Below are 110,773 nucleotides of genomic sequence, written 5' to 3' on the forward strand. Positions count from 1 at the left end.
GAACGAACTGTCAGCTCCAAATCATCGACAGGACGCAGCAGAATCGGATCAAACTCGGGTTTCTCTTCTTTCTTCTCGGGCACGCTGACATCGCGCAGATCCACGAAGGCTTCCAGCTGTTCGGCCAAGATAGTGGCAGAACGGCGGATGGCCTCTTCCGGATCCAGAGTACCATTGGTCTCCATGTCGATAACCAGCTTGTCCAAGTCGGTGCGCTGTTCCACACGTGCCGCCTCAACATTGTAGGCGATGCGAACGATGGGACTGAACGCGGAGTCCAGCAGCAGGCGGCCGATAGGACGCTCTTCATCATCGTTGTGAACACGAGCAGAAGCAGGCACATAACCACGACCGCGCTGAACTTTCAGACGCATGCTGATCTCAGCATTGGCCCCTGTCAGGTGGCAGATTACGTGCTCCGGGTTTACGATCTCGACTTCATCACCGTGAGTGATATCACCAGCGGTAACGGGGCCTGTTCCAGACTTGGTCAGGGACAGAGTTACCTCGTCCTTGCCTTCCAGCTTCACAGCGATACCTTTCAGGTTGAGCAGGATTTCAAGAATGTCTTCCTGCACACCTTCTTTGCTGCTGTACTCGTGCAGTACTCCGTCGATCTCGACTTCAGTAACTGCACAACCGGGCATAGATGACAGCAAAATACGACGCAAGGCGTTGCCCAGCGTGTGACCAAAGCCACGCTCAAGCGGCTCGAGAGTCACTTTCGCGTGAGTCGGGCTAACTTGCTCGATGTCAACTAGCCGCGGTTTAAGAAAATCTGTTACAGAACCCAGCATTGTGTCCTCTCTTTAGAAGCTAGCTTTACTTGGAGTAAAGCTCGACGATCAGCTGTTCGTTAATGTCGGCAGACAGGTCGGAACGCTCCGGCAGGCGCTTGAAGGCACCTTCCATCTTAGCAGCGTCAACCTCTACCCAAGTCGGCTTCTCGCGCTGACCAGCAACTTCCAGGGAAGCTTTGATACGCGCTTGCTTCTTAGCCTTCTCGCGAACGCAGATCACGTCCTCAGGGGATACCTGGAAAGAAGGAACATTCACAACGCGGCCGTTTACCATGATGGCTTTGTGGCTCACCAGCTGACGAGATTCAGCACGAGTGGCGCCGAAGCCCATGCGGTAGACGACGTTGTCCAGACGACCTTCCAGCAGCTGCAACAGGTTTTCACCGGTGTTACCCTTTTGACGGGCAGCGTCGCGGTAGTAGTTGCGGAACTGTTTTTCCAGCACGCCGTAGATACGACGTACTTTTTGTTTCTCGCGCAGTTGTACACCGTAGTCGGACAGACGCGCTTTACGCGCACCGTGCTGACCAGGAACGGTGTCAATCTTGCACTTAGAATCAATCGCACGAACACCAGACTTCAGGAAGAGGTCGGTGCCCTCACGACGGCTAAGCTTAAGCTTAGGACCGATATATCTTGCCATCTTCTTTCTCCAACAATCCTAGACCAAGTAGCTACCAGCGTTACACGCGGCGCTTCTTGGGAGGACGACAACCGTTGTGCGGGATCGGAGTCACATCAGTAATATTAGTGATGCGGAAACCAGCCGCGTTCAGAGCGCGGATGGAAGACTCACGACCGGGACCCGGACCTTTGACCATGACTTCCAGGTTCTTCACGCCGTATTCTTTGGCGATCTCACCAGCACGCTCAGCTGCTACCTGGGCAGCAAACGGAGTGGACTTACGGGAACCACGGAAACCTGAACCACCGGAGGTAGCCCATGACAGAGCATTGCCCTGACGGTCAGTAATGGTCACGATTGTGTTGTTGAAAGATGCATGAACGTGCGCAATACCGTCGCTCACTTGCTTTTTAACGCGCTTGCGAGCACGAGTCGGAGTTTTAGCCATTTTCTACCTTCCCGTTACTTCTTGATAGCCTTGCGCGGACCCTTACGGGTACGAGCGTTGGTCTTGGTACGTTGACCACGAACAGGCAGGCTACGACGGTGACGCAAACCACGGTAGCAACCCAGATCCATCAATCGCTTGATGTTCATGGAAATCTGACGACGCAGGTCACCTTCAACGGTGAATTTACCTACTTGTTCACGCAGACTCTCGATCTGAGTTTCGTCCAGGTCTTTAATTTTCACATTCTCAGCGATACCGGCTGCGGCACAGATGGCCTTGGAGCGGGTACGACCGACGCCATAAATAGCAGTCAGTGCAATGACTGCATGCTTATGGTCAGGAATGTTAATGCCAGCGATACGGGCCACTATTCACTCCTACATATAGTAGATTACGACCACCACAAAGCCCGTGAGCGGATACGTGGCGGTCAACCAATACACAACAAAAGTTGGCTGGCTATATTAGCCAGCACAACTATTTGTTGCAAGTACTAACCGTAAAAAATTAGCCTTGGCGCTGTTTATGCTTTGGCTCGCTGCAAATCACACGCACCACACCGTGACGCTTGATGATTTTGCAGTTACGGCAGATTGCCTTAACGGAAGCACGAACTTTCATTGCTTAACTCCGTAACTACGCCGACCTTTAGCGGCCGTAGCCCTTCAGGTTGGCCTTCCTCAGGACGTCGCCATATTGATGAGACATCATATGGGTTTGTACCTGAGCCATGAAGTCCATGATAACTACCACGATAATCAGCAGCGAGGTGCCACCGAAGTAGAACTGTACGTTCCAGGCAGTCATCAGGAACTGGGGTACCAGACAGATAAAGGTTATATAGAGCGCACCTGCCAATGTCAGGCGAGTCATAACCTTATCGATGTAACGTGCTGTCTGCTCGCCCGGGCGGATCCCCGGGATAAAGGCTCCACTCTTCTTCAGGTTATCTGCTGTCTCGCGGGGGTTGAACACCAGCGCGGTATAGAAGAAACAGAAGAAGATAATGGCTGCTGCATAAAGCATCTCATACAAGGGCTGACCCGGCTGCAGGACCATAGAGACCTGTTGCAGGATATCAGCGATCTTGCCCTCGCCCTGACCAAACCAAGAGGTGATGGTCCCAGGGAAGAGGATGATGCTGGATGCGAAAATCGCAGGAATCACACCGGCCATATTCACTTTCAACGGCAGGTGTGTGCTTTGCGCGGCGAATACCTGGCGGCCTTGTTGACGCTTGGCATAGTTCACGACGATACGACGCTGACCACGCTCCACGAACACCACAAAGTAAGTCACTGCGAAAACAATCAAGCCCAGCAACAACAACAGCAGGATGTGCAATTCCCCTTGACGTGCCTGTTCGGCCGTAGCGCCAATGGCATGAGGCAGACCGGCAACGATACCTGTGAAGATAATCAACGAGATACCATTACCAATCCCACGCTCGGTAATCTGCTCACCCAACCACATCAAGAACATGGTACCGGTGACCAGACTCACAACGGCTGTGAAATAGAAGCCCAAACCCGGATGAGTCACGAGTCCTTGCATCATATTCGGCAAGCCGGTTGCAATACCAATGGCCTGGAACGTTCCCAAAACCAGCGTGCCCCAACGGGTATATTGGCTAATCTTGCGACGGCCGGATTCACCCTCTTTCTTGAGTTCAGCAAGAGCGGGATGGACCACAGTCAGCAGCTGGATAATGATCGAGGCCGAAATGTACGGCATGATCCCCAGCGCAAGAATAGAAGCACGCGAGAGTGCACCACCACTGAACATGTTGAACATCTCAATGATGGTGCCCTTCTGTTGTTGGAACAACTCGGCCAGTACGGCGGCGTCAATACCAGGGATCGGCACATAAGAGCCTGCACGGAACACGATAATTGCCCCGAGAACGAAGAGCAGACGGCTCTTCAATTCACTCAGACCACCTTGTGCTTTAACATCCAATCCTGGTTTCTTAGCCATTGTACTGATTATTCCTCGATTTTACCGCCAGCGGCCTCGATGGCTGCACGTGCACCTTTGGTGACGGACAGACCACGAACGGTCACAGCACGGTCAATGTTGCCAGACAGAACAACTTTAGCGAACACGATGTTTTTGGTAATCACACCGGCTTGCTTCAGAGTGCTCACGTCGACCACATCACCTTCTACCAGGGCGATTTCATTCAGGCGCACTTCGGCAGAAACCAAAGATTTGCGAGAGAAGAAACCGAACTTCGGCAGACGGATTTTCAAAGGCATCTGGCCACCCTCGAAACCGTTGCGGACTTTACCGCCACCGGAACGAGAAGTTTGACCTTTCACACCACGACCACCAGTCTTGCCCAGACCAGAACCGATACCACGGCCCGGACGGTGCTTAACACGCTTGGAACCAGCGGCCGGAGACAGAGTATTCAGACGCATGCTTAGCCCTCCACCTTAACCATGTAATAAACCTGGTTGATCATACCGCGTACGCAGGGAGTATCTTCCAGCTCAACGGTGTGACCAATGCGACGCAGACCCAGACCACGCAGAGTCGCCTTGTGCTTTGGCAGACGGCCGATAGAGCTGCGAGTTTGAGTTACTTTTACAGTGTTAGCCATGTCGCATTACCCCAGAATTTCTTCAACGCGCAGACCACGCTTGGCAGCGATCTGTTCCGGTGATTGACCGTGAACCAGAGCGTCGACAGTTGCGCGAACAACGTTGATCGGGTTGGTGGAACCGTAGGTCTTGGCCAGCACGTTGTGGATACCGGCAACTTCCAGCACGGCACGCATAGCGCCGCCTGCGATGATACCTGTACCTTGGGAGGCCGGCTTCATGAACACGGTGGAACCAGAGTGAACACCACGCACCGGGTGGTGCAGAGTGCCGTTGTTCAGTTCAACCTTGCTCAGGTTACGCTTAGCCTGTTCCATCGCCTTTTGAATGGCGGCCGGAACTTCACGAGCCTTACCGTAACCGTAACCTACACGGCCGTTACCATCACCCACCACGGTCAACGCGGTGAAGGACATGATACGACCACCTTTAACAGTTTTCGAAACACGGTTTACTGCAATGAGCTTTTCTTGCAGTTCGCCGGCTTGAGATTCGACTTTAGCCATCTTCGACTCCTAGCTTAGAACTGAAGACCAGCGTCACGAGCAGCGGCAGCCAGAGCGGCTACACGACCGTGATACTTGAAACCGGAACGATCGAAAGATACGTTCTGAACGCCTTTGGCAATGGCACGCTCAGCGATTGCTTTACCTACAGCGGTAGCAGCATCTGCGTTACCGGTGTATTTCAGAGCTTCACTGATGGCCTTCTCTACTGTGGAAGCAGAGGCCAGAACTTCGGAACCGTTGGCTGCAATAACCTGCGCATAGATATGACGCGGGGTACGGTGAACAACCAGACGGGTAGCTCCCAGTTCCTGCATCTTTTTCCGAGCACGAGTAGCACGACGGAGACGAGCTGCTTTCTTGTCCATAGTGTTACCTTACTTCTTCTTAGCTTCTTTAGTACGCACTTGCTCGTTGGCATAGCGTACACCCTTGCCCTTGTAGGGCTCCGGAGCGCGGTAAGCACGGATATCGGCGGCGACTTGGCCAACCAGCTGCTTGTCCACACCACGCAGAACGATTTCGGTGGCGGACGGACATTCAGCGGTGACACCAGCCGGCAGCGCATGCTCTACCGGGTGAGAGAAGCCCAGTGCCAGCGCAACAGCATTGCCCTTGATGGAGGCTTTGTAACCTACACCAACCAGCTGCAGCTTGCGCTCGAAGCCTTGGGTAACACCGACTACCATGTTGTTGACCAATGCACGGGCAGTACCGGCCTGAGCGTCAGCACCAGCGATGCCGTCGCGCGGGGCGAACTTCAGTACATTGTCTTCTTTGGTCACTTCTACACCGGCGTGGATGGAACGAACCAGGGAACCTTTACCACCTTTGATGGACAGTTCCTGACCGTTCAGAGTCACCTCTACGCCAGCAGGAATAGTGACGGGTGCCTTAGCAACGCGAGACATTTCCGACCTCCTATTAAGCGACGTAGCAGATGATCTCACCACCCATGCTTGCCTTGCGGGCAGCACGGTCGGTCATCACACCTTTAGACGTGGACACGATAGCAACACCGAGACCGCCCATGACTTTCGGCAGATCAGTAGTGCGCTTGTAAATACGCAGGCCGGGACGGCTCACGCGTTGGATCAGTTCTACAACCGGCTTGCCCTGGAAATACTTCAGTTCGATTTCCAGTTCCGGCTTCACGTCACCAGCTACGTTGTAGCCAGCGATGTAACCTTCTTCTTTCAGCACTTTGGCGATAGCCACTTTCAGCTTGGAAGAAGGCATGGAAACCGCAACTTTGCTCGCCGCCTGACCGTTACGGATGCGGGTCAGCATATCCGCGATCGGATCTTGCATGCTCATAGTCTAACTCCCGAGATTCTTACCAAGAGGCCTTTTTGAGGCCCGGAATTTCGCCCTTCATGGCATGCTCACGCACCTTGATGCGGGACAGGCCAAACTTGCGCAGGAAACCGTGCGGACGACCAGTAATATTGCAACGGTTACGCTGGCGGGACGGACTGGAATCACGGGGCAGCTGTTGCAGTTGCAAGACAGCGTCCCAACGCGCTTCTTCAGAAGCGTTCATATCAACGATGATAGCTTTCAGCTCGGTACGCTTGGTAGCGTATTTGGCTGCCAGCTTCGCACGCTTAGCTTCGCGCGCTTTCATGGATGTTTTAGCCATAACCCTAACCTTACTTGCGGAATGGGAAGTTAAAGGCAGCCAGCAGAGCACGGCCTTCTTCGTCGGTATTCGCGGAAGTGGTGATGGTGATATCCAGACCACGGACGCGATCGACCTTGTCATAGTCGATTTCCGGGAAGATGATTTGCTCACGCACGCCCATGGAGTAGTTACCACGGCCATCGAACGCCTTGGCGTTCAGACCACGGAAGTCACGGATACGCGGTACGGAGATGCAAATCAGCCGTTCCAGGAACTCCCACATACGCTCGCCACGCAGGGTTACTTTACAACCTATCGGGTAGCCTTCACGAATCTTGAAGCCCGCAACAGATTTGCGTGCTTTGGTGATCAGCGGTTTCTGACCGGAAATGGCAGCCATGTCGGCAGCGGCATTTTCCAGCAACTTCTTGTCAGAGATCGCTTCACCAACACCCATGTTCAGGGTGATTTTCTCGATCCGAGGGACTTGCATGATAGTCTTGTAACCGAACTGCTTGGTCAGTTCATTTACTACATCGGATTTGTAGTAATCATGCAGTTTCGCCATCGTTAAACTCCAATTACTTCACAAGTTCGCCGGTGGATTTGAAGAAACGGACTTTCTTGCCGTCTTCAATCCGGAAACCAACGCGGTCAGCCTTGCCAGTGGCAGAGTTGAACAGCGCTACGTTAGATACATCGATGGGGGCTTCTTTGGTGACGATACCGCCAGCCTGACCCAGTGCGGGTACCGGCTTCTGGTGTTTCTTCACCTGGTTGATGCCTTCCACGATTACCTTACCTTTGGCAATCAGAACTTGAGTGACTTTGCCACGCTTGCCCTTGTCTTTGCCGGTAAGAACAATTACTTCGTCTTCGCGACGGATTTTAGCTGCCATCGTTCGACTCCTTACAGTACTTCGGGTGCCAGGGACACAATCTTCATGAACTTCTCGTTACGGAGTTCACGGGTCACCGGGCCAAAAATACGAGTACCGATTGGCTGTTGGTTGTTGTTAAGCAACACAGCCGCATTGTTGTCGAAACGGATGACAGAGCCGTCCGGACGACGAACGCCTTTACGGGTGCGTACGACCACCGCGTTATACACATCACCTTTCTTCACTTTACCGCGAGGAATGGCTTCCTTGATGGAAACCTTGATGATGTCGCCGATGCCGGCGTAACGGCGGTGCGAACCACCCAGAACCTTAATACACATTACACTGCGAGCGCCGGAGTTGTCGGCAACACCCAGCATACTTTGCATCTGGATCATCTTAGTGCTCCGCTTTGTTTACTTCTTATCCCTGATGGGATCTGGCTGCCTTCAAAAGGCGCGAAACTATAACACAGCTGTTTTTGAAAAGGTAGCCTAAAAAACAAACGGCCCCGATGGGGGGCCGTTTGGGCTAGAAAGTACCGAATTAGGCCTTTTCTACGACAGCAACCAGGGTCCAGGACTTGGTCTTGGACAGCGGGCGGCACTCGCGGATTTCCACGAGGTCGCCAGCCTTGCACTCGTTGTTCTCGTCATGCACGTGCAGCTTGGTAGTGCGCTTGATGATCTTACCGTAGATCGGGTGCTTTACCTTGCGCTCGATGGCGACGGTGATGGACTTGTCCATCTTGTCGCTGATTACACGACCTTGCAGAGTACGGATCTTGTCAGTCATTACGCACCTGCCTTCTCAGTCAGTACAGTCTTGATACGTGCGACGTCACGACGCACTTGTTTCAGAGTGTGAGTCTGAGCCAGTTGGCCGGTGGAAGCTTGCATGCGCATGTTGAATTGCTCACGCAGCAGACCCAGCAGCTCCTGGTTCAGTTCTTCGACGCTCTTTTGACGCAGATCTTGGGCTTTCATCACATCACCGTCTTAATTACGAAAGTGGTCTGAACGGACAGCTTAGCTGCGGCCAGGGCAAACGCTTCACGCGCCAGAGCCTCAGGTACACCATCCATCTCGTACAGAACCTTGCCAGGCTGGATCGGGCAAACCCAGTATTCCACGTTACCCTTACCTTTACCCATACGAACTTCGAGGGGCTTTTCGGTGATGGGCTTGTCCGGGAACACACGGATCCAGATCTTGCCTTGACGCTTAACGTGACGGGTCATGGCACGACGGGCTGCTTCGATTTGACGAGCAGTCAGCTGACCACGAGATGTCGCCTTCAGGCCAAAGGTACCGAAGGATACTTCGTTACCGGCATTGGCCAGACCGCGGTTACGACCCTTGTGGGTCTTGCGGAATTTAGTACGCTTAGGTTGCAACATTTACCGAATCTCCTTACTTAGCAGCGCGGCGCTTGTTGTCACGCTTGGGCTTTGCAGGAGCTTGCTCTTGAGCAGCGGCAGCATTGACTGCAGCCAGACCACCCAGAACTTCGCCCTTGAAGATCCAAACTTTGACGCCGATCACACCGTAAGTGGTGTGGGCTTCAGAAGTTGCATAGTCGATGTCGGCACGCAGGGTGTGCAGGGGCACACGACCTTCACGGTACCATTCGGTACGCGCGATTTCAGCGCCGCCCAGACGACCGGATACTTCTACCTTGATGCCCTTGGCACCCAGACGCATGGCGTTCTGTACGGCGCGCTTCATGGCGCGACGGAACATTACGCGACGTTCCAGCTGAGAAGTGATGCTGTCGGCAACCAGTTTGCCATCCAGCTCCGGCTTGCGGACTTCGGAAATGTTGATCTGAGCAGGCACGCCAGCAATAGCGGCTACGGCTTTGCGCAGTTTCTCAACGTCTTCGCCTTTCTTGCCGATCACGACACCCGGACGAGCGGTGTGAATGGTCACACGGATGCTCTTGGCCGGACGCTCGATGGTGATCTTGGACAAGGAAGCGTTTTTCAGCTCCTTGGTCAGGAACTGGCGTACTTGGAAATCGCTGTACAGGTTGTCAGCGAAGTCTTTGGTGTTCGCGAACCAGGTAGAATTCCAAGGCTTGGTAATACCCAGGCGAATGCCATTAGGATGTACTTTCTGACCCATTGCTTATCTCCCAGCCTTAGCGTCGGATACCACTACAGTGATGTGAGCGGTACGCTTGAGGATACGATCCGCGCGACCTTTGGCACGCGGGCGGATGCGCTTCATGGAGGGACCTTCGTCTACCATGATGGTGGCAACACGCAGGGTGTCGATATCGGCACCTTCGTTGTGCTCAGCGTTGGCAATGGCAGATTCCAGCACTTTCTTCACCAGAACAGCAGCCTTTTTCGGGCTGAAGGTCAGGATGTTCAGAGCCTTGTCTACGGACAGACCACGTACTTGATCGGCTACCAGACGAGCTTTCTGGGCAGAAGTACGGGCATAACGGTGTTTAGCGATAGCTTCCATCATTTATCCCTTAGCGCTTCTTAGCCTTCTTATCAGCAGCATGGCCGCGATAAGTACGAGTCGGTGCGAATTCACCCAGTTTGTGACCGATCATTTCTTCGGTAACGAAAACCGGAACGTGCTGACGACCATTATGGACAGCGATGGTCAAACCGATCATGTTCGGGATGATCATTGAACGACGGGACCAGGTCTTAACCGGCTTTTTATCCCCGCTTTCCACCGCTTTCTCTACCTTCTTCAGCAAGTGCAGGTCGATAAATGGACCCTTCTTGAGAGAACGTGGCATGGTGATTCCTCTATGTTAACAATTACTTGTTACGACGACGTACGATGTACTTGTCGGTACGCTTGTTCTTACGGGTCTTGAAGCCCTTAGCCTTCTGGCCCCATGGGGACACAGGCTGCATGCCCTTGTTACGACCCTCACCACCACCGTGCGGGTGATCAACCGGGTTCATCGCCATACCGCGAACGGTCGGACGAATACCACGCCAGCGGTTTGCACCGGCTTTACCCAGTTGACGCAGCATGTGCTCGGAGTTACCCACTTCACCGATGGTAGCGCGGCACTCGGCCAGAACTTTACGTACTTCGCCGGAACGCAGACGCAGAGTTACATAGTTACCTTCACGAGCCAGGATCTGGATGAAAGTACCAGCGGAACGAGCCAGCTGGGCACCTTTACCAGGCTTCATCTCGACGGCGTGAACGGTAGAACCGACCGGAATGTTGCGCATCGGCAGGGTGTTACCCACCTTGATGGCAGCATCAGCACCAGAGGCGATTGCATCACCAGCTTTCAGGCCTTTCGGAGCCAGGATGTAACGACGCTCACCGTCTGCATACAGCACCAGGGCGATGTTTGCGGTACGGTTAGGATCGTATTCCAGACGCTCAACTTTGGCCGGAATGCCGTCTTTGTCGCGCTTGAAGTCGATCAGACGGTAGTGTTGCTTGTGACCACCGCCGATGTGGCGAGTGGTGATACGACCGTTGTTGTTACGACCACCGGTCTTGTCTTTCTTGTCCAGCAGGGCTGCGAAGGGCTTACCCTTGTACAGCTCTTGGTTGACGATCTTGACGACGTGGCGGCGGCCCGGAGAAGTAGGCTTGCACTTAACGATTGCCATTTTTCAGAACTCCTCTTACTCGGCTGCGCCCATGAAGTCGATGTCCTGACCAGCTTTCAGGGTCACATAAGCCTTTTTCCAATCGGAACGACGGCCTACGCGTGCACCTGCGCGCTTGGTCTTACCCTTCATGTTCAGGGTACGGACGGTCTCAACTTCGACCTCGAACAGTTTCGCAACTGCAGCTTTGACTTCCGCCTTGGTGGCATCAACAGCAACTTTGAACACGATAGTGTTCTGCTTTTCTGCGACCATGGTGCTCTTTTCAGAGATGTGCGGAGCCTTCAGAACTTTCAGCAGACGCTCTTCACGGATCATGCCAGCATCTCCTCGATTTGCTTAACTGCGTCAGCAGTCATCAGAACCTTGTCGAAAGCGATCAGGCTGACCGGGTCGATACCGGCAACGTCACGCACGTCGACCTTGTACAGGTTACGAGCAGCCAGGAACAGGTTCTCATCGACTTCAGCAGTCACGATCAGAACGTCAGTCAGTTCCATTTCTTTCAGCTTGGCGATCAGTTCTTTGGTCTTCGGCGCTTCGATGCCGAACTTCTCAACAACGATCAGGCGCTCTTGACGTACCAGCTCGGACAGGATGCTACGGATAGCGCCGCGGTACATCTTCTTGTTTACTTTCTGGCTGTGATCTTGCGGCTTAGCAGCAAAGGTCACACCACCGGAACGCCAGATGGGCGAACGGATGGAGCCAGCACGGGCACGACCAGTACCCTTCTGACGCCACGGCTTTTTGCCGCCACCAGACACTTCAGAGCGAGTCAGCTGCGCACGAGTACCCTGACGGGCACCAGCGGCATATGCAACGACAACCTGGTGAACCAGAGCTTCGTTGAATTCGCGCCCGAAGGTAGTCTCGGAAACTTCAAGAGCGCTCTTGGCGTCTTTCATTACCAATTCCATTACTATCTCCTCAGACGTTACGCTTTGACGGCAGGTTTGACGATCACGTTGCCGTTGGTTGCACCCGGTACTGCGCCTTTGATGAGCAGCAGGTTGCGTTCAGCGTCAACACGAACCAGTTCCAGGTTCTGAGTCGTTACACGCTCAGCACCCATGTGACCAGCCATCTTCTTGCCCTTGAATACACGGCCCGGGGTCTGGTTTTGACCGATGGAGCCAGGTACACGGTGGGACAGGGAGTTACCGTGGGTCATATCCTGGGTGCGGAAGTTCCAGCGTTTAACAGTACCGGCAAAACCTTTACCCTTGGATGTGCCGGTAACGTCTACCAGCTTAACGTCAGCGAGAAGATCTACTTTCAGCTCGCTACCAACAGTGAAGGTTTCACCGTTGTTCAGGCGGAATTCCCACAGACCGCGACCGGCTTCTACACCAGCTTTGGCGAAGTGGCCAGCTTCCGGCTTGGTCACACGGCTGGCTTTCTTGGAGCCAGTGGTAACCTGAATAGCGTTGTAGCCGTCGGTTTCTACAGATTTGACCTGAGTTACACGGTTAGCTTCAACTTCGATAACAGTCACCGGGATAGAAACGCCATCTTCAGTGAAGATGCGAGTCATACCCACTTTGCGACCTACAAGACCGATTGTCATTGTTATCAACCTCTTTCCGTAATTAACCCAGGCTGATCTGGACGTCTACACCAGCTGCCAGATCCAGACGCATCAGAGCGTCAACGGTCTTGTCAGTCGGTTCAACGATGTCTACCAGACGCTTGTGAGTGCGGATCTCGTACTGATCACGCGCGTCCTTGTTGACGTGCGGGGAGATCAGAACGGTGAAACGCTCTTTGCGAGTCGGCAGCGGGATAGGACCGCGAACCTGCGCGCCGGTGCGCTTTGCAGTTTCAACGATTTCCGCAGTGGATTGATCGATCAGGCGATGATCAAAAGCCTTCAGGCGGATACGGATTCTTTGGTTCTGCATTGACAGAGCTCCAATAGATAAAAGAACATAAACCAACACCGCCCGACCGAGATTACTCCCGCCAGAGGTGCGATTTTTCACGTTTCCTCCCATATCGGGAGGACTGTATGGCTGGCGACACGTAAACGGGAAGCTCAGCAAGCAGACATATCGTCTGGCTGCCTCATGGGCAAGCGGAGGGGATTATACGGATTTTTTCAATTCACGCAAGAGAAGGCGGACAGATTGTGCGCAATTTTGTGTGGCGGATGGATCTCGTGGCGCATCCTCGCTCCCCCCTCGAAAACCGGTAACGACAATGTTGCAAACGGGCTGATAGACTGCGTCCTCGCCTCTGTCTGCGGAGTCATCCCTATGCTCAAGAATCAGAAAAAAGCCTACCAGTACGGGCTCTGCGCCGTCGCCCTCTGGTCGACGGTCGCCAGCGCCTTCAAGATCTCCCTTGCCTACTTCGAGCCGGTTCAACTGCTGCTGGTCGCGGCCTGTACCTCCACCCTGACGCTGGGGGTGATCGTAGCCTACCAGGGCAAACTGCCGCTACTGCTCGGCTACATCAAGGGCCGCCCCCTCTACTATCTGGCGCTGGGGGCCTTGAATCCCTTCCTTTATTACCTGCTGCTGTTCAAGGCCTATGACCTACTGCCGGCCCAGCAGGCCCAGACCCTCAACTACACCTGGGCCATCACCCTCAGCCTGCTGGCCGTCCCCTTCCTCGGTCAGACGCTGCGCCGCCGCGACGGGGTCGCCATCGTGCTCGGTTACTTCGGGGCCCTGGTGATCGCCACCAGGGGGGATGTGTTCGGCCTGCAGTTCGACAGCCCGATCGGGGTGACGCTGGCCCTGGTCTCGACCCTCATCTGGGCCGGCTACTGGATCCTCAACACCCGCAATCAGGGGGATCCCGTCGTCAGCCTGCTGCTCGGCTTCCTCATCAGCCTGCCCTTCATCGTCGCCGCGACCTGGCTGCTCTCCGACTTCGCCATGACCGCCTGGCAGGGATGGGCCGGCGCCATCTATGTGGGGCTGTTCGAGATGGGTTTCGGTTTCGTGCTCTGGCTGATGGCGCTGCGCCATGCCACCAACACGGCGCCCATCAGCAACCTTATCTTCATCTCGCCGTTTGCCTCCCTGGTGCTGCTCAACCTGTTGATCGGCGAAACCATCCACCCGGCCACCCCCATCGGGCTGGTGCTGATCGTCGCAGCCCTGCTGATCCAGCAGCTGAAATATGGCAGGCGCTACCGCAAGACAAGCGAGCCGCAAGCCTGACATACAAAGGGCGTATCCATGGATACGCCCCTCGCTCAGTCCATCCACTCCAGCGGCTGGTTCTTGGGTAGCCGGATCTCCACCAGCAGGCCCCCCAGCTCGGATCGTCCCAGCCTGATGGTGCCGTGATGCTGGGAGACTATCTTGGCGACAATGGCCAGCCCCAGGCCGCTGCCGCCGCCGGTGCGGGCCACATTGCCCTGGGTAAAGGGCTTGAGCACCCGGGAATAGTCCTCTTCTGCTATCCCCGGGCCGTTGTCAGAGAGTCGCAGCCGTACCCAGTGACCGTCATCCCTGAGCTCGGCCTGCAGCCGGGTCGCACCATAGCGCAGCGCATTGCCCGACAGGTTATTGAGGATGCGGCGCATGCTGATGGGGTGACAGACGACCCGCACCGCCGCCTCAGGTAACAGCACCTCCACCTCCAACCCCTGATCGGTCTGCATCAGGAGCGCATCATGGATCAGCCGGGTCAGGTCGACGGAATGGGCATCCAGCCCCTCGTTTGGCCGGATGTAGTCGATGAACTGATCGATAATGCCGTTCGACTCGTCGATGTCCGCATTGATGCTCTCCTTGAGATACTCATCCTCGGAAGACATCATCTCGGTGGCCAGGCGGATGCGGGTCAGGGGCGTGCGCAGATCGTGGGACACCCCCGCCATCATCAGATTGCGCTCCTCGATCAGCCCCTTGATGGAGCTGGACATGTGATTGAAGGTGCGGGTCAGGCGGCGCACCTCACGGGAGCCCTGCTCGTCCAGCGCATCGGGGAAGTGGCCTCGGGCCACCGCCACGGCCCCCGCCTCGAGATCCTCCAGCGGTCGCACCAGCTGGCGGGCGAAGCGCCAGGCCGCGAACAGGGTCACCACCAGCAGCACGCTCATGTAGAGGATGAGCGGCTCTATGTCGTCATCCTCGATCTCGGTGAGCGGAATACGCACCCACATCTGGCTGGCCTGGGGCGGCTGGATCCAGATGATGTAGTGATCCTGGATCTCCACCCTGACCCGGGTCTCCCCCTTCAGCTCGCGGCTGATGCTCTCCTCCAGATAGGGATAGGGTTTGGAGTCGTTCAGCCCGTGCTGCTCCGCCTCGCTCTGGGTGTAGATGTCGCTGCCGGTCGCCACATAGACCAGCGCCTCGGCATCTTCGCTCAGGGCAAGCTGACTGTTGTCCACCGGGAAGATGAGCTTGACCTGGTTGGCCAGCAGGTGACTGATCTGCTTGACGGTGGGGGCCAGCAGGTAGTTGTAGAAGGTGGCGTAGGAGACAAACTGATAGACCACCAGCACGGCGGCCAGAAACCAGAGCATGCGGGAAAACATGCTGCCCACTTTCTTCATGCGTTCTCACCGTCCGGCACGAAGACATAGCCCAGACCCCAGACGGTCTGCAGGTAACGGGGCTGGGCCGGGTCCTGCTCCAGCAGGCGGCGAAGGCGGGAAACCTGCACGTCTATGCTGCGCTCGGTGGCGGTGTACTCGCGACCCCTCGCCAGATTCATCAGCTTGTCGCGGGAGAGCGGCTCGCGGGGATGGCTCACCAGCACCTTGAGCACCGCAAATTCGCCGCTGGTCAGCGAGACCGGCTCGCCGTCCCGGCTCAGTTCCCGGGTCGCCAGGTTGAGCTGATAGGCACCGAAGGTCACCATCTTCTCGGCGGCGGAGGGGGCACCGGGCAGCTCGACGGTGTGGCGGCGCAAGACGGCACGGATCCGGGCCAGCAGCTCCCGCGGGTTGAACGGCTTGGGCAGGTAGTCATCGGCCCCCATCTCCAGCCCGACGATGCGATCCACCTCATCCCCCTTGGCGGTGAGCATGAGCACAGGGATCTGGTTGCCCGCCTCGCGCAGGCGGCGGCAGATGGAGAGGCCGTCTTCCCCGGGCAGCATCAGGTCCAGCACCATCAGGCTGAAGTTTTCACGGGTCAGCAGGCGGTCGGCCTGTTCGCCATTGGCGACGCCCCGAACCACGAACCCCTGTTCGGTCAGGTAGCGCTCCAGCAGGGAACGTAATTTCAGGTCGTCGTCGACCACCAGGACCTTGTATTGCTGACTCATTGCCGCCTCTCCTCTCTGTCTCCGCTCATACTAGGGCGCGTCCCTGCAACCACAAAGCATAAATATGTTACCGGTTATTACCCTGTATCCGGGCTGGACGGGCTCTCTACGCTCCTGCCAGCCCTGCTCCGGCCACGCTTTTTGCTCGACAGGGCGGCGGCAATGGCTAAGATCCCGTGCAAACAGATGCAATGCGCCAGGGAGTGATAACCCCATGAAAACCAAACTCATTACCCGTGAAGGCTACAACCGGCTCAGGCAGGAGCACGACATGCTCTGGCGGGAGGAGAGGCCAGACGTCACCAAGAAGGTGGCCTGGGCGGCCAGCCTCGGCGATCGCAGCGAGAATGCCGACTACCAGTACAACAAGAAGCGCCTGCGGGAGATCGACCGCCGGGTTCGCTACCTGCGCAAGTGCCTGGAAGAGCTGACCATAGTCGACTACTCCCCCTCCCAGGAGGGCAGGGTGTTCTTCGGCGCCTGGGTCGAGGTCGAGAACGACGAAGGCGAGGCCAAGCGCTTTCGCATCGTCGGCTACGACGAGATCTTCGGTCGCAAGGACTACATCTCCATCGACTCCCCCATGGCCCGCGCCCTGCTCAAGAAGGAGGTGGGCGACGAGGCCATGGTGCGTACGCCAGTCGGTGACGCCTGCTGGTACGTCAATGAGATCAGCTATCCCAAATGAGCCGGCTTCACGCCACCACCAGAGCCGTTGACGGGCTCCCTTAGGTCGGTATGGGCCGGCTGCGCCTGTCATCCGGGGGGCTCACTGCCCTCTCTGCCGGGGTGGCATCCCGCTGCCCGACCCCATATAGTGCTCACACCCGGCGCCTTGCAGCGCCAACCGGCCCGCGCGGCAGCGGCCTGGCTGGTACCTTGAGTATCGCCAGGACAGACCCCATGCCCGGCAACATTGCCCCGCGCTGGCCAGTTAGACAGGACCCGACCACCAGAGACCCTCGATGCAAAGCCACGTAATAGAACATCAGATCGCCGGTGAGCTGAATGCCCGCCCGGAACAGGTGCAGGCCGCCGTTCGCCTGCTGGACGAAGGCGCCACCGTTCCCTTCATCGCCCGTTACCGCAAAGAGGTGACCGGCGGTCTGGACGACAGCCAGCTGCGCACCCTGGAAAGCCGCCTCGGCTACCTGCGCGAACTGGCGGATCGCCGTCAGGTGATCCTGCGCTCCATTGAGGAGCAGGGCAAACTCACCCCCGAGCTGGCCCGCGAGCTGAACGAGGCCGACAGCAAGACCCGGCTCGAAGATCTCTATCTCCCCTACAAACCCAAGCGCCGTACCAAGGGGCAGATGGCCATCGAGGCGGGGCTGGAACCGCTGGCCGACCTGCTGCTGGGGGACCCCATGAAAGATCCCGAGCAGGAGGCGGCCCGCTTCCTCAATGCCGAGCAGGGGATCACCGACGGCAAGGCCGCCCTCGACGGCGCCCGCTACATCCTGATGGAGCGCTTCGCCGAGCAGGCGGATCTGCTGGAGAAGCTGCGAGACTACCTGTGGCAGAACGCCACCCTGCGTGCCCGCGTGGTGGCCGGCAAGGAGCAGGAAGGGGCCAAGTTCAAGGATTACTTCGAACACGACGAACCCCTGCACAAGGCCCCCTCCCACCGGGTGCTGGCCATGCTGCGCGGCCGCAACGAGGGGATCCTCAACCTGGCGCTGGTTGCCGGCGACGATGAGGGTGCCAGCCCCTGCGAAGGGATCATCGCCCATCACCTCAGGCTCAACCTGCAACACCGCCCGGCCGACAAGTGGCTGCAGGGGGTGGTGAGCTGGACCTGGAAGATCAAGCTGTCGCTCCAGATGGAGACCGAGCTCATCGGTCGCATCCGCGAGTCGGCAGAAGAGGAGGCGATCAAGGTATTCGCCATGAACCTCAAGGATCTGCTGATGGCGGCGCCGGCCGGCATGCGCTGCACCATGGGGCTGGATCCCGGCATCCGCACCGGGATCAAGGTGGCGGTGGTGGATGCCACCGGCAAGCTGGTCGATACCGCGACCATCTATCCGTTCGAACCCAAGCGCCAGGTGGATCAGAGCCTCAAGACCCTGAGCGAGCTGTGCCAGAAGCACAGGGTCGAACTCATCAGCATCGGCAACGGCACCGCCTCGCGGGAGACCGACCGCCTGGTGAGCGATCTGTTCGAGCGCTACCCGGCCGCCAAGGCCCAGAAAATCGTGGTGAGCGAAGCGGGGGCCTCGGTCTACTCCGCCTCCGAGCTCGCCTCCCAGGAGTTCCCGGATCTCGACGTTTCCCTGCGCGGCGCCGTCTCCATCGCCCGTCGCCTGCAGGATCCCCTGGCCGAGCTGGTCAAGATAGACCCCAGGAGCATAGGTGTCGGCCAGTACCAGCACGACGTCGGCCAGAGCCAGCTGGCCCGACGGCTCGATGCGGTGGTCGAGGATTGCGTGAACGCGGTGGGTGTGGATGTGAACACCGCCTCGGTCGCCCTGCTGAACCGGGTGTCAGGCCTCTCCCAGACCCTGGCCCAGAACATCGTCGCCTACCGGGACGAGAACGGCGCCTTCAAGAGCCGCCAGCAGTTGCTGAAAGTGAGCCGGCTCGGACCCAAGGCGTTCGAGCAGTGTGCCGGCTTCCTGCGCATTCGCGGCGGCAGCAACCCGCTGGACAGCTCGGCGGTGCACCCGGAGTCCTACCCCGTGGTGGAGCGGATCCTGGCCAAACTGGAGCAGACCGTCGACAGCCTGCTCGGCAACAGCAGCCTGCTGCGCACCCTCAAGCCTTCCGACTACACCGATGAGCAGTTCGGCGTGCCCACCGTCACCGACATCATCGGCGAGCTGGACAAGCCAGGCCGCGACCCACGCCCCGAGTTCAAGACCGCCACCTTCAAGGAAGGGGTGGAGAAAATCAGCGACCTGGTGCCCGAGATGGTGCTGGAGGGGGTAGTTACCAACGTCACCAACTTCGGCGCCTTCATCGACATCGGCGTTCATCAGGATGGCCTGGTGCACATCTCCTCCCTGACCGACCGCTTCGTCAAGGATCCCCGCGAGGTGGTCAAGGCGGGCGACATCGTCCGGGTGAAGGTGCTGGAGGTGGATGCCCCGCGCAAGCGCATCAGCCTGACCATGCGTCTGGACGAGAAGGCCGGCCAGCCGGCGCGCAAACCGGCCGAGCAGCGTCACACCGGCAACGCCAGACCGAAACAGGCGCCCCGTCAGAGCGCTACGACCGACGGTGCCATGGGCAACGCCTTCGCCGCCGCCCTCTCCAAACTGAAGAAATAAGCTCCCAGAATGCAAAAAGCCCCGAAAGGGGCTTTTTCATGCCAGCACGGGGCGGGATCAGACGTCCTGACTCAGGCTATGCGGGGAGGCCGGTCTCACCGCTTGCTGATAGTGCCTGGCAATCACCTGGTTTCGATTGTCCATGTAGGCACCGAGCGACCCCATGGCTTCCTGCCTGAGCACCATAAGCTCCTGGCGGGCCCTGGCCTCCTTGGCGAAAGCGGCGCGGGCGACGCTCAGGTCTTGTGACGACGGCTCATCCGGCGCCAGCGCAGCGGCACGCACCTGCTGCATCTTGGCGATGGTCGCTGCCGGATCCCCGGGGATAGTGCCGATGTCGATGGCGACCTCTCCCCCGGTGGCATAGCGCTTGCCATCCGGCCCACGGGAAAACTGGTAGCTGGGGCTGCCCGCATGCTCACCGCCGACCGCTTGGTGCGCCTGCTCGTGCTTGCGCACCTCGAGATCCCGTTCGACCAGCGCAGCCACCTGACGCTGCTGCTTCTGCTGCTCCTGCTGTTCGCCATCCTGGCGTTGTCGACGTTCCCCCTCCTCCCCCGTTGCCTCGACAAAACGGTGCGCCACCGTCGCGGGACCGGCCTGGCCACTCTCTTTCGTCGACGGGGATGGGGTAGCGGGATTGGCCTGAGCGGCTCGGGTTCTCTCTTTCTGGGAGCCGACGCCAGACTCGGCACCGAAGGCCTCGCTCTGGCGGCTGGGGGGCACCAGCTCCGCGCGGCGGTTGTCAGTCTGTGCCGATTCCGTCTGCGGCTGCAGCTGGTTGGGAATGAGCGACGGCAGGCTGACGTTGATATTCATCTCACACCCGGATACCGATCATGCTGCCCGTCCATACCGCCTGCGATTGCAGTTGACTGGCCACAAGGGGTGGCAGCCCAACTTGGATGCTCATGTCACACCCGGATATCGATCAGGGTGCCCAGCATGTCGCTGGCGGTCTGGATCACCTTGGCGGAGGCGCCGGCTTGCTGCTCGGCCACCTTGAGGTTGACCAGCTCCTCGGGCAGCGCCACCCGCTCACCGGCGGGGGTATTGAGACGGGCAATCTGGCTGGAAGCCTGGACGGCCAACTGCTCCGCCCGCTGGAATCCCTGCACGCCCGTGGTCATGGCCGAATCGATGCGCATCTTGTTGCTCCTCTGGCTGTTGGCTGATTATTCACCAGCCAACGAGATTATTGAAGCCTGGCGCTCGCTTTTCAGCCGATAAACTGCCGCACCATGTCGATAAACTGAGCAGGGTGGGAGATGAAGGGCGCGTGGGACGCCTTGTCCAGTACCCGGCACCGGCTTCCGGGATAGCGCTCGTCCAGCAGCGGAATGGCCGCCTTGGGCACCAGGGTATCCAGCCTGCCGTAGAGGCGCAGCCAGGGCAGATCCAGGCCGACCAGTTGATCCCGCAGATCGACCTCGGCCAACAGGCCGAGACCCGCCTCCAGGGCGGCAAGCCGGGGGGCTGGCCGCTCCGCCAGCCAGTGGCGCAGCTGGCGAATGTCGTTCCTGGCATGTTCGCTGCCCATGGCCTGGATCGCGAGGAAGCGTTCTATGGTCTGCATGAAGTCCCCCGCCAGCATCTGGTTGAACCCCGCCAGCACCTTGGGAGCTATGCCCGGCCATTCATCCCGGGCCAGGAAGCAGGGGGAGCTGGCTACCGTGATGAGGGAGTGGAGGCGCTCAGGCATGGTCAGCGCCAACTGGCTCGCCACCAGACCACCGAGGGACCAGCCGAGCAGATGGCATTTTTCAGGCAATATGGCCGCCACCTGCTCTGCCAGCCAGGGCAGGGTGTAGTCTATCCCTTCTTGCAGGGAGCTGTTGCCAAAGCCGGGCAGGTCCACCAGATGCAGCCGATAGTGGGCAGCCAGTTCTTGGGCGATACCGTGCCAGACGGCCCCGTTCATGCCCCAGCCATGCAACAACACCAGGTCCGGGCCCTGGCCAAACCGCTCAACCGATACGCTCATCTAGACTCAAGATCCCTGTTTATCTGCTTGGAGCCTGCATGTTAAAGCGGCTGCTCGCCAAAGCAAGTCCGATCCTCGGCACCCGGGCCGACTGGCTGGGTCTGTGCCTGCTCTGCCGCCAACCCTGTGACGAGGCGCCTCTGCTGTGCTCCTGGTGCCGGCAGGCCCTGCACCAGGATGGCTGGCAGTGCCGGCTGTGTGCGGCACCGTTACCGGAGCAATATGCAGAGAGCGGCCTGGTGTGCGGACGTTGCCAGCGCCGTCCGCCCCCCTGGCAGCGGCTGCAGGTGATCGGCGACTACCGGGCACCCTACTCCCTGCTCGTCCCCCGGCTGAAATATTCCGGTCAGATCCTGCTCGCACCGCTGCTCGCCCGCGTGCTGGCCGACCACCTTAATCTCGATGACCCGCCACAGGCCATCATTCCGGTCCCCCTGCATTGGTGGCGCCAGTGGTGGCGTGGCTTCAACCAGGCAGAGGAGATAGGCCGGGCCCTGAGCGAGCTCATCGGCATTCCCTGTGACAGCCGCTTGTTGCGCCGGGTCAGGGCAACCCCGCAGCAGACCCGGCTCAGTGCCGGCCAGCGGCGGCGCAACCTGCGCGGCGCCTTCGAGATGGCGCCTCACCACTACCGGCATGTGGCACTGCTCGACGATGTGGTGACCACGGGAGCGACCGCAGGTCAGCTCACCCGGTTGCTCCACGAGAGCGGCGTCACCAGGGTGGAGGTGTGGGCCATCTGCCGTACCCTCAGACACCCCGCATAGCCTGGCGCGGAACCGGCCGACGAGACTGGAGGCGGCATGATTCCGATACGCCCAAGCTCACAAGCTCGCCATCGGCACGCTACCCAAGCCCCGCCAAGCGAGTTATCATGAATACCCTAGTCGTACACTCAGGTTTATGAGGATAGTGATGATCAGCATTTCCGACACCGCCCAGGCCCACTTCCGCAAGTTGCTGGAGAAGCAGCCTGATGGCACCAACATCCGGGTGTTTGTGGTCAATCCGGGAACCCAGAATGCCGAGTGCGGCGTATCCTATTGCCCACCCGACGCGGTCGATCCGGAAGATCAGCACCTGCCCTTCAGCGGCTTCGACTGCCTGGTCGATCCCTTGAGCGCCCCCTTCCTGGTGGATGCCACCATCGACTTCGTCACCGATCAGATGGGCTCCCAGCTCACCCTGAAAGCCCCGAACGCCAAGATGCGCAAAGTGGCCGATGACGCCCCCCTGATCGATCGCATTGAATACGTGCTGATGTCCGAGGTGAACCCCATGCTGGCCGGTCACGGCGGCAAGGTCACCCTGGTCGAGCTAACCGACGACAAGCTGGCCATCCTGCAGTTCGGCGGCGGTTGCAACGGCTGCTCCATGGTCGACTACACCCTGAAAGAGGGGATCGAGAAGCAGCTGCTGGAGAAATTCCCGGGCGAGCTCAACGGCGTGAAAGATGCCACCGAGCACCAGCGCGGCGACCACTCCTACTACTGATTTGCTCCCTTGCAGCAAAGAAAAGGCCCCGCCAGCTGGCGGGGCCTTTTGCATGCTGCAGCAGGCAGATCACTCGTCCTTCTTGTCTCGCGACAGCAGGGCGATGGCCGCCTCTTTCGGATTCTTGCCTTCGTACAGCACCTTGAAGATCTGTTCGCAGATGGGCATCTCGACGCCACAGCGGGCCGCCAGCAGATGCACTTCTTTGGTGTTGCGATAACCTTCCACCACCTGGCCTATCTCGGCCATGGCGGTGTCAACCGACTTGCCCGCTCCCAGCGCCAGGCCGAAACGGCGGTTGCGCGACTGGTTGTCGGTGCAGGTCAGCACCAGATCCCCGAGCCCCGCCATCCCCATGAAGGTCTTGGCATCGGCCCCGAGGGCGGCGCCCAGACGCTGCATCTCAACCAGCCCCCGGGTGATGAGCGCGGTTCTGGCGTTGGCGCCAAAGCCGAGCCCGTCGGAGAGACCGGCACCGATGGCGATGACGTTCTTGACCGCCCCGCCCAGCTGCAGACCGATGAAGTCCGGATTGGTATAGACCCGGAACGAGCGGCCGCAGTGCAGCAGGTGGGAGAGATCGTCGGCAAAGTCGTCGTGGGTGGAGGCCACCGAGATGGCAGTCGGCAGACCGGCAGCCAGCTCGCGGGCGAAGGTGGGGCCAGAGATGACCGCCAGCGGAATGGCATCCCCCAGCACCTCCCGCGCCACCTCTTGCAGCAGACGACCGCTATCCGGCTCCAGCCCCTTGGTCGCCCAGGCGATCCGGGTATCCGGGCGCAGGAAGGGCTTGACCCGGGCCAGCACCTCGCCGAACACATGGCTCGGCACCACCAGCAGCAGCACAGGGGCGGCTTGCACCGCCGCCTGCAGATCCGCCGTCAGTTGCAGATCGGCCGGGAAGGGAACATCCGGCAGGAAAGCCTTGTTGCAGCGATCCTGTTCCAGCTCGGCGACATGGGCGGGGTCATGACCCCACAGCAGGGTCGGATGACCGTTGCGCGCCAGAGAAATGGCAAGGGCGGAGCCATAAGACCCCGCCCCCAGGACCGAGATTGCGATCTGGTCGGCCATTATCAGGCTTCCGCAGTCGCCTGCTGGGCCTGTACCTGCGCCATGTGCTGGGCGAACAGGGCGTCGAAGTTGACCGGTGCCAGGTTCAGCTGCGGGAAGGAACCCTTGCTCACCAGGTTGGACACCGCTTCGCGGGCATAGGGGAACAGAATGTTCGGGCAGAAGGCCGCCAGGCAGTGGGCCAGTTGCGGCTCAGGCAGGTTGCCGATGGTGAAGATGCCGGCTTGCTGCACTTCGCACAGGAAGGCGGTCTCGGTTTCCAGCTTGCAGGTGACGGTCAGGGTCAGCACCACTTCATAGACGCTGTCGGCCAGGACATTGGTCTTGGTGTCCATGTCCAGCTTGACGTCCGGCTGCCACTCTTTCTGGAAGATGTGCGGGGTATTCGGGGCTTCGAAGGAGACATCCTTGGTGTAGACACGCTGGATGTGGAATTCCGGTTGCACTTCCTGGTTGTTGATTTCGTCAGCCATTTCGTTTGATTCCTTTTTAAGATAATGAGTGGGCGCAGGCCCTTAAATCAGCGTTTTTTGGTCACCGGCAGATTGTCTGCACGCCATTGGGCCATGCCACCGCTGAGCACATACACCTGCTTGAAACCGGCCTTGCTCAGTTGGCGACCCGCGCCACCAGCGGTCATCCCCGACTCGCACACCACTATGATGGGGGCATCCTTGTGCTTTTCAACCGGACCCAGATTATTCGCCTGGATCTGGGTCAGCGGCAGGTGATGGGCTCCGGCCAGATGGCCCTTGGCAAACTCATCCTGACTGCGGATGTCCACGACGGTGGCATTTTCACGGTTGATAAGCAGGGTAGCGGCGTGGTTGTTGACCGCCTTCACCGGAGAAAAACGAGCACGCACAGTGGTATACACCAGAGTGCCTGCCAGGCCCAGCCAGGCTGCGGTCAGCAGCGGGTTGCGGGCCGCGAAATCCAAATACTCTTGCATCTTCTACTATCCAGGGACCAAGACAAGGGCCCGAGTATACATGGGGCCCTGCATAAGATCAGCCATCTTGGCGGCAAAGCGAGAGCAAGCTCCCATCAGGGATTGCCCCCGATTCTTCCTCCTCCAACCGGGCTGGACGAGAGGCTGCGCCATGTCGAAAAGAGGAGGGCCACAGAGGAAAACCCACCGCGGCAGACAAGCCGGCAACATGCCGAAAACAGCGGGATAACAGTTAAAAAGCGAGGCAGGAGAGGGACTTGGCTATCAGGTGACTATTTCGGCAGATGTAGTAATATTACGCTAGTTTCACTTCCCGCAATTCATTCCTATCCGAGAGGACATAGCCTTATGTCAACAGCTAAGAAACCGCTGGTTCTGGTCATCATGGACGGTTGGGGCTACAGCACCAAGCAAGAGTACAACGCCGTCGCTGCCGCCAAGACCCCCAATCTGGATCGCCTGGCCCGTGACTACACCAGCACCCTGATCTCCGGCTCCGGCCTGGACGTGGGTCTGCCGGACGGCCAGATGGGCAACTCCGAAGTGGGCCACACCAACATCGGTGCCGGTCGTGTCGTCTATCAAGAGCTGACCCGCATCTCCAAGGACATCCAGGAAGGCGTCTTCTTCCAGAATGTCGAGATCGGCAAGGCTGTCGACGCTGCCGTGAGCAAGGGCAAGGCCGTCCACATCATGGGTCTGATGTCCCCGGGTGGCGTACACAGCCACGAAGAACACATCATGGGCATGATCGAGATGGCCGCCAAGCGTGGCGCCGAGAAGATCTATTTCCACGCCTTCCTGGATGGCCGCGACGTGCCGCCGCGTTCCGCCCAGTCCTCCATCGAGCTGTTCGACGCCCTGTTTGCCAAACTGGGCAAGGGCCGTTTCGCCTCCATGATCGGCCGCTACTACGCCATGGACCGCGACAACCGCTGGGATCGCGTACAGCAGGCCTATGATCTGATGACGTTGGGCAAGGGCGAATTCACCGCCGACAACGCCACCGACGCACTGGCCGCCGCCTATGCCCGCGACGAGAACGACGAGTTCGTCAAGGCCACCCGCATCGGCGACGCTGCACCGATGGAAGATGGCGACGCACTGATCTTCATGAACTTCCGTGCCGACCGCGCCCGCGAGATCACCCGCGCCTTCGTCGACACCGACTTCACCGGCTTCGCCCGCACCGCCACCCCGGCCCTGAATTTCGTGATGCTGACCGAGTACGCGGCCGACATCAAGACCGCCTGTGCCTACCCGCCCACCGCCCTGGTCAACACCCTGGGTGAATGGCTGGCCAAGCAGGGCAAGACCCAGCTGCGCATCTCCGAGACCGAGAAGTACGCCCACGTCACCTTCTTCTTCAACGGTGGCGAAGAGGCCTGCTTCAGCGGCGAAGATCGCGAAATCGTGGCGAGCCCGAAAGTGGCCACCTATGACCTGCAGCCGGAGATGAGCTCCGAAGAGCTGACCGACAAGCTGGTAGCGGCCATCAAGAGCGGCAAGTACGACGTCATCATCTGCAACTACCCGAACGGCGACATGGTCGGCCACACCGGGGTGTTCGATGCCGCGGTCAAGGCCTGTGAAGCGGTCGACCACTGCATCGGTCGCGTCACCGACGCCCTGGCGGAAGTGGGTGGCGAGTGCCTGATCACCGCCGACCACGGCAACGCTGAGAAGATGATGGACGAAGAGACCGGTCAGGCCCACACCGCCCACACCAATCTGCCCGTTCCCCTCATCTACTTCGGTCGTAAGGCCGAGGTGGTGGAAGGCGGCAAACTGTCCGATCTGGCCCCCACCATGCTGACCCTGATGGGTGTGCCGGTACCGCCGGAAATGACTGGCAAGCCCCTGATGATTCTGAAATAATCCTGCCCCATGCGGGGATGCGATGTTATTTCACAGAAAACCAGTCGCGTCGGCCTGTTGGCCGGCGCGCTGTTTTTTTGCCTGATCGGCGGCACGGCCCAGGCTGCGAACCAGCAGCTCGGGGCCATGCAGTCCCAGATCAAGGAACAGCAGCAGACCCTCAAGCTCAGCAAGCAGGAGCTGGCCAAGCTCAACACCCAGCTCAAGGCTGACGAGCAGGCCATCTCGGCCGCCGCCGCCAAGCTCGACCAGACCAGGCTGCAACTCAAGCAGAACCAGCAGAAGCTGGCCTCCCTGCAGCAGGACAAGCTGGCGCTGGAGCAACAGGCAAAACACCAGAAACAGTTGCTGGCCAAGCAGGCGGAAAGCGCCTTCCAGGCGGGCAACCACGATTACCTCAAGCTGCTGCTCAATCAGCAGGATCCGGCCAAGCTGAGCCGCGCCCTCGATTATTTCGACTATCTCAACAAGGCCCGCATCGAGGCCATCGAGGCCCTGCGCGCCACCCGCGACAAGCTGGCCAAAAACCAGCTGGCCACCAAAGAGACCGAGACCCGGCTGCAGACCCTGCTCGGCGAACAGCAGCAACATCACCAGAGCCTGCTGGCCAGCCAGCAGAGCCGCGCCAAGGTGCGCAACCAGTTGCAGCAATCGGTGCAAAACGACGAGCTGAAACTGACCAGGCTGGTCAAGGCGGAAAAGGCGCTGAAGGCGCGGCTGGAGGAGCTGCGTCGCCAGCGGGAAGAGCAGGAGCGACGCGAGCGCGCCGAGCGGGAGCGCCTCGCCAAGATCAAGGCCGAGCAGGAGCGCCAGCGCCGGCTGGAGGCGCAGCGCCTGGCCGCCGAACAGAAACGCATCGCGGAGCAGCAGCGGATCGCGGCCCAGCAGCGGCAGGTCGGCGAGCAGCAACGGCTCGCCGCCGAACAGCGCAGGGTCAGCGAGCAGCAGGAGCAGGTGGCGAAGCAGCAAACGGCCGCCCGCAACAGCGCCAAGGCGAGCAGCAACGGCTATGGCGGCCTCAGCACGGGTGGCAACCTGCGCTGGCCGGTGCAGGGCCCCATCCTCATCTCCTACGGCTCGCCGCGTACCGCCGAGCTGAAGTGGAAGGGCACCCTGATAGGCGCCAGCGAAGGGACCCAGGTCAAGGCCGTGGCACCGGGCCAGGTGGTCTATGCGGACTGGCTGGACGGCTTCGGCATGCTGCTGGTCATCGACCACGGCCGCGGCTACATGAGCCTCTACGGTCACAACCAGTCGCTGCTGCGCCAGGTGGGCCAGAACGTGGAACAGGGAGAGCCCGTGGCCCTGGTCGGCGACAGCGGCGGGCAGGAGCGCTCCGGCCTCTACTTCGAGATCCGCTATCAGGGCGAAGCCATCAACCCCACCAAGTGGCTGGCCAGACGCTGACACCCCGGCTCCTCACAACGAAAAGCCTGCCTTGCGCAGGCTTTTTCATGGTGAAGGGCGCAGCCGCCACGAACTGCACCCGTTGATGAAAAATTACCTCTTTTTCCATCCCCTCAGGGAAAGACCACCAGGCCTATCTGCTCCAGCAGCCCCTGCTGCTGATCTTCATTGATCTGCACCCCGGCGAGGTTGACCCGGCGCAGATCCAGGCCGGACAGATCGCACTGGCGCAGGTCGCAGCCCTGCAGGTTGAAGCTGGTCCAGTCGATTTGCCCGAACTCGGAGCCGCTGAGATCCGAGCCCGCCAGGGAGGCGCCCAGCAGGTTGGCCCCCTGCCAGCGGTTGCCGGCAAGCTCGCACCGCTCCAGCAGGCAACTTTCGAAGTTCGCATAGCTGAAGTTGTTGCCGGTGAGGTGGGCCTCGCAGAAGTAGCTCTTGGCGGTGATCCGGTTGGCGAAGCTGGCGTGGGCGAAGTTGATCCCCATGGCCTGGCAGTCGCGCATCTCCAGCCCCAGACACTGGCTGCGGCCGAAGTCCGCCAGGGTGAGATCGCAGCGCAGGAAGCTCGCCTCCCGCAGATCGCAGCCCTGAAACAGGCAACCCAGCTCCCGCTCCCTGTCATAGAAGCTGCAGTCGACGAAGCGGCTCTCCCCGAGATCGAGCCAGGAGAAGTGGCAGCCGATGAAGCGGCACTCCGAGAACTGCTCCCCCTCCACCTCCCGCTGCTCGAAGTGGACCCCCTCGAAACACCTGCCCTTGGTCATCCCCTGCCCCCTGTTGATGGCGTCATATGCTGACTTTGTTGCGCAAAAACGGTAATGTTACCTGTAACATTTTTTGCCGGATCCCCAGATGAACGACACCCGCAAGCGCCGCCCCACCCTGCAGGACATCGCCGACCTGACCGGAGTCACCAAGATGACCGTCAGCCGCTACCTGCGCGATCCCCAGGCCGTGGCCGAAGGGACCCGCGAGCGCATCTCCGCGGCGGTAGAGGAGCTCGGCTACATCCCGAACCGGGCGCCGGACATGCTCTCCAACGCCACCAGCAAGGCGATCGGCATCCTGATCCCCTCCCTCTCCAACCAGGTCTTCTCGGCGGTGATCCACGGCATAGAGGCGGTGACCCGGCCCGCCGGCTACCAGACCCTGCTCGCCCACTACGGTTACAGCCCGGAGCGGGAAGAGGAGCAGGTCGCGTCTCTGCTCTCCTACAACGTGGACGGGCTCATCCTCTCGGACACCCAGCACACCGAGCGCACCCGCAAGATGATCGCCACCGCCGGCATTCCGGTGGTGGAGACCATGGATCTGCCGCTCTCTCCCATCGACATGGTGGTAGGCATGGATCACCGGGCCGCCGCCCGGGCCATGGTAACAGAGATGCTGCGCCGGGGACGGCGCAAGGTGATCTACCTCGGCGCCCGGCTCGACGTGCGCACCCAGTTGCGGATGGAAGGCTACTACCAGGCGATGGCCGATTTCGGCCTGACCGGCCAGCACCTGCTGACGGAGCAATCCTCCAGCTTCACCCTGGGGGGGGAGCTGCTGGCCCAGGCCATGGCGCGCTTCCCCGATCTCGACGGCCTGTTCTGCACCAACGACGACCTGGCGGTGGGCGCCCTGCTGCAATGCCAGGCCAGGTGGATCCCGGTGCCCCAGCAGGTGGCCATCGCCGGCAGCAACGCCCTCGACATCGGCCACGCCATGACCCCCAAGCTCGCCAGCATAGTCACTCCCCGCGAGGCCATCGGCCGCGAAGCCGCCATCATGCTGCTGGCCCGCCTCGGCGGCCAGCCGCTGGCGACCAGGTGCAAGGACATGGGCTTCTCCCTCTATGAGGGGGAGAGCCTCGGCTGATCTCCGGCCATCATGGCGCGTTCGACCGCCATGATGGCGCCTTTACCCCTCTCCCCTGTCCGCCCCCTGACCTATGCTGGCCCCTCAATCCACCATGTCAGGAGTACCCCATGCACCACACCAAACGACTGAAAGCCTGCCTGCGGCGCGTCATCTGCGCTCCCACCTTCCCCCTGGCCGAACTCGACGCCTGGTTCACCCCCGACTACTGCCAGGAGGTGAACGGCGAGCGGCTCGACTACCCGGCGTTTCGCCAGCACATCGCCGCGCTGCGCCGCCATCTGGCCGGGGCGAACATCGAGTTTGTCGCCACGCTGGCGCTGGGTGAGCGGGTCCACTCGACCCATCTGGTCAGGGCCACCCGCCACGATGGCGACACCCTGGTCTGCAAGGTGAGCGGCCTCTTCACCTTTCGCGGCGATCGGCTCTGCCACACCGACGAGGTGACCTGTCTGCTGGCAGGCAGCAAGGAGGATGCGGATATCGGCTCGCGGCGCTGACTGCCGGCAACCCGCAGATACCGCCTGGCGGACAGGACGCAGACGACGCGCCCTCAGGCCGCTGATTCGCGCCGGGCAAGGCGCTGGAGGGCGCGGGACAAGGCGCCGGGATCCTCGTAGCCGAGCCGATCGGCGATCTGGGCCAGCGTGAGCCCCCGGTGCTGCAACTGGCGCGCCCGCCCCAGCACCACCTGCTCCCGCCACTGGCGAAAACTGCACCCCAGCTGCTGGAGGAAGAGCCGGTTGAGGGTGCGCACCGAGGCGCCGCAGTCAGCCGCCAGCGCCCCCAGCGTCAGATGGATGGCAGGCGCCTGGCACACCCTGTCCAGCACCCGCAGCAGGCGCGGGTCCAGCTCCCCGGCGAGGGGAATACGCTCCGCGAGCGGATCGGCGCGCTCCAGCTCCTGGCCAAGCACCGTCAGATAGGCCCCCTTCACCTCTTCCTCGGCCAGCTCGGGCAGGCGGGCGAAGAGACCCGCCAGCAGCGGGCTGGCCTGCAAGGGGCCGAAGGTCGTGCGGGCGGAAGTCGGCACATAGAGGAGGGAGAGCCGGGATCGGCGCAGCACGCGAAACTCGTGCTCCCAGCCCGCCGGAATGAAGCAGATCTGGCCCGCCACCAGCAGCTCGCCCTCCCCGTGCCCCGTGATGATGCCGCCCCCGTCGTGCAGGTAGCAGTATTGGGCCCGGGGGTGGCAGTGCAGCGCGGTGAAGTGCCCTTGCGGGTAGGATGGATGCAGGCAGGACATGAAGGCTCCAGGGTGGAGGGACGGCCCCCGACCTTAAGCCAGGGCAAGGCCGGAAGCAAACGGCCCACCCCCTCCCGGGGCGTAAAAACAGCAGGCCACCCGAGGGTGGCCTGTCCGATTTATCTATACGGCTTTCGCTTAGCGCTTGACCAATTCAACCGCTTCCCGGGAGAGGCGGGTCACCTCCTCCCAGTTGCCGCTCTTGACGGCTTCTGCCGGCAGCATCCAGGAGCCGCCGACGGTGGCCACACATTTCAGCGCCAGGTAGTCGGCCACGTTTTTCGGGCCGATGCCGCCGGTGGGGCAGAATTTCACCTGGGGCAGCGGCGCCGCGATGGCGGAGAGCGCCTTGGTGCCGCCGTTCGCCTCGGCCGGGAAGAATTTGAGGTGGTCGTAGCCCGCTTCCAGCGCCTGCATCACCTCGGACGGGGTGGCCACACCCGGGATCAGCGGCGCAGTGCTCCTGGCCGCGTGGGCCAGCAGGGCCGGGGTCATGCCTGGGGAGATGACGAAGCGGGCACCGGCGGCCACGGCGGCATCAAACTGCGCGCAGTTGAGCACGGTACCGGCACCGACCATGGCGTCCGGCATCGCCTTGGCGATGAGGGCGATGGCGTCCAGCGCCACCGGCGTGCGCAGGGTGATCTCGAACACCGAGATGCCGCCGTCCAAGAGGGCCTTGGCCATGGGCAGGGCCTGCTCCAGCTCATTGATGACCATCACGGGTACCAGGGGGGAGGCGGCAAACACCTCGGCCGGGGTCACTTTCCAGTTCTGCATAGCTCTTCCTTAGTCAAAGATGGTGGCGCCGCACTCGGCGCTCGATACCGCGCGACGCATCACGCTGAACAGTTCACGGCCCCACCCCTCTTGTTCCAGGGTGAGGTCGATCTCGGCCTGGGTACGGCCACTCAAATCGGTCAGGCAGTCGAGGCTGCCGGTCACCGCGTCCACCCGCAGCAGATCGCCATCGGCAAGCAGGCCGATGGCCCCGCCGTGCAGCGCTTCCGGGGTGACGTGGATGGCGGCCGGGATCTTGCCGGAGGCGCCGGAGAGGCGACCGTCGGTGACCAGGGCCACCTTGTGACCCGCCTTCTGCAGGTTGCCGAGCACCGGCATCAGCTTGTGCAGCTCCGGCATGCCGTTGGCGGCCGGGCCGTTGTGGCGCACCACGATGACGGCGTCCTGGTTCAGCTCACCGGCCTTGTAGGCCGCCTCCACCGCGTGCTGGGAGGAGAAGACCCGCGCCGGCGCCTCGATGACGCGATACTCGGGAGCCACGGCGGAGACCTTGACCACGGCGCGGCCCAGGTTACCGGCCAGCAGCTTGGTGCCGCCGGTGGCCTGAAATACGCTACCGGAGGGGGACAATACACTCGCATCGCCGCTCTCACCCACCGGCTGCCATACCAGCTTGCCATCCACCAGTGCCGGGCGGCTGAGGTAATCCTGCATCTCGCCGAAGACCGGGGTGGCGTCCAGGTGGATCAGCCCCTCTTGGGCCAGCCGGCGCATCAGGCCGGGCACGCCCCCCGCCTGTTCGAAGGCGTTGACGTCAGCCGGGCCGTTCGGGTACATGCGCACCAGGAGCGGCACCACGTCGGAGAGATCGCTCAGGTCGTCCCAGGTCAGCTCCAGCCCGGCGGCGCGGGCCAGCGCCACCATGTGGATGCTGTGGTTGGTGCTGCCACCGGAGGCGAGCAGGGCCACCAGGCCGTTGACCAGGGCGCGCTCGTCGATCACCGCACTCAGGGGGCGATAGGCCGGGGAGCCCGGGATCATGGCGCTGATGCGGCGGGCCGCTTCCTCGGTGAGGGCGCGGCGCAGCTCGCTGTGCGGATGCACGAAGGCGGAGCCCGGCAGCATCAGGCCCATGGCCTCGAACACCAGCTGGTTGGTGTTGGCGGTGCCGTAGAAGGTGCAGGTGCCCGCCGCATGGTAGGCGCCACACTCCATCTTGAGCAGGGCGTCGCGGCCCACTTCACCGGCGGCGTACTGCTGGCGCACCTTCACCTTCTCGTCGTTGCTGATGCCGCTCGCCATCGGGCCGGCAGGCACGAAGGCGGTGGGCAGGTGGGCGTGGGAGAGCGCCCCCATGATCTGGCCCGGGGCAATCTTGTCGCAGATGCCGAGCAGCAGGGTGGCGTCGAAGGTGTTGTGGGAGAGGGAGACCGCGGTGGCCTGGGCGATGAGATCCCGGGAGAAGAGGGACATGTCCATCCCCGGCTGGCCCTGGGTCACACCGTCGCACATGGCGGGCACGCCGCCGGCGACCTGGGCGCTGTGGCCGAGCTCGGCCAGCGCGCCCTTGATGATGTCCGGGTAGCCCTGGTAGGGCTGATGGGCGCTCAGCATGTCGTTGTAGGCGCTGACGATGCCGACGTTGGCGCGGGTCATGTCGAGGATGCGCCCCTTCTCGTCACAGCTCGAGGCCGCCACGGCGTGGGCCAGGTTGCCGCAGGAGAGGGAGGCGCGGGTCTTGCCCTGCTCGGCCTGGCGCTGGATGCGGGCCAGGAAGCGGGCACGGCGGGCGGTGCTGCGCTCGCGGATGCGGTCGGTCACCAGGGTGATCACGGGATGGGTCATAGCTATCTCTCCAACTCTATATACGGGCGCGTTCGGCAGTGACCGGGCGCGCGACATGGCTCATTGCGCCTGCGCCAGCGCGGTGACGGCACGGTCGACCACCTGTTCGAAGGTCCCGTCGATATCGATGCGAAACACGCCGGGCTCGCCATCCGGTCGCTCCAGGGTATCAAACTGGCTTTGTACCATGGCTTCGCGCATGAAGTGGCCCTGCCGTGCCCGCATCCGCTCGAGAATGAGGGACTGGCTGCCATCCAGAAACAGGAAGTGTACCGAGTCGTTGCCCTCGCGGATCTGGTCGCGGTACTGCTTCTTGAGGGCCGAGCAGACGATGACGCCGAGCTCGTTCTTGCGCTCCAGGCTGTAGGCCGCATCGCGGATCCGCTCCAGCCAGGGGGCCCTGTCTTCGTCGTTGAGCGGGTTGCCCGCCGCCATCTTCTGGATGTTCGCGCGAGGGTGCAGATCATCGCCGTCGATGAACTTGGCCCCCAGGGCATTGGCCACCTTGAGGCCGATGCTGGACTTGCCGCTGCCACACACACCCATCACGATAATGCACTTGCCCGCCATTATTTGACCTCTCTCTCACTTTTCAAAAAACGTTCGCCTGATGGGTTCTAAGCTACCACGTTACCGGTAACATGTTACCGGTAACGTTTCGCAATGTGAAGTGCAGCACAGAAATGTGCAGAACAACAACTAGAACCATTTGAGGACAACTTTATGGACGGAGCAATGAACACACCCGATGTCGCCTACCTGCTCTCGGTAGCGGGCGGAGCCATTGTCATGCTGCTGGTGCTGATCATGCGATTCAAGGTACATGCCTTCGTGGCATTGACCCTGGTCAGCATGCTGACGGCCCTGGCCACCGGGGTCACCTATGACCAGGTGATCCCCACCATGCTGACCGGCTTCGGCGGCACCCTGGCCTCGGTCGCGCTGCTGGTCGGCCTCGGCGCCATGATTGGCCGGATCCTGGAGATGACGGGGGGCGCCAAGGTACTGGCCGATACCCTGATCAACCGCTTCGGCTCCCACCGCGCCCCCTTCGCGCTCGGCATCGCCTCCCTGCTGTTCGGCTTCCCGATCTTCTTCGACGCCGGCCTCATCGTCATGCTGCCCATCATCTTCAGCGTGGCGAAGCAGTTCGGTGGCTCCGTCCTCAAATATGCCCTGCCCTCCGCCGGCGCCTTCGCGGTGATGCACGCCTTCCTGCCGCCCCACCCGGGCCCGGTGGCCGCCAGCGAACTGCTGGGCGCCAACATAGGCCTGCTCACCGTCGTGGGCCTGCTGGTCGCGCTGCCCACCTGGTACCTGGGCGCCTACCTGTTCGGCCTCTGGTCCGGCAAGAAGTTTGAACTGCCCCTGCCCCCGAGCTTCACCGCCAGCGCCGAGCAGATCTCCGACAAGGCGCCGAGCTTCGGCCAGGTGCTCTCCATCCTGCTGCTGCCGCTGGTGCTCATCTTCATGGATACCGGCCTCAACACCCTGGGCGTCATGGGCGTCATCGACAAGGGGGCCGACTGGGTGAACGTGCTGCGCATGGTCGGCAAGACCCCGGTGGCCCTGCTCATCACCGTGCTCTACGCCCTCTGGCTGTTCCGCCAGACCCAGGGCAAGGTGCAGCTCGAGAAGTTCTGCAACGACGCCCTGGCCCCGGTCTGCGCCGTCATCCTGGTGACCGGTGCCGGCGGCATGTTCGGCGGCGTGCTGCGGGCGAGCGGCATCGGCGCCGCCCTGGCTGACGTGCTCTCCGACACCGGCATGCCGGTGATCCTGGCGGCCTTCCTGGTGTCCGCCGCGCTGCGGGTCGCCCAGGGTTCCGCCACCGTGGCCCTGACCACCACCGCCGCCCTGATGGCGCCGACCGTGGCCGCCACCACAGGCCTGAGCGAGCTGGATCTGACCTTCATCGTCATCGCCATCGCCGGGGGCGCGACCGTGCTCTCCCACTTCAACGACTCCGGCTTCTGGCTGGTCAGCCGCTTCCTGAACATGGACGAGAAGACCACCCTCAAGACCTGGACCGTGATGGAGACGCTGCTCGGCACCATCGCCTTCCTCATCGTGGCCACGGCCAGCGCCATCCTGTAACGGGAACACATCGGGGCCGCATCCGTCGGCCCCGATGTGACTCTGCACCGACTTTTTACGGATTCTTGCTTGGGCCCATCGCCACAGATTGCTAGAATTGCCTATTCTTCGCCCCGAGTGGAACGCTTCATCCCGTGATTTCAGGCTTCTCTATGCATTCATCGGCACATTATCGACAGTTGCTGACCCGCTTACCCCAGATCGCGGTCGCCGCGGATCAGTTTCAGGTGCTCAGCAGCGCCAAGGACTTCAAGAGCCGGATCCTGTCGCTCATCGCCCATGCGACCCAGCGCATCTACCTGATCGCGCTCTATCTGCAGGATGACGAGGCGGGACGGGAGATCCTCTCCGCCCTCTATGCCGCCAAGCAGCGCAACCCCGCCCTCGACATCAAGGTGTTCGTCGACTTCCACCGCGCCCAGCGCGGCCTGATCGGCAAGGGCAAGCAGGGGGGCAACCACCTGATGTACCAGGCCATGGCCGCCCGCCACGAACACCAGATCGAGATCTACGGCGTGCCGGTCAAGGGCCGCGAACTGCTCGGGGTACTGCACCTCAAGGGCTTCATCTTCGACGACACCCTGCTCTACTCCGGCGCCAGCCTCAACGACATCTACCTGCACCAGCAGGAGCGCTACCGCTTCGATCGCTATCACCAGATCCACAGCCCGGCGCTGACTCGCAGCATGGTCAACTACGTGGATGACGTCTTCCTCGGCAGCGAGGCCGTCCAGCGGCTGGATCGCACCGGCATCCCCGGCGCCAAGCAGCTCAAGGGGCAGATCCGCCGCTTCAAGCAGCGCCTGCGCACCAGCCAGTACCGCTTCGAGAGCATCCCTGCCAACGCCCGGGAGGTCGCCGTGACCCCCATGGTGGGCCTGGGCAAGCGAGGCAACCAGCTCAACCGGATGATCCGCAATCTGGTGCGGGCCACCGAGCGGGAGATCTTCATCTGCACCCCCTACTTCAACCCCCCCAAGGAGTTGAACAAGGACGTGGAAGGGCTGCTCAGACGCGGCTGCAAGGTGACCATAGTGGTGGGCGACAAGACCGCCAACGACTTCTTCATCCCGCCGGAGGAGAAGTTCTCCACCATAGGCGGCCTGCCCTATCTCTACGAGACCAACCTGCGCAAGTTTGCCGAACGCAACCAGCACCACATCGACAACGGCCGGCTCAACCTCATGCTCTGGTGTTGCGACAAGAACTCCTATCACCTCAAGGGGATCTTCGTGGACGAGGAGTGGGCCCTGCTCACCGGCAACAACCTCAACCCCCGTGCCTGGGCGCTGGATCTGGAGAACGGCCTGCTGGTGCACGACCAGCACCACCACCTGCGCGAGCGCTTCCAGCAGGAACGCGACTGCATCCTGGCCCATACCCGCCGCATCAGCCACTTCGACCAGATAGAGCAGATCAAGGACTACCCGGATCAGGTGCGCAAGCTGCTGGCCCGGATCCACAGGGTCAAGGCGCACCTCCTGCTCAAGCGGATCATCTGATTTCCAATAACCCATTGTTGTTGTACAAGAGGGATATATGTCATTAATCATCTCAACCCAAGATGTTGATACATGGAAAAAACGGATTCAAAAAGATGGGCTTAAAGGCTCAACATACTTTTGTCAGCAAGGTGGAAAAGTTTGGGTTTCAGCATCTGCGGATCATAAGCAGATATGCCAGCAAGTTCTTGGCGCAGATTCAGGCACAAGTTCTCTGCCAAGCTACCTTCGCTGGGATGATGTCAGTGCTGTGAATTTAGTAGAGTTGCTGTACCAAATTGAAAAGGCGTAGTTCTTTTAAAAAGTCACATTTACACACACCTCATCTGATTTTTCTCCAGCGCCAACAAAGGCCTCCCGTTTTCGGCAGGCCTTTGTTGTATCCGCTATTTTCCCCGCTTTGGCGACCCAGCCCGCAGCGACTCGGCTTGCATCAGGGCCGCAACAGCCCCTATCATCTGGACATATTTACAGTGTTTCCGGGCATCTAATTGATGAAATTGGATAAAATCTCCCTCGACAGCCTCAAGGGTGTCGGCAGCAAGATGCAGGAGAAGCTCGAGCGACTCGGGCTGGCCACGGTGCAGGATCTGCTGTTCCACCTCCCCCTGCGCTACGAGGACCGCACCCAGGTGTGGCCCATCGGCGATCTGCCGCCCGGCCTGCACGGCGCGGTCGAGGGCGAGATCCAGGACACCCAGCTGGTGATGGGGCGCCGCCGCATGCTGGTCTGCCGCATCGGCGACGGCACCGGCAGCCTGACCCTGCGCTTCTTCAATTTCACCGCCGCCCAGAAGAACAGCCTGGCCCCCGGCCGGTTGATCCGCTGCTTCGGCGAGGCCCGTCCCGGCAAGTACGGACTGGAGATGGCCCACCCCGAGTACAAGCTGCTCGGCGAGGAGCAGGCCGGCCAGACCGAAGAGGCCCTCACCCCCGTCTACCCGACCACGGAGGGGCTGCGCCAGCTCACCCTGCGCAGCCTCACGGATCAAGCCCTGGCCCAGCTCGATCTCCATGGCGTCGAAGAGCTGCTGCCCGCCGGCCTCTATCCCCAGCAGATCGATCTCGCCGCCGCCCTGAAACTGCTGCACCGCCCGCCCCCCTCGGTGGCGCTGGCCCTGCTGGAGAGCGGCCAGCACCCGGCCCAGCAGCGGCTGGTGCTGGAGGAGCTGCTGGCCCACAACCTCTCGGTCCTCAAGGTGCGCGCTCAGGCACAGACCCAGCTGGCCCGCGCCCTCAAGCCGGCCCCCGCCCTGGTGGAGCAGCTGCTCGGCGCCCTGCCGTTCAGCCCCACCGGTGCCCAGAGCCGGGTGGTGGCCGAAATCAGCCGGGATCTGCAGCAGAGCCACCCCATGATGCGGCTGGTGCAGGGGGATGTGGGCTCCGGCAAGACCCTGGTGGCGGCATTGGCGGCGCTGCAGGCCATCGGCAACGGCTGCCAGGTGGGGTTGATGGCGCCGACCGAGCTGCTGGCCGAGCAGCACGCCATCAACTTCGCCAGGTGGCTGGAGCCGCTCGGCATCCAGGTCGGCTGGCTGGCAGGCAAGCAGAAGGGCAAGGCGCGGGAGGAGGCACTGGCCGCCATCGCCGATGGCAGCGTCAAGATGGTGGTGGGCACCCATGCCATCTTCCAGGAGCAGGTGGTGTTCCAGCGCCTGGCCCTGGTCATCATCGACGAGCAGCACAGGTTCGGGGTGCACCAGCGCCTCGCCCTGCGGGAAAAGGGGGAGCGTGAAGGCGTCCACCCCCACCAGCTCATCATGACCGCCACCCCCATCCCCCGCACCCTGGCGATGACCGCCTATGCGGACCTCGACACCTCGGTCATCGACGAGCTGCCGCCGGGGCGCACCCCCATCACCACGGTCGCCCTGCCGGACAGTCGCCGGGGAGACGTGATCGAACGGGTCAGGCTTGCCTGCGAGGAGGGCAAGCAGGCCTACTGGGTCTGTACCCTGATCGAGGAGTCCGAGGTGCTGGAGTGCCAGGCCGCCGAGGACACCGCCGCCGAGCTGCAAACCCTGCTGCCCGGTCTGCACATCGGCCTGGTGCACGGCCGGATGCGGCCGGTCGAGAAACAGCGGGTGATGGAGGAGTTCAAGGCGGGCATACTGCAACTGCTGGTCGCCACCACCGTCATCGAGGTGGGGGTGGATGTGCCCAATGCCAGCCTGATGATCATCGAGAACCCGGAGCGGCTGGGGCTGGCCCAGCTGCATCAGCTGCGCGGCCGGGTCGGGCGGGGGTCCGTGGCCTCCCACTGCGTGCTGCTCTACCACGCGCCGCTCTCCAAGACGGCCCAGAGCCGGCTCGGGGTGCTGCGGGAGACCAACGACGGCTTCCTGATCGCCCAGCGGGATCTGGAGCTGCGCGGCCCGGGGGAATTGCTCGGTACCCGCCAGACCGGCCTCGCCGACCTCAAGATCGCCGACCTAGTGCGCGACCAGCCGCTCATCCCTCAGGTGCAGAAGATGGCACGCTTCCTGATGGACAAGCACCCGGCGCATGTCGAGCCCTTGATCCGCCGCTGGCTGGGCCTGCGAGACCACTACTCCAATGCCTGACCTGCGGGATCACGCTGCCAACGCCTGATCACTCAACCAATACAGGAGGAAAGCGCTTATGAATTCCTGGCTGCGCGGCCTGCTCTACACCCTCGCCTTCCTGCTGCTCTTCGTCTGGGTCGGTCTCGGCCTGTTCGACGCCGAACGCGCCAAGGGGCCCATCGCCGACTGGCTCAGCCGGCAGACCGGCGTGCCTGTCAGCATAGGCCGGCTGGTGTTCAATCCCCTGCACCCCTACACCCTGCTGGCGGAGCAGGTGCGCTACGGGGATGCGGTGCAGCTGGAGAAGATCTATCTGGAGGTAGAGAGCATCGACTGGCTGAACCGGGACGTGCGCATCGCCCACCTGGACCTCATCCGTCCCGCCATCAAGCTGCCACTCCCGAACCAGTTGCCGACGCTGCCGGTACACTCCCTCACCATCGCCGACAGCACCATAGACAACCTGAACCTGCAGAGCGAGGCCCTGACCCTGCGCGGCCTGAGCGCCACCCTGAGCGATTGGGAGCTGATCGATCCGAGACGCCAGCCCCAGGTCAACCTGACCCTGGGCATCAACCAGCTGGAGACGTCCAGGTTCACCCTGGCCCGTCTCAGCCTCAAGGGGCGACTGGAGGGGCAGGTGCTGAGCACGGACAGGCTGAGCGCCAACCTGTTCGACGGCCTGCTCGAAACCGGCATGGTGCTGAACTGGCCAGAGCGCAGCCTGCAACTGCACGATCTCAAGGCAAGCGCCATGCGAGTCGAGCTCGGTGACATCCCGCCGGGTGAGTTCCCCCTGAACCGCATCACCCTGGACAGGGGCCAGCTTGCCCAGGTCAGCATCAATGCCATCGAGCAGGAGCTCTCCCTCAACAACTTCAACGGCCAGCTCACCGCCTTCGACTGGCAGGCGGGCAGTCGCACGAGCGGCTATCTCGCCGGCACCCTGGGGGATCTGGGGCGAGGCCTGTTTCAGCTGGAAGCCATCGAGGGCAAGCTCGCCTTCTCGCCCCGACAGCTCGATGCCGAGCTGAGGGGCAAGGCCTATGAGGGGGAGTTCAGCCTGGATCTCGCCCTCGATCCCCAGCAGCAGAAGCTGACGCTCAAGGAGCTGACGCTGAGCGGCATGGACATCAGCCTGCCGGACGGTTGGTGGCAGGATTGGCAGGGCTGGCGGCCGCAGCAGATCGACGTGCGCAAGCTGGCCTTCGACAGGCTCAAGGTGCTCTCCTTCGACGATGCCCTGCCCCTCTCCCTGACCGGCTGGCAGTTCTATCTGAACGACCTCGCCCTGCGGGGCAATCAGCCGGCTCCCCTGCTGGGGCGAGCCAGGGTCGAGAGCAAGTGGTTCGAGCTGGTGTGGGGCGGCCTCAGCGCCCGCAACGGCGAGCTGGATGGCGAGCTGACCCCCGGCGCCTGGCAGCTCAACAAGCTGACCAGCAGCCTGCCGAACGAGGGTTCCCTCAGCCTCAGTGGCCAGTGGAGCAAGGCGCCCGGCCAGGAGAGCCGCCTGCAACTGCAGGGCAAGCAGCTGGATCTGGAGCTGTGGGGCAAGCTGCTGCACGCCCCTGTGTCGCTCGCGGGCAAGGTGGATCTGGCGGCACAGCTGCAGGCCGACCTCAACGGGCAACCCGGCGAGGAGGTGGCCAACTGGCGCCGGACTCTCCAGGGCAGCCTGAGCCTGGAGAGCAGGGATCCCTTCTGGGACAGGGTCGGCATCGACCCCCTGCTGGATGCCTGGTTCAAGGAGCAGGCCCCCCCCGCCCTGACGCCGCAGGCGCTGTGGCAGGCGATGCAGCGGGGAGACACCCCCTTCTATCACATCAGGCTGGACGCCAGGGCGAAGCAGGGCAAGGTGCGGATCGAGCGGGGCGGCGCCTCCACCATCACCCACCTGCTGGCGCTGCAGGGGGGCGTCGATCTCGCCGCCGACCAGTGGCAGCTGGACCTCGGGGTCCTGAACAAGCGGCGCTGCGCCGAGCTGCTGGCCCGCTGGCGCGGCCCCCTCGCGGATCCCGGCCTGGAGTGGCAGTTCCCTACCGGGCAGGAGGCCTGCGGCTGGGAGGCTGGCGTGCGCTACCCGGCACAGGGGCGCAGCGGCCCGCTCTGGCGACCGCAGGCGCCGGCCCCCACCACTGCATCCCAATAACGAACAAGGCCTCGCGATGAGGCCTTGTGGTAGAGCGCGCGCGGGATCAGCGCCCGCCGCGCTTGATGGGCAGCACCACGTACTGCCCGACGAATTCCACCGCCAGCTTGCGACCGCTGAACAGCTGGACCCGCAGGCTGAACTTGGCGGACTCCCCGCTCCTCAGCGGTTCGAGCACGGCAGGCATCCCCTCCCGGGCCACCCTGGCCTCAGGCTCCTCGCTCACGGGTCTGTAGTATTTGATGTTACCCTCGGCCAACACGGTATCGCCCCCCAGGCCGGCTTCCTTGAGCTGCAACCAGATGAGGCCCCAGCCCGCCAGCACGCACTGGCTGTAGATGCTGCCGGCGAACATGGTGTCGTGGACGTTGAGGTTGGCCGCCAGGTTCGCCTTGAGGTGGAAGGTCTGGCCGTCGTAGTGGGTGATGTGCACCCCCATCTTCTCGCTGATGGGAATGCCCCGCGACCAGCGGGTGGTGAGGTCCTGGCACCACTCCGGGCGATACTGGATGGTCTGCAGCGGGCTCAGGGACTTGATCATCTGGCGGTGGGGAATGCGGCCGAAGGAGACAGGGCCTTCCCCCACTTCGAGAAATCCGCACTTGCGATAGAACTCCACCGCCTCCTGGCGGGCGTTCATCACCAGCCGCTTCACCTTCTCGTCGCGGGCCAGCTGCTCTAGATCCTCCACCATGCGGGCTCCCAGCCCCTGACCGCGGTACTCGGGGCGCAGCGCCATGAAGCGGATCTGGGCCTCGTCGCCACCGACGAAGAGCCGGCCCACGGCGATGGGGGTGCCATCCTCGGTGAGCATCAGCCGGTGAATGGCAACGCTGTCGTATTCGTCACGCTCGGAGCCCACGGGCAGGTTGAAGGGCTTGCGCAGCAGTTCCCAGCGCAACTGGTAATAGGCATCCAGCTCGGCTGCTGTTTGAGGAGTGACTACCCGGTACATAAAGCGATCCTTGAGTGTGCGCCGACGGACAGATTGAAGGGCTTGCGCACCAATGCCTCCCAGCGCAACTGACAATAGGCATCCAGCTCGGCTGCTGTTTGAGGAGTGACTACCCGGTACATAAGGCGATCCTTGAGTGTGCGCCGACGGACAGATTGAAGGGCTTGCGCACCAATGCCTCCCCGCGCAACTGATAATAGGCATCCAGCTCCGCTGGCGTTTGGGGGGTGACCACCCGGTACATAGCGACATCCTTGAGTTACACTGGTCGAAAGCCATCTTGCCGTGCAAATTCATGGACTTCAATCTACAAGCGTACCAAGCCGATCACTTGTTGCACCTCAGTGTCAAACCCGCACGTCGCCTCTGTGTCCTGGAAAATGCCCGCCATCGCTGGCTGGAACTGGACGGCGTGGTGCAATCCGCCATGAGCCTCAGCCAGCCATCGCACCTCTGCCTGCCCCATCAGAGGAGCATCGCCGAACGCCTGCCGGAGCGGGCAGGCCGGATCCTGGAGCTGGGGCTGGGCGGGGGGGATCTCACCCGCCATCTGGCGGCACGCTGGCCCGAGGCTCGCCATGACTGCGTGGATCTGGACGACGAGATCCTCACCCTGTTCCAGCAGTTTTTCCTGCCCCCGACGGGAGGCACGCCACGGCTGCACCATGCCGATGCACTGCACTTCCTGCTGGAAAGCCGGGAGCAGTACGATCTGGTGCTGCTGGACCTGTTCAGCCAGGACGGCAACCCCCTGCTGCTGTTCCAGACCCCGCTCTATCGGGCGCTGGCCCAGCGCCTGTGCGGCACCCTCATCGTCAACCTGCTGCCGCGCACCCGACTGGAGCAGGACCAGGCGCTGAAACTGGCGCGGGAGTGGATAGGCCCCACCACGGCCCACGGGGTGCCCGGCTATCGCAACGTCATCCTGCACGCCACCCGCCAGCAGGCGTAACGCCGGTCTGCGAGCCGTCAGTATTGGCCCTAGACCTGCAGCCAGAAGGTCACGGGCCCGTCGTTGAGCAGCCTCACCTTCATGTCGGCGGCGAAGCGGCCGGTCTCGGTCGGTACGCCCCCTTCCCTGGCCCGGGCCACGAAGTAGTCGTAGAGCCGCTCGGCCTCGCTCGGGTGCGCCCCGCCGGAGAAGCTGGGCCTCATCCCCTTCTGGGTGTCCGCCGCCAGGGTGAACTGGGAGACCACCAGCAGGCTGCCCCCAACCTGCCCCAGGTTGAGGTTCATCTTGCCCTGCTCGTCGGAAAAGATGCGATAACCGCTCACCTTGTGCAGCAGCTTGTCGGCCTTGGCCTCGTCATCCCCCTGCTCCACCCCGAGCAGCACCAGCAGACCCTGGCCTATGGCCCCGGTCACCTCTCCTTCTACCGTCACGCTGGCCTCGCTGACCCGCTGAATCAGTGCAATCACCCGCAACTCCTTTGTCTTGTCAGAAACGCACGACCGCCCGAAGGCGGTCGTAGATGTTAGCAATAAGCGATGGGATCAGCCCAGCTCCTCTGCGCCCGGCTTCTCGTATTCACCGAGGCAGGCGGTGGTCTCGGCCCCCAGCAACACCACCAGCCAGCTCAGATAGACCCAGACGAACAGGATGGGGATGGTTGCCAGGGCACCATAGATGGCCTGGTAGGAGGGGAAGTTGGTGATATAGATGGCGAAGCCACGTTTGGCCAACTCGAACAGGGAGGCCGCAACCAGGGCGCCGATGAAGGCGTGGGTCAGCCGCACCCGGCAGTTCGGCACCACGGTATAGATCAGCAGGAAGGTGAGCACGGAGAAGAGGAACGGCAGGCTGCGCAGCAGCAGGTAACCGATGCCGAACAGGCTGTCCGCGGCGAACAACTTGAGGGAGAGGATATAGGAGGAGATGGCGAGGCTGGCACCGATGAGCACGGGGCCCAGGGTCAGGATCATCCAGTACATGGCGAACGCCTGGGCCAGGGGCCGGCTCCGGGTCGATCGCCAGATGTAGTTGAGGTTCTTGTCGATGGCCGAGATGAGCATGAGCGCCACCACGATCAGGGCGCCGATGCCGACCGCCGTGGTGTTGGTGGCGTTGGCCACGAAGCCGTCGATGTACTCCTTGAGCATCTCCCCGGCGGTGGGCACGAAGTTGTGGTAGACGAACTGCTCCATCCCCTGCTTCAGGCTCTGGAACACCGGAAAGGCCGACATCATGCCGAACACCACGGCGATCATGGGCACCAGGGAGAGCAGGGTGACATAGGCCAGGTAGCCCGCGGTGACCGTCAGCCTGTCCTGCTGGAAGCGGCCCCAGACGAACTGGGCGAAGTGGGCACCATCGTGGCGCAAGAAGGAGAGGAAGTGGGCCAGGCGGCCACGGATCTGCTGCTGCATCTTGATTCTCGTAAGCGTCGTCATGCAGACATTGTGTCAGATAGGGTGGCCATTTGACCACCCGAGCACCGGCCGGGGAAGTCCAGCCCGGGCGTGGGGCAGCCCTGTTCCCGCCTTTTGGCCATAAAAAAAGAGGCCCGCAGGCCTCCTTCTATCGCTGATGCAGCGGATCAAGCACGACCGGCGCGCTTGCGATCCAGCTCGGTCAGCAGCTTCTTGCGGATACGGATGCTCTTCGGCGTCACTTCCACCAGCTCGTCGTTATCGATGAACTCCAGGGCCTGCTCCAGAGACATGCGGATCGGCGGAGTCAGCACCTGGGCTTCGTCGGTGCCGGAGGCACGCATGTTGGTCAGCTGTTTGCCCTTCAGGCAGTTCACGGTCAGATCGTTGGAGCGGGAGTGGATACCGATCACCTGGCCTTCGTACACCTCGGTTGCGTGACCGATGAACAGACGACCGCGGTCTTGCAGACCGAACAGGGCATAGGTCAGGGCCTTGCCGGTGGCGTTGGAGATCAGCACGCCGTTCTGGCGCTCACCGATGCTGCCACCCTTGTGCGGACCGTAGTGGTCGAAGGTGTGGTACAGCAGGCCGGTACCCGAGGTCAAGGTCATGAACTCGGTCTGGAAGCCGATCAGGCCACGGCTCGGGATCATGAAGTCCAGACGGACACGACCCTTGCCATCCGGGGTCATGTTGGTCATCTCGCCCTTACGCAGACCCAGTTGCTCCATGACGGAACCCTGGTGCGCTTCTTCCACGTCGACAGTGACGGTTTCGAACGGTTCTTGCAGTTCGCCATTCACGGTGCGCAGGATCACTTCCGGACGGGATACCGCCAGCTCGTAACCTTCGCGACGCATGTTTTCGATCAGGATGGAGAGGTGCAGCTCACCACGGCCGGAGACGCGGAACTTGTCCGGATCATCGGTCTCTTCCACGCGCAGGGCCACGTTGTGGACCAGCTCCTGGTTCAGACGCTCCAGAATGTTGCGGGAGGTGACGAACTTGCCCTCTTTGCCGGCGAACGGAGAGGTGTTGACCTGGAAGGTCATGTTCACGGTCGGCTCGTCAACGGAGAGCGGCGGCAGCGCCTCGACGGCACCGTTGTCGCAGATGGTGTCCGAGATCTTCAGCTCGCCCAGGCCGGTGATGGCGATGATGTCGCCCGCTTGCGCGTCGGCCACTTCGGTACGGGACAGGCCCAGGTAACCCAGCACCTGACCGACCTTGCCGTTGCGGGTCTTGCCGTCGGCACCGACCACGGTGACCTGCTGGTTGGTCTTGACGCGACCGCGGGTGATGCGACCGATGCCGATGACGCCAACATAGGAGTTGTAGTCCAGCTGGGAGATCTGCATCTGGAAACCGCCGTCGGTGTCAGCAGCAGGGGCTTCCACGTTGTCGACGATGGCCTGGAACAGGGGTTCCATGTTGTCGGACTCGACGTCTTGATCCAGGGTGGCCCAACCGTTCAGTGCAGAGGCGTAAACAACCTTGAAGTCCAGTTGCTCATCGGTGGCACCCAGGTTGTCGAACAGATCGAAGACCTGATCCATTACCCAGTCAGGACGCGCACCCGGACGGTCGATCTTGTTGATGACCACAATGGGCTTCAGACCCTGGGCGAACGCCTTCTGGGTCACGAAGCGGGTCTGCGGCATCGGGCCGTCGACGGCGTCGACAAGCAGCAGCACGGAATCGACCATGGAGAGCACGCGCTCTACTTCACCACCGAAGTCGGCGTGACCCGGGGTATCCACGATGTTGATGCGGTAGTCGTTCCAGCGGATCGCGGTGTTCTTGGCGAGAATGGTGATGCCACGTTCCCGTTCCAGATCATTGGAGTCCATGATCCGTTCCTGACCTTCGCTGGTGCGATCCAGGGTGCCGGATTGCTGCAGCAGCTTATCAACCAGCGTCGTCTTGCCGTGGTCAACGTGCGCAATAATCGCAATATTGCGTAAATTATCTAACATTCTCGCCTCAAATCACCGGGTAAAATTGGGCGCTAATTGTACTCTCGCCTTTGTGATCTGCCTAGCAGAATTGCAACACATTCGCGCACGACAGGGGATCGGGATCATGGACCCCGGGTCAAAAGCCTGCTTAGATGGCCTGGATACGCTGGCGCACCATCCTGGTGCACCAAAACGATCCAAGGTTGCACCACTTTAATGCAGCAACCGGCTTGAGAACGGGTGTCCCGACAGCCTGAAACGGTGCAAGTGCCCTGAAATCAAGCTGTCACAAACTTGGCACGATACTGGCTTATGTGAATACGACGACGCATTCACCCAAAGAGTTTTAACACCGGAGGTTACTTAGCATGTCAGCCCAGAACGTTTTGGCCCTGATCCAGGAACACGAAGTCAAGTTTGTTGATCTGCGTTTTACCGACACCAAGGGTAAAGAGCAGCATGTATCCATCCCTGCCCACCAGGTCGACGAAGACTTCTTCGAAGACGGCAAGATGTTCGATGGCTCCTCCATCGGCGGCTGGAAGGGCATCAACGAGTCTGACATGGTGCTGATGCCGGATGCGGCCTCCGCCAAGCTGGATCCCTTCACCGAAGAGACCACCCTGAACATCGTCTGTGACGTGCTCGAGCCTGCCACCATGCAGGGTTATGATCGCGACCCGCGCTCCATCGCCAAGCGCGCCGAAGATTTCCTGAAGTCCAGCGGCATCGCCGACACCGTGCTGTTCGGGCCGGAGCCGGAATTCTTCATGTTCGACAACATCACCTTCTCCAACACCATGGGCCACAGCTTCGTGAAGATCGAATCCGAAGAAGCTGCCTGGAACTCGGGTACCGAATACGAGCACGGCAACAAGGGTCACCGTCCCTTCGTCAAGGGCGGCTACTTCCCGGTTGCACCGGTTGACTCCTCCCAGGACATCCGTGCCGCCATGTGTCTGGTGCTGGAAGAGATGGGCCAGGTCGTCGAGGCTCACCACCACGAAGTGGCGACCGCCGGTCAGAACGAGATCGCGACCCGCTTCAACACCCTCACCCTGAAGGCTGACGAAGTCCAGGTTCTGAAGTACGTGATCCACAACGTGGCCCACGCCTACAACAAGACCGTCACCTTCATGCCGAAACCCATGTTCGGTGACAACGGCTCCGGCATGCACTGCCACCAGTCCCTGGCCAAAGACGGCGTCAACCTGTTCGCAGGCGACCTGTACGGCGGTCTGTCCGAGATGGCACTGCACTACATCGGCGGCATCATCAAGCACGCCAAGGCCATCAACGCCTTCGCCAACCCGACCACCAACTCCTACAAGCGTCTGGTGCCGGGCTATGAAGCCCCGGTCATGCTGGCCTACTCCGCCCGCAACCGCTCCGCGTCCATCCGCATTCCGGTTGTGCCGAGCCCGAAAGCCCGCCGCATCGAAGTACGCTTCCCGGATCCGGCTGCCAACCCCTACCTGGCCTTCGCAGCTCAGCTGATGGCCGGCCTGGACGGCATCATCAACAAGATCCATCCGGGCGATGCCATGGACAAGAACCTGTACGACCTGCCGCCGGAAGAGGCTGCCGAAGTACCGACCGTTGCTGGTTCCCTGGACGAGGCGCTGGCCGCCCTGGACGCAGACCGCGAGTTCCTGACCCGTGGTGGCGTGTTCAGCGACGACTTCATCAACTCCTACCTGGAGCTGAAGCAACACGACGTAGACCGCGTCCGCATGACTCCGCACCCGCTGGAGTTCGAGCTGTACTACTCCGTCTAATCCGCATCCTAGTGACAAACCCGCCATTTGGCGGGTTTTTTCATTCAGGAGGCGGAAAACCATCGGGATGCTCGCAGTCCCCCGGCGGGGCCATCCCCACCTGACAACACGGCTGTCATCAGACAACCGACTGTCGGCCCGATGGTTTTTTCTCTGATAGGATTAAGGTGAACCCCGTCAAGGAGAGATGGATGAACACTGCACCCTGGATGCTGAGCCTCTTGCTGATGGCCGCCTGCACCGCTCAGGCGGCCAGAGTCTACTCCTGGGTCGACCCCCAGGGGGTGACCCACTACACCGATGCCCCTCCTCCTGGCAAGAACGCGAAGGAAGTGGACATGCGGGTCTCGCCCCTCATCGGCACTTCCCCCCACTCGGTCCAGGTCGAGGATTTCAACAGCCTGACCGGCGTCGACGCCAGGAAGGCCCTGGAAGCCGCCCCCCTGGAGATCGAGCTGCTCTCCCCCGAACCGGGCAGCACCCTGAGGGACAACACCGGCAACATCGTCTTCCAGGGTCAGGTCTCTCCCCAACCCCCGGCGCAATACGACGTGCGCCTGCTGCTGAACGGCAAGGCGGTCCCCATAGTCCACAACAGCCTGGCCATCCGGGTGGAAAACCTCGATCGCGGTGCCTACGAGGCGCGCCTCGAGCTGCTCGCCAAAGACGGTACGATCCTTGCTAAATCTAAACCAGCCACCTTTTACCTGCACAGAGCGACCGTGAATCAGGCTCCCAAGGCCACCCCCAAGGCCGATTAGGGTGATGTGACGCACCGATGCGGGTAAACTTGATGCACTATATTGGTGCATATCAGGTGTGCAGCACCGTTTTAGGGAGAAACCTGTGCCAACCCGCATGGATCACGCCAAGACACTCTTGGACAACCTGCTGACCGCCGTCATCCTGATGGATGAGCGGCTCTGCATTCAATTCGTCAACCCGGCGGCAGAACAGCTGCTTTCCCTCAGTGAGCGGCGACTCATCGGGATCGAGCTGCCCCACCTGCTGGAGCACATCTCCCTCGACCTGCAGCGCTTCAAGCAGTGCCTCATTTCGGGGCAGGGCTTCACCGACAGCGAAGTCACCCTGGTGGTGGAGGGGGAGCCCAGGCTGGTGGAGATCAGCGTCAGCCCCATGGCCGATCACGAGCAGCGATTGATGGTGGTGGAGCTGCGTAAGATCGATCAGCAGAAGAAGATCAGCCAGGAGTTGCAGCAGCACGCCCAGCAACAGGCGGCGAAGGAGCTGGTGCGCGGCCTGGCCCACGAGATCAAGAATCCCCTCGGCGGCCTGCGCGGGGCGGCCCAGCTGCTGCAGAAGGAGCTGCCGGATCCGGCCCTGCGCGAATACACCGGCATCATCATCGAGCAGGCGGATCGCCTGCGGGTGCTGGTCGATCGCCTGCTCGGCCCCCAGCGGCCCGGGCGTCACCAGATGCACAACGTCCACTCCGTGCTGGAACAGGTGCGCCGCCTGGTGGATCTGGAGCTGCCGCCCCAGATCCGCATCGAACGGGACTACGATCCCAGCATTCCCGAATTCGAGATGGAATCGGATCAGCTGCAGCAGGCGTTTCTCAACATAGTGCGCAATGCCGCCGAGGCCCTCGGGGATCAGGCCGGGCTCATCCGCATCAAGACCCGCACCGCCTTCCAGATCACCATCCACGGCCAGCGCTACCGCCTGGCGGCCGAGATCAAGATCATCGACAACGGCCCCGGCATTCCCGACGCCATTCGCGACACCCTCTTCTACCCCATGATCACCGGCAAGGAGGGGGGGACCGGCCTCGGCCTCTCCATCGCCCAGAATCTGATCGATCAGCACAAGGGGCGCATCGACTGCATCAGCTGGCCCGGCCATACCGAATTCACCATCTATCTACCACTTCGCAAGTAAGGGAACCTCATGACAGCAAAAGTGTGGATCGTCGATGACGACAGTTCTATCCGCTGGGTTCTGGAGCGCACCCTTGGCAGCGAAGGCTTCGAATGCGAAAGCTTCGCCGACGGCGAAGCCCTGCTGAGCTCCCTGGAGGTGCGTTCGCCGGACGTGATCCTCTCGGACATCCGCATGCCGGGCATCGACGGCCTGAGCCTGCTTGAGCAGATCCACCGCCGCCAGGCCGATCTGCCCATCATCATCATGACGGCGCACTCGGACCTCGACTCCGCGGTCAACGCCTACCAGCGCGGCGCCTTCGAATACCTGCCCAAGCCGTTCGACATCGACGAGGCGGTCAGCCTGGTGCGCCGTGCCGAGAACCACCTCAAGGAGCAGCGCACCAAGCGCAAGGCACGCCAGCAGGAGGCCACCACCACCCCCGAGATCATCGGTGAAGCCCCCGCCATGCAGGAGGTATTCCGCGCCATCGGCCGGCTGTCGCGCTCCAGCATCTCGGTGCTGATCAACGGCCAGAGCGGCACCGGCAAGGAGCTGGTCGCCCACGCCCTGCACAAGCACAGCCCCCGGGCCCACAAGAACTTCATCGCCCTCAACATGGCGGCCATCCCCAAGGATCTCATCGAATCCGAGCTGTTCGGCCACGAGAAGGGAGCCTTCACCGGCGCCAACAACATCCGCCACGGCCGCTTCGAGCAGGCCGACGGCGGCACCCTGTTTCTCGACGAGATAGGCGACATGCCGCTGGACGTGCAGACCCGGTTGCTGCGGGTGCTGGCGGACGGCCAGTTCTACCGGGTCGGCGGCCACCAGCCGGTGCAGGTGGACGTGCGGATCATCGCCGCCACCCACCAGAATCTGGAGAAACGGGTCGCCGACGGCGAGTTTCGGGAAGACCTGTTCCACCGCCTCAACGTCATCCGCATCCATATCCCCGCCCTCAAGGAGCGGCGGGAAGACATCCCCCAGCTCGCCCAGCACTTCCTGCTGCGCGCCGCCAAGGAACTCAACGTGGAGGCCAAGAGTCTGCACCCGGATACCCAGGCCTACATCAGCCGCCTGCCCTGGCCGGGCAACGTGCGCCAGCTGGAGAACGTCTGCCGCTGGTTGACGGTGATGGCCTCGGGCCAGGAGGTGCTGGTGAGCGACCTGCCCACCGAGCTGCTGACGCCCATCACCAGCACGGCGGAGCCGGGTCAGCCTGCCCTGACCGGCGGCTGGCAGCAGCAGTTGCAGGACTGGGTGGCCGCCAAGCTGGCCCTGGGTGAGACCGACATCCTGGCGGATGCCATGCCCCAGTTCGAACGGATCATGCTTGAGACGGCCCTGGATCACACCCACGGTCACAAGCAGGAGGCCGCCCGCCTGCTCGGCTGGGGCCGCAATACCCTGACCCGCAAGCTCAAGGAGCTCGACATTCCCTGAGCCTGCGGGAAAAACGATTCCCATCACGCCTTGAGGGAAAGCCTGACCAATCCGACCCCGTTTGCCTGCAAACGGGGTATCTTTTTCAGGCGTCCCGCCTAGAATGGCAGGCTTTCCAACCCGACTCGCAGAAGGTGCCCCATGATTGACAGATCCCTCCCCCTGACCGACCTGCATCGCCATCTGGATGGCAACATCCGCCCGCAGACCATTCTCGAGCTGGGGCGTCAGCACAACATCCAGCTGCCGGCCGATGAGCTGGAGGCCCTGCGCCCCCACGTGCAGATCGTCGAGAACGAGCCGAGTCTGGTTGCCTTCCTGAAGAAACTGGACTGGGGCGTGGCCGTGCTGGCCGACTACGACGCCTGCCGCCGGGTGGCCTACGAGAACGTGGAAGATCTGCTGCGCGCCGGCATCGACTATGCGGAGCTGCGCTTCAGCCCGGCCTACATGGCGATGACCCACAAGCTGCACCCCCAGGGCGTGGTGGAAGCCATCGTTGACGGCGTGGCCGCCGGCAGCCGCGACTTCGGCATCAAGACCAACCTCATCGGCATCATGAGCCGCACCTTCGGCACCGAGCAGTGCCGCACCGAGCTGGACGCCTGCCTGGCCCTGCGCGACAAACTGGTTGCCATCGATCTGGCCGGCGACGAGCTGGGCTTCCCGGGGGAGCTCTTCACCGACCACTTCCGCCGGGTGCGGGATGCGGGGATGCGCGTGACGGTGCACGCCGGTGAGGCGGCCGGCCCGGAGAGCATGTGGCAGGCCATTCGCGATCTCGGTGCCGAGCGCATCGGTCATGGCGTCAAGGCGATCCAGGACCCGGCTCTGATGGCCTATCTGGCAGAGCACCGCATCGGCATCGAGTCCTGCCTCACCTCCAACCTGCAGACCACCACAGTGGCGAGCTTCGCCGAGCACCCCATCCGCCAGTTCCTGGCTGCCGGTGTGCTGGCCTGCCTCAACACCGACGATCCCTCAGTCGAAGGCATTGACCTTCCCCACGAGTACGAGGTGGCCGCACCGGCCGCCGGCATGACGCCAGGCGAGATCCGCACCGCCCAGCAGAACGGCCTGACCCTGGCCTTCCTGAGCGATGGCGAGAAGGCCGAGCTGAGCGCCCGCGCCGCCCGCCGCTAAATCCCGACCCGCCCAATAAAAAAAACCGCCGAAAGGCGGTTTTTTATTTTCCAACGACATCGACCGGCTTAGATCACCCGGGAGAACTGCTGCTGACGCGCCTTGCTGCGCAGGTAGACGTCGAAGCACATGCAGATGTTGCGGATCAGCAGCTGGCCGGTGGAGACCACCTCCAGCCCCTCGTCCGTCATGCGCACCAGGCCGTCATCGATGAAGGTCTGCAACAGTTTGAGATCCTCGGCAAAGTACTCCTTGAACACCAGGCCGTGGGCCTGCTCGACGGCGGCGAAGTTCAGGGAGAAGTCGCAGATGAGGCGCTTGATCACCTCGCGGCGGATCAGGTCATCCCGGTTGAGGGAGCACCCCTTCCACTGGGCGTGACCAAGGGTCTCCACCTGGGCGTAGTAGGCCTTGAGCTCTTTCTGGTTCTGGGAATAGGCATCGCCGATCATGCTGATGGAGGAGACCCCCAGCCCCAGCAGATCGCAATCTCCCTGGGTGGTATAGCCCTGGAAGTTGCGGTGCAGCTTGCCCTCGCGCTGGGCCACCGCCAGCTCGTCGTCCGGCTTGGCGAAGTGGTCCATGCCGATGAACTGATAGCCCCGGCCGGTGAGGAAGGCGATGGTGTCCTGCAGCATGGCCAGCTTCTCCCGGGGCGCCGGCATGTCCACCTCTTTCAGCTTGTGCTGGGCGGCGAAGCGGCTCGGCAGGTGGGCATAGTTGAAGATGGAGAGGCGGGCCGGGTCGGTCTTGAGCACCTCCTCCAGGGTGTGATGGAAGCTCTCCCGGTTCTGGTGCGGCAAGCCGTAGATGAGATCCAGGTTGGTGGAGCGGAACCCCAGCTCGCGGGCACGCTCCAGCATGGCGCGGATGAAGTCGTTGTCCTGCTCGCGGTTGACCGCGACCTGCACCTCTTTGTTGAAGTCCTGCACGCCAAGGCTGATGCGGTTGAAGCCAAGCTCACGCAGCACGTCCAGCATGGAGAGCTCAATCTCGCGCGGATCCACCTCTATGCTGATCTCCCCCTCCCCGGCGAAATGGAAATGCTCCCGGAGCATGGCCATGAGACGACGGGTCTGGGGTTCGTTCAGGTAGGTGGGCGTACCGCCACCCCAGTGCAGCTGGGTCACCAGACGGTGCTTGAACAGGGGGGCCTGCGCCTTGATTTCACGCTCGAGGTAGTCGAGGTACTGATCGGCCTTGTGCTGGTGACGGGTGATCACCTTGTTGCAGCCGCAGTAGTAGCAGAGCTTGTGGCAGAAGGGGATGTGCACGTAGAGGGACAGATTGCGCGCCGGATACTGCCCCGCGGCCTGGACGAAGTCCGGATAGCCGAAGCCCTCGTTGAACTCCAGCGCGGTGGGATAGGAGGTATAACGCGGGCCGCTGTAGTTATATTTCTCGATCAGAGCCTGATCCCACACAATCTGTTCTGCTTGCACGCTTGCTTCCCCTTTCTTTGTTATCCGTTCAGCGGCTTAACCGGAAATCCTTCAGCCTGGCGACATCCTGGAGGATCTGCGCCTCCAGCTCGGCCTCGTAGCCACTGCGTTCGAGATCCATCTTCATCACTTCATTGCGCTTGAGGGCACGCCGCGCCTCGTGGGTCGGCATCTCCTTGACCTTGTCATAGAGGCCGTACAGACCGGGGAACTCGCTGGCAAAGGCGCGTCCCCCCTTGATCTGCAAGGCATCCAGCAGGTTGGTCAGCCGGATGGCGCCTTCGGAGTAGTCACACTGGCCATCCCGCACCGCGTGGGCGATGACCCTGACGCTCTCGAGAATGCGCTCGTTGCGCGCCGCAATGGCTTGCTGCTGACCGTCGTGCTGGCGCTTGAGGCGGGCCAGCAGAGTGCCGGCATAGACAGCCAGCCCCAGCAAAATCAGGCCGCCCAACAGGGCGGCCAGCATCCATCCACTCATCACTTTTTCTTCGGCTCGGGCTTGGGCTCGGGCTGATAGTCCACCTGGGTGAAGCGCTCCCACAGCTCTTCCTCGGAGGCCGGCTCGCTCGATTCCTCATACTCGACGTCGTCGAAGTCACCGTCTTCATCTTCGTCGGTGTCTATGATGCCGAGCTCGTCCATCAGCGCCTGATAGCGATCGACGCGCTGGTCGACCCAGGCCTGCTCGGACGCGTCCAGGGTTTCACCGGCATCGAGACGATCCAGCAGGTCATTCAGGCGATCATCGTTCTCGATGGAGGCCAGTTCCTGCTCGGGCTTCATCACCAGCTTCTTCTCTTTGACGGCCTTGGGCGCCACCGGCTTGCTGCTCTTCTCATCCACGATGAGGGCGACGGGCTTGCGGGAACCGATGCGCGGATCCTTGGCTTGCTTGGTGCCACTCTTCTTGCCTGCCTGTTCGACCTGCTGGCGGGAGCCCGCCTTCAAGCCCTTGCGCTTGGCGGCGCGCTTGCGCTCACGACCTTCCTGGGCACTGGCATCTGATTCTTTGCGCTTGCCGGTAGGCTTGCGGGTGGGTTGTTTGGCCGACATGAATGACTCCGACAAATATCTGGATTGAAAACCCCCGGAGCGTGTCGTCCGGGGAGAATGCTGAGGCGGGGAACAGTAAATCTGGAACAAGAGTGGGATCCCGCACCAATTCGACCATCATGGGTCGCTGAACACCGCAGGGTCGGCATCCTCTGGGCATGTTGGTGGTATTTTGACACAGAATGCCTTGGCGGGTTAATGACCCAATAGAAAAAAGGCAGCCGAAGCTGCCTTGTTCCTGTCATGCGAGTCCCGATCCCTGAAGTCTCACCGCCTTGTCCCTGGGCGTACCGCTGCGCATCCTGTCGTTGGGTCTTCCTGACCCTTATTGGCCGATCCTGAATGTGCGTGTGATTGTCTAACCCGTACTGGTGGCATCCTGCCTCCCACTGGGGTGGCTGCTTCCCGCAACCCCGCTCATCCCTGGCGGTCACCATCCTGGTCTTTGCATGCCTCGCTCATCACCTGCATGCCCTGAGTCGACATCCTGTCGCACCGGCGGCAGGTTGCATCCCGTCCGCCCGTTCAATCCATGCGCACAATGTAACAACTTCACCTGATGGTTCAATCTACCATAGACTCTTCCAAATAAAGATAAGTGGCACTTTTACGATTAACTACCTGATAAATAGGTATAACGCAGTCAAATCATAAGATTTTTTCAGCCTCTTCCAACCATGGAAATGGAAGATCTCTTACAACAATGTTGGCGACTTTGATGAAGTGAGAAAAAAGTCAGAAAAAGAACAGGGAACCCTGTGGTTCCCTGCTTTTTCAAGATGATAGACTCCGAATATTATCAGTGCAGCCCTGCCACATATTTGGAGAGCGCCTCTATATCCTGATCCGTCAGCTTCTTGGCCACATCGCGCATCATGCCGTTGGGATCATTGTCGCGGTTCGCCGAGCGGAAAGCGACCAGCTGAGCCTTGATATAGGCCGGATGCTGCCCCGACAGGCTGGGGTACTTGGCCTGCTCGACGCCGGAACCGCGCGGCCCATGACAGGCAGTGCAGGCGGCCAGACCGCGACTCATGTCCCCGCCCATATAGAGTGCCTTGCCTGCGGCGACCACCTCGTCGGGCACGGCGATCGGGCTGACCTTCTGGCTGGAGAAGTAGGCGGCCAGGTCGTCCATGTCCTGATCGGACAGCGGCAGCGCCATGGGGCCCATGACAGGCGCAATCCGGCCAGTTTGGCCGGAAGCGGCAGCCTTCAGTTCAACTAATTGTTTTTTGATATATGATGCGTGCTGACCAGCAATCTTGGGATACATGTCGACTGGGCTGTTGCCGTCCGGTCCATGACAGGCCGCACAGACGGCAGCCTTGGTTTGTCCCGCAGCGGCATCGCCCTTGGCTTGTGCTATCCCAGTTACGCCAACCATCAGAGCAAGTGTAATGACTAGGTTCTTCATGGCGTTCCAACTTTCTCGTTATTAGGCTTCCAGATCCCATGCCGCCGAAGGCATGTTAAAATAAACGCGTTTAAGCGACGCCATTTTACACGATTTCACAAAAAAGTAACTCTATAACCCTCTCTCTCTATGGGGAATTTACGTTGGATACACAAACTCTGAATTTCAATAAGGTGCATTTTGTGACCAGCGCACCCGACATCCGCCACCTGCCACATGATGGGGGTGTCGAGATTGCGTTTGCCGGGCGTTCCAACGCGGGCAAATCCTCTGCATTGAATACCTTGACCAAGCACAAGAACCTGGCGCGTACCAGTAAGACACCGGGTCGCACCCAGCTGATCAACCTGTTCGAGCTGGAGCCGGGCAAACGCCTGGTCGACCTGCCAGGCTACGGTTATGCGCAAGTCCCGCTGGAAATGAAGCTCAAGTGGCAAAAATCCCTGGCGGAATATCTGCAACGCCGGGAGTCCTTGAAGGGGCTGGTCATCCTGATGGACATTCGCCACCCGCTCAAAGAGACCGACATGAACATGCTGGAGTGGAGTTCGCACCGTGAGCTGCCGGTGATGCTGCTGCTGACCAAGGCCGACAAGCTGAGCCCGGGCCCCCGCAACAATCAGGTGATCAAGGTCCGCCAGGCGGTGGCTGAACTGGGTCCGCAGATCCAGGTTGAGGCCTTCTCCTCCCTGACCAATATCGGCGTCGAGAAGCTGGCTCAGACATTGAGTGGCTGGTACCAGTCCAATGCCGATGCCTCTCCGGCAGAGGCGGACGAGGACCATCAGGTCGAGGAGTAAACAGCGCCTCCTCTTGCTGCAATGAGCGGAGTTCCCCCTCCGCTGATTGAAAGACTTTCAGTGCCACCCCGCCCAGACCATTCTCCCCCCGCTTTCCTCCCATGCCGCATCCAATGACAATAAAATCACTCAAAATCAATCACATTGACAGTTAAGGCGCGGAGTGAATTAACTTTTCTCACCCTTGACACCGTTTTCATTCTTTCAGTCGCAGCAAGCTGACAATAGGATTGTCACAAACGAAACTGAAAGTTTATTACCAAATCATATCTCGAAGGGATAAAAATGAGGCCAGTCTCGCAGCAGCGAGACCGGCCTGAAGAAATGCGTTCAAAAAATTGGGAAAAAGCGTGTTCTCGAGAACAAAGACGATTGGTTTTCCTCAAGAAACACCCTCATTCTAACAAAAGGCCACACAAACTAAAGCATTTACTCTAATCAGAACGCATAAAAAAACGCCCCGACGATGACTCATCGGGGCTGCTATTCAGCCACATTCAATTACGTGAAATAAAAGGTCTGAAAGATAGAACATCTTACCTCTGTACCCTACGCCGACAACTGTACAGCAAAGCAGCAGAAAGTGAAAGTAATTTATGTAATTTAGTTTCACGGAAAGTAACTGAGGAAAATCTATATATTTTTCATGCAGATAAAAAAATCCCCAGTATGAATACCGGGGAGTTATAAAGGTGACTAGCTAGCACTTCCTCAACTATCTAATTAGTCAGCACCATTGCGAACTAGTTCCGCTGTTTTGAGAAAAAACTTGAAAAAGGCACGACAAGTAGCTGATGGAAGACATAAGACATTGTTAATAATGGCTTTTTCTATAAAAACAATCTGGTCTTTTGCTTAAAGATGCTCCGTATGGGAGCCCCATTTCGCTACAGGCGAGTCCCTTCTTGCGCATCTACCGTGCCGGGCCCCTCTGCCAGCCAGACCCGGCTGCTTCGAGAGCGGTCCCAACGCCCCGGCAAACCGGCTTACAGCACCCCCAGGTTGCGCTTCAGCTCTCTCAATACCTGCTTGGTGCCGGGCCGGATGCCACGCCACACGGTGAAGGCTTCGGCAGCCTGCTCCACCAGCATGCCGAGCCCGTCCATGGTCTGACGCGCCCCCTGACGTTTGGCCCAATCGATAAAGGCCGTGTCCGTCGCACCATACATCATGTCGTAGATGGCAATATCGGCGTGAATGAGAGCGGGAGCCAGGGGCGGCAACTCCCCCTGCAGGCTGGCAGAGGTCGAGTTGATGATGAGGTCGAACCGGCCCGCCAACTGCTCATAGGGCTGGGCACTGACTGGCCCCAGATCATGAAATTCAGCCGCCAATTGCTCTGCCTTGGCATGGGTGCGGTTGACGATGACCAGTTCGCCCGGCTTTTCGGCCAGCAGGGGGGCCAGCGCACCGCGGGCGGCGCCGCCCGCTCCCAGCAGCAGGATCCGGCGCCCGTCCAACGCCACACCATGGGACTTGAGATCGGCCACCAACCCGGCACCGTCGGTGTTATCTCCGAGCAGCACACCGTCATCGGTCAGCTTGATGGTGTTGACGGCCCCCGCCCGCTGGGCCCTTGGGCTCAACCGGTCGACCAGGGCGAATGCCTGCTCCTTGAAGGGAACCGTCACGTTGCACCCCTTGCCTCCCTGGGCAAAGAAGTGGCGCAGGGCCGTGGCAAACTCATCGACGGCCGGTTCGGCCAGCCCATACTCCAGTGCCTGCTGGGTCTGTCTGGCGAACAGGGTGTGAATGAAAGGGGACTTGCTGTGGCGCACCGGGTGGCCAAAAACCAGATAACGATCCATCGGAGAATTCCATCAGAGGGCAATCTCCCGATTTAACGGTTTTTCTCATGCGGGAACAAGCCGAATATCGGCCAGCAAAGAGGGCCCCTGATGGCCCCTCTGGTCACAACCAGGTCCGCGGTGCGAGGTAATGGGTATAAAGCTGCGCCTCCGGACTCCCTGGCTCCGGCTGCCAATCATACTCCCAGCGCGCCAGCGGGGGCATCGACATCAGGATAGACTCGGTACGCCCCCCGGTTTGCAGGCCGAACAGGGTTCCCCTGTCATACACCAGGTTGAACTCCACATAGCGGCCGCGGCGGTAGAGCTGGAACTCCCGCTCCCGCTCGCCATAGGGCAGAGCCTTGCGCCGCTCGACTATGGGCAGATAGGCATCGAGATACCCCTGTCCGACCGCCCGTATGAAGGCAAAGCACTCATCGAACGGCCAGCGGTTCAGATCGTCGAAGAAGAGGCCGCCCACCCCGCGCGTCTCGTTGCGATGCTTGAGGAAGAAGTAGCGATCGCACCAGGATTTGAATTCGGGGTAGATACCCTCGCCAAAGGGCTGGCACAGGTCATGGGATACCTGATGCCAGTGCAGCACATCCTCGGCAAATGGATAGAAGGGCGTCAGATCGAAACCGCCGCCAAACCACCAGATGGGCTCTTCGCCCTCTTTCTCTGCGATGAAGAAGCGGACATTGGCATGGCTGGTCGGCACATAGGGGTTGTGCGGGTGGATCACCAGCGATACCCCCATGGCTTCGAACCTGCGGCCGGCCAGTTCGGGGCGGTGTGCCGTGGCCGACGCCGGCATAGCGTCACCGTAAACGTGGGAGAAGTTGACTCCCCCCTGCTCTATCACGGCACCGTGGCGCAGCACGCGAGTACGACCACCACCGCCGCCCTCACGGCGCCATATGTCCTCCTCAAAGCGCCCGGCGCCATCAGACTGCTCCAGGCCACGGCAGATCTCGTCCTGCAACTGCTGCAGGAAGGCCTTGACCTGGGCCACATCCGGTTTGCTCATCTTGTCTCCGGTCAGGCGGGCGTGCGAGCGCCCTGTCCGTCTTATCGTGATGTCATGAACTCAAGGCTCAGACTGCCAATGGAAATCTTGCCACCGGTCAGGAAGGGCGAATGATGGCGCCGGTGCGAGCATCCTTGATCTCGGACGGATTGGCCTGGCCCCCCACCTCGCCGGGCAGGATATAGGCCAGCTGGCTTGCCAGCAGTTCACCTATGTCGCTGACCCGGCGGGCGGGCTCCTCACCAGTCAGATTGGCACTGGTAGAGACCAGCGGCTTGCCGAAGGCGCGGCACAGGGCCTGCACCTGGGGATGAGCCGTGACGCGTACCGCCAGGGTATCGAACTGACCGGTCAGCCAGGATGGCGTCGTCGGACGGGCTGGCATGATCCAGGTGAAGGGACCAGGCCAGCTTGCTTCAACCCGCGCCAGCTGCTCATCGCTGAGCAGGCCCAGATCGATGTAATCCTGCAACTGCGTCAATTCGGCTGCGATCAGGATCAGCCCCTTCTCCACCGGTCGCTGCTTGATGGCCAGCAGGCGCTGCACCGCAGCCTCGGAATCAGGGTCACATCCCAGGCCAAACACGGCCTCGGTGGCGTAGGCGATCACCCCTTCTCCTTGAAGGGCGGTGACGGCTTGTTCAAGTTCGTTTGGCATAGAAAACATGCAACAGCCGCGCTGTCGCCTCTCATCACTGGATTGTTGGTTGAACCGGCATGACGGCCCTGGGCCATCATCTCTGCAGCACATGCGGTACCATGACACATCATCAGACGCCCCGGGAGTCGGGTGGCTTGCCCTCGTTTTAACAGGGTAAAGCACGCACATCGGAAGCCGAGCCCGCCGACGTGACCAACTCAAGGTGATGCGGAAGCGAACCGGACCGGTTCCTTCGTCAGCCCCCGGGTCATGGCGGCTGGATTATACCCGCTCCATCTGATGGCAGCATTTCTTTTGCGGGCAGATCCAGCGCAGGCTGCCCCTCACCTTCTTCTCCACCATGATGCCCCAGCCACACTCGGGACAAGGCATGGGAACGGGCTTGTCGTTCACCACATACTTGCAGTGAGGATAGGCGTCACAGGAGTAGAATTGCTTGCCGTAGCGAGAGGTGCGGCTCACCAGATGACCCTTGCCACATTCGGGACAGAGGATCTGGGTGTCGTCACTCTCCTGCAGGGATTCGATGTGCTGGCAGGCAGGGTACTGGGTGCACCCCACAAACAGGCCGTATCGCCCCTTCTTGATGGCCAGCGGATGGCCGCAATCCGGGCAGGCCGAGCCATCAAGCACTTTCTCGATGTCGCGACCTGAGGGGGTCAGGGAGCGGATGTAGTCGCAGGAAGGGTAGGCCGAGCAACCCAGGAAGGGGCCATGCTTGCCCTGACGGATCACCAGCTCGGCACCACACTGCGGGCACGGCTCGCGCTCGAATGCATGTTCGTGGGCAGAGAAGAGGTGATGGTCGATCTTTGACATGGGCCGCGCCTTGAAATCCAGATGGCCTGAATTCTACCAGCGCGGCACAGGGCTGTCAGTGAATGACACCGTCTGACTCGTCAAACACCAGCTCTTCCATCTGCTGGTAGGCGTTCTCGCTGCCCGGCACGTTGAACAGCACCATCATGACGACCCACTTGAGATCATCCAGCTCGATGTCCGGCTTGTCCAGCTCAAGCAACCGCTCGATGCAGATTTCGCGGGTTTCGGCGTTCAACACTTGCGCCTGTTCCAGGAACAGCAGGAAACCGCGGCATTCGGTGCTGAGGCGTGCCAGCTCTTGCGGGGCGTAGATCCGCATCGAGCCCTGTGCACTGGAGGTGACATATACCTCCCGTTCGCTGTCGTGCAGATTGGCCAGCCGCTCCAGCCAGTCGAGCGCCTTCTCGATTTCGTCCTGATTGAAACCGGCCCGGCTCAGTTCGTCGGTGAGTTCATCCTGCTCGACCATCACATCTGCATCGCTGTGGATGTAGGTCTCGAAAAGGTACATCAATACATCAAACATGATTCGCCCTCCTCGTTCTGACGTATCCACCGGCTACCGCCATCACTGCACCGAGCAGCTCCAGTTCGACCAACCTGCCCAATACGACATCGACAGGAAGCTGGGCCCGTTCGGCAACGGCATCCACGCTCGTGGCTTCGTAATCTACGTTATCCAACAAATCGGCATAAGGCAATTCGCTATTATGCAATGGCTCGGAAGAAGGTCCCATCGACCCCATGGACGGCAGGAGAGCCGGCAGCTCCTCAAGAACATCCGCGGCATTCAGGACCAGCTTGGCACCCTGCTGGAGCAGACGGTTGCATCCCGCCGCCTGCATATTTTGCGGAGCACCCGGCACGGCAAAGACCTCTCGCCCCTGTTCAAGGGCGTAGCGGGCCGTGATGAGCGAGCCGCTTTGCTCGGCCGCCTCCACCACCAAGGTACCCAGCGACAGGCCGCTGATGATGCGATTGCGACGGGGGAAATGCTCGGCCAGCGGCCCCTGGTCAGGCGCCAGCTCGGACACGAGCAAACCGCCCTGCTCAAGGATCTGCATCGCCAGCCCGTGGTGGCGCTTGGGGTAAAGACAATCCAGGCCGGCCCCCAGCACCGCCAGGGTCACCCCACCCGATGCCAGCGCCTGCTGGTGACAGATGCCATCGATGCCCAGCGCCAAACCCGAGGTGATCGCCAGGCCGCAACCCACCAGTTCGGCACACAGGCGTGCCGCATTGTCCTTGCCGGCATAGGTGGGGTGGCGTGTGCCCACCATTGCCAGCTGTGGCAGGGAGAAGGAGGCGATATCCCCGCGACAGTAGATCAATAGCGGGGCGGCGGGGATCTCTTTGAGCAGGGCAGGATAGGCGGGGTCATCGAGACAGAGGAGGTGATTGCCGGGCTTGGTGGCCCAGCTCAGCCCCTGATCCACAAGCGGCAGGGGCCATCTCATCTGCTGGATTTGGGCGCTCTGCAGACCAAGGGATCGCAGGGTGCCGTCATCTGAGTCAAACAGAGCTGTAATGTCCCCACCAAAATGGGCCAGCAGGCGGGCGGCGGTCACCGGGCCTATACCGGCCACGGCATCCAGCGTCAGCCACCGTGACAGCCGTTCGAGTGGGAGTGGCACGTCAGAAGTTGCTGACCTGATAACCAGAGCCGACCAAGTCCTGACTCTGCAGGATCAAGCCATAGCTCAGCTTGTCGTACACCTTGAACAGCATGACCCTGGCAACGGCCTCGGCAGGCAGGGAAGACTTGCCCGCGGAGTAAAAGGCCTTGTCATAGACAGATGCATATTCCCGATACGACACCTTGCCATTCTTGTCCACCATCTCGGCCCCAGGACGCTGGATCTCGAGCACATCGCCTGGCGTCACCTGATCGCGCAGCCCCTTGTTGATGAGCACGACGTCAAACTTGCCGCCACCGTGTACCTTGCTCGGCAACTCGATCACATACCCGGGTGAAATGGCGGGTGCCGCCTTTGGCATGAAGACGGCGGACAGGCTCTCCTGGGAGGGCAGCGGCATCACCTTGTCGCCCTGATAGACTTCACGGCGGTTGTGGGTGAGGGTGACCCTGGTACTGTCATTGGCAAGACGTTCCTCCGCCCGCACAGTGCCGACAAAGATCGCCTCCTGACCGAGCTGCTCGCCGGTGTGCTTGTCCTTGTACACCAACCCGGGGCGATAGATGCCATAACTCTTGCCCGGATCCAGCGCCCCCTTCACATAGAGGATGCCTCCTTCCAGCATGCCGATGTGCTTGTCGTTGTTGCCAAGCACATAGGGCAGATCCTTGCTCTGTTGGCTGTTGGCCAGAATGTGATCGGTCTGCAGGAAAGGGGCTATCTCGCTGAGCGGCAGGGTCGGGATCGGATTGGCCTTGTTCTCATAGCGGTTCTTGGGCGAGAGGCGGATCACCTGTTTGCCGCCCTGGCTGACCTTGCCGAGTCGTGGTTCACCATTGACCCAGCTGAGGTGCAGCACGTCACCAGGGTAAATCCAGTGCGGGTTGGCAATCTGGGGATTGATGTTCCAGAGGCGCGGCCAGAGCCAGGGTTCGGCCAGATACTGACCCGATATATCCCAGAGGGTATCGCCCTTCTGTACCACATAGCTCTCGGGATAGCCGGATTTCAGCGTCAACTGCTGTGCCATGGCGCCACCGGCCAGGGCTGTCGCCAGGCAGGCGACGACGATTTGCTTCAGATACATAACACTCCCTGTTACTTCTGCACGCAAAGTGTTGCTGTTTTTTGTCGGCGTAAATGACTAGAATTACGTCAATATTGACTGCGTTTATATGAAACTAAAGAAAAAATTATGGCCATTCTAGATGTATTGCGTTTCCCCGATGAGCGTCTGCGCACAGTCGCGGCCCCTGTCGAGGCCTTTACACCCGAGTTACAACACATTGTAGATGATATGTTCGAAACCATGTACGCGGAGGAAGGCATAGGCCTGGCCGCGACCCAGGTCGACATTCATCAGCGCATCATCGTCATCGATGTCTCCGAAAACCGTGAAGATCAGCTGGTGTTGATCAACCCGGAGATCTTGGAGCAGTCCGGCAGCACCGGCATCGAGGAAGGTTGCCTCTCCGTGCCCGGCAATCGGGCCCTGGTGCCACGCGCCGAATGGGTCAAGGTCAGGGCACAGGATCGCCACGGCAACACCTTCGAGCTGGAAGCGGACGATCTGCTCGCCATCTGCATACAGCATGAGATGGATCATCTGGTCGGCAAGCTGTTTGTGGATTATTTGTCCCCGCTCAAGCGCCAGCGCATTCGTCAGAAGCTGGAAAAGATGGCCCGTGAAGATCGCAAAGTCCTCTGAGGATCCGCTCCATTGAACAAGCTGAAACTGATTTTTGCCGGTACCCCCGACTTCGCCGCCCGTCACCTGGCGGCGTTGTTGTCTTCCGGCCACGAAGTCGTCGCCGTTTACACCCAGCCCGACAAGCCTGCCGGCCGCGGCCAGAAGCTCACCGCCAGCCCGGTCAAGGAGCTGGCACTGGCCCACAGTCTTCCGGTCTATCAGCCCGCCTCCCTGCGCAATGAAGCGGCGCAGGCCGAACTGGCTGCCCTCGGCGCCGACCTGATGGTGGTGGTGGCCTATGGCCTGATCCTGCCCAAGGCCGTGCTCGATACGCCGCGTCTGGGCTGCATCAACGTGCACGGCTCCCTGCTGCCGCGCTGGCGCGGTGCCGCTCCCATCCAGCGTTCCATCTGGGCAGGGGATGCCGAAACCGGCGTCACCATCATGCAGATGGACGTGGGGCTGGACACCGGCGCCATGATCCGCAAGGTAAGCTGCCCCATCGCGGCCGACGAGACCTCTGCCAGCCTGTACGACAAGCTGGCCGGGCTGGGCCCGCAGGCACTGGTCGACACCCTGGACGCCATGGCCGCCGGCGACACCGTCGCCGAGCCGCAGGACGACGCCCTGGCCAACTACGCCGAGAAGCTCTCCAAGGAGGAGGCGCGCATCGACTGGTCCATGGACGCGGTCGCCATTGAGCGCTGCATCCGCGCCTTCAACCCCTGGCCCATCAGCTGGTTCGAGGTCGCCGGCCAGACCGTCAAGGTGTGGCAGGCCGAGGTCGTTCCCCAGGCACACGGCCAGGCGGCAGGCACCCTGCTCAAGGCCGACAAGCAGGGGATCGAGGTTGCCACCGGCCAGGGCGTGCTGCGCCTGCTGACCCTGCAGCCCCCGGGCAAGAAGGCCATGCCCGTCTCGGATCTGCTCAACTCTCGCCGCGACTGGTTCGAACCCGGCACCCAACTGATTTGATCTGGATTGAATTGACACAGGCGGGGCCCAGGCCCCGACTCGTGCATCTAAGGTAACGCTATGAAAACACGCGCACAGGCTGCTCTCGTCATTCAACAGGTGCTGGATCAGGGTCAATCCCTCTCCGCCGTTCTGCCTGCTGCCCAGGAGAAGGTCGCGCCGCGCGATCGCGCCCTCCTGCAAGAACTCTGTTACGGCACCCTGCGCTGGCTGCCCCGTCTCGACGCGGCGGTGAGCGAGATGATGGACAAGCCGCTCAAGAACAAGAGCCGCATCTTCCACTACCTCATCCTGGTCGGCCTCTACCAGCTCATCTACACCCGCATTCCGGCCCACGCCGCCGTGGCCGAGACCGTCAGCGCCGTCAAGCTGCTCAAGGGGTCGTCTCTGCGCGGCCTCATCAACGGCGTGCTGCGCAACTTCCAGCGCAGCGCCGAGGTCATTCTGGTGCGCATCGACCGCGTCCCCAGCATCCGCCTCGGCCACCCCGAGTGGCTCACCAAGCGGCTGCGCCAGGCCTATCCCGATGACTGGGAGTTCATCATGGAGGCCAACAACCAGCGCCCGCCCATGTGGATCCGCAACAACGGCCAGCGCCAGAGCCGCGAGGCCATGCTGGCCCGGATGAGCGAGGCGGGCATACCGGCCGTCGCCGGCGAGGAGGGGGAGGATGGCATCCTGCTGGAACGCCCCTGCGACGTCACCAAGCTGCCCGGTTTCGAGCAGGGTGACTGCTCGGTGCAGGACGGCGCCGCCCAGCAGGCTGCCCGCCTGCTCGACCCCCAGCCGGGCGAGTGGGTGCTGGATGCCTGCGCCGCCCCCGGCGGCAAGACGGCCCACCTGCTGGAACGCCAGCCCGCCCTGGCCGGCGTGGTGGCGGTCGACGCCGACGAGCAGCGCCTCAAGCGGGTACAGGAGAACCTGGATCGCATCGGCCTCCAGGCCCGAGTGATCCACGGTGACGCCAGCACGCCGGAACTGTGGTGGCCAGAGGGGCAGTTCGACCGCATCCTGCTGGACGCCCCCTGTTCCGCCACCGGCGTCATCCGCCGTCACCCCGACATCAAGTGGCTGCGCCGGGATCAGGACATCCGCGAGCTGGCCGAACTGCAACGCCGTATCCTCAATGCCCTCTGGGGCAAGCTCAAGAGCGGTGGCACCCTGCTCTACGCCACCTGCTCCGTACTGCCGGAGGAGAACCGGGAGCAGATCCGCGCCTTCCTGGCCGACACTCCGGATGCCCGACTGGTGCCGCTGCATCCAGAGGATACCCCGGCCTGTCCGGGTCGCCAGTTCCTGCCCGGCGAAGGGGAGATGGACGGCTTCTACTATGCCAAGCTGAGCAAGCTGTAGGTCGCATATCGGCACGGCGGATACGGATGACGAGCCGCCCTCATTTCAAAGCAACAACCTTGGGTAAGATGTCCTCATGAAAATCATCATTCTGGGCGCAGGTCAGGTGGGTGGCACCCTGGCGGAAAACCTCGCCGGCGAGAACAACGACATCACCATAGTCGACACCGACAGCGAGCGACTGCGGGAGCTGCAGGACAAGTTCGACCTGCGGGTGGTGAACGGTCACGGCGCCCACCCCAGGGTGCTGCGGGAGGCGGGCGCCCAGGATGCGGACATGCTGGTCGCCGTCACCAACAGCGACGAGACCAACATGGTCGCCTGCCAGGTGGCCTACTCCCTGTTCAACACCCCGAACAAGGTGGCGCGGATCCGCTCCCCCGCCTATCTGGTGGAACGGGATCGGCTGTTCCTGCCGGAATCCGTGCCGGTGGACCACCTGATCGCCCCCGAACAGCTGGTCACCGACTATGTGCGCCGTCTCATCGAGTACCCGGGCGCCTTGCAGGTGGTGGACTTCGCCGGCGGCAAGGTGGGTCTGGTGGCGGTCAAGGCCTACTATGGCGGCCCCCTGGTGGGCAATGCCCTCTCCACCCTGCGGGATCACATGCCGAACATCGAGACCCGGGTCGCGGCCATCTTCCGTCAGGGGCGTTCCATCCGTCCCCAGGGCACCACCATCATCGAGGCCGATGACGAGGTGTTCTTCGTGGCGGCGGCGGGCCACATCCGCGCCGTGATGTCGGAGCTGCAGCGCCTGGAGAGCCCCTATCGCCGCATCATGATCGTCGGGGGCGGCAACATAGGTGCCGGTCTCGCCCGCCAGCTGGAGAAGCGCTACAGCGTGAAGCTTATCGAGCGCAACCAGAAGCGGGCGGAGCAGCTCTCGGAGAACCTGGAACACACCATCGTCTTCTGCGGCGATGCGGCGGACCAGGAGCTGCTCGCCGAAGAGCACATCGACCAGATCGACGTCTTCATCGCGGTGACCAACGAGGACGAGGCCAACATCATGTCGGCCCTGCTCGCCAAGAAGATGGGCGCCAAGAAGACCATGGTGCTGATCCAGCGCGGCGCCTACGTGGATCTGGTGCAGGGCGGCTCCATCGACATCGCCATCTCGCCCCAGCAGGCCACCATCTCGGCCCTGCTGACCCATGTGCGCCGGGCCGACATCGCCAACGTCTACAGCCTGCGCCGGGGTGCGGCCGAGGCCATCGAGGCCATCGCCCATGGCGACGAGAACACCTCCAAGGTGGTCGGCAAGACGGTGGGCGAGCTCAAGCTGCCGCCGGGCACCACGATCGGCGCCATAGTGCGGGGGGATGAGGTGCTGATCGCTCACGATCGCACCCGGATCCAGCAGGATGACCACGTGGTCATGTTCCTGGTGGACAAGAAATACATCCCGGAAGTGGAGCGTCTGTTCCAGCCCAGCCCCTTCTTCCTGTAAGCCGGCCATGTCTCAGGCAACGGCATCCAGACCCGGCCCCTTTCCGCAGGAAAGGCCCGGGTCTTTTTTCAATCAACGACCAGGTTATCTCGCATGATCAAGCTGCGTCCCATCGTCTTCACTCTGGGTCTGGTGCTCTCCAAGCTGGCCCTCTTCATGTGGCTGCCTACCCTGCTGGCCCTGCTGACCGGCTCGGAAGGCTTCGTCGAGTTTCTCAAATCCGTGCTCATCACCCACGGCGCCGCCCTGCTCTGCCTGCACCATGGGCGCAAGGCCGAGTTTCACCTCGGGGTGCGGGAGATGTTCCTGCTCACCACCTCGGTCTGGGTGGTGGCCTGCGTCTTCGGGGCGCTGCCCTTCGTCTTCATCACCCACATCGACTTTGCCGACGCCTACTTCGAGACCATGTCCGGGGTCACCACCACGGGCTCCACCGTGCTGTCGGGGCTGGACGGCATGGCCCACAGCATCCTGCTGTGGCGATCCATCCTGCAGTGGCTGGGCGGGGTGGGCTTTATCGTGATGGCGGTGGCGGTACTGCCCTACCTCAACGTCGGCGGCATGAAGCTGTTCCAGACCGAGAGTTCGGACTGGTCCGACAAGAGCGCGCCGCGGGCCAAGACGGTGGCCAACAACATAGTGGTGGTCTATCTGGTGCTCTCCATGCTCTGCTTCCTCGCCTACTGGGTGAGCGGCATGACCCTGTTCGAGGCGGTCAACCACGCCATGACCACGCTCAGCACCGGCGGCTACTCCACCTCGGACCAATCCATGTCCCACTTCTCCAATGAGGCGCACTGGATAGGCACCCTCTTCATGTTCCTCGGCGGCCTGCCCTTCCTGCTCTACGTGCAGGCCCTCTCCCGCCGTGACAACAGCCTGCTCAAGGACGCCCAGGTTCAGGGCTTCTTCTGGCTCGTGGTCTGGGTGACCGTCGTCGTCACCTTCTATCTGTGGGTCAGGGATATTTACGGCTTTATGGATGCGCTGCGGATCAGCAGCTTCAACATCGTCTCCGTATTGACCACGACCGGCTATGGTCTCGGCGATTTCGGCACCTGGGGGCCGCTCACCAGCATCCTCTTCATGATCCTGCTAGCCCTCGGCGCCTGCTCGGGTTCCACCGCCGGCGGTCTCAAGATCTTCCGGGTGCAGGTCGCCTTCGCCCTGTTCAAGAAGCAGATGCGCCAGCTGATGCATCCCTCCGGCGTCTTCCCCCAGAAGTACAACGGCCGCCCGGTCAACGACGCCATCATCCGCTCCCTGATCTCCTTCGTGCTGGTCTACTTCGCCATCATACTGCTCATCGCCGCCCTGCTTGCCGCCATCGGGCTGGATCCCCTGACCGCCATCTCGGGCTCCATCACCGCCGTGGCCAACGTGGGCCCCGGCATGGGCCCTGTCATCGGCCCCAGCACCAACTTCGCCAGCCTGCCGGACTCGGCCAAGTGGATACTGTCGTTCGGCATGCTGCTGGGGCGACTCGAGATCCTGACGGTGGCGGTGCTCTTCTTCCCCTCGTTCTGGAAGCAATGAACCCGCGACGCGCAACAGACGTGAGAAGGGCAGCCAATGGCTGCCCTTCTCGTTTCATGAGGTGGATGAGACACCGCCTCAGTCGGCCGACTCTTCCCGCTGTAGCGCCCGATCGACCAGGGATTCCGGCAGGGGCTTGGTGACCTCCACCCCCAGCTCGCGGAAGCGCTCCGCCTGGGCGATCAGGTTGCCGCGACCGTTGACCAGCCGGCCCATCGCCTTGTCGTAGCTCTCCTGCGCCTTGTGCAGGCTGCCCCCCATCTGCTGCATCTCCTCCACGAACAGCCGCAGCTTCTCATAGAGACGGCCGGCTCGTTCCGCTATCTGGCGCGCGTTCTGGTTCTGCCGCTCGTAGCGCCACAGGTTCTCTATGGTGCGCAGCGCCACCATCAGGTTGGTGGGGCTCACCAGCAGGATGTTGTGATCCAGCCCGTAGCGCACCAGGGAGGGATCGGCCTCCAGGGCGGTGAGGAAGGCAGGCTCCACCGCCACGAACATCAGCACATAGTCCAGGGTGCGCACCCCGGGCAGCTGCTGGTAATCCTTGCGCCCCAGTTCGCGTATGTGGCTGCGCACCGAGGCGACGTGCTCCTTGAGCGCCACCGCCCTCTCCAGCTCGTCGCCCGCGTTGTACCAGCGCTCGTAGGCGGTCAGGGACACCTTGGCGTCGATGATGATGTCCTTCTCCTGGGGCAGGTGGACGATGACGTCGGGCTGGTAGCGCCTGCCCTTGTCCACCTCTATATTCACCTGGGTGTGGTACTCGTGGCCCTCCCGCAGGCCGCACTCGGAGAGGATGCGAGCCAGCACCACCTCGCCCCAGTTGCCCTGCTGCTTGCTGTCCCCCTTGAGGGCGCGGGTCAGGGCCGCGGCTTCTTCCGTCATGCGGGCGTTGAGCTCGGCCAGCCGCTCCAGCTCGAACTTGAGGTTGTGGCGCTGGGCCGTCTCCTGGGCGTGGGTCTCCCCCACCTGGCGGCGGAACCCCTCGAGCTGCTCCTTGAGCGGAGTCAGCAGGAGATCCATGCTGTTCTGGTTCAGTTCGCGGAAGTTACCGGCATTCTGCTCGAAGATACGGTTGGCCAGATTTTCGAACTGCTGGCTCAGCCGCGCCTCCGCCTCCTGCTGCAGCTGCAGCTTCTCGGCGCTGGCGAGGCGCTCGCTGCGCAGGGTCGCCTCGGCCTCCTTGAGGCGGGCGGTGAGCTTGAGCAGCAGGGTCTGCTGCTGGTCCAGCTTCTGCTGGATCAGCATCTTCTCGTCCTGGGATTCGTCCAGCCTGTCCTGCAGCACCTGATGGCGCTCCTCCAGCAGCAGGACCTCTTCCCGGCCACTGCGGCGCCCCGCCAGCCAGCCGAGCAACAGGGCCAGCAGCGCCGCCAGCACGGCCGGCCACCAGGTCTGCAGCGAGCTCATCGGCGGTACCCTGGCTGCAGGCCGAGTGCGGGCATCATCGGCGCCCCCGCTGGCGCAGGAAGAGTTCGAGATAGCGGTTGAGCAACAGCCAGAGCAGCACGTAGAGCAGGTAGGCCGCCAGCACCACCCACTTGTGGCTGTTGACCCCGGTATCGAGTTCGCTGAACTCGATACCCTTGAGATGGCAGTAGGCCCACATCAGCAGGGGGAAGACATAGAGCAGAGAAGCACGCCACAGAAATAGCCACATGAGTTCATTCAATCCCGCAAAAAGACCCGCCTAGCTTACACAAGGGCAACCCGGCTTGCGATCCTGCCCCACGCTATTCTCTGGCTTGCCCAACGAAAACTAGATAAAATTAACCCCTAATAGGTATAGGGGTGAGCATGACTCATTTTTTCTGTCGCTGGCTGGCACACGCATTGGGGGGCCCCCGCAAACCGGACGTGGTTTGCCATGAGGCCCGCCCGCCCTGGGCCATCGAAGAGTCCCAGTTCCTCACCCTTTGCAACCGCTGTGGCGACTGCTTCAAGGCCTGCCCCAACGGCCTGCTCAAACCCGCCGATCGGCCCGACTATGCCGGCACCCCAGTCGCAGGCACCCCAGTGCTGGATCTCGCCTGCGGCCAGTGCAGCTACTGTGGCAGCTGTGCCAGGGCCTGCCCCACGGGGGCGCTGGACCTGCGCCTCGGCCGCCAGGTGCAGACCCGGGTCCGGATAGAGGCGAGCTGCCAGGCCCGTCAGGGCTTCTACTGCCTGCTGTGCGAGGACGCCTGCCCCCAGCAGGCGATCAAGGTCGGCAGCGAGGGGGTGAGCGTCAACATGGCCGCCTGCGACGGCTGTGGCGCCTGCGGCCTCGCCTGCCTGCACGGCGCCATCACCCTGATCCCCCAGCACTGATCCCCGCAGGACCGCCGCCCCAGAAAAGACTCGGGGGCCCGAAGGCCCCCGATCCGCCGTGGCCCTAGGCCATGGTCAGGATATTCTCCTGCTCGATGCCAAGCAGGTGGCACAGGCGGGTGGGATCCCGCACCGCATCCGCCAGGGTGTACTCCCCCAGCACCTCGAGGAAGGCATTCATGGCGCGGCGCAGAATGCCCTGGATGCGGCAACCGCCGGAGAGGCGGCAGTTCTCGCGCTTGCAGTCCACCGGGCAGAGCACGTGCTCCATGTCCATCACCACGTCCCGCAGGTTGATGGAGACGGCGGCACGGCCGAGGCGGATGCCGCCATGCTTGCCACGCACCGTCTCTATGTACCCCTTGATGCCGAGCTGATGCACTATCTTGACCACGTGGTTGCGGGAGATGGCGAAGGTGTCCGCCACCTCGGTGATGGTCGACAGGCGATCACCGGGCTGGATGGCCAGAAAGGTCAGGGTACGCAGGGCATAGTCGGTAAATCGTGTGAGTTGCATGGTCGCACTTGCCTCTTACTACAAGCCAGAAATCAGGACGACAGCCGGTGGCCAAAGAGGGGGAACTGCACGTGCACCCGCACAGGTGTTGCTTCTTCGACCGAGTCGTGGAGTGACAAGGTTAAGAGCAGCCCGGGCGGGTGTCGACGAAGATGTACATAAATCGACACTTTCTTTGATTGATCGCAAACTTGCAGGCTCACCCCGGGGTTTCGGCCATTTCTGGCGGCCAAGTCGCCCTGTTCGGGATGGCCGGTCCCTCCCGGATGGCCGGGGTCGTCAGCCCCTCAGTGGGGATGCTTGAGCCAGTTTTTCAGGGCCTGGGAGGGGATGGAGCTCTCGGAGGCCACCGCGAAGGCACCCCAGTCCACCGCGCACTGCAACGCATCCCCCATTGCCATGCCCCGCGCCAACCCATGGATGAGGCCGCCGGCGAAGGCATCCCCCGCCCCCGTGGTGTCCACCACCGAGACCGGTCGCGCCGCCACCCTGACCCGCTCCTCGCCGTGGATGGCCAGGGCTCCCGCCTTGCCCTCGGTCAGCACCAGCCATTCCAGCTGATCCCCCGCGAGCTGGCGGGCATGCAGCCAGGGGTCGTCCACCTCGGCGAGATCGGAGCGGGAGGCCACCAGCACGTGACAGGGGCGGCGGGCCTGCCCGCCCTTGGGATACTGAGCCACCACGAAGCTCTTGGCGAGCATCTGGCGCATATAGCCGATGATGGCGGTGCCGGGGTAGTTCACGTAGAGGCAGTCCACCCCCTCGGTCGGCAGATCCCCGGGCAGATCCGGACGGCGTGGCCGCCGGAGTATGGTGCGCTCGCCGGTGGAATCCACCAGGATCAGCAGCTCGCCGGTCTCGCCGCCAAATCGTTCCACATGGCTGCAATCCAGGCCGTATGAGGCCGCCTGCTCCAGCAGCCAGTCACCGGTCTCGTCCAGCCCGACCCGGGAGGCGATGCGCACCTCGTGCCCCGCCCACACCAGGCCGATGCCGGTGTTGGCGGCGCCACCGCCGAGCCGGCGGCCCTGATCCACGTATTGCAGCCGCGCCCCCGCCACCAGGGGTTCGGCCAGGGAGAGCACGTGATCACAGTTGAGATTGGCGAGCAGCAGGATGCGGGACATGGGAACCTCGGCGGGAGGAGGCCGGCACCCGGGGTGCCGGCACAGAGACGGAAGCGGGATCAGTAGACGGGCAGCTCCACCCCGGCCAGCAGCTCGTCGATGCGCGCCTGGGTCGGCTGCTGCATCACGTTCTGGATCATCTCCTTGGTGAGGTGGGGGGAGAAGGAGCTGATGAAGTCATACATGTAGTTCTGCAGGAGGATGCTCTTGCTGAAGCAGATCTGGGCCGGGCAGGGCTCGAACAGGTGCTCCAGGTTGATGGCCACGAGGCCGGGGGCATCGTGATCGTTGGCCACCAGCGACGAGATGATGCCGATGCCGAAGCCCAGTTCCACGTAGCGCTTGATGACGCCGGCATCCATCACCGTCATGTAGTAGTTGGGGGTGAGCCTGGCGGCCTGGAACACCCTGTCCTGCACCTGGCGCCCGGTGGCGCCGCTCTCGTAGCTCAGGATGGGGTACTGGCAGAGTTGCTCCAGGGTCGGCTTCTTCACCTTGGCCAGGGGGTGATCCTGGGGCACCACCAGGGAGAGGGTCCAGAGGTAGGCGGGCAGCGCGATCAGCTCCTTGTCGAAGCCTATCTCGTGGGCCACGATGGAAAAATCCGAGTATCCCTTGCTGATCTGCTCCTTGGTGGCCGACATCACGGGATGCAGGTGGAACGAGATCTTGGGGTACTTCTTGGTGAAGTAGGTGACGCTTTTCGGCAGCAGGTAGCGCGCTATGGTGTGGGTGGTGTGGATGTTGAGGGTCCCCACGGTCGGATCCAGGTACTCCCGGGAGATGGCCTTGATCTTGCTCTCGATGTTGAGCATGGCCTCGGCACACTTGATGATCTCTTCCCCCACCGGGGTGATGCGGTGCAGGTGCTTGCCGCGGCGCTCAAAGATGCGCACCCCCAGCTCGCTCTCCAGCAAGCCGATCTGCTTGCTCACCCCAGGCTGACTGGTATAGAGCGCATCGGAGGCGACGGAGACGTTGAGATTGTGGTCCCGCACCGCGATCAGATACTTCAACTGCTGTAGTTTCAAGGTTGCACCCTCACAGGCTGGCGCGGCTGTCGTGCATGGACAAGGCCGCCAAAGATGGCGGCCAGTGTATCATCCGAGCTGGGCATATCGCCGCTTGATCCTTCATTTTGCTACAAAATCTAGCATCAGCGCAGTGGATATGACAAACGGGAGCTCAGCCTTGTGCGGCCCCGACCGGCAGTATGCCGAGGAACTGCAGCAGCCACTGCATCATGGTGGCGGAGTCCACCTCCCCCTCCAGGGAGGAGAGGCTGCTCTGGTAGTGCGCATCGGGCAATCTATCCCGTCGCCGCTCGATCAGGGCCCGGTTGTACTCCACCGAAAACTCAGGGTGGCCCTGGATGGCGACGATGTGATCCCCCTGCAGGAACATGAAGTTGGGGCAGAAGTCGTTGCCCGCCAGCAGGGTCGCCCCCGGCGGCAGCTGCTCCACCTGATCCTGGTGGCTTGCCAGGATCCGGATGGTGTCCAGCCCGGGTGCCATCCAGGGTTTCGTCGTCTGCATGGCATTGACCGACACCCCCAGCCCCCACCCCTTGGTGGACTTCATCACCTCCCCTCCCAGGGCCTGGGCGATCACCTGGTGGCCGAAGCAGACCCCGGCCAGCTTGACATTGGCGTCGTGGGCCCGGCGGATCCAGTCGCGCAGCGCCACTATCCAGGGGATGTCGCTGTAGGCATCGTGGCGCGAGCCGGTGATGAGCCAGGCATCGCATTCGGTCAGATCCGGGGGCAGATCGCCGTCGAGGGCGGACCAGACCCGGAATTCCAGCTCGGGGGCCAGCGCCCGGAAACCCTTGATAAACATCTCGGAGTAAACGGGACCAAAATCCCCCACCAAATCGGGGTCCAGCCGGTCACAATCGAGAATACCCAGTCGCATCTGTTACTCCTTGACAGAAGCGCCCCCGCAGACCGGCGGCCTGCGGGGGCAAGAGAATAAGGCCATGGCAGCGAGCCGGCGGCTCACTTCATGGTCGGCATGGAGAACTCGGCGCCGGCGCGCAGGCTCTGGGGCCAGCGGGCGGTCACCGTCTTCATCCGGGTGTAGAAACGCACCCCGTCCGGCCCGTGCATGTTGAGCGGCCCGAAGATGGACCGCTTCCAGCCACCGAAGCTGTGAAACGCCATGGGCACCGGAATGGGTACGTTCACCCCTACCATACCGACCTGAACCCGCGTGGTGAAGTCCCTTGCGGTATCGCCGTCACCGGTGAAGATGGCGGTGCCGTTGCCGTACTCGTGTTCGTTGATGAGCTTGAGCGCCGTCTCGTAGTCCGGCGCCCGCACGATGGCGAGCACGGGGCCGAAGATCTCCTCCCGGTAGATGCGCATCTCGGGGCCGACCCGATCGAACAGGCTGCCTCCGATAAAGTAGCCTTCCCCATGGCTGACACCGCGACCATCCACCACCAGCTCGGCCCCCTCGGCCACCCCCTGATCCACGTAGCCGCGCACCTTGGCCAGGTGCTCCCGGCTGATGAGGGGCCCCATCTCGTTCTCCGGACTCTGGCCCAGGCCGGGCCCGACCCGCAGGGCCGCCACCAGGGGCGAGAGTTTCGCGACCAGGGCATCGGCGGTCGCGTCCCCCACCACCACGGCCACCGAGATCGCCATGCAGCGCTCGCCCGCCGCACCATAGGCGGCCCCCATCAGGGCGGAAACCGCCTGATCCAGATTGGCATCCGGCATCACCACCATGTGGTTCTTGGCGCCGCCCAGGGCCTGCACCCGCTTGCCGTGGGCCGAGGCGGTGGCATAGATGTACTGGGCGATGGGGGTGGAGCCGACAAACGACACGGCGCCGACCCGGGGGTCGGTCAACAGCACGTCCACCACCTCCTTGTCGCCGTTGACCACATTGAGCACTCCGTCCGGCAGGCCGGCCTGCTTGAGCAGTTCGGCCATGCGCAGGGAGAGGGACGGATCCTTCTCGGAGGGCTTGAGGATGAAGGTGTTGCCGCAGGCCAGGGCCACCGGGAACATCCAGAGCGGCACCATGGCCGGGAAGTTGAACGGCGTGATGCCGGCGCAGACCCCCACCGGCTGCATCATGGAGTGGCTGTCGACCCCGCGGCCCACGTTGAGGGAGTGCTCCCCCTTGAGCAGATGGGGAATGCCGCAGGCAAACTCCACCACCTCCAGCCCCCGGGTTAGCTCCCCCTGGGCATCGGAGAAGACCTTGCCGTGCTCGCGGCTGATGAGCTGGGCCAATTCGTCCCTGTGCTGCTCCATCAGCTCCTTGAAGCGAAACAGCACCCGGGCCCGCACCAGGGGCGGGGTCTGGGACCAGTCAGCAAAGGCGCGCTCGGCGCTGGCAATCGCCTCGGCACACTCATCGGCGGTGCTGAGAACGACGGAGCCCTGCTGCTGTCCGGTGGCCGGATTGAAGATGGCGCCGAAACGCTCGCTGCGACTCTCGGTCGTCTCGCCGTCGATGAAGTTGTCGATCCTGTAACTCATAAATCCTCCGTGATGGGTCATCCGTCCTCGCCGCGCCGGGGGCGGCACAGGGAGATGGCGCCCGGGACGAGCGCCATCCTGTGTGATAAAGGGGTCAGTCCTGGGCCTGCAGGGCGTCCTGCAGCAGGGTGAAGAGATCATCGATCTGGCTGCGCTCTATGATGAGGGGGGGCGACAGGGCGATGATGTCGCCGGTCACCCGGATCAGGGCCCCCTTCTCGAAACAGCGCACGAACACCTCGTAGGCCCGCTTGCCCGGTGCATCGGGCATGGATTCGAGTTCGATGCCCGCCACCAGGCCGTAGTTGCGCACATCCTTCACGTGCTTGCAGCCCTTGAGGGAATGGGCAGCCTCCTCCCAGTAGCCCGCCAGATCGGCGGCCCGGGTCAGCAGGTTTTCGCTGCGGTAGATCTCCAGGGTCGCCAGACCCGCCGCCGCCGCCACCGGGTGACCCGAGTAGGTGTAGCCGTGGAACAGCTCGATGGCCCCCTTGCCCGCCGCCATCATGTCGTCATAGATATGGTTCTGCACCAGCACGGCCCCCATGGGGATGGCGCCGTTGGTGAGCCCCTTGGCACAGGTGATCATGTCGGGGATGACGTCGAACTCCTGGGCGGCGAAGGGGGAGCCGAGGCGGCCGAAACCGGTGATCACTTCGTCGAAGATCAGCAGGATGCCGTGCCTGGTGCAGATCTCCCGCAGCCGCTTGAGGTAGCCCTTGGGGGGCATGATGACGCCTGTGCTGCCGGCGATGGGCTCGACGATGACCGCCGCGATGTTGCTGGCGTCGTGCAGGAAGACGATCTTCTCCAGTTCATCGGCCAGGGTGAGGTCTTCTGCTGGCAATCCCTTGGTGAACGCATTTTTCCCTATGTTGAGGGTGTGGGGCAGATGATCCACCCCGGTCAGCAGGGAGCCGAACCACTTGCGGTTGCCGGGAATGCCTCCCACCGAGATGCCGCCAAAGCCGACCCCGTGGTAGCCGCGCTCGCGCCCGATGAGCCGGGTGCGGGTGCCCTGGCCCCGCGCCCGCTGCCAGGCCAGGGCGATCTTGAGCGCGGTGTCGACGGACTCCGAACCGGAGTTGGTATAGAAGACGTGGCCGAAGCCCTTGGGGGCGATCTCCACCAGCCGGTTGGCCAGCTCGAACGGCAGGGGGTGGCCCATCTGGAAGGTGGGGGCAAAGTCGAGGTGGGAGATCTGCTGGGAGACCGCCTCGGCAATCTCGCGCCGACCATGGCCCGCGTTGCAACACCAGAGTCCGGCAGTGCCATCCAGTATCTTGCGGCCATCCTCTGAGTGATAATACATCCCCTCTGCCGACTTCAGGATGCGCGGCGCCGCCTTGAACTGCTGGTTGGCGGTGAACGGCATCCAGAATGCGGACATGTCGGGGGTATTGATGTCGCTGACAGGTTTCATGGTCACCTCATCCTTAAGGCGTTTAGTAATACCCGGCTCATGCCTATTAAATTAAACACCTGAATCCATAAAAACGGGCTTTTATCGCCCGGCTTGGTGTCACCCCTCAGGGGTGGTATAAGATATTTAACACAATTTTAATAATAGTAAACAGTCAAGGAGTGTCTATCGATGGATATCGGTCACCGCCTCAAGGCGGTTCGCACCAAGGCGGCCCTCTCCCAGCGCGAGCTGGCAAAACGCTCCGGTGTGACCAACGGCTTTATCTCCCAGATCGAGAAAAATCAGGTGAGCCCCTCGGTGGCCTCCCTGCGCAAGGTGCTGGAAGGCATCCCCATGTCCCTGGCCAGCTTCTTCACCGACGAGACGGAGATGGATTCCGAGGTGATCTTCCGTGCGGACGACATGCCGGATCTCGGCACCCACCCCATCAGCTACCGCCTGGTGGGCCACAGCCGCGCCAACCGCGCCATCGGCATGATGCAGGAGATACTGCCCCCGGGGGCCGACACCGGCGACGACATGCTGAGTCACGAGGGGGAAGAGTGCGGCATCGTCATCCGGGGTCAGGTGGAGGTCACCGTGGGCGAGCAGGTTCACCTGCTGGCACCGGGGGACGGCTACTACTTCGACAGCCGCACCCCCCACCGTTTTCGCAACGTGGGGGATCAGGAGTGCGTGCTGATCTCCGCCAACACCCCCGCCAGCTTCTGACACTCGGCGGACCAGGGGATTATGCCAACCCCGACTTGGGCGCCCCGGCCAGTTTCCGGGAGCCGCCGAGGCGATCAGAGGGGCAAGGTGTTTAATGAATTGTTACAAGATGGATTTACAACCGGCAGGATGTTTAGCATATTGATACGCGGAGACTGACTTTTTGCCGGTTCAAGGAGTGAACATGAGTGACCTGACCCTGGCCCAGTGGCAACACAAGGCCGCCCATCTGACCCTGCCCTCGCAAGCCTTTATCGACGGCAGCTACCGGGACGCCGTCAACGGCGCCACCTTCGACTGCATCAACCCGGCCAACGGCAAGCTGCTGACCCGGGTCGCCTCCTGCGACGCCGCCGACGCCGAGCTGGCGGTGCAAGCCGCCCGCGCCGCCTTCGACGACAAGCGCTGGTGCGGCCTCTCCCCCAAGCAGCGCAAGCTCATCATGCAGCGCTTCGCCGAGCTGATGCGGCTCAGCCAGGTGGAGCTGGCACTGCTGGAGTCCCTGGACATGGGCAAGCCCATCGGCGACGCCATGGGCTATGACGCCCCCGCCGCGGCCAACTGCATCGCCTGGAACGCCGAGGCCATCGACAAGATCTACGATCAGGTCGCCCCGGTGGAGGAGTCCGCCCTGGCCCTGGTGACCCGCGAGCCCCTCGGCGTCGTGGCCGCCATCGTCCCCTGGAACTTCCCCCTGGTGATGGCCTGCTGGAAGCTGGGTCCGGCGCTCGCCACCGGCAACTCGGTGATCCTCAAGCCCTCCGAGAAGTCCCCTCTCACCGCCCTGCGCATCGCGGGTCTGGCGAAGGAGGCGGGTATCCCGGACGGCGTCTTCAACGTGCTGCCGGGCTTCGGCCATACGGTGGGCGAGGCGCTCGCCATGCACATGGACGTGGACTGCATCACCTTCACCGGCTCCACCCGCATCGGCAAGCACCTGGTACAGTGCTCCGGGAAATCCAATCTGAAACGCGCCTTTATGGAGTGCGGCGGCAAGAGCCCCAACATCATACTGGCGGACGCGCCGGATCTGGATTCCGCCGCCAGAAGCGCCGTCGGCGCCATCTTCTACAACCAGGGGGAAGTGTGCACCGCCGCCTCCCGCCTGCTGGTGCAGAACAGCATCAAGCCCCAGTTCATGGAGCGGCTGCTGGCCCACGCCCGCGAATGGATCTCGTCCAACCCCCTCGATCCCGCCACCCGCATCGGCGCCATGGTGGACAGCATCCAGATGGAGCAGGTGCTGAACTACATCACCATAGGCCAGCAGGAGGGGGCCAGGCTGCTGCTGGGGGGCAAGCGCACCCAGATCGAGAGCGGCGGCTACTACATCGAGCCCACCATCTTTGACGAGGTGACGCCCCAGATGCGGATCTTCCGCGAGGAGATCTTCGGCCCCGTGCTGGCGGTGACCGGCTTCGACACCCTGGACGAGGCCATCGCCCTTGGCAACGACACCGACTACGGTCTGGCCGCCGCGATCTGGACGGCGGATCTCAACAAGGCGGTCAAGGGCTCCCGCGCCCTGCGCGCCGGCACCGTCTTCGTCAACAACTGGGACGGGGGCGACATGACCATGCCGTTCGGCGGCTTCAAGCAGTCCGGCAACGGCCGCGACAAGTCCCTGCACGCCCTGGAGAAGTATACCGAGCTGAAAAGCACCTGGATCCAGCTCGATTAGCATCGAATATGACGAGATCCGGCGACAAAGGGGGAGAAATCCCCCTTTTTCATTTTTACCCTTTCATCGCGGGCCCTAATCGATATAATCATCAAATAGCAAGCCGTTCAATTTAAAGATAAAAATGCTGTTTTTTCTGGGAAGTGTACTGTTTCTGGTGGTGGGACTGCCGCTCCTGTTCTTCGTGCTGGGTCAGGGGGAAGCCTATGTGACCTGGGGGCCCTGGATCTCCGCCATCGCCCTGATGCTGTGGCTGTTGATGGACGTGGACAAGATCCGCCGCGGGGGCGGTCGCTGACCCTGTTTCTGCTGTCAAAATCCCCTCAGACCCATTTATTGACTTCTTTCCCCCCAAAAGGATGGCTACACTGCACTTTTGCGATGTTTCCTTACATCCGCTCTCCAGTGAAGGTTATCCGCATGCAACAACAGATCCAGCGCCAGGGCGTCCTCTATGCCCTCGGCGCCTATACCCTTTGGGGCCTGGCTCCCATCTACTTCAAGACGCTCTCCGCCGTGCCGGCCGCCGAGATCCTGACCCACCGCATGATCTGGTCCTGCGCCCTGCTGATGGTGCTGGTCCTGCTCGGCCGCCAGTGGCACAAGGTGCAGGCGGTGCTGCGCCAGCCGAGGGTGCTGCTCACCCTGGCCTTCACCTCGGTCACCGTCGGCGGCAACTGGCTGCTGTTCATCTGGGCCATCAACAACGGCCACATGCTGGATGCGAGCCTGGGCTACTACATCAACCCCCTGTTCAACGTGCTGCTCGGCATGCTGTTCCTGAGCGAGCAGCTGCGTCGGTTGCAGTGGTGGGCGGTCGGGCTCGCCGTCATCGGGGTCGCCATCCAGCTCATCGCCTTCGGCTCCCTGCCCTGGATAGCCCTGGTGCTGGCCTCGAGCTTCGCCATCTATGGCCTCATTCGCAAGAAGCTGGCCCTGGACGCGCTGACCGGCCTGCTCATCGAGACCCTGATCATGCTGCCGCCGGCCGCCTTCTATCTGTGGGGCATCGCCGACAGCCCCACCAGCCACCTCACGCAAAACGACTGGCACCTGAACCTGCTGCTCGTCGCCGCCGGTGCCGTCACCACGGCGCCCCTGCTCTGCTTCACCGCGGCGGCCACCCGGCTCAAGCTCTCCACCCTGGGCTTCTTCCAGTACATAGGCCCCAGCCTGATGTTCATCCTGGCGGTGACTCTGTACGGGGAGGAGCTGGCGCTGGACAAGATGATCACCTTCGGCTGCATCTGGAGCGCCCTGGTGCTGTTCAGCCTGGACGGGCTGCGCAACGGCAGGCAGAAGCCGGCGCAATAATCTACAAGCCAGGGATCGGGTTTTGGGGTATCAATAGGCCATGAGCGCACCCCAATCCCGCATCCACTACTGGCAATCCCGGCTGCTGCCGGGGGTCGAACTCTCCCACTCCCACCACAGGGAGTTCAGCTACGGCCGCCACGTGCACCTGGACTACCACATCGGTCTGGTGCAGCGGGGCGGCCAGAAGTTCATCCACAAGGGCAACAGCCACCACCTGGTGCGCGGCGAGCTCTCCACCGTCAACCCGGACGAGATGCACGACGGCCTCAGCCTGCTGCCGGAAGGGTACGAGGTGCGGGTCTTCGCCATCGCGCCGGAGCAGCTGGCCCGCTGGCTGCCGGAGCACCCGGAGCCCTTCTTCGACAAGGGGTTGCAGAGTCGCCCCGACCTCTATCAGGGCTTTGCCCGGCTGCACATGTATCTGGATCAACCAAAGCCGGACGGCCTGCTGGCGGAGAGCCAGCTGCTCGCCCTGCTCGGCGAGCTGTTTCGGCTCGCCCCCGAGTGCCACGCCCTGGCGGATCCCCAGCTCAGATACCTGCGCGACCATCTGCTGGCCCGGCTGGACGAGCGCCACAGCCTGGAGGATCTCGCCGCCCTGTTCGGGCTGGATCGCTTCGCCTTCCTGCGCCAGTTCAAGAAGAAGACCGGCATGACCCCCTACGCCTGGCTCAAGCGACTGCGTCTGGAACAGGGCAAGCGCCTGCTCGGTGGCGGCCTGCCGGTGAGCGAGGTGGCGCTGACGGTCGGCTTCTTCGATCAGAGCCACTTCCACCACGGTTTTCGCCAGGCCTTCGGGCTCACCCCGGCGGAGTATCGCCAGCAGATGCAGCCGACCTGAGGAGTCACGCCTGCAATCTTTTACAATCCGGCGACCCCCGTCCTGCCCCATGCTGTCACCTCCATACCGCTATCCGAGGTCTTTATGTTTACCAGCCTGTTTCTGACCCTGGGGCTCGTCCATCTCGTCGCCCTGGCGAGCCCGGGCCCGGATTTCGCGCTCATCCTGCGCACCAGCCTGCATCGCCCCACCGCCCTCGGGGCGGCGCTCGGCATCGCGCTCGCCATCCTGCTCCACGCCACCCTGAGCCTGACCGGCATCAGCCTGTTGATCGCAAGCCAGCCCTGGCTGTTCCTCGCGGTGAAACTGGTGGGGGCCCTCTATCTGGGGTGGCTCGGCTGGGGGGCGCTGAAGGCGGCCTGGCAGGGAGCGGGAGATCTGGCGCTGCAGGCAGGCAACGAGCGGCAGGGTTGGCGCAAGGGGGTGAGACGGGGGCTGGCCACCAATCTGCTCAACCCCAAGGCATTGCTGTTCTTCATGGGACTGCTGGCCGCCATGGTGACGCCTCAGGTAGACGGCCTGACCCGGGGCCTGCTGATCCTGGAGCTGTTCCTGCTCTCCCTCCTCTGGTTCGGCGCCCTGGCCTGGAGCCTCTCCACCGCCCGGGCCCAGCGCCTGCTCGGCCGCATCCAGCGCCCCCTCAACCTGATCACCGGCCTCTTGTTCGGCGCGGTCAGCCTCTCCATCCTCCTCGACCTGCAGACGCACTGGCCCGGGGCCTGACCGGCTCGGGCAGGCCGTTCATCCCCACAGCTGCAGCAACAGCAGCAGGGAAAAGCCGATAAACATCAGTGCCGACACCCGGTTGATCCCCCTGGCGAAGCGCTGACCAAAGCCCTGCGCCCCCACCCAGCGAAACACCAGGCAGTAGCCGCCGTGCACCACCAGCACCACGGCGCTGAAGGTGAGCGCCAGCAACAGGCACTGCCCCGACGCCCCCTGGCGAAAGTCGATGAACTGGGGAAACAGGCTGGTGAAGAAGATGATGGCCTTGGGGTTAAGCAGGCTGATGAGCGCCCCCTTGAGGAAGCTGCGCCGGCAATCCCGCTCCGAGACGGCCCCCATCACCGGGCTCGTCGCCCGCTGGCGCCAGGCGCTCACCCCGAGATAGAAGAGGTAACAGGCACCCCCCAGGGTGAGGATCTGCTGGCCCATGGCCAGCCAGCGGGTAAACCAGATCACCACCAGTGAGGCCATGGCCGCCACCAGCAATATGCCCGTCGCCACGCCGCAGAACCCGGCGATGGCATGGCGGCTGCCCCGGGTCAGGGTGTTGCCTATGGTGTAGATCACCGCGGGGCCGGGGGTGAGCACGGTCCCGATGGCAAGCAGCAGGTAGAGGGCATAATAATCGGGGCTCATCGGGAGACTCCAGTGTCGAACGGCTGCCATCCAGTATATTGACAGCCGTTTCTCCTGCCAGACATAGTGGCGACGGGCTTTATAAACCAGGAGTTTGGAATGGATCGCCTCACCGCCATCGAGATCTTCGTCGACGTCGCCCGGGCAGGCAGCTTCAGCGCCGTGGCGGAACGCTTCGAGATGACGCCGGCCATGATAGGCAAGTACATCAAGTGGCTGGAGGCCAGGGTCGGCTCCCGCCTGCTGAACCGCAATACCCGCAGCCAGAGCCTGACCGAGGCGGGTCGGGAGTACCTCGCCGGCTGTCAGAGCCTGTTGCAGCACTACCGGGAGCTGGAGCAGAACACCCAGGCCCACACAGGTCAGGCGACGGGCAAGATCCGCATCAGCGCGCCCTATACCTTCGGCACCTACCGGCTGACCCCCTTGCTGTGCCGCTTCATGGCGCACTACCCGCAGATCCGCATCGAGCTGGACCTCTCGGACCTGCTGGTCGACGTGACGGGGGACGGCTTCGACCTCGTCTTCCGGGTCGGCGCCCCCAAGGATGCCGCCTTCATCGCCAGGCCCATGGCGACGTCGGTCCCGGTGTTCTGCGCCTCACCCCGCTACCTGCAGCGGCACGGCACCCCGCGGGAGCTGGCGGATCTGGCCCGGCACCACTGCCTGGGCTTCACCCCCTGGCTGAGCCAGTCGAACCTCGCCGGCGAGTTTCCCCTCGACCAGCTGCACCTGTGGGACAGCCCCTTCGTCAGCAACCATGGCGGCGCCCTCAAGATGGCCGCCCTGCACCATGCGGGCATAGTGCTGCAACCGCGCGCCCTGCTGAGGGAGGAGCTGGCCAGCGGCGCCCTGGTGGAGATCCTCTCCCACGCCCTGCCCGCCCCGCGCCCGGTCAACCTGCTCTATCCGGCCCGGGAGCCCATGCCGCTGCGCCTGCGGCTGCTCATCGACTATCTCTGCGAGCATCGCCGCGAGCTGGATCTCCCCGCCTGAGTCGCTACTCCCCGCGCCGGGTGCCCTTGCGCAGATAGACATAACCCTCCCCCGGGCTGCCCCAGCGCTGGCGGGCGCCGTTGTCATAGGCCCTGTCCAGCAGCCTGACGCTGTCCGGCCCGATCCAGAGGTACTGCACCAGGGTGGTGGCGCCGCCAAAGTCGGTGGCACAGTGACCGACCTGGGTGTGCCCCCTGTAGTCTCCCCCCGGCTGGTGGGTCAGCCAGATCTCGCACCCCTCGCGCAGGGAGAGCTGCTGCGGGGTGAGGGAATCGAGCAGCTCGGGCTGGCGCCAGGCGCCGGCGAAATCCGTGGCCCTCGGCATGGTCAGCTCCGCCATCAGGATGCGGCCATCGGGCAGCGGGGAGAAACGGTAGATGCGCTGGCGAAACGGCCGCAGCGCCCGCTCTGTCAGAAACTGCTCCGCATAGACCCAGCGAAAGGGTCCCTCTCCCGGCCAGATCTCCACCAGCCGCAGCTCGGCGCTGGTGAAGCGGGCATCAAAGGTGGCCTGCTCCTGACTGGAGAACTCCCCGGTAAACCAGGAGAGCAGCGGCTCCATCCTGGCCTGAGTGGTGGGGGAACTGGCCGGGGTGGCCACGAAGGGGACGGGCGCCGCCCAGATCAGGCCGGCGTAAAACAGCCCCAGCAGGGCCGCCATCAGCTGTGTCATCGAATCCTTCCGAGTCGCTTGCATGGCGGCGATTATATGAGCGAACGGCGACAATAACCTCTATCTTGATCAACTCCTCGCCAATCCCCCCGGAAAATCATCCTGTTAGCGAAGGAGTCAGACGCGAGGGACGCGCCGGGCTGCCTTGACCCGGCCAGGAGGCCGACCCATGCTCATGATCTCACGGACATGGAGGTCCCCCTATGAGCCAGTCCCGTTTTTCCCCCCTCGATCCCATCTCGCGCTATTCCGAGATCCTGTTCGGCCTGCTGATGGTGCTGACCTTCACCGGCGGCTTCAATGCATTCGAAGCGGGCCGGGCCGAGGTGAGGGATCTGCTGATCGCCGGCATCGGCTGCAACCTCGCCTGGGGCATGATCGATGCCATCGTCTACCTCATCACCACCCTGACCGAGCGCGGCCGCGCCCTGCGACTGCTGCAACGGCTCAACCTGCTGCCGTCGGGGGACCGCAGGGGGATCGCGGCGCTGCGTAATGCCCTGCCCGGCCCGCTTGCGGCGATTTGCCGCGACGACGAGCTCGGCGACTGGCAGACACGCCTGCGCCAACGCCCCGAGCTGAGCCAGGGCGCCATCTTCCGCTGGAACGATCTGCTCAACAGCCTGGGGGTCTTCCTCATGGTGTTCCTCTCCACCTTTCCCGTGCTGCTGCCCTTCATCTTCCTGGCGGATCCGGTGCCGGCCCTGCGCCTCTCCCACGCCATCGCCCTCGTCATGCTGATGGGAATAGGGTATGGCCTGGCCCGCCATGCCGGTTCGCCGCGCCCTTGGCTTATCGGCGTGCTCTTCGCCACGGCCGGCGTCGCCATCGTGCTGGTCACCATAGCCCTGGGGGGCTGAGGGAGCCCTCCTCCCCCACCTTGGCATAGGCCGCCACCAACCCAGGCGGCGGCGACTATCCTTGCTCCGGAACCACAGAGAAGGAATCCATCATGAGCACAGGCACTGTCACACTGCATCGCGTCCTCAAGGCCCCGCCAGAGCGGGTCTATCGCGCCTTTATCGACGGGGACGCCCTCGCCAAGTGGCTGCCGCCCCACGGCTTCACCTGCAAGGTGGCGCATCTGGAGGCCAGGGTCGGCGGCAGCTTTCGCATGGCGTTCTCGAACTTCGCCACCGGCCACAGCCACGCCTTCGGCGGCGAGTACCTGGCACTGGAGCCGGGCAAACGCATCCGCTACACGGATCGCTTCGACGACCCCAATCTGCCGGGGGAGATGAGGGTCACCATCACCCTGACCGAGGTGGTGTGCGGCACCAGCCTGGAGATAGAGCAGGCCGGGATCCCCGAGCTCATCCCGGTGGCCATGTGCTACCTCGGCTGGCAGGAGTCCCTGGTGCAGCTCGCCGCCCTGGTGGAGCCCGAGATCCCGAACGAATGACCCGGCGCCATCCCGGGGTTGCCGGACCCGCAAAAAGCAAAGAGCCTGCCGGATGGCAGGCTCTTTTCATGTGCAATGCCCAGCACTCATTGCAGGTTCAGGCCGCCCAGATAGTCCCGCTTGCCCAGATCCACCCCGGCCTGGCGCAGCAGGGCATAGGTCATGGTCAGATGGAAGTAGAAGTTCGGAATGCCGTACTCGTGGACGCAGGTGTGACCGTCCATCCCCTTGCCACCGGCCCAGTAGGGGTAGTAGTGGCCGCTCGCATACCGGCTGAAGTCGGCGTCCAGCTTGCCCTCCAGATAGACGATGGTCTTGGCCACGTGGGCGCGCAGGTCCGCCATGGTCTTGGGATCGTCCCCGAGCACCGGCGGCTCGCTCAGGCTGGCGGTGGCCACCACGGCGCGGGCGCTGTCACAGCAGATCAGCACCTGCTTGGAAAACGGCAGCATGTCGACGATGAGGCGCTCGCCGAGGAAGTTCTCCACGTTGAATTTCTTCGCCTCGGCGTGGGCCTCGGCCTTGGCGAGGCAATGGTCCAGGTTGGTCAGCATCTTGATAAACTGGGCGGCAATATCACGGTTCATAACAGGCTCTCGGTTGGTTGAAGGCAGAAATGCGAGCGGCCTCCACTATAGCGCATCCGCCTTCCGGTTCGAGCCCGGGGCAACACAAAGCGGCCACGGGCTGCGACAGGGAGTGGCAGGCGACGCGCTCCCGGGGCGCCCCGGTTCAGGCCCTCCCGGCCCCCTCTGCGATTTTTTTGATCTGTGACAGGCATCCCGTTTTTTGATGGGCGTAGTCTGGAGCCCGCTGTCCCGGCACGGGCCGGGACCCACACCCGAAAAGGAGAATGCCATGAAGATCTACGATCGAAACCGCAATGTGCTGACCCTGGGCCAGCGCGTCATGATCGCCGCCACCGGCGCCGTCGACGTCCTGAAGGAGGCCCACACCGACAACCTGACCCCCTATGAGGCGGAGCACGAGAAGTGCGTGCTGCTGGCCAACTCCCGAGAGCGCTACGCCCCCATCGAGTTGATTAGACTAGGCTGATCCCGTTTTACGTCACCCTACTCTTTACAATTCACCCGGCCGCCGCGCCCCGTCGGTGGCCGGGTTTCTGACTCCCAGCTTTTCCTATCCCCAAGATGTCGTCCGCCACCGGATGACACGAGTCACTTGCATAATGGAAGTAATGGCCGTAAGGTTACTTCCATTATGCAAGTAACCTGATGACCCATATGCGCAAGAAGAGTCTGAGTGAACAGCAGTGCCCCATCGCCCGCAGCCTGGATCACGTCGGCGAATGGTGGAGTCTGCTGATTATCCGCGATGCCATGCATGGCCTGTCGCGCTTCGATGAATTTCAAAAGAGCCTTGGCATCTCCCCCAACATACTGACCCGGCGCCTGAGCGCCCTGGTCGAGGGGGGCCTGATGGAGAAGCGGCTCTACTCCGAGCGCCCCCCTCGTTATCAATATGCGCTCACCCCCCGCGGCCAGGATCTCAGCACAGTGCTGATCGCGCTGCTCACCTGGGGCAACAACCACCTGGCGCCCGAGGGGACCAGCATCCAGCTGAGGGATGCCCAGACGGGCGAGCTGGTCGAGCCCCTGCTGGTGGACAGGCGCACCGGTCAGGAGATTTCACCCTCGCGCCACAGATTGGTGCCGGGACCGGCCGCCAGCGACGGCATGAAGCAGCGTCTGTGCCATGCCAATGGCGTGATGAGCGGCAACCCCCCTTCGAAACAGGAATCAGAATCATGACCTCAACTCGCATCGTAGTGACAGGAATGGGCGCGGTGACCCCGCTTGGATCTGGGGTGGAAACCGTGTGGCAACGGCTGCTGGCGGGCCAGTCCGGCTTGCGCCGCCTGCCGGAGGCCTTCACCGAAGGGCTGGCGGCCAAGGTGGGCGCCATGGTGCCCTCCCTGGCCGAGGATCCCCTGGCCGGGTTTGACCCCGATGCCGTGGTGTCGACCAAGGAGCAGAAGAAGATGGATCGCTTCATCCTGTTTGCCATTGCCGCGGCCAAGGAGGCCCTGTCGCAAGCCAACTGGGCCCCCGCGACGGCGGCTGAGCAGGAACGCACCGCCACCATCATCGCCTCTGGCATCGGCGGTTTCCCCGCCATCGTCGAGGCCGTGCGCACCACGGATGAGCGGGGCCCACGCCGCTTGTCCCCCTTCACCATCCCCTCGTTCCTGGTCAACATGGCGGCGGGCCATGTCTCCATCAACTTCGGCTTCAAGGGGCCGCTCGGGGCACCGGTCACGGCCTGCGCCGCCGGGGTGCAGGCCATTGGTGACGCCGCCCGGCTCATTCGCTGCGGTGAGGCCGACATCGCCATCTGTGGCGGGGCCGAGGCCACCATAGATCGCGTCAGTCTCGGCGGGTTTGCCGCCGCTCGCGCCCTGTCATCCGCCTATGCCGATGACCCCGAGGCGGCCTCCCGCCCGTTCGATGTCGACCGCGACGGCTTTGTTATGGGCGAAGGGGCAGGGATCCTGGTGATTGAGTCCCTGGAGCACGCCCTGGCCAGGGGCGCCACCCCCATAGTGGAGCTGGTGGGATACGGCACCAGCGCCGACGCCTATCACCTCACCGCCGGCCCGGAGGATGGCGACGGCGCACGCCGCGCCATGATGGCGGCCCTGGCGCAGGCCGGCATTCAGGGGGCGGATGTCCAGCACCTCAATGCCCATGCCACCTCGACCCCGGTGGGTGACAGGGGGGAGCTCGCCGCCATCAAGGGCGTGTTTGGCGACAACCACCAGATTGCGGTGACCTCCACCAAGTCCGCCACCGGCCATCTGCTGGGGGCCGCCGGAGGCATAGAGGCCATCTTCACCGCCCTGGCCATTCGCGATCAGCGGGTGCCTGCCACCCGCAACCTGCAGCAACCCGACCCCCTCGCCGACGGCGTGGACATAGTGCGGGGCGCGGCCCGTGACATGCGGATAGAGCACGCCATCTCCAACGGCTTCGGCTTTGGCGGCGTGAATGCCAGCGTGCTGTTCAAGCGCTGGCAGGGGGCCTGATCTCGCCGGCGACTGGGCAGCTTGCCGTTGACTGAGCTGTCGGCGAACGCCTCGCCGACACCCTTCATCTTGGGATGCATCTTGGGACACCCAGCTTTTTGTGCTCGACCGCCAACCGCGGCGACACGCACAACAAGAGGGATGTCCCAGTTTTCCTGCCCGATTCGTTCAAGATTTCCCGCCATCAAAAAACCCAAACTGATGCCATCAGTTTGGGTTTCACTATGGGTCTTTTGGCCAGCGGCGGAGCATCAGTTGCTGCCGACGTCCTCCAGGATCAGCAGCGCAGGATCCACGCCGCCGACACTGTCAGACAGGGCCGCCGCGGTCAGCACCTGGCCATCGGCCAGGGTGACCGGCAGGGGGCCAATGACCGGCGCCTTGTTGCCCGATGCCGTGACGGTGACAAAGTAGTCTCCGGCGGCGACGGCAAGATAACCGCTGTCTGCCTTGAAGGGCACGGCCTTGAGCACCGGAGTCGCGCCGCCGATGTCCGTCCCCGCGGTCAGGTAGACGTCCACCGCCGGGGCCGTGGGGGCCGCATGAAGTACCCTAAGCTGCGCCTCTGTCGCCACCGAACGACCGGTATCGGTCAGCAACAGCGGCTCTATGGTCTCGCCGGATGGCCCCATCAACTGGCCCACGGCAAACAGGGAGTAGCGGGCGCCCGCCTTGAGCGGCACGTCGCTGGCGTTGATCACCTCGGGCGCAGTCGCGCCGGTCGGCGTCACCACAAGGTCATAGTCGGCGGCGGCCAGCTCCAGATACCCGGTATCCCCCTTGAAGGCCAATCCTTGCAGCGGAGCCGCGGTCGGGGCCACGCCATTCACCCGGATGTCGACTGCAGGGGCATCGGCAACCGCATGAACCACCCTCAGCTGAGCCTGCTCATCGGCAGACAGGATGGGGGTGGCACCAGCACTGTCGATGGCGAGCAGCTTGACCGGGCTTGGCCCTGCCCCCAGGTTGTCGATCGCCGCGATCAGCAGGTCGCTACCGCCGTCGAGGGTCAGCGGGCCCGAGTCATACACCGCGGCCGCGCTCCCCGGCAGGGTCAGCCGGATCTGGTATGCACCCGCGGGCAGGGTCAGGGGGTCGCTATGGGTCTTGAAGGGGATATTGGCCAGCGTCGGGCTGGTCAGCGCGGCCCCGGGAGCTGTGACATGGACGTCGACGGCGGGGGCAGTCGGCGCGGCATGCAGCACCTGCACGCGAATATCCCCGCCCGAGGGCGCCTGGTTCGGCCGCTCAATCACCAGAGGGCCAAAGGCAGTATCCCCGCTCCCCGCCAGCTTGCCGACCGCCAGCACGTCGTACTGGGTGTCCGGTTTCAACTCGAGCGACACCGGGCCTATGACGGTCGTCGTACCGCCCGGCAGTATGCCGTCTACCGCGAGCTCGTGACTGCCTGCCGCAATCGGCTTGAGCCCGCTGCTCGAGCAATAGTCAACGGCCGTCAGGAATGCAGCCCCATCGACACTGACATTCACCTTGGGGGCATCGGGGGCGAGGTGGCTGATCCTGATGGCGGCATTGGGCGGACTGCTGTCATTGTCACTGCCTCCGCACGCAGCCAGACCCAGTATCATTGCGAGTGCGGCACAACGTTGAATCCATTTCATCTGGTCATTCTCCATTGATTGGTCCCCACAGGCATATGCATCTCCCTAATGACTGGATCATCATCCTTTGTACTTTATTCGCCCAGCCCGTGACGCAGCCTGGACGGCCAGGAGCGGCTCACCCGCCCTGCCCCCGTCACGTCGGCAGAGAGCGCCTCGTTCAGATAGCGGGTGTGCCCGCACCATGTCCCCTGCTATTGATTACTGTCAGTGAATTTTCATATCAGCCGAGCGCCATTTCAGTGAACACCTCACCGCCCTAGACTGCTTCTCGAACCTTAACGAGGAGTCTTGTATGAAACTCACCCATCTCGCGTTGCTGGCCGGCCCCCTCGCCTCGGCCCTCTCTTTCAACACCTTCGCCGGTGATCTGGTCTCGGTGCAGTTCAGCGATGGCCGTCCCGCCGTCAGCGGGGTCGAGGCGGTCAACAAAGCGCTCAACCCCATAGGCGTCAACGTGGTCACCGTCGACATCCCCGACGCCGCCAGGCCCCTGCTCGCCGCCTCCCACCGCCGCGCCCTGACCAAAGCGGAGCACGGCGCCCTGATTTCGGCCTTCAACCTGAGTCAGGGGGAGCTGCTGGAGCAGGCCAGGCTCGCAGGGCGCGAGCCCGCGGTGCAGGGGGGTGGCGTCGCCACCGAGGAGACCGGCGTCGGCCCCTACCCCAAGGTCTATGACCTGATGGCGCTGGACGAGCGCACCCGCAGCGCCGTGCTCGGCAAATATGGCCGCATGCACGTCAACTCCGCAGAGGACGGCACCGACATCGACGAGGTGATGACTGTGGTCAGCGGCGGCCCCTTCCGCTGGGGCTTTACCCTCAAAGACGGCAGCATCGCCCGCTTCCAGATAGACAAGGTGGGACTTGAGGACAAGGCCGTGCGAGTCAGCTATCACGGGCTGGGCATGCACGCCGGGTTGATGGATGCAAAACAGGGGCTGCTGGTGGCCTTCGCCCATGGCCCCGAGGCATTCACCATGCGCTACCAGGCCGAGGTGCCCCACGCCCAACTGCTCGGCACCAACCCCTGGGCCGATGTCGGCATCACCCTGCCCCCCGCCCCCGGCAAGGCGCAGTAAGCCGGTGCGTGCCATCTGGCGGCGGGGCCCTGGCCCTGCCGCCCTTGTTGCGCCTCTCTGTTACCTGGCGCCCGACGAGCCGGAGACGGTGAATTCACCGCGCCATGATGGCACCATCGTTTACCAGTGGTGAATTATCGGGGGCAGAATGAACAAGATCACGGCGCTGAACGTCTTTCGCCGGGTGGTGGAAATGGGCACCTTCAAGGCGGCGGCGGACGACCTGCGCCTCTCGCAGGCGGCGGTCAGCAAGAACATCAACGAGCTGGAAGCCTATCTCGGCATTGCGCTGATCAACCGCACCACAAGGCGGCTGAGCGTCACTGAAGCCGGCATGGCCTATTACGGCCAGATATGCGCCGTGCTGGACAGCCTGGAGGCCGCTGACCAGTCCATCATGGCCGCCTCCTTCACCCCCAGGGGCAGGCTGAGGATCGGCATGCCCATGTCCTTCGGGCTGATCCGCCTCAACCCCCTTGTCTGCGCGTTCCAGCGCCGCTACCCGGAAATCGGCATCGAGGTGATCCTGAGCGACACCTACATGGATCTGGTAGACCAGGGGCTGGACGTGGTGATCCGGGGGGCTGGCACCCTGGAGGACTCCACCCTGCGCGCCAAACCCCTGTGCGAGGTGCAGCGGGTGCTCTGCGCGGCCCCCGACTACCTGAAGGAGGTGGGCCAGCCCGCCCACCCGGCGGATCTCAAGGCCCACAACTGCCTGCGCTACAGCCTCTCCTCCTCCCCCAACAAGTGGTTCTTCACCCGGGACGCGGAGAGTGTGGCGGTGGAGCTGCCCCTCGCCAGCTTCTGCGCCAACAACGGCATCGCCCTGAAACAGGCGGCGGTGCAGGGGCTCGGGGTGATCCTGGTGCCGGATGAATTCGTGTCGGACGAACTGGCGGACGGCACCCTGGTCAGATTGCTCCCCGACTGGCTACCCGACCCCCACGCCCTGTTCGCCGTCTACCCCTTCCACAAGGAGCAGTCCCGCAACGTGCGGCTCTTTATCGAATTTATCGTCAAGGCGTTTCAGCCGAGGTAAGTCAGACAGGCGGGAGCTTGAGGCATTCACCAGTTGGAACCCGCCTGCATGTAGGTTCGATTAGCGAAGCGTAATCGGACGATCGCGTCATCGGACGTTCGCGGAATCGAACGTTCGAGTGATTGGGTATACAGCGGCAAGGCTATGCTTGGCTTTTCGGTCTCAACAAGGGAAAGAGGATGGCCAACTGGCGGCGGGCATGGTGGCCCGGAGGAACCTGGTTCTTTACCGTCAACCTGCTGGAGCGGCGCAACAACCGGTTGCTGGTGGAGCAGATCGACCTGCTGCGCCACAGCGTTGCCCAGGTGCAACAGGCTCACCCCTTCACCATCCACGCCTGGGTGGTGTTGCCCGACCATCTCCACTGCATTCTCTCTTTGCCGGAGGGAGACACCGATTTCCCCCTGCGTTGGCGGCTGATCAAAAGTCACTTTTCCCGCGCCTTGCCGGTCAACGAGCGGCGCAGCCAGACCCGGCTACGCCACGGGGAGCGGGGCATCTGGCAGCGCCACTACTGGGAACACCTGATCCGGGATGAGCAGGATTACCGCCGCCATATGGATTACGTCCATATCAACCCGCTCAAGCATGGTCATGTCACCCGGGTGGCCGACTGGCCGTATTCCACCTTCCATCGTTATGTGGCGAGTGGCGTCTATACGTTGGATTGGTGCGGATCGGTGGATGGGGTGTTGGGGGGATTGGAGTAAACCCCTAAAAGGGTTGTTCCGTTGTAAGCGTTCGATTACGCGAACGTCTTACGCGATCGTCCGATTACGCTTCGCTAATCGAACCTACGGCCCTTGTTCCAGACCGTCCAGAGTACGCTGGCAAGCATGCAACACCCTGGCGTAAAAGCGCATTCAAATCACTGACGGCCATGTTTGATATCAGACGGAGGGTGACCATTCCCCCTGCCAGCCCGTGCAGGTTCGATGAGCGAAGCGTCATCGAGCGCTCCCGTTGGTCACGGCTTGCCTGCAAGGTGGCTCATTTCTGACTGGGTGGCTGGTGCTGCCGCAAATAGCCGCTTGCCGAGATGGCGGGTCAGCAGCAGCGGCGCCAGCAGGGTGAGCAGCAACCAGTGGGTGTGGGGCAGGATAAAGGTCAGGATGATTTCGTGGGGCAGCCAGGTCGATGCGGTTGCCGTCATAAAGGCGATGTCATAGGTCTGCCACAACCAGAGCCCGGCAAAGAGCGGGAGCAACAGTGGGCGGGGCGTCAGCAGAAACAGCGGCCAGAAGAGTGTGCCCAGAAGGGTACCCAGCTTCAGCATGGGCAGAGCCAGCTCGGCAAAGGTATTTCCTTGATAGGAGCCGCCCCACACAAGGAATGCATTGTCTGTCAGTGTTGGCCACCAGGAAGCGTACTGGAACAGAGTGAACGAGAGGGCAAATAGCAGGCTGGTCAGCAGCGCCAGCGCCGTTTTTCGCAAAAACCAGCGCCCCAGGAGGCGAAGCCTTGGCATCCATTTAGACATTAATGACTCCCATCTGGTGACGGGGCAGTATGCCGTCACTAGCAGCCCCGTCAAAGCCGCATCTTGGGCCACCCACCTTTTTGTTGGCGACGGCACGGATCACCCACCAGACAGGGTCCATTTCAGAAAGGTGGGTGTCCCAGATTTCGGATCTCCATCACTTTAATCAGCATTAGGAATGCAAACGTGCTGACAGAGCCACAGGAAAGGGTCATAGTCTATGAAAAGGCTAAATAACAGCCAGCAACTCTTGGACTGAATGTATGTGTTGCTGTATGATTTTGCGCCCCTAGACAGAAGGCCTTCCGGAACAGTGAAGGAGAAAAATGATGATTTGTAGTATTCGGCTGGCAAAAGCCATTGTGAGTAAAGCTCATGAGAAAGGAATCGCCGTAGATCAGATCAAACTTCAGAAGCTTGCCTACTACTGTCAGGGTTACACCCTTGTGTTGACTGGTAAGCCGCTCTTTAATGGCAGAATTGAAGCATGGGAGTATGGTCCTGTTGCCCCCGCGATTTATCAGGAGTTTCGCTGCTTTGGGCGTAACCAGATTGCTCCCGACATGTCATTTGTGAATGATCTGGATGATGTATTTAATAAGGTGATTGAGTTCGTACTTGATACCTTTGGAAAGTTAGACTCATTCGCTCTGGTTCACAAAACCCATAGTGAAGATCCTTGGCGTAATCATTACTCACCAGAGGTAGGTCATGATAGCAAAGAGATAACCAGTGAGGAACTATTGGCTTTTTTTGAAAAAGAGGTTATAGCAATACAGGACTCCGTATTTGCCAAAATAATGGATTCAGCCTCGCAAAAACTTGTGGAACTTCCTGCTTCGGTCAAAAATGAAGATGACTTCTACACTTGGCTGAAGGGAAATTGATGACTGTGAAACACAAATTTAAATTCACAGAACGTTCCAAAGCTGAGCTTGCTCTATTAGATAAAGATGTAACTGACAAGCTTTGGTTGAATTTTCTAAAACCGATTCTGGATGGTTATACTCCTCCTGATGAGCTCCCTGGCAAGTACAAGCCAAGCTGGGCAGCGAGATTTCTTGAGTCCCCCATGAGACAAGCTTTTGTTACTCATGCTAGGGAACAGAATATCCATCATTATCATTTTGGCTATCGAATATATACTGCAGGCCGTGATCCTGAGTATTCAGGTGATGTTTCAGATGGTATTATTCACACTCGCATAGATAATGGTGACAGTGAAATTTCACATGTCATACTGCAAACTTGCATCGAACATCCATCTCCATTTAAGTATCCATTTGAGTTAACAAAGGATCCTGCTTTAGATTAATTTAATTATTAATTCGATGAATTATTAATTTTGTAACATTGGTATTTTCGCTCTTGGCACGGCTGAAAATTTAATAGCCATCCTCCGTCCTATCTATTATCTTTTTCATTTCTAACATAGCGTATTTGATGGCCCACTGTTTGAATGGCGAAGAGTATCCTGACGATCGCGTATTTAAGGCCGCCGCGATGACTGATATAAAAACCAACCCGGCCTAAGCCGGGTTGGTTTTTTCAAGAGGCGGAAGAGATCAGAGCGCCTCCAATCTGGCATACGCCGTCACCAGCCACTTGGCGCCGACGTCGTCGAACTGGATCTGCACCCGGCTCTGCTGGCCGACCCCTTCGAAGTTGAGCACGATCCCTTCCCCAAATTTCGGATGCAGCACCCGCTGGCCGAGCTTGATGCCGCTGGCGTCGAAGCTCTGCTGCACCTCGTTCTGGCTGAAGCGGCCGTACTGGGTGGGGCGGCTGACCTGGGTGCGCAGCCGGATCTCTTCCAGACACTCGGCGGGCATCTCGCGGATAAAGCGGCTCGGCTTGTGGAACATCTCGCGGCCATAGATGCGGCGGCTCTCCGCATAACAGATGTAGAGCTTCTCCATGGCGCGGGTCATGCCGACGTAACAGAGGCGCCGCTCCTCCTCCAGCCGCCCCGACTCCTCGGTGGATTGCTGGCTGGGGAACATGCCTTCCTCGACGCCGACCAGCAGCACCAGGGGATATTCCAGCCCCTTGGCGCTGTGCAATGTCATCAGTTGCACCGCATCGGCATATTCGTCCGCCTGATTCTCCCCGGATTCCAGCGCCGCGTGGGCGAGGAAGGCGGAGAGATCGCTCATGTCCTCCAGCTCGTCCGGGCGCTGGTACTGACGGCAAGCGGTGACCAGTTCGTCCAGGTTCTCTACCCGCGCCTGGGATTTCTCGCCTTTTTCCGCCAGATACATGGCCTTGAGGCCGGAGTGCTGGATGACGATGTCCGCCTGCTGGTGCAGTGGCAGCAGGGAGACCTGTTCCTCCAGCGCGTCGATGAGATCCACGAAGCCGCGCACCGCGTTGCCGGCGCGACCGGTCAGCACCTTGTCATTGAGCAGTGCCTTGGCGGACTGCCACAGGTTCTGGCCCTGATCCCGGGCGTTGTTGCGCAATATCTCGAGGGTGCGATCGCCGATGCCCCGGGTCGGGGTGTTGACCACCCGCTCGAAGCTGGCGTCGTCGCCACGGTTGTTGATAAGGCGCAGGTAGGCCATGGCGTCCTTGATTTCCTGGCGCTCGAAGAAGCGCAGGCCGCCATAGATGCGGTACGGCATGGCGTCCTGCATCAGCGCCTCTTCCAGCACCCGGGACTGGGCGTTGGAGCGATAGAGGATGGCGCAGTCGGCGAGCAGACCCCCTTTCTCTTTCCAATCCTTGAGGCGGCCGACCACGAAGCGGGCCTCGTCCACCTCGTTGAAGGCGGCGTAAAGGGAGATCGGCTCGCCCTCGGCCCCCTCGGTCCACAGCTCCTTGCCAAGGCGCTCGGCGTTGTTGGCGATGACGCTGTTGGCGGCTTTGAGGATATTGGCGGTGGAGCGGTAGTTCTGCTCGAGGCGAATGGTCTCGGCGCCCTGATAGTCGGTCAGGAAGCGCTGGATGTTCTCTATCTTGGCGCCGCGCCAGCCGTAGATGGACTGGTCATCGTCGCCGACGATCATCACCTTGCCGGTGTCACCGGCCAGCATGCGCAGCCAGGCGTACTGGATGCCGTTGGTGTCCTGGAACTCGTCCACCAGGATGTTCTGGAAGCGGTCGCGGTAGTGCTCGAGGATGTGCGGCCGGTTGAGCCACAGCTCGTGGGCACGCAGCAGGAGTTCGGCAAAGTCCACCAGCCCGGAGCGATCGCAGGTCTCCTGATAGGTCTTGTAGATCTGCTGATAGGTGCGGGTGACCGGGTCGCCGTAGAGATCGATGTCGCCGGGGCGCAGCCCCTCGTCCTTCTTGCCGTTGATGTAGCCCATCACGGCGCGGGGGGCCCAGTGCTTCTCGTCGAGGTTGAGCGCCTTGAGCACCCGGCGGATCAGGCGGTACTGATCGTCCGAGTCGAGGATCTGGAAATCCTGCGGCAGGCCCGCATCCAGATGGTGGGCCCGCAACAATCGGTGGGCGATGCCGTGGAAGGTGCCTATCCACATGCCGCGCACGCCGTCGCCGATTACCTTCTCGACCCGGCCGCGCATCTCGGCGGCCGCCTTGTTGGTAAAGGTCACCGCGATGATGGAGAAGGGTGAACAGCGCTCCACCTGCATCAGCCAGGCGATACGGTGCACCAGCACCCGGGTCTTGCCCGAACCGGCACCGGCCAGCACCAGCAGGTTGCAACGGGGGGCCGCCACCGCGTCTCTTTGCTTGTCATTGAGCCCGTCGAGCAGGGTTGAAACGTCCATCACCACTCCTGTTTATTTATACAGGCGGGGATTATACGGCCTGAGGCGCCAGAGACCAAATCGGCCTGACGGGAAGCTGTGCCCGACGGCCCAGTGCCGCGGGAGGCGTCCGGGGTGCAAATTGGCGTCAATGGAAGCCTTGATTTTCATCGACGGACGAAAACGCTTGCGCCTAACTCGATGAATACAAACAAAAATGTCATTTGACACCTATTAATCACAGCATTTAGTTCTGGAAACAACGCCAAAAACAATCACTTATAAGGCAAATTGCTTATATTTCAAACCGTTAACGCAAACGTTTTTCCTTTATGATCTCCTTGACCCACAATCTGGCTCACTTACAGTTAGCCAGCGTGCTTTATGACCTGCCACGGCAGGTTGTGGACCCTCACATAACAATCAAGGATACGATCGTGACTAAAGTGCTCAAGCTGGCCACCGTGGCCGCCCTCACCCTTGCTGCTCTGTCCGCTCAGGCAGCCTCCGAGCCCGCCGTCATCTATGACACTGCAGGCAAATTCGACAAGTCCTTCAACGAAGCCGTGTTCCGCAACGGCGTCGAACTCTACAACAAGGACAAAGGCGTCAAGGTCAAGGAGTTCGAACCCCAGAACGAAGCCCAGCGCGAGCAGGGCCTGCGTCGTCTGGCCAGCCGTGGCAACGGCCCCATCGTCGCCGTCGGCTTCAACATGGGCTCCGCGGTAGAGAAGGTCGCCACCGAGTTCCCGAACACCCAGTTCACCATCATCGACATGGTGGTCGACAAGCCGAACGTGCAGTCCCTCATCTTCAAGGAGCATGAAGGCTCCTTCCTGGTGGGTGCCCTGGCCGCCATCGCCTCCAAGACCGGCAAGGTCGGCTTCGTGGGCGGCATGGACATCCCGCTGATCCGCAAGTTCCAGTGCGGCTACGAGCAGGGCGCCAAGTACATCAATCCGAAGATCGACGTCTACCAGAACATGACCGGCTCCACCCCGGCGGCCTTTGCTGACCCGGCCAAGGGTGCGGAGCTCGCCAAGTCCCAGTTCGCCAAGGGCGCCGACGTGGTCTATGCCGCCGCCGGCGGTACCGGCATCGGTGTTTACCAGGCCGCCAAGGACGAAGGCAAGTTCGCCATCGGCGTGGATTCCAACCAGAACCACCTGCAGCCTGGCACCATGCTGACCTCCATGGTCAAAGACGTGGGTATGGCCGCGTACAAGTCCTGGGATGACGCCGCCAAGGGCACCTGGAAGCCGGGCATCCAGACCCTGGGTCTGGCGGAAGGCGGTGTGGATTGGGCACTCGACAAAGACAACGAGAAGCTGATCACCCCGGAGATGAAGGCCAAGGTCGACGCCATCAAGGCCGACATCATCGCCGGCAAGATCAAGGTGCACGACTACATGAGCGACAACTCCTGTAAGTACTGAGTCACCGCTACTACTCTCAACCCAAGATGACCGGCCCATACGGGCCGGTTTTTAGTCTCTACTTCATGACTCGCAAGGACCTGCATCATGGACCAGACAGATCGCTATGCCATCGAATTAAGAGGTATCGATAAGCGCTTTGGCGAGGTTTACGCCAACAAGCAGATCGACCTCAAGGTTCGTAAAGGCAGCATTCACGGCATCGTCGGCGAAAATGGCGCCGGCAAGTCGACGCTGATGAGCATCATCTACGGTTTCTACCACGCCGACAGAGGCGAGATGCTGATCGACGGTCACCCCTTCAAACCCCATGGCTCACAGGATGCGATCGCCGCAGGCGTGGGCATGGTGCACCAGCACTTTATGCTGGTAAACAACTTCACCGTGCTGGAGAACGTGATCCTCGGCGCGGAAAACGGCTGGCATCTGGGCAAGAGCCTGGGCGCGGCCGAGAAGCTGCTCGGCGAGCTGGCCCGGGACTACGGTCTCGAGGTGCCGCTGCACGAGAAGATCGAGGATCTGCCGGTGGGCCTGCAGCAGCGGGTCGAGATCCTCAAGGCGCTCTATCGCGGCGCCCGTATCCTGATCCTGGACGAGCCGACCGGGGTGCTGACCCCGCAAGAGGCGGATCACCTGTTCGAGGTGCTCAAGAAGCTGCGGGATCAGGGCACCACCGTCATCATCATCACCCACAAGCTGCGGGAGATCCTGGCCATCACGGATCAGGTCTCCATCATGCGCCGCGGTGAGATGGTGGCCCACGTCGCCACCAAGGATACCGATAAGGAACAGCTCGCCGAGCTGATGGTGGGCCGCAAGGTGCGCCTCAAGGTCGACAAGGGCACCGCCCACCCGGGCGAGGCCAAGCTCAAGGTCGAGGGCCTCAGCTACGTGGACGACGCCGGCGTGGAGCGGGTCAAGTCCGCCAGCTTCGAGGTTCGGGCCGGGGAAGTGGTCGGCATCGCCGGCGTCTCCGGCAACGGCCAGTCCGAGCTGCTCAGCCTGCTCGGCGGCATCATCAAGCCCAGCAAGGGCAGTTTCAGCATCCTGGGTGATGGCAAGGCCCACCTAGTCGATCCCTCCCGCCCGGCCAACCCGGAGCAGGTGCGCAACTTCGGCCTCGGCCACATCCCGGAAGATCGCCACAAGATGGGGCTGATCAACCGCTTCGAGGCGAAAGAGGCCTTCATCCTCGGCTACCACCAGCGCGCCCAGTACAACAAGGGCTGGCTGCAGGACAAGGAGGCGATCCGCCAGGATTGCCAGGCCAAGATGGACAAGTGGGACGTGCGCCCGCCCCATCCCGAGCACAAGACCGCGAACTTCTCCGGCGGCAACCAGCAGAAGCTGGTGATCGCCCGGGAAGTGGAGCAGGACCCGGATGTGCTGCTGGTCGGCCAGCCGACCCGCGGGGTCGACATCGGCGCCATCGAGTACATCCACCAGCAGATCATCGCCATGCGCGACAAGGGCAAGGCCGTGCTGCTGGTGTCGGTGGAGCTGGACGAGATCATGAGCCTGTCTGACCGTATCCTGGTCATCGCAGACGGTCGCATCGTCGGCGAGCTGGACGGCGCCAAGGCCGATGAACGCACCATAGGTCTGATGATGGCTAACATCATTCCCGACGAGATTGCCAAGGAGGCTCGCCCATGAGCCAAGCACGTGTTCCCGCCTGGATTTCCGTGGGCGTCCTGCCCGCGATCAACATACTGCTGGCCTTCCTGGTGTCGGCCATCCTGTTCTATTACCTCGACATCAGCCCGATCGATGCCGCCGAGATCATGTGGTATGGCGCCTTCGGCACCGGCGAGGGGATAGGCTTCACCCTCTACTACGCCACCGGCTTCATCTTCACCGGTCTGGCGGTGGCGGTGGCCTTCCACGCCGGCCTGTTCAACATCGGCGGTGAGGGGCAGGCCTATATCGGCGGCCTCGGCGTCGGTCTGGTCTGCCTGCTGCTCGGCGACGTCTTGCCGTTCGCCCTGCTGCTGCCGCTCGCCATCATCGCCGGCGGTCTGTTCGGTGCGGCCTGGGCCTTCATCCCGGCCTGGCTGCAAGCCAAGCGCGGCAGCCATATCGTCATCACCACCATCATGTTCAACTTCATCGCGGCCTCCTTGATGGCCTACCTGCTGGTGGACATCTTCAAGCCGGCCGGCTCCATGGCCACCGAGAGCAAGGTGTTCGCCGTGGCGAGCTGGCTGCCGAAGATGAGTGAACTGGCGGCCGGTTTCGGCATGGAGATGCCCAACAGCCCGCTCAACATCAGCTTCTTCTGGGCGCTGATCTGCGCGCTGCTGGTCTGGGTCTTCATCTGGCATACCCGCTGGGGCTACGAGATCCGCTCGGTCGGCGCCAGCCAGAGCGCCTCCGCCTATGCGGGCATCTCCTATCCCAAGGTGGTGATCCTGGCCATGGTGATCTCCGGCATGCTGGCGGGCTTCTTCGCCCTCAACGTGCTGCAGGGCGAGCTGCACCAGATCAAGCTGAACTTCGTGGAGGGCTTCGGCTTCACCGGCATCGCGGTGGCCCTGATGGGGCGCAACCACCCGGTCGGCGTCATCATCGCCAGCCTGCTGTTCGGCTTCCTCTATCAGGGCGGCGCCGAGCTCAGCTTCGAGTTCGGGGTGGACCGCAACATAGTGGTGGTGCTGCAGGGTCTGGTGATCCTGTTCTGCGGCGCCCTGGAGCACATGCTGCGCCCGCGCATCGAGCAGGCCTACCTGGCCTTCGCCAACCGCTCAGCCGCGCAAGTCAAAGGAGCCTGACCATGTTCGAAACCCTGATATTGATGCTGGATGCCACTATACGTACCGCACCACCGCTCATTCTGGCCGCCATGGCCGGGATGTTCTGTGAACGCTCCGGGGTGGTCAACATCGCCCTGGAGGGCAAGCTGCTGGCCTCCGCCTTCGCGAGCGCGGCGGCCGCCGCCGTCACCGGCTCGGCCTGGATCGGGCTCGGCGTCGGGGTGGGGATCTCCATCCTGTTCGCCCTGATGCACGGCTTCGCCACCATCACCCACCGCGGTGATCAGGTGGTGAGCGGCATGGCCATCAACATACTGGCGGCCGGCCTGACCGTGACCCTGGGCCGTTACTGGTTCGATCAGGGCGGTCAGACCCCGGCACTGTCCGGTGACGCCCGCTTCGCCCCCATCGACCTGCCCTACGCCAAGGAGCTGTACGACGTGCCCGTCATCGGCCAGCTCTACAGCGAGCTCTTGAGCGGCCACTCCCTGCTGGAATACGTGGCCTTCGCCGCCGTGCCGCTGGCCTGGTGGGTGCTGTTCCGCACCCGCTTCGGCCTGCGCCTGCGCGCCGTGGGCGAGGCCCCGGCCGCGGTCGATACCGCCGGCATCTCCGTGGTACGGATGCGTTACACCGCCCTCATCATCGGCGGCCTGCTGGCCGGCATCGGCGGCACCTACCTGGCGGTGGCCCAGACCGCCCAGTTCATCCCGAACATGAGCGCGGGCAAGGGCTTCATGGCGCTGGCGGCGCTGGTGTTCGGCAAGTGGCGCCCCTGGAACGCCATGGCGGCCTGCCTGCTGTTCGGCTTCCTCGACGCCGTCGCCATCCGGTTGCAGGGGGTCAGCATCGGCGACTTCCCGATCCCGGTGCAGGCCATCGAGGCGCTGCCCTACATCCTGACCGTGTTCCTGCTGGCCGGCTTCATCGGCAAGGCGGTGGCACCCAAGGCGCTCGGCACCCCCTACGTCAAGGAACGGGAATAGCTTCCCGCCCCTGCCAAGAATGCAAAAGGCCCACGACAGTGGGCCTTTTTTTACGTGCTTCATTGCCCCTGACGCCTCAGTTTATCTTGCCCATCTCGATGGCGAAGCTGGTGGCCAGCTGGGCAAACTTGAGGGCGTGGGCAGCCGAGGGATCGGAATTCTGCAAGGTGTCCTGGGCTGTGTGGATATTGGGGTTGTAGTCGTTGAAGCGCGACTCGAACGGCATGGCGGCCGGGTAGCCCTGATTGTGCCAGGAGGCGTGATCCGAGCAGCCGTAACCGCAGCTGTCGTAGCCGTAGCGGATCTGGGGCAGATAGGCGTCGAGCAGCTGGGCCAGATAGCCGGTCAGCCCCTGGTCGGTGTAATCGGTCATGAAGACGATGTCTTGTGCCGAGCCCTGGTAGTTGGTCATGTCCAGCTGCAGCGCCGCCAGCACCTTGGTGTTGGCCGCCTTGTAGCGGGTGGCGATGTCCTTGGAGCCCCGCAGCCCCACCTCTTCCGCCGCATAGCCGATGAACTGCAGGGTGCGCTCCGGCTGGCGACCCTGCTCGGCGATGACCCTCAGCACCTCGGTCAGGGTGGCGATGCCGGAGGCATCGTCGTCGGCGCCGGGGGCCAGGGTGCGGCTGTTGGGGGCCGAACCCGCGGTGGAGTCGAGGTGGCCGCCGAGCACCACCACTTCGTCCGGGTAGCGGCTGCCCTTGAGGGTCAGCACCACGGATTGCTGTGGATAGCCGCTGTGCTTGACCCGGCTGACGCTGGCCCAGGGCAGGGCGGCGCTCAGGGTCTGCCACTGGCCGGCCACCCAGTCCGCCGACTGCACCCCTGTGGTGGTGGTGTAGTAGCGGTTGCGCCAGCTGGCGAGCTGGCCGATGGTGCCGGCTATGTTGCCCTGATCCAGATAGGGCAGCATCCGGTTGACGCTGGCCCCCTGGGTCAGCGGCGGGGCGCTGAACAGGTTCTGGCTGATGGGCTGGGCCATGCTCTGCAGGGCGTCGGCCAGGGTGCTGTGCACCACGTAGCCACCGCAGCGCTGATGACCTTCGTGCATCAGGTGGGAGAGGGTGCCGAGTTCGCTCGCCTCGACCTGGGCCAGCTGGATCGGGGCGCCGCTGGCGCTGAACAGGGGAGCCGGCTTGGCCTTGACCTGCTTGAGCTCGACGCCGCTGTCGGCACCGATCGTGATCCAGACGGGGTCGGCGGCCTGTACGGCGAGGGGCAGCAGGGGAAGCAAGAGGGCGGTCAACAAGGGTTTCATATCGGATCCTTCCAGATAGTGTTGCGGGCAAATGCGCCAAATGGGTGTCATAAGACGACCTGGCCAGTCTAGCCAAGGGTAAATGGGTGTGGATTTGCCCGTCTGGTGCAGCCATCCCTCCGTCCGGTGGGGGCCGCGGCAGGATCTGCTGTCTACTGCGCCGGCATGAGGGAGTCTGACGGAGCTTTGTGCTGGCGAGGGGAACCTGCGCAGCGTGCCCGCCGCAGAGGCGGCGTGCGGCCCCGACCTGGGGGGCTGACAAAGGGAGTCAAACTGTGCCATGCCGGCGCGGATAGCCAGGGGCAGCAACGATAGGCCGGCAGCAGGGTGATCCATGACATCATCGGATGGGGAGCGGACAGCGCCTGTTGAGCAACAGGACGCTGGCGCCAGGTCATGGGAGGCGAAAGGTGTTGCAAGGCTGGGGGGACGGTCCCCACAGCGATGGCCTGCTTCAACATCTGCCTTCCAACACCTGATGGGGGCGTCTGTTATCAGAGAGTCAGCCGATGGGGCGCACCAGGGCGGGCTGATGGGGATCGCTGAGGCGCTCGGCCAGATAGTCCACCAGCAGCCGCACCTTGGGGGAGAGGTGGCGGTTGTGGGGATAGAGGGCCCAGATCCCCTCCTCGGGGGCCCGCAGCTCCGGCAGCAGCTCGATGAGCTCCCCCCGGGCCAGGTGGTCGCTCACGTAGTAGTCCGGCAGCTGGATGATGCCGATCCCCTTGATGGCCGCATCCAGCAGGGCGTGGCCGCTGTTGCACTGCAGCAGGCCGCGCACCCGCACGCTGTGGGGTTTACCGTTCAGGGTGAAGTGCCACTCGTCCCCGTTGCCCACCAGACAGGTGTGACGGGCCAGCTCCGAGAGGCTGTTGGGCATGCCGTGGCGGGCGGTGTAGGCGGGGGAGGCGCACACATAGGGCACCCGCTGCGCCAGCTTGCGGGCCACCAGGGTCGAGTCCTTGAGGTGGCCGAGACGGATGGCGAGATCGTACCCCTCGTGCACCAGATCCAGCAGCTGGTTGGTGAGGTTCAGGGTCACCTCCAGCTGGGGAAAGCGCACCATGAAGTCGTTCACCAAGGGCGCGATGCGGCTCTCGCCGTAGGAGACGGGGGCCGTGATGCGCAAGGACCCTTGCGGCACCGCCTGATGGCGCCCCACCGCCAGCTCCGCCTCGTAGAGGTTGTCCAGCAGCTGGCGGCAGTGGCGAAAATAGATCTCCCCGAGTTCGGTGAGACGCACCTGACGGGTGGTACGCAGCAGCAGCTTGGCCTGCAGCCTGTCCTCCAGCTGCGCCACCTGGCGGCTCACCTGGGCCACCGACACCCCGAGCTTGCGCGCGGCCGGGGTGAAGCCCCCCTGCTCCGCCACGCTGACAAATTCACAGACCCCTTCCCAGCCGAACATTATTACCTGTGTGTAAAAGTGATTTGATAATTAGCGTTATTATCACCAAATCGGCGGGAAACTACACTGGATCTCCGAACTCATTTCCGTTCATCCAACCACTACGAGGACGTCATTCATGGCACAGGTTCAGAGCATCAAGTGCAAGGCCGCCATCGCCTGGGGCCCGGGTCAGCCCCTCTCCATCGAAGAGGTCGAGGTCATGCCGCCCCAGGCGGGCGAAGTGCGGGTGCGGATCGTCGCCACCGGCGTCTGCCACACCGATGCCTTCACCCTGTCAGGTGAGGATCCGGAAGGGGTCTTCCCCTGCATCCTGGGCCACGAGGGGGGCGGCATCGTCGAGTCCGTCGGCGAGGGCGTCACCAGCGTCAAGGTCGGCGACCACGTGATCCCGCTCTACACCCCCGAGTGCGGCGAGTGCAAGTTCTGCAAATCCGGCAAGACCAACCTGTGCCAGAAGATCCGCGCCACCCAGGGCAAGGGGCTGATGCCGGACGGCACCACCCGCTTCTCCAAGAACGGCCAGCCCATCTACCACTACATGGGCACCTCCACCTTCAGCGAATACACGGTACTGCCGGAGATCTCCATCGCCAAGGTGGACCCGGCCGCCCCCCTGGAAGAGGTCTGCCTGCTGGGCTGCGGCGTCACCACCGGCATAGGCGCCGTGATGAACACCGCCAAGGTGAAAGAGGGTGAGAGCGTCGCCATCTTCGGGCTGGGGGGCATAGGCCTCTCCGCCGTGATCGGCGCCCGCCTCGCCAAGGCCGGCCGCATCATCGCCATCGACATCAACGAGAGCAAGTTCGAGCTTGCCCGCAAGCTGGGCGCCACCGACTGCATCAACCCGAACACGTTCGACAAGCCCATCCAGGAGGTGATCGTCGAGATGACCGACGGCGGCGTCGACTTCTCCTTCGAGTGCATCGGCAACGTCAAGGTGATGCGCGCGGCGCTGGAGTGCTGCCACAAGGGCTGGGGCGAGTCTGTCATCATCGGCGTGGCCGGCGCGGGCCAGGAAATCAGCACCCGTCCATTCCAGCTGGTCACCGGCCGGGTGTGGCGCGGCAGCGCCTTCGGCGGGGTGCGCGGTCGCAGCGAACTGCCGAGCTACGTACAGCGCTACATGAAGGGGGAGTTCCGCCTGGACGACTTCATCACCCACACCATGCCCCTCGAGCAGATCAACGAGGCGTTCGATCTGATGCACGAAGGCAAGAGCATCCGCACCGTCATCCACTACTGATCCCATGAGCGCCCCGCCCATATGCATGGGTGGGGCAAGGAGTCCTTACATGAATCTGGACATCATCAGCAGCAACAAGAGCTTCGGCGGCTGGCACAAGCAGTATCGCCACCGCTCCAATGTGCTGGGGTGCGAGATGCGTTTCGCCATCTACCTGCCACCCCAGGCCCTCACCGGCCAGAAAGTCCCGGTGCTCTACTGGCTCAGCGGCCTCACCTGCACCGACGAGAACTTCATGCAGAAGGCAGGCGCCCAGCGCAT

121 protein-coding genes and 2 pseudogenes (2 of these 123 cut by a window edge) are annotated in these 110,773 nt (G+C 62.2%); 50 read left to right on the forward strand and 73 right to left on the reverse strand.

The features are described from left to right. From rpoA to rpsJ, 27 genes are all read right to left on the reverse strand, one after another. On the reverse strand, positions 1–797 hold the 5' portion of the coding sequence (gene rpoA, locus I6L39_RS05235; protein ID WP_005307997.1) for a DNA-directed RNA polymerase subunit alpha. It extends 193 nt beyond the left edge of the window; only the first 797 of its 990 coding nucleotides appear in the window; its start codon is at positions 795–797; its stop codon lies off the left edge, out of view. 25 nt (positions 798–822) lie between these two features. Continuing rightward, positions 823–1,443 carry a 30S ribosomal protein S4 gene (rpsD, locus tag I6L39_RS05240; protein ID WP_010672568.1) on the reverse strand — a complete coding sequence of 207 codons (621 nt, stop codon included), beginning with the start codon at positions 1,441–1,443 and terminating at the stop codon, positions 823–825. Between the two features lie 40 nt (positions 1,444–1,483). Further along, positions 1,484–1,873: a 30S ribosomal protein S11 gene (gene rpsK / locus I6L39_RS05245; protein WP_005319702.1), complete on the reverse strand. Its 390-nt coding sequence runs from the start codon at positions 1,871–1,873 to the stop codon at positions 1,484–1,486. A 14-nt stretch (positions 1,874–1,887) separates the two neighbouring features. After that, entirely contained in the window at positions 1,888–2,244 is a 357-nt protein-coding gene (rpsM, locus tag I6L39_RS05250; RefSeq protein WP_125609091.1) for a 30S ribosomal protein S13, read from the reverse strand. A gap of 139 nt (positions 2,245–2,383) precedes the next feature. Then, on the reverse strand, positions 2,384–2,497 hold the full coding sequence (gene rpmJ / locus I6L39_RS05255; protein WP_005319705.1) for a 50S ribosomal protein L36: 114 nt from the start codon (positions 2,495–2,497) through the stop codon (positions 2,384–2,386). A 27-nt stretch (positions 2,498–2,524) separates the two neighbouring features. Beyond that, on the reverse strand, positions 2,525–3,853 hold the full coding sequence (gene secY, locus I6L39_RS05260) for a preprotein translocase subunit SecY (protein WP_010672567.1): 1,329 nt from the start codon (positions 3,851–3,853) through the stop codon (positions 2,525–2,527). Positions 3,854–3,861: 8 nt separating this feature from the next. Beyond that, positions 3,862–4,299, reverse strand: a complete 438-nt coding sequence (gene rplO / locus I6L39_RS05265; RefSeq protein WP_005307987.1) for a 50S ribosomal protein L15 — start codon at positions 4,297–4,299, stop codon at positions 3,862–3,864. A gap of 2 nt (positions 4,300–4,301) precedes the next feature. Continuing rightward, positions 4,302–4,481, reverse strand: coding sequence for a 50S ribosomal protein L30 (rpmD, locus tag I6L39_RS05270; RefSeq protein ID WP_005307985.1), 180 nt, complete (start codon positions 4,479–4,481; stop codon positions 4,302–4,304). 6 nt (positions 4,482–4,487) lie between these two features. Beyond that, positions 4,488–4,988: a 30S ribosomal protein S5 gene (gene rpsE, locus I6L39_RS05275; RefSeq protein WP_042078432.1), complete on the reverse strand. Its 501-nt coding sequence runs from the start codon at positions 4,986–4,988 to the stop codon at positions 4,488–4,490. Between the two features lie 14 nt (positions 4,989–5,002). Then, positions 5,003–5,356 (reverse strand): 50S ribosomal protein L18, encoded by a 354-nt coding sequence (rplR, locus tag I6L39_RS05280; RefSeq protein ID WP_010672566.1) that lies wholly within the window; start codon positions 5,354–5,356, stop codon positions 5,003–5,005. 9 nt (positions 5,357–5,365) lie between these two features. Further along, entirely contained in the window at positions 5,366–5,899 is a 534-nt protein-coding gene (gene rplF, locus I6L39_RS05285; protein WP_010672565.1) for a 50S ribosomal protein L6, read from the reverse strand. Positions 5,900–5,912: 13 nt separating this feature from the next. Then, the gene (rpsH, locus tag I6L39_RS05290; protein WP_010672564.1) at positions 5,913–6,305 is read right to left on the reverse strand and encodes a 30S ribosomal protein S8; all 393 of its coding nucleotides are present in this window, start codon (positions 6,303–6,305) and stop codon (positions 5,913–5,915) included. 19 nt (positions 6,306–6,324) lie between these two features. Next, positions 6,325–6,630: a 30S ribosomal protein S14 gene (gene rpsN, locus I6L39_RS05295; RefSeq protein WP_042078430.1), complete on the reverse strand. Its 306-nt coding sequence runs from the start codon at positions 6,628–6,630 to the stop codon at positions 6,325–6,327. A gap of 10 nt (positions 6,631–6,640) precedes the next feature. Continuing rightward, entirely contained in the window at positions 6,641–7,180 is a 540-nt protein-coding gene (gene rplE / locus I6L39_RS05300; RefSeq protein ID WP_005307978.1) for a 50S ribosomal protein L5, read from the reverse strand. Positions 7,181–7,193: 13 nt separating this feature from the next. Further along, positions 7,194–7,511, reverse strand: coding sequence for a 50S ribosomal protein L24 (gene rplX, locus I6L39_RS05305; protein ID WP_005307977.1), 318 nt, complete (start codon positions 7,509–7,511; stop codon positions 7,194–7,196). Between the two features lie 11 nt (positions 7,512–7,522). Beyond that, entirely contained in the window at positions 7,523–7,891 is a 369-nt protein-coding gene (rplN, locus tag I6L39_RS05310) for a 50S ribosomal protein L14 (RefSeq protein WP_005307975.1), read from the reverse strand. 148 nt (positions 7,892–8,039) lie between these two features. Next, the gene (gene rpsQ, locus I6L39_RS05315; RefSeq protein WP_005307966.1) at positions 8,040–8,288 is read right to left on the reverse strand and encodes a 30S ribosomal protein S17; all 249 of its coding nucleotides are present in this window, start codon (positions 8,286–8,288) and stop codon (positions 8,040–8,042) included. Beyond that, complete coding sequence (gene rpmC, locus I6L39_RS05320; protein WP_005307965.1) at positions 8,288–8,479, reverse strand: 50S ribosomal protein L29; 192 nt, start codon at positions 8,477–8,479, stop codon at positions 8,288–8,290. The genes rpsQ and rpmC overlap by 1 nt, the downstream gene beginning before the upstream one ends. Further along, complete coding sequence (gene rplP / locus I6L39_RS05325; protein ID WP_010672562.1) at positions 8,479–8,892, reverse strand: 50S ribosomal protein L16; 414 nt, start codon at positions 8,890–8,892, stop codon at positions 8,479–8,481. The genes rpmC and rplP overlap by 1 nt, the downstream gene beginning before the upstream one ends. 13 nt (positions 8,893–8,905) lie before the next feature. Then, complete coding sequence (rpsC, locus tag I6L39_RS05330; RefSeq protein WP_005331168.1) at positions 8,906–9,619, reverse strand: 30S ribosomal protein S3; 714 nt, start codon at positions 9,617–9,619, stop codon at positions 8,906–8,908. Between the two features lie 3 nt (positions 9,620–9,622). Beyond that, the gene (gene rplV, locus I6L39_RS05335) at positions 9,623–9,967 is read right to left on the reverse strand and encodes a 50S ribosomal protein L22 (protein WP_010672561.1); all 345 of its coding nucleotides are present in this window, start codon (positions 9,965–9,967) and stop codon (positions 9,623–9,625) included. Between the two features lie 10 nt (positions 9,968–9,977). Then, positions 9,978–10,256 (reverse strand): 30S ribosomal protein S19, encoded by a 279-nt coding sequence (gene rpsS / locus I6L39_RS05340; RefSeq protein WP_005307960.1) that lies wholly within the window; start codon positions 10,254–10,256, stop codon positions 9,978–9,980. A 22-nt stretch (positions 10,257–10,278) separates the two neighbouring features. Continuing rightward, a complete protein-coding gene (gene rplB / locus I6L39_RS05345; protein ID WP_041209710.1) occupies positions 10,279–11,100 on the reverse strand; it encodes a 50S ribosomal protein L2 in 822 nt (273 codons plus the stop codon). A 15-nt stretch (positions 11,101–11,115) separates the two neighbouring features. Beyond that, positions 11,116–11,415, reverse strand: a complete 300-nt coding sequence (gene rplW / locus I6L39_RS05350) for a 50S ribosomal protein L23 (protein WP_342690021.1) — start codon at positions 11,413–11,415, stop codon at positions 11,116–11,118. Beyond that, a complete protein-coding gene (gene rplD, locus I6L39_RS05355; protein WP_005340616.1) occupies positions 11,415–12,020 on the reverse strand; it encodes a 50S ribosomal protein L4 in 606 nt (201 codons plus the stop codon). Before rplD ends, rplW begins: the two co-directional genes overlap by 1 nt. Positions 12,021–12,037: 17 nt before the next feature. Beyond that, positions 12,038–12,670 carry a 50S ribosomal protein L3 gene (gene rplC / locus I6L39_RS05360; protein WP_005307947.1) on the reverse strand — a complete coding sequence of 211 codons (633 nt, stop codon included), beginning with the start codon at positions 12,668–12,670 and terminating at the stop codon, positions 12,038–12,040. Between the two features lie 22 nt (positions 12,671–12,692). Beyond that, on the reverse strand, positions 12,693–13,004 hold the full coding sequence (gene rpsJ / locus I6L39_RS05365) for a 30S ribosomal protein S10 (protein WP_005307944.1): 312 nt from the start codon (positions 13,002–13,004) through the stop codon (positions 12,693–12,695). A 354-nt stretch (positions 13,005–13,358) separates the two neighbouring features. On the opposite strand from rpsJ, the gene I6L39_RS05370 reads away from it, so the two are divergent. After that, complete coding sequence (locus I6L39_RS05370) at positions 13,359–14,273, forward strand: DMT family transporter (protein ID WP_216991235.1); 915 nt, start codon at positions 13,359–13,361, stop codon at positions 14,271–14,273. A 35-nt stretch (positions 14,274–14,308) separates the two neighbouring features. On the opposite strand, the gene envZ is transcribed toward I6L39_RS05370, so the two are convergent. Then, complete coding sequence (envZ, locus tag I6L39_RS05375) at positions 14,309–15,619, reverse strand: two-component system sensor histidine kinase EnvZ (protein ID WP_216991236.1); 1,311 nt, start codon at positions 15,617–15,619, stop codon at positions 14,309–14,311. After that, complete coding sequence (ompR, locus tag I6L39_RS05380) at positions 15,616–16,335, reverse strand: two-component system response regulator OmpR (protein ID WP_216991237.1); 720 nt, start codon at positions 16,333–16,335, stop codon at positions 15,616–15,618. The genes envZ and ompR overlap by 4 nt, the downstream gene beginning before the upstream one ends. A gap of 214 nt (positions 16,336–16,549) precedes the next feature. Between ompR and greB the strand changes: the two genes are divergently transcribed. Together greB and I6L39_RS05390 are read left to right on the forward strand one after the other, a co-directional pair. After that, complete coding sequence (gene greB, locus I6L39_RS05385; protein ID WP_042078424.1) at positions 16,550–17,023, forward strand: transcription elongation factor GreB; 474 nt, start codon at positions 16,550–16,552, stop codon at positions 17,021–17,023. Between the two features lie 277 nt (positions 17,024–17,300). Continuing rightward, a complete protein-coding gene (locus tag I6L39_RS05390; protein WP_216991238.1) occupies positions 17,301–19,607 on the forward strand; it encodes a Tex family protein in 2,307 nt (768 codons plus the stop codon). Positions 19,608–19,664: 57 nt separating this feature from the next. On the opposite strand, the gene I6L39_RS05395 is transcribed toward I6L39_RS05390, so the two are convergent. From I6L39_RS05395 to bioH, 3 genes are all read right to left on the reverse strand, one after another. Beyond that, positions 19,665–20,426 (reverse strand): putative metalloprotease CJM1_0395 family protein, encoded by a 762-nt coding sequence (locus tag I6L39_RS05395; RefSeq protein WP_216991239.1) that lies wholly within the window; start codon positions 20,424–20,426, stop codon positions 19,665–19,667. Positions 20,427–20,521: 95 nt separating this feature from the next. Continuing rightward, on the reverse strand, positions 20,522–20,755 hold the full coding sequence (locus tag I6L39_RS05400) for a flagellar biosynthesis protein FlgE (RefSeq protein WP_216991240.1): 234 nt from the start codon (positions 20,753–20,755) through the stop codon (positions 20,522–20,524). 71 nt (positions 20,756–20,826) lie between these two features. After that, complete coding sequence (bioH, locus tag I6L39_RS05405) at positions 20,827–21,591, reverse strand: pimeloyl-ACP methyl ester esterase BioH (protein WP_216991241.1); 765 nt, start codon at positions 21,589–21,591, stop codon at positions 20,827–20,829. Positions 21,592–21,629: 38 nt separating this feature from the next. Between bioH and I6L39_RS05410 the strand changes: the two genes are divergently transcribed. Both I6L39_RS05410 and nfuA read left to right on the forward strand, forming a co-directional pair. After that, entirely contained in the window at positions 21,630–22,358 is a 729-nt protein-coding gene (locus I6L39_RS05410) for a ComF family protein (protein WP_216991242.1), read from the forward strand. A 148-nt stretch (positions 22,359–22,506) separates the two neighbouring features. Beyond that, positions 22,507–23,085, forward strand: coding sequence for a Fe-S biogenesis protein NfuA (gene nfuA / locus I6L39_RS05415; RefSeq protein WP_010672549.1), 579 nt, complete (start codon positions 22,507–22,509; stop codon positions 23,083–23,085). Between the two features lie 69 nt (positions 23,086–23,154). On the opposite strand, the gene gpsA is transcribed toward nfuA, so the two are convergent. The 3 genes from gpsA to I6L39_RS05430 are packed head-to-tail and all read right to left on the reverse strand — an operon-like array spanning position 23,155 to position 25,111. Next, positions 23,155–24,159: an NAD(P)H-dependent glycerol-3-phosphate dehydrogenase gene (gpsA, locus tag I6L39_RS05420; protein WP_042078415.1), complete on the reverse strand. Its 1,005-nt coding sequence runs from the start codon at positions 24,157–24,159 to the stop codon at positions 23,155–23,157. 2 nt (positions 24,160–24,161) lie between these two features. Next, a complete protein-coding gene (gene secB, locus I6L39_RS05425; RefSeq protein ID WP_010672547.1) occupies positions 24,162–24,632 on the reverse strand; it encodes a protein-export chaperone SecB in 471 nt (156 codons plus the stop codon). A gap of 47 nt (positions 24,633–24,679) precedes the next feature. Next, the gene (locus tag I6L39_RS05430) at positions 24,680–25,111 is read right to left on the reverse strand and encodes a rhodanese-like domain-containing protein (RefSeq protein ID WP_042078414.1); all 432 of its coding nucleotides are present in this window, start codon (positions 25,109–25,111) and stop codon (positions 24,680–24,682) included. A 348-nt stretch (positions 25,112–25,459) separates the two neighbouring features. Here I6L39_RS05430 and gpmM point away from each other — a divergent pair, with 348 nt between their 5' ends. Beyond that, on the forward strand, positions 25,460–26,989 hold the full coding sequence (gene gpmM / locus I6L39_RS05435; protein ID WP_216991243.1) for a 2,3-bisphosphoglycerate-independent phosphoglycerate mutase: 1,530 nt from the start codon (positions 25,460–25,462) through the stop codon (positions 26,987–26,989). 9 nt (positions 26,990–26,998) lie between these two features. Next, positions 26,999–28,396, forward strand: a complete 1,398-nt coding sequence (locus I6L39_RS05440) for a peptidoglycan DD-metalloendopeptidase family protein (protein ID WP_216991244.1) — start codon at positions 26,999–27,001, stop codon at positions 28,394–28,396. 113 nt (positions 28,397–28,509) lie between these two features. On the opposite strand, the gene I6L39_RS05445 is transcribed toward I6L39_RS05440, so the two are convergent. Then, positions 28,510–29,160: a Qnr family pentapeptide repeat protein gene (locus I6L39_RS05445; protein ID WP_216991245.1), complete on the reverse strand. Its 651-nt coding sequence runs from the start codon at positions 29,158–29,160 to the stop codon at positions 28,510–28,512. An 88-nt stretch (positions 29,161–29,248) separates the two neighbouring features. Here I6L39_RS05445 and I6L39_RS05450 point away from each other — a divergent pair, with 88 nt between their 5' ends. Beyond that, entirely contained in the window at positions 29,249–30,256 is a 1,008-nt protein-coding gene (locus tag I6L39_RS05450; RefSeq protein ID WP_216991246.1) for a substrate-binding domain-containing protein, read from the forward strand. Positions 30,257–30,366: 110 nt separating this feature from the next. Then, the gene (locus tag I6L39_RS05455; RefSeq protein WP_216991247.1) at positions 30,367–30,756 is read left to right on the forward strand and encodes a nuclear transport factor 2 family protein; all 390 of its coding nucleotides are present in this window, start codon (positions 30,367–30,369) and stop codon (positions 30,754–30,756) included. 53 nt (positions 30,757–30,809) lie between these two features. Here the strand turns inward: I6L39_RS05455 and I6L39_RS05460 are convergent, their stop codons facing one another. The 4 genes from I6L39_RS05460 to I6L39_RS05475 all read right to left on the reverse strand — a co-directional run bounded on the left by I6L39_RS05460 (position 30,810) and on the right by I6L39_RS05475 (position 34,658). After that, positions 30,810–31,502 (reverse strand): AraC family transcriptional regulator, encoded by a 693-nt coding sequence (locus I6L39_RS05460; RefSeq protein WP_216991248.1) that lies wholly within the window; start codon positions 31,500–31,502, stop codon positions 30,810–30,812. A 138-nt stretch (positions 31,503–31,640) separates the two neighbouring features. Then, positions 31,641–32,282 (reverse strand): bifunctional 4-hydroxy-2-oxoglutarate aldolase/2-dehydro-3-deoxy-phosphogluconate aldolase, encoded by a 642-nt coding sequence (locus tag I6L39_RS05465; protein ID WP_216991249.1) that lies wholly within the window; start codon positions 32,280–32,282, stop codon positions 31,641–31,643. A 9-nt stretch (positions 32,283–32,291) separates the two neighbouring features. Then, on the reverse strand, positions 32,292–34,088 hold the full coding sequence (gene edd, locus I6L39_RS05470; RefSeq protein WP_216991250.1) for a phosphogluconate dehydratase: 1,797 nt from the start codon (positions 34,086–34,088) through the stop codon (positions 32,292–32,294). A 60-nt stretch (positions 34,089–34,148) separates the two neighbouring features. Next, positions 34,149–34,658, reverse strand: coding sequence for a gluconokinase (locus tag I6L39_RS05475; RefSeq protein WP_042078405.1), 510 nt, complete (start codon positions 34,656–34,658; stop codon positions 34,149–34,151). 165 nt (positions 34,659–34,823) lie between these two features. Here I6L39_RS05475 and I6L39_RS05480 point away from each other — a divergent pair, with 165 nt between their 5' ends. The 5 genes from I6L39_RS05480 to I6L39_RS05500 all read left to right on the forward strand — a co-directional run bounded on the left by I6L39_RS05480 (position 34,824) and on the right by I6L39_RS05500 (position 42,382). Then, positions 34,824–36,185 (forward strand): GntP family permease, encoded by a 1,362-nt coding sequence (locus I6L39_RS05480; RefSeq protein WP_254203742.1) that lies wholly within the window; start codon positions 34,824–34,826, stop codon positions 36,183–36,185. 152 nt (positions 36,186–36,337) lie between these two features. Next, positions 36,338–37,687, forward strand: a complete 1,350-nt coding sequence (pssA, locus tag I6L39_RS05485) for a CDP-diacylglycerol--serine O-phosphatidyltransferase (protein WP_042078402.1) — start codon at positions 36,338–36,340, stop codon at positions 37,685–37,687. Between the two features lie 37 nt (positions 37,688–37,724). Continuing rightward, a complete protein-coding gene (locus tag I6L39_RS05490) occupies positions 37,725–37,979 on the forward strand; it encodes a hypothetical protein (protein ID WP_133164115.1) in 255 nt (84 codons plus the stop codon). A gap of 202 nt (positions 37,980–38,181) precedes the next feature. Then, positions 38,182–40,251, forward strand: a complete 2,070-nt coding sequence (gene recG / locus I6L39_RS05495; protein WP_216991252.1) for an ATP-dependent DNA helicase RecG — start codon at positions 38,182–38,184, stop codon at positions 40,249–40,251. Positions 40,252–40,309: 58 nt separating this feature from the next. Beyond that, a complete protein-coding gene (locus tag I6L39_RS05500; protein ID WP_216991253.1) occupies positions 40,310–42,382 on the forward strand; it encodes an AsmA-like C-terminal region-containing protein in 2,073 nt (690 codons plus the stop codon). A 46-nt stretch (positions 42,383–42,428) separates the two neighbouring features. On the opposite strand, the gene I6L39_RS05505 is transcribed toward I6L39_RS05500, so the two are convergent. The 3 genes and pseudogenes from I6L39_RS05505 to I6L39_RS20375 form a co-directional block, all read right to left on the reverse strand. After that, positions 42,429–43,337, reverse strand: coding sequence for a bifunctional GNAT family N-acetyltransferase/hotdog fold thioesterase (locus I6L39_RS05505; RefSeq protein WP_042078399.1), 909 nt, complete (start codon positions 43,335–43,337; stop codon positions 42,429–42,431). Between the two features lie 17 nt (positions 43,338–43,354). Then, positions 43,355–43,459, reverse strand: a pseudogene (locus tag I6L39_RS20240) (GNAT family N-acetyltransferase); the annotation flags it as partial. 17 nt (positions 43,460–43,476) lie between these two features. Beyond that, positions 43,477–43,581: pseudogene (locus tag I6L39_RS20375) on the reverse strand (GNAT family N-acetyltransferase); the annotation flags it as partial. A 51-nt stretch (positions 43,582–43,632) separates the two neighbouring features. Between I6L39_RS20375 and I6L39_RS05510 the strand changes: the two are divergent. After that, the gene (locus tag I6L39_RS05510; protein WP_216991254.1) at positions 43,633–44,289 is read left to right on the forward strand and encodes a spermidine synthase; all 657 of its coding nucleotides are present in this window, start codon (positions 43,633–43,635) and stop codon (positions 44,287–44,289) included. Positions 44,290–44,318: 29 nt separating this feature from the next. On the opposite strand, the gene dtd is transcribed toward I6L39_RS05510, so the two are convergent. From dtd to typA, 3 genes are all read right to left on the reverse strand, one after another. Then, the gene (dtd, locus tag I6L39_RS05515; RefSeq protein ID WP_216991255.1) at positions 44,319–44,756 is read right to left on the reverse strand and encodes a D-aminoacyl-tRNA deacylase; all 438 of its coding nucleotides are present in this window, start codon (positions 44,754–44,756) and stop codon (positions 44,319–44,321) included. Between the two features lie 75 nt (positions 44,757–44,831). Beyond that, a complete protein-coding gene (locus I6L39_RS05520; protein WP_042078396.1) occupies positions 44,832–45,704 on the reverse strand; it encodes a virulence factor BrkB family protein in 873 nt (290 codons plus the stop codon). 170 nt (positions 45,705–45,874) lie between these two features. After that, entirely contained in the window at positions 45,875–47,686 is a 1,812-nt protein-coding gene (gene typA / locus I6L39_RS05525; protein WP_216991256.1) for a translational GTPase TypA, read from the reverse strand. 350 nt (positions 47,687–48,036) lie between these two features. Here typA and glnA point away from each other — a divergent pair, with 350 nt between their 5' ends. From glnA to add, 5 genes are all read left to right on the forward strand, one after another. Next, positions 48,037–49,446: a glutamate--ammonia ligase gene (gene glnA, locus I6L39_RS05530; protein ID WP_042078393.1), complete on the forward strand. Its 1,410-nt coding sequence runs from the start codon at positions 48,037–48,039 to the stop codon at positions 49,444–49,446. 191 nt (positions 49,447–49,637) lie between these two features. Continuing rightward, positions 49,638–50,207, forward strand: a complete 570-nt coding sequence (locus I6L39_RS05535; RefSeq protein WP_042078392.1) for a DUF4124 domain-containing protein — start codon at positions 49,638–49,640, stop codon at positions 50,205–50,207. Between the two features lie 85 nt (positions 50,208–50,292). After that, complete coding sequence (glnL, locus tag I6L39_RS05540; RefSeq protein WP_042078391.1) at positions 50,293–51,348, forward strand: nitrogen regulation protein NR(II); 1,056 nt, start codon at positions 50,293–50,295, stop codon at positions 51,346–51,348. Between the two features lie 9 nt (positions 51,349–51,357). Beyond that, positions 51,358–52,776, forward strand: coding sequence for a nitrogen regulation protein NR(I) (gene glnG, locus I6L39_RS05545; RefSeq protein ID WP_042078390.1), 1,419 nt, complete (start codon positions 51,358–51,360; stop codon positions 52,774–52,776). 141 nt (positions 52,777–52,917) lie between these two features. Then, complete coding sequence (gene add / locus I6L39_RS05550; RefSeq protein ID WP_216991257.1) at positions 52,918–53,919, forward strand: adenosine deaminase; 1,002 nt, start codon at positions 52,918–52,920, stop codon at positions 53,917–53,919. 68 nt (positions 53,920–53,987) lie between these two features. Here the strand turns inward: add and hemN are convergent, their stop codons facing one another. From hemN to I6L39_RS05570, 4 genes are all read right to left on the reverse strand, one after another. Continuing rightward, positions 53,988–55,361: an oxygen-independent coproporphyrinogen III oxidase gene (gene hemN, locus I6L39_RS05555; protein ID WP_216991258.1), complete on the reverse strand. Its 1,374-nt coding sequence runs from the start codon at positions 55,359–55,361 to the stop codon at positions 53,988–53,990. 28 nt (positions 55,362–55,389) lie between these two features. Further along, positions 55,390–55,830: a DUF2489 domain-containing protein gene (locus I6L39_RS05560; RefSeq protein ID WP_209794892.1), complete on the reverse strand. Its 441-nt coding sequence runs from the start codon at positions 55,828–55,830 to the stop codon at positions 55,390–55,392. A gap of 11 nt (positions 55,831–55,841) precedes the next feature. Further along, positions 55,842–56,417 carry a Der GTPase-activating protein YihI gene (gene yihI, locus I6L39_RS05565; protein ID WP_216991259.1) on the reverse strand — a complete coding sequence of 192 codons (576 nt, stop codon included), beginning with the start codon at positions 56,415–56,417 and terminating at the stop codon, positions 55,842–55,844. A gap of 799 nt (positions 56,418–57,216) precedes the next feature. Beyond that, positions 57,217–57,834 carry a cytochrome c gene (locus tag I6L39_RS05570; RefSeq protein WP_216991260.1) on the reverse strand — a complete coding sequence of 206 codons (618 nt, stop codon included), beginning with the start codon at positions 57,832–57,834 and terminating at the stop codon, positions 57,217–57,219. A 143-nt stretch (positions 57,835–57,977) separates the two neighbouring features. Between I6L39_RS05570 and yihA the strand changes: the two genes are divergently transcribed. After that, entirely contained in the window at positions 57,978–58,634 is a 657-nt protein-coding gene (yihA, locus tag I6L39_RS05575) for a ribosome biogenesis GTP-binding protein YihA/YsxC (RefSeq protein WP_216991261.1), read from the forward strand. 986 nt (positions 58,635–59,620) lie between these two features. Here the strand turns inward: yihA and aroE are convergent. The 7 genes from aroE to I6L39_RS05610 form a co-directional block, all read right to left on the reverse strand. After that, a complete protein-coding gene (gene aroE / locus I6L39_RS05580) occupies positions 59,621–60,442 on the reverse strand; it encodes a shikimate dehydrogenase (RefSeq protein ID WP_042078380.1) in 822 nt (273 codons plus the stop codon). A 103-nt stretch (positions 60,443–60,545) separates the two neighbouring features. Next, entirely contained in the window at positions 60,546–61,454 is a 909-nt protein-coding gene (hemF, locus tag I6L39_RS05585) for an oxygen-dependent coproporphyrinogen oxidase (protein ID WP_042078379.1), read from the reverse strand. A 97-nt stretch (positions 61,455–61,551) separates the two neighbouring features. Continuing rightward, on the reverse strand, positions 61,552–62,112 hold the full coding sequence (locus I6L39_RS05590) for a Sua5/YciO/YrdC/YwlC family protein (RefSeq protein WP_042078378.1): 561 nt from the start codon (positions 62,110–62,112) through the stop codon (positions 61,552–61,554). A gap of 264 nt (positions 62,113–62,376) precedes the next feature. Beyond that, positions 62,377–62,934, reverse strand: a complete 558-nt coding sequence (locus tag I6L39_RS05595) for a type I DNA topoisomerase (RefSeq protein ID WP_042078377.1) — start codon at positions 62,932–62,934, stop codon at positions 62,377–62,379. Positions 62,935–62,989: 55 nt separating this feature from the next. Continuing rightward, positions 62,990–63,463 (reverse strand): DUF494 family protein, encoded by a 474-nt coding sequence (locus tag I6L39_RS05600; protein WP_042078376.1) that lies wholly within the window; start codon positions 63,461–63,463, stop codon positions 62,990–62,992. Beyond that, positions 63,456–64,571, reverse strand: coding sequence for a DNA-processing protein DprA (gene dprA, locus I6L39_RS05605; RefSeq protein WP_216991262.1), 1,116 nt, complete (start codon positions 64,569–64,571; stop codon positions 63,456–63,458). The genes I6L39_RS05600 and dprA overlap by 8 nt, the downstream gene beginning before the upstream one ends. Position 64,572: 1 nt before the next feature. Continuing rightward, positions 64,573–65,661 carry a LysM peptidoglycan-binding domain-containing protein gene (locus tag I6L39_RS05610; protein WP_216991263.1) on the reverse strand — a complete coding sequence of 363 codons (1,089 nt, stop codon included), beginning with the start codon at positions 65,659–65,661 and terminating at the stop codon, positions 64,573–64,575. A gap of 108 nt (positions 65,662–65,769) precedes the next feature. Between I6L39_RS05610 and def the strand changes: the two genes are divergently transcribed. The 5 genes from def (at position 65,770) to I6L39_RS05635 (ending at position 71,581) form a co-directional block, all read left to right on the forward strand. Beyond that, the gene (gene def, locus I6L39_RS05615) at positions 65,770–66,282 is read left to right on the forward strand and encodes a peptide deformylase (protein ID WP_042078370.1); all 513 of its coding nucleotides are present in this window, start codon (positions 65,770–65,772) and stop codon (positions 66,280–66,282) included. Positions 66,283–66,294: 12 nt separating this feature from the next. Beyond that, entirely contained in the window at positions 66,295–67,239 is a 945-nt protein-coding gene (fmt, locus tag I6L39_RS05620; protein WP_216991264.1) for a methionyl-tRNA formyltransferase, read from the forward strand. A 60-nt stretch (positions 67,240–67,299) separates the two neighbouring features. Beyond that, positions 67,300–68,592 carry a 16S rRNA (cytosine(967)-C(5))-methyltransferase RsmB gene (rsmB, locus tag I6L39_RS05625; protein ID WP_216991265.1) on the forward strand — a complete coding sequence of 431 codons (1,293 nt, stop codon included), beginning with the start codon at positions 67,300–67,302 and terminating at the stop codon, positions 68,590–68,592. Between the two features lie 76 nt (positions 68,593–68,668). Next, positions 68,669–70,045: a Trk system potassium transporter TrkA gene (trkA, locus tag I6L39_RS05630; RefSeq protein WP_042078365.1), complete on the forward strand. Its 1,377-nt coding sequence runs from the start codon at positions 68,669–68,671 to the stop codon at positions 70,043–70,045. A gap of 93 nt (positions 70,046–70,138) precedes the next feature. Next, positions 70,139–71,581: a TrkH family potassium uptake protein gene (locus I6L39_RS05635; RefSeq protein WP_209794861.1), complete on the forward strand. Its 1,443-nt coding sequence runs from the start codon at positions 70,139–70,141 to the stop codon at positions 71,579–71,581. A 78-nt stretch (positions 71,582–71,659) separates the two neighbouring features. Here the strand turns inward: I6L39_RS05635 and rmuC are convergent, their stop codons facing one another. Together rmuC and I6L39_RS05645 are read right to left on the reverse strand one after the other, a co-directional pair. Continuing rightward, complete coding sequence (gene rmuC, locus I6L39_RS05640) at positions 71,660–72,991, reverse strand: DNA recombination protein RmuC (protein ID WP_216991266.1); 1,332 nt, start codon at positions 72,989–72,991, stop codon at positions 71,660–71,662. 34 nt (positions 72,992–73,025) lie between these two features. Beyond that, positions 73,026–73,241 carry a hypothetical protein gene (locus tag I6L39_RS05645; protein ID WP_042078362.1) on the reverse strand — a complete coding sequence of 72 codons (216 nt, stop codon included), beginning with the start codon at positions 73,239–73,241 and terminating at the stop codon, positions 73,026–73,028. Between the two features lie 137 nt (positions 73,242–73,378). Between I6L39_RS05645 and I6L39_RS05650 the strand changes: the two genes are divergently transcribed. Beyond that, positions 73,379–73,891, forward strand: a complete 513-nt coding sequence (locus tag I6L39_RS05650) for a ferredoxin-type protein NapF (protein ID WP_042078361.1) — start codon at positions 73,379–73,381, stop codon at positions 73,889–73,891. Positions 73,892–73,955: 64 nt separating this feature from the next. Here the strand turns inward: I6L39_RS05650 and I6L39_RS05655 are convergent, their stop codons facing one another. From I6L39_RS05655 to I6L39_RS05680, 6 genes are all read right to left on the reverse strand, one after another. Further along, complete coding sequence (locus I6L39_RS05655; protein WP_042078360.1) at positions 73,956–74,408, reverse strand: Rrf2 family transcriptional regulator; 453 nt, start codon at positions 74,406–74,408, stop codon at positions 73,956–73,958. Between the two features lie 287 nt (positions 74,409–74,695). Next, the gene (locus tag I6L39_RS05660; protein WP_216991267.1) at positions 74,696–75,535 is read right to left on the reverse strand and encodes a PfkB family carbohydrate kinase; all 840 of its coding nucleotides are present in this window, start codon (positions 75,533–75,535) and stop codon (positions 74,696–74,698) included. A gap of 59 nt (positions 75,536–75,594) precedes the next feature. After that, positions 75,595–76,566 (reverse strand): LysR substrate-binding domain-containing protein, encoded by a 972-nt coding sequence (locus tag I6L39_RS05665; protein ID WP_216991268.1) that lies wholly within the window; start codon positions 76,564–76,566, stop codon positions 75,595–75,597. A gap of 154 nt (positions 76,567–76,720) precedes the next feature. Then, on the reverse strand, positions 76,721–77,449 hold the full coding sequence (locus I6L39_RS05670) for a glutamine amidotransferase (RefSeq protein WP_216991269.1): 729 nt from the start codon (positions 77,447–77,449) through the stop codon (positions 76,721–76,723). Positions 77,450–77,532: 83 nt separating this feature from the next. Further along, the gene (locus I6L39_RS05675) at positions 77,533–79,029 is read right to left on the reverse strand and encodes a CoA-acylating methylmalonate-semialdehyde dehydrogenase (RefSeq protein ID WP_209794857.1); all 1,497 of its coding nucleotides are present in this window, start codon (positions 79,027–79,029) and stop codon (positions 77,533–77,535) included. Positions 79,030–79,123: 94 nt separating this feature from the next. After that, on the reverse strand, positions 79,124–80,452 hold the full coding sequence (locus I6L39_RS05680) for an aspartate aminotransferase family protein (protein WP_216991270.1): 1,329 nt from the start codon (positions 80,450–80,452) through the stop codon (positions 79,124–79,126). Between the two features lie 171 nt (positions 80,453–80,623). Here I6L39_RS05680 and I6L39_RS05685 point away from each other — a divergent pair, with 171 nt between their 5' ends. The 6 genes from I6L39_RS05685 (at position 80,624) to I6L39_RS05710 (ending at position 85,728) form a co-directional block, all read left to right on the forward strand. After that, entirely contained in the window at positions 80,624–81,166 is a 543-nt protein-coding gene (locus I6L39_RS05685; RefSeq protein ID WP_010672493.1) for a cupin domain-containing protein, read from the forward strand. 184 nt (positions 81,167–81,350) lie between these two features. After that, entirely contained in the window at positions 81,351–82,847 is a 1,497-nt protein-coding gene (locus tag I6L39_RS05690) for an aldehyde dehydrogenase (RefSeq protein ID WP_216991271.1), read from the forward strand. Positions 82,848–82,971: 124 nt separating this feature from the next. Then, positions 82,972–83,145 (forward strand): hypothetical protein, encoded by a 174-nt coding sequence (locus I6L39_RS05695; RefSeq protein WP_167335716.1) that lies wholly within the window; start codon positions 82,972–82,974, stop codon positions 83,143–83,145. A gap of 122 nt (positions 83,146–83,267) precedes the next feature. Continuing rightward, positions 83,268–84,161 (forward strand): EamA family transporter RarD, encoded by an 894-nt coding sequence (rarD, locus tag I6L39_RS05700; RefSeq protein WP_216991272.1) that lies wholly within the window; start codon positions 83,268–83,270, stop codon positions 84,159–84,161. 40 nt (positions 84,162–84,201) lie between these two features. Continuing rightward, positions 84,202–85,005, forward strand: coding sequence for an AraC family transcriptional regulator (locus I6L39_RS05705; RefSeq protein WP_216991273.1), 804 nt, complete (start codon positions 84,202–84,204; stop codon positions 85,003–85,005). Between the two features lie 84 nt (positions 85,006–85,089). Then, positions 85,090–85,728 carry a LysE family translocator gene (locus tag I6L39_RS05710; RefSeq protein ID WP_216991274.1) on the forward strand — a complete coding sequence of 213 codons (639 nt, stop codon included), beginning with the start codon at positions 85,090–85,092 and terminating at the stop codon, positions 85,726–85,728. A gap of 18 nt (positions 85,729–85,746) precedes the next feature. Here the strand turns inward: I6L39_RS05710 and I6L39_RS05715 are convergent, their stop codons facing one another. After that, entirely contained in the window at positions 85,747–86,367 is a 621-nt protein-coding gene (locus I6L39_RS05715) for a LysE family translocator (RefSeq protein ID WP_216991275.1), read from the reverse strand. A 99-nt stretch (positions 86,368–86,466) separates the two neighbouring features. On the opposite strand from I6L39_RS05715, the gene I6L39_RS05720 reads away from it, so the two are divergent. Next, a complete protein-coding gene (locus I6L39_RS05720) occupies positions 86,467–87,363 on the forward strand; it encodes a LysR family transcriptional regulator (protein WP_209794851.1) in 897 nt (298 codons plus the stop codon). A 4-nt stretch (positions 87,364–87,367) separates the two neighbouring features. Here I6L39_RS05720 and I6L39_RS05725 read toward each other — a convergent pair whose 3' ends face one another. After that, positions 87,368–88,036, reverse strand: coding sequence for a chromophore lyase CpcT/CpeT (locus I6L39_RS05725; protein WP_216991276.1), 669 nt, complete (start codon positions 88,034–88,036; stop codon positions 87,368–87,370). A gap of 203 nt (positions 88,037–88,239) precedes the next feature. Here I6L39_RS05725 and I6L39_RS05730 point away from each other — a divergent pair, with 203 nt between their 5' ends. Next, positions 88,240–88,896 carry a hypothetical protein gene (locus I6L39_RS05730; protein WP_216991277.1) on the forward strand — a complete coding sequence of 219 codons (657 nt, stop codon included), beginning with the start codon at positions 88,240–88,242 and terminating at the stop codon, positions 88,894–88,896. A gap of 92 nt (positions 88,897–88,988) precedes the next feature. Next, a complete protein-coding gene (locus I6L39_RS05735; RefSeq protein ID WP_216991278.1) occupies positions 88,989–89,438 on the forward strand; it encodes an SRPBCC family protein in 450 nt (149 codons plus the stop codon). Positions 89,439–89,524: 86 nt separating this feature from the next. Here the strand turns inward: I6L39_RS05735 and I6L39_RS05740 are convergent, their stop codons facing one another. Continuing rightward, the gene (locus tag I6L39_RS05740) at positions 89,525–90,025 is read right to left on the reverse strand and encodes a DUF1993 domain-containing protein (protein WP_216991279.1); all 501 of its coding nucleotides are present in this window, start codon (positions 90,023–90,025) and stop codon (positions 89,525–89,527) included. 271 nt (positions 90,026–90,296) lie between these two features. Here I6L39_RS05740 and ydfZ point away from each other — a divergent pair, with 271 nt between their 5' ends. The 3 genes from ydfZ to fabF all read left to right on the forward strand — a co-directional run bounded on the left by ydfZ (position 90,297) and on the right by fabF (position 92,484). Then, complete coding sequence (gene ydfZ, locus I6L39_RS05745) at positions 90,297–90,494, forward strand: putative selenium delivery protein YdfZ (protein ID WP_209794847.1); 198 nt, start codon at positions 90,297–90,299, stop codon at positions 90,492–90,494. A gap of 188 nt (positions 90,495–90,682) precedes the next feature. Then, positions 90,683–91,210, forward strand: coding sequence for a helix-turn-helix domain-containing protein (locus I6L39_RS05750; protein WP_209794846.1), 528 nt, complete (start codon positions 90,683–90,685; stop codon positions 91,208–91,210). Continuing rightward, positions 91,207–92,484, forward strand: coding sequence for a beta-ketoacyl-ACP synthase II (gene fabF, locus I6L39_RS05755; RefSeq protein WP_042075850.1), 1,278 nt, complete (start codon positions 91,207–91,209; stop codon positions 92,482–92,484). Before I6L39_RS05750 ends, fabF begins: the two co-directional genes overlap by 4 nt. 251 nt (positions 92,485–92,735) lie before the next feature. Here the strand turns inward: fabF and I6L39_RS05760 are convergent, their stop codons facing one another. Further along, entirely contained in the window at positions 92,736–94,106 is a 1,371-nt protein-coding gene (locus I6L39_RS05760; protein WP_216991280.1) for a DUF4397 domain-containing protein, read from the reverse strand. Between the two features lie 295 nt (positions 94,107–94,401). Between I6L39_RS05760 and I6L39_RS05765 the strand changes: the two genes are divergently transcribed. The 3 genes from I6L39_RS05765 (at position 94,402) to I6L39_RS05775 (ending at position 96,939) form a co-directional block, all read left to right on the forward strand. Further along, on the forward strand, positions 94,402–95,187 hold the full coding sequence (locus tag I6L39_RS05765; RefSeq protein WP_216991281.1) for a hypothetical protein: 786 nt from the start codon (positions 94,402–94,404) through the stop codon (positions 95,185–95,187). Positions 95,188–95,335: 148 nt separating this feature from the next. Continuing rightward, the gene (locus I6L39_RS05770; protein WP_216991282.1) at positions 95,336–96,229 is read left to right on the forward strand and encodes a LysR family transcriptional regulator; all 894 of its coding nucleotides are present in this window, start codon (positions 95,336–95,338) and stop codon (positions 96,227–96,229) included. Positions 96,230–96,408: 179 nt separating this feature from the next. After that, positions 96,409–96,939, forward strand: coding sequence for a transposase (locus I6L39_RS05775; RefSeq protein ID WP_216991283.1), 531 nt, complete (start codon positions 96,409–96,411; stop codon positions 96,937–96,939). Positions 96,940–97,196: 257 nt separating this feature from the next. Here I6L39_RS05775 and I6L39_RS05780 read toward each other — a convergent pair whose 3' ends face one another. Beyond that, positions 97,197–97,709, reverse strand: a complete 513-nt coding sequence (locus I6L39_RS05780) for a hypothetical protein (protein WP_216991284.1) — start codon at positions 97,707–97,709, stop codon at positions 97,197–97,199. A 329-nt stretch (positions 97,710–98,038) separates the two neighbouring features. Between I6L39_RS05780 and I6L39_RS05785 the strand changes: the two genes are divergently transcribed. Further along, on the forward strand, positions 98,039–98,596 hold the full coding sequence (locus tag I6L39_RS05785; protein ID WP_216991285.1) for a Panacea domain-containing protein: 558 nt from the start codon (positions 98,039–98,041) through the stop codon (positions 98,594–98,596). A 5-nt stretch (positions 98,597–98,601) separates the two neighbouring features. Beyond that, the gene (locus tag I6L39_RS05790; protein WP_216991286.1) at positions 98,602–99,024 is read left to right on the forward strand and encodes a hypothetical protein; all 423 of its coding nucleotides are present in this window, start codon (positions 98,602–98,604) and stop codon (positions 99,022–99,024) included. Positions 99,025–99,274: 250 nt separating this feature from the next. Here the strand turns inward: I6L39_RS05790 and uvrD are convergent, their stop codons facing one another. After that, positions 99,275–101,446: a DNA helicase II gene (gene uvrD, locus I6L39_RS05795; RefSeq protein WP_216991287.1), complete on the reverse strand. Its 2,172-nt coding sequence runs from the start codon at positions 101,444–101,446 to the stop codon at positions 99,275–99,277. Between the two features lie 416 nt (positions 101,447–101,862). On the opposite strand from uvrD, the gene I6L39_RS05800 reads away from it, so the two are divergent. From I6L39_RS05800 to I6L39_RS05815, 4 genes are all read left to right on the forward strand, one after another. Then, a complete protein-coding gene (locus I6L39_RS05800) occupies positions 101,863–102,861 on the forward strand; it encodes a BMP family protein (RefSeq protein ID WP_216991288.1) in 999 nt (332 codons plus the stop codon). Positions 102,862–102,948: 87 nt separating this feature from the next. Beyond that, positions 102,949–104,517, forward strand: a complete 1,569-nt coding sequence (locus tag I6L39_RS05805) for an ABC transporter ATP-binding protein (protein WP_042075862.1) — start codon at positions 102,949–102,951, stop codon at positions 104,515–104,517. Then, complete coding sequence (locus I6L39_RS05810; protein ID WP_209794836.1) at positions 104,514–105,632, forward strand: ABC transporter permease; 1,119 nt, start codon at positions 104,514–104,516, stop codon at positions 105,630–105,632. The genes I6L39_RS05805 and I6L39_RS05810 overlap by 4 nt, the downstream gene beginning before the upstream one ends. A 2-nt stretch (positions 105,633–105,634) precedes the next feature. After that, positions 105,635–106,600, forward strand: coding sequence for an ABC transporter permease (locus tag I6L39_RS05815; protein ID WP_042075866.1), 966 nt, complete (start codon positions 105,635–105,637; stop codon positions 106,598–106,600). A gap of 76 nt (positions 106,601–106,676) precedes the next feature. Here the strand turns inward: I6L39_RS05815 and I6L39_RS05820 are convergent, their stop codons facing one another. Continuing rightward, positions 106,677–107,858, reverse strand: a complete 1,182-nt coding sequence (locus tag I6L39_RS05820) for a M28 family metallopeptidase (RefSeq protein ID WP_216991289.1) — start codon at positions 107,856–107,858, stop codon at positions 106,677–106,679. 502 nt (positions 107,859–108,360) lie between these two features. Then, entirely contained in the window at positions 108,361–109,266 is a 906-nt protein-coding gene (locus tag I6L39_RS05825) for a LysR substrate-binding domain-containing protein (protein ID WP_216991290.1), read from the reverse strand. A gap of 118 nt (positions 109,267–109,384) precedes the next feature. Here I6L39_RS05825 and I6L39_RS05830 point away from each other — a divergent pair, with 118 nt between their 5' ends. Both I6L39_RS05830 and fghA read left to right on the forward strand, forming a co-directional pair. After that, complete coding sequence (locus tag I6L39_RS05830; protein ID WP_216991291.1) at positions 109,385–110,512, forward strand: S-(hydroxymethyl)glutathione dehydrogenase/class III alcohol dehydrogenase; 1,128 nt, start codon at positions 109,385–109,387, stop codon at positions 110,510–110,512. Between the two features lie 49 nt (positions 110,513–110,561). Then, a protein-coding gene (gene fghA / locus I6L39_RS05835) for an S-formylglutathione hydrolase (RefSeq protein WP_216991292.1) crosses the window boundary here: on the forward strand, positions 110,562–110,773 show its start. 643 nt of this gene lie beyond the right edge of the window; only the first 212 of its 855 coding nucleotides appear in the window; it begins with the start codon at positions 110,562–110,564; the stop codon falls past the right edge of the window.

Source organism: Aeromonas sp. FDAARGOS 1409, assembly GCF_019048705.1.
Classification (GTDB): domain Bacteria; phylum Pseudomonadota; class Gammaproteobacteria; order Enterobacterales; family Aeromonadaceae; genus Aeromonas; species Aeromonas sanarellii.

Coding starts and splice junctions, on each gene's coding strand:
- rplB (WP_041209710.1), bottom strand. CDS start 11,100: ATGGCAATCGTTAAGTGCAAGCCTACTTCTCCGGGCCGCCGCCACGTC.
- ydfZ (WP_209794847.1), top strand. CDS start 90,297: ATGAAGATCTACGATCGAAACCGCAATGTGCTGACCCTGGGCCAGCGC.
- I6L39_RS05610 (WP_216991263.1), bottom strand. CDS start 65,661: ATGTATCTGAAGCAAATCGTCGTCGCCTGCCTGGCGACAGCCCTGGCC.
- greB (WP_042078424.1), top strand. CDS start 16,550: ATGAAAACCAAACTCATTACCCGTGAAGGCTACAACCGGCTCAGGCAG.
- I6L39_RS05805 (WP_042075862.1), top strand. CDS start 102,949: ATGGACCAGACAGATCGCTATGCCATCGAATTAAGAGGTATCGATAAG.
- rpsH (WP_010672564.1), bottom strand. CDS start 6,305: ATGAGCATGCAAGATCCGATCGCGGATATGCTGACCCGCATCCGTAAC.
- glnA (WP_042078393.1), top strand. CDS start 48,037: ATGTCAGCCCAGAACGTTTTGGCCCTGATCCAGGAACACGAAGTCAAG.
- I6L39_RS05560 (WP_209794892.1), bottom strand. CDS start 55,830: ATGCTGGCCGCCCTGTTGGGCGGCCTGATTTTGCTGGGGCTGGCTGTC.
- I6L39_RS05505 (WP_042078399.1), bottom strand. CDS start 43,337: ATGTACCGGGTAGTCACTCCTCAAACAGCAGCCGAGCTGGATGCCTAT.
- I6L39_RS05445 (WP_216991245.1), bottom strand. CDS start 29,160: ATGACCAAGGGCAGGTGTTTCGAGGGGGTCCACTTCGAGCAGCGGGAG.
- I6L39_RS05450 (WP_216991246.1), top strand. CDS start 29,249: ATGAACGACACCCGCAAGCGCCGCCCCACCCTGCAGGACATCGCCGAC.
- rpsQ (WP_005307966.1), bottom strand. CDS start 8,288: ATGACTGACAAGATCCGTACTCTGCAAGGTCGTGTAATCAGCGACAAG.
- I6L39_RS05510 (WP_216991254.1), top strand. CDS start 43,633: ATGGACTTCAATCTACAAGCGTACCAAGCCGATCACTTGTTGCACCTC.
- I6L39_RS05390 (WP_216991238.1), top strand. CDS start 17,301: ATGCAAAGCCACGTAATAGAACATCAGATCGCCGGTGAGCTGAATGCC.
- I6L39_RS05410 (WP_216991242.1), top strand. CDS start 21,630: ATGTTAAAGCGGCTGCTCGCCAAAGCAAGTCCGATCCTCGGCACCCGG.
- I6L39_RS05680 (WP_216991270.1), bottom strand. CDS start 80,452: ATGAAACCTGTCAGCGACATCAATACCCCCGACATGTCCGCATTCTGG.
- I6L39_RS05780 (WP_216991284.1), bottom strand. CDS start 97,709: ATGTCTAAATGGATGCCAAGGCTTCGCCTCCTGGGGCGCTGGTTTTTG.
- I6L39_RS05455 (WP_216991247.1), top strand. CDS start 30,367: ATGCACCACACCAAACGACTGAAAGCCTGCCTGCGGCGCGTCATCTGC.
- rplO (WP_005307987.1), bottom strand. CDS start 4,299: ATGCGTCTGAATACTCTGTCTCCGGCCGCTGGTTCCAAGCGTGTTAAG.
- I6L39_RS05590 (WP_042078378.1), bottom strand. CDS start 62,112: ATGCCAAACGAACTTGAACAAGCCGTCACCGCCCTTCAAGGAGAAGGG.
- def (WP_042078370.1), top strand. CDS start 65,770: ATGGCCATTCTAGATGTATTGCGTTTCCCCGATGAGCGTCTGCGCACA.
- nfuA (WP_010672549.1), top strand. CDS start 22,507: ATGATCAGCATTTCCGACACCGCCCAGGCCCACTTCCGCAAGTTGCTG.
- aroE (WP_042078380.1), bottom strand. CDS start 60,442: ATGGATCGTTATCTGGTTTTTGGCCACCCGGTGCGCCACAGCAAGTCC.
- I6L39_RS05650 (WP_042078361.1), top strand. CDS start 73,379: ATGACTCATTTTTTCTGTCGCTGGCTGGCACACGCATTGGGGGGCCCC.
- I6L39_RS05595 (WP_042078377.1), bottom strand. CDS start 62,934: ATGTCAAAGATCGACCATCACCTCTTCTCTGCCCACGAACATGCATTC.
- rpsK (WP_005319702.1), bottom strand. CDS start 1,873: ATGGCTAAAACTCCGACTCGTGCTCGCAAGCGCGTTAAAAAGCAAGTG.
- I6L39_RS05370 (WP_216991235.1), top strand. CDS start 13,359: ATGCTCAAGAATCAGAAAAAAGCCTACCAGTACGGGCTCTGCGCCGTC.
- I6L39_RS05810 (WP_209794836.1), top strand. CDS start 104,514: ATGAGCCAAGCACGTGTTCCCGCCTGGATTTCCGTGGGCGTCCTGCCC.
- rpsD (WP_010672568.1), bottom strand. CDS start 1,443: ATGGCAAGATATATCGGTCCTAAGCTTAAGCTTAGCCGTCGTGAGGGC.
- edd (WP_216991250.1), bottom strand. CDS start 34,088: ATGACCCATCCCGTGATCACCCTGGTGACCGACCGCATCCGCGAGCGC.
- rpmD (WP_005307985.1), bottom strand. CDS start 4,481: ATGGCTAACACTGTAAAAGTAACTCAAACTCGCAGCTCTATCGGCCGT.
- gpsA (WP_042078415.1), bottom strand. CDS start 24,159: ATGGCCGACCAGATCGCAATCTCGGTCCTGGGGGCGGGGTCTTATGGC.
- I6L39_RS05440 (WP_216991244.1), top strand. CDS start 26,999: ATGCGGGGATGCGATGTTATTTCACAGAAAACCAGTCGCGTCGGCCTG.
- rplR (WP_010672566.1), bottom strand. CDS start 5,356: ATGGACAAGAAAGCAGCTCGTCTCCGTCGTGCTACTCGTGCTCGGAAA.
- I6L39_RS05660 (WP_216991267.1), bottom strand. CDS start 75,535: ATGTCCCGCATCCTGCTGCTCGCCAATCTCAACTGTGATCACGTGCTC.
- rmuC (WP_216991266.1), bottom strand. CDS start 72,991: ATGAGCTCGCTGCAGACCTGGTGGCCGGCCGTGCTGGCGGCGCTGCTG.
- pssA (WP_042078402.1), top strand. CDS start 36,338: ATGCATTCATCGGCACATTATCGACAGTTGCTGACCCGCTTACCCCAG.
- rpsC (WP_005331168.1), bottom strand. CDS start 9,619: ATGGGTCAGAAAGTACATCCTAATGGCATTCGCCTGGGTATTACCAAG.
- I6L39_RS05710 (WP_216991274.1), top strand. CDS start 85,090: ATGTTTACCAGCCTGTTTCTGACCCTGGGGCTCGTCCATCTCGTCGCC.
- uvrD (WP_216991287.1), bottom strand. CDS start 101,446: ATGGACGTTTCAACCCTGCTCGACGGGCTCAATGACAAGCAAAGAGAC.
- glnG (WP_042078390.1), top strand. CDS start 51,358: ATGACAGCAAAAGTGTGGATCGTCGATGACGACAGTTCTATCCGCTGG.
- I6L39_RS05695 (WP_167335716.1), top strand. CDS start 82,972: ATGCTGTTTTTTCTGGGAAGTGTACTGTTTCTGGTGGTGGGACTGCCG.
- rplN (WP_005307975.1), bottom strand. CDS start 7,891: ATGATCCAGATGCAAAGTATGCTGGGTGTTGCCGACAACTCCGGCGCT.
- yihI (WP_216991259.1), bottom strand. CDS start 56,417: ATGTCGGCCAAACAACCCACCCGCAAGCCTACCGGCAAGCGCAAAGAA.
- I6L39_RS05395 (WP_216991239.1), bottom strand. CDS start 20,426: ATGAATATCAACGTCAGCCTGCCGTCGCTCATTCCCAACCAGCTGCAG.
- I6L39_RS05685 (WP_010672493.1), top strand. CDS start 80,624: ATGGATATCGGTCACCGCCTCAAGGCGGTTCGCACCAAGGCGGCCCTC.
- rpsE (WP_042078432.1), bottom strand. CDS start 4,988: ATGGCTAAAGTCGAATCTCAAGCCGGCGAACTGCAAGAAAAGCTCATT.
- trkA (WP_042078365.1), top strand. CDS start 68,669: ATGAAAATCATCATTCTGGGCGCAGGTCAGGTGGGTGGCACCCTGGCG.
- I6L39_RS05520 (WP_042078396.1), bottom strand. CDS start 45,704: ATGCAGCAGCAGATCCGTGGCCGCCTGGCCCACTTCCTCTCCTTCTTG.
- rplF (WP_010672565.1), bottom strand. CDS start 5,899: ATGTCTCGCGTTGCTAAGGCACCCGTCACTATTCCTGCTGGCGTAGAG.
- I6L39_RS05715 (WP_216991275.1), bottom strand. CDS start 86,367: ATGAGCCCCGATTATTATGCCCTCTACCTGCTGCTTGCCATCGGGACC.
- I6L39_RS05825 (WP_216991290.1), bottom strand. CDS start 109,266: ATGTTCGGCTGGGAAGGGGTCTGTGAATTTGTCAGCGTGGCGGAGCAG.
- I6L39_RS05465 (WP_216991249.1), bottom strand. CDS start 32,282: ATGCAGAACTGGAAAGTGACCCCGGCCGAGGTGTTTGCCGCCTCCCCC.
- typA (WP_216991256.1), bottom strand. CDS start 47,686: ATGTTAGATAATTTACGCAATATTGCGATTATTGCGCACGTTGACCAC.
- bioH (WP_216991241.1), bottom strand. CDS start 21,591: ATGAGCGTATCGGTTGAGCGGTTTGGCCAGGGCCCGGACCTGGTGTTG.
- rplX (WP_005307977.1), bottom strand. CDS start 7,511: ATGGCAGCTAAAATCCGTCGCGAAGACGAAGTAATTGTTCTTACCGGC.
- I6L39_RS05765 (WP_216991281.1), top strand. CDS start 94,402: ATGAAACTCACCCATCTCGCGTTGCTGGCCGGCCCCCTCGCCTCGGCC.
- I6L39_RS05785 (WP_216991285.1), top strand. CDS start 98,039: ATGATTTGTAGTATTCGGCTGGCAAAAGCCATTGTGAGTAAAGCTCAT.
- rplV (WP_010672561.1), bottom strand. CDS start 9,967: ATGGAAGCTATCGCTAAACACCGTTATGCCCGTACTTCTGCCCAGAAA.
- I6L39_RS05430 (WP_042078414.1), bottom strand. CDS start 25,111: ATGCAAGAGTATTTGGATTTCGCGGCCCGCAACCCGCTGCTGACCGCA.
- I6L39_RS05670 (WP_216991269.1), bottom strand. CDS start 77,449: ATGCGACTGGGTATTCTCGATTGTGACCGGCTGGACCCCGATTTGGTG.
- I6L39_RS05480 (WP_254203742.1), top strand. CDS start 34,824: ATGAACACACCCGATGTCGCCTACCTGCTCTCGGTAGCGGGCGGAGCC.
- rpsN (WP_042078430.1), bottom strand. CDS start 6,630: ATGGCTAAAACATCCATGAAAGCGCGCGAAGCTAAGCGTGCGAAGCTG.
- I6L39_RS05645 (WP_042078362.1), bottom strand. CDS start 73,241: ATGTGGCTATTTCTGTGGCGTGCTTCTCTGCTCTATGTCTTCCCCCTG.
- I6L39_RS05770 (WP_216991282.1), top strand. CDS start 95,336: ATGAACAAGATCACGGCGCTGAACGTCTTTCGCCGGGTGGTGGAAATG.
- I6L39_RS05725 (WP_216991276.1), bottom strand. CDS start 88,036: ATGACACAGCTGATGGCGGCCCTGCTGGGGCTGTTTTACGCCGGCCTG.
- rpmJ (WP_005319705.1), bottom strand. CDS start 2,497: ATGAAAGTTCGTGCTTCCGTTAAGGCAATCTGCCGTAACTGCAAAATC.
- I6L39_RS05400 (WP_216991240.1), bottom strand. CDS start 20,755: ATGCGCATCGATTCGGCCATGACCACGGGCGTGCAGGGATTCCAGCGG.
- rarD (WP_216991272.1), top strand. CDS start 83,268: ATGCAACAACAGATCCAGCGCCAGGGCGTCCTCTATGCCCTCGGCGCC.
- I6L39_RS05635 (WP_209794861.1), top strand. CDS start 70,139: ATGATCAAGCTGCGTCCCATCGTCTTCACTCTGGGTCTGGTGCTCTCC.
- fabF (WP_042075850.1), top strand. CDS start 91,207: ATGACCTCAACTCGCATCGTAGTGACAGGAATGGGCGCGGTGACCCCG.
- I6L39_RS05600 (WP_042078376.1), bottom strand. CDS start 63,463: ATGTTTGATGTATTGATGTACCTTTTCGAGACCTACATCCACAGCGAT.
- I6L39_RS05460 (WP_216991248.1), bottom strand. CDS start 31,502: ATGTCCTGCCTGCATCCATCCTACCCGCAAGGGCACTTCACCGCGCTG.
- rsmB (WP_216991265.1), top strand. CDS start 67,300: ATGAAAACACGCGCACAGGCTGCTCTCGTCATTCAACAGGTGCTGGAT.
- I6L39_RS05735 (WP_216991278.1), top strand. CDS start 88,989: ATGAGCACAGGCACTGTCACACTGCATCGCGTCCTCAAGGCCCCGCCA.
- secB (WP_010672547.1), bottom strand. CDS start 24,632: ATGGCTGACGAAATCAACAACCAGGAAGTGCAACCGGAATTCCACATC.
- I6L39_RS05720 (WP_209794851.1), top strand. CDS start 86,467: ATGGATCGCCTCACCGCCATCGAGATCTTCGTCGACGTCGCCCGGGCA.
- I6L39_RS05750 (WP_209794846.1), top strand. CDS start 90,683: ATGCGCAAGAAGAGTCTGAGTGAACAGCAGTGCCCCATCGCCCGCAGC.
- I6L39_RS05500 (WP_216991253.1), top strand. CDS start 40,310: ATGAATTCCTGGCTGCGCGGCCTGCTCTACACCCTCGCCTTCCTGCTG.
- rplE (WP_005307978.1), bottom strand. CDS start 7,180: ATGGCGAAACTGCATGATTACTACAAATCCGATGTAGTAAATGAACTG.
- I6L39_RS05705 (WP_216991273.1), top strand. CDS start 84,202: ATGAGCGCACCCCAATCCCGCATCCACTACTGGCAATCCCGGCTGCTG.
- rplC (WP_005307947.1), bottom strand. CDS start 12,670: ATGACAATCGGTCTTGTAGGTCGCAAAGTGGGTATGACTCGCATCTTC.
- rplD (WP_005340616.1), bottom strand. CDS start 12,020: ATGGAATTGGTAATGAAAGACGCCAAGAGCGCTCTTGAAGTTTCCGAG.
- I6L39_RS05730 (WP_216991277.1), top strand. CDS start 88,240: ATGAGCCAGTCCCGTTTTTCCCCCCTCGATCCCATCTCGCGCTATTCC.
- I6L39_RS05690 (WP_216991271.1), top strand. CDS start 81,351: ATGAGTGACCTGACCCTGGCCCAGTGGCAACACAAGGCCGCCCATCTG.
- envZ (WP_216991236.1), bottom strand. CDS start 15,619: ATGAAGAAAGTGGGCAGCATGTTTTCCCGCATGCTCTGGTTTCTGGCC.
- I6L39_RS05535 (WP_042078392.1), top strand. CDS start 49,638: ATGAACACTGCACCCTGGATGCTGAGCCTCTTGCTGATGGCCGCCTGC.
- I6L39_RS05675 (WP_209794857.1), bottom strand. CDS start 79,029: ATGAGTTACAGGATCGACAACTTCATCGACGGCGAGACGACCGAGAGT.
- I6L39_RS05740 (WP_216991279.1), bottom strand. CDS start 90,025: ATGAACCGTGATATTGCCGCCCAGTTTATCAAGATGCTGACCAACCTG.
- I6L39_RS05490 (WP_133164115.1), top strand. CDS start 37,725: ATGTCATTAATCATCTCAACCCAAGATGTTGATACATGGAAAAAACGG.
- rpsS (WP_005307960.1), bottom strand. CDS start 10,256: ATGCCACGTTCTCTCAAGAAGGGTCCATTTATCGACCTGCACTTGCTG.
- ompR (WP_216991237.1), bottom strand. CDS start 16,335: ATGAGTCAGCAATACAAGGTCCTGGTGGTCGACGACGACCTGAAATTA.
- hemF (WP_042078379.1), bottom strand. CDS start 61,454: ATGAGCAAACCGGATGTGGCCCAGGTCAAGGCCTTCCTGCAGCAGTTG.
- rplP (WP_010672562.1), bottom strand. CDS start 8,892: ATGTTGCAACCTAAGCGTACTAAATTCCGCAAGACCCACAAGGGTCGT.
- I6L39_RS05760 (WP_216991280.1), bottom strand. CDS start 94,106: ATGAAATGGATTCAACGTTGTGCCGCACTCGCAATGATACTGGGTCTG.
- secY (WP_010672567.1), bottom strand. CDS start 3,853: ATGGCTAAGAAACCAGGATTGGATGTTAAAGCACAAGGTGGTCTGAGT.
- I6L39_RS05655 (WP_042078360.1), bottom strand. CDS start 74,408: ATGCAACTCACACGATTTACCGACTATGCCCTGCGTACCCTGACCTTT.
- I6L39_RS05820 (WP_216991289.1), bottom strand. CDS start 107,858: ATGAAACCCTTGTTGACCGCCCTCTTGCTTCCCCTGCTGCCCCTCGCC.
- I6L39_RS05475 (WP_042078405.1), bottom strand. CDS start 34,658: ATGGCGGGCAAGTGCATTATCGTGATGGGTGTGTGTGGCAGCGGCAAG.
- rpsJ (WP_005307944.1), bottom strand. CDS start 13,004: ATGCAGAACCAAAGAATCCGTATCCGCCTGAAGGCTTTTGATCATCGC.
- recG (WP_216991252.1), top strand. CDS start 38,182: ATGAAATTGGATAAAATCTCCCTCGACAGCCTCAAGGGTGTCGGCAGC.
- I6L39_RS05570 (WP_216991260.1), bottom strand. CDS start 57,834: ATGAAGAACCTAGTCATTACACTTGCTCTGATGGTTGGCGTAACTGGG.
- add (WP_216991257.1), top strand. CDS start 52,918: ATGATTGACAGATCCCTCCCCCTGACCGACCTGCATCGCCATCTGGAT.
- I6L39_RS05775 (WP_216991283.1), top strand. CDS start 96,409: ATGGCCAACTGGCGGCGGGCATGGTGGCCCGGAGGAACCTGGTTCTTT.
- I6L39_RS05830 (WP_216991291.1), top strand. CDS start 109,385: ATGGCACAGGTTCAGAGCATCAAGTGCAAGGCCGCCATCGCCTGGGGC.
- I6L39_RS05815 (WP_042075866.1), top strand. CDS start 105,635: ATGTTCGAAACCCTGATATTGATGCTGGATGCCACTATACGTACCGCA.
- rpmC (WP_005307965.1), bottom strand. CDS start 8,479: ATGAAAGCCCAAGATCTGCGTCAAAAGAGCGTCGAAGAACTGAACCAG.
- gpmM (WP_216991243.1), top strand. CDS start 25,460: ATGTCAACAGCTAAGAAACCGCTGGTTCTGGTCATCATGGACGGTTGG.